Genomic DNA, 115,343 nt, shown 5'->3' on the forward strand with positions numbered 1-115,343 from the left:
GTCCGTCGCCGCTCGGCTCCGGCGTGGCATCAAAGCGGCGTTTAGCCTTGTAGCGCTGCAGCCCCATGGATCAGCCCGCCTTCTTTTTCGTGCCGCTCTTCTTTGCAGCGGTGCTCTTTTTCTTCGGCGCCCCGACGCTCGCGCCAGCGCCGGCACTTTCGCGCAGGGCCTGCCTCAGGTCGATGACGTTGTCGCGTTTCTCCGGGGCGCGTTTCTCGATCGGGCGGCCTTCGATCTTGGCCTTGACGAGTTCGCCCAGCGCATCGTTGTAGCGGTCGGTATAATCTGCGGGATCGAACGTGCCGGAGCGCTTGGCGATGATGTGGCCGGCAAGCTCCAGCATTTCCTCATCGAAGGTGACATCGGCAATGCCCTTGAAAACAGAGCTTTGCGCGCGCAACACGTAATCATAGTTCAGCGTGGTCGCGACCAGCGTACCCGCCTGCGGGCGGATGAGGAGGATGCGGTTGCGGCGAAACAACACTGCTTCGCCAAGCGCTGCCACGCCCTCATCCTTCAGCGACCGGGCAAGCAGCGCCAGCGCCTGATCATCGCCCTCAGTCGAAGGGCTGAGGTAATAGGGGCGGTCGAAATAGAGCTTGTCGATCTCATCGCAGGCAAGAAAGCTCTTGATGCGGATGACCTTGTCATTGTCGGGCATCAGCTGGGCAAGCTCTTCTCCCTCGATGATCAGGTGCTCGCCGGTTTCCAGCTCGTAACCCTTCACCTGGTCGTCTTTTTCCACCGGATCGCGGGTATCGCTATCGATATATTGCCGCTCGACACGGTTGCCGGTCTTGGCGTTGACGATGTTGAAGGAAATCTTCTCCGTGGACGTGAGCGCCGAATACAGACCGACGTCGCAGATGAAATCGCCAAACTTCAGTTGCCCCCGCCAGCTTGCCCGCCGTGTCATGGCTTCCTCCCTTGCTGCGCAAAATTGGTCTTCACGCCGGTGGTTTTGCCGGCCTCATCGCGGGCCAAAAGCCGCTCGACGGCTGCCACATCGCCATCGGTGATGACGGGCACGGGATCTGCCGCCATTGCAGCCAGCACCTCGTTGGATAGCCCGCCATGACGCGCGGCCCATTCGATGGCTTCTCGCGTCTCTCGCTCGGCCTTCAACTGCGCGTAAAGCGCAAGGATCAGCCGGTCACGAACATCGAAACCGTTGGGGGAGGTTGGAGATTTCTGCTCTCTGTTTGCCATTCCTCATCAAGTGACGAAGGATGGCGAAAGTTCCAGCTCCCGTGTGGCAAAACGCGAGCGGAAAGAAGAATCTCAGTCGCCGGCCTTGTTGCCCTCATAGAAACGACGGGCATCCTCGAACATTGCCCGGCGGTCTTCGTCGCGAGTGTAGAACATGTGGCCGCCGCGGTAGAGTTTCAGGCTTGCCCGGTCGCCCACAAGCTCTGCCGGCAGATGGTCCAGCACATACCGGCTCATTCCATAGGGGGTGAGGATATCGCTATAGCCATGCGCCACCATCAGCTTGAAGGAGGGGATGACGGAAAAGAGATCGCGCAGATCGGTGGAGATGCCTGCGGTAACGCGATTGTTTTCGCCGCCACGCCCGCCATTCCATTCCCATTTGCGGTTCACCTCTTCGTTGAGCAGCGAATAGGTCATTTCCGTGCGGAAGCCTAAGACGTCACGGGCATAGGAGGAAAACGCCGAGCCGTAGGCGCGGGTATACCCCTCCAGCACCGGATCGTCATTGCGCCCGTAAGGCGCTTCCGGATAGGCGTCGGGAAGGGTAATCCCTGCATCATAGGGGCTGACGATACGGCCCGCGCCGGCGGCCTGTTTTGCATAGATATCGCCGATGAAGCCGCGTGTGCGGGTCACGACGTCAGCGGGAATGCCGGTGAGTTCAGAGACACGGGTGGCGAAACGTTGCGCCTGTTCGCCCTGCGGCGGCTTGCCGGCAAGCGTCGTCAGATATTCGCCCATGGCAAAAGATTCCGCATCGGCCAAGGCCTTTGCATCGAAACGACCTTTACGCTCGGCTTCGGCGGCGGCAAGCGATGGCAATTGCAGGGCGGCTGCCAGCGGGTCATCATCGGCGCCGAACAGGAAGCGGCCTTCCATCAGCGGCGATACCATGATGATGCCCGACGGGATCATGTTCTGGCTGTTTTTGAGCGCAATCGCCACCTTTGCGGCACGAAACCCGCCATAACTTTCGCCGAGCAGATATTTTGGCGCCGACAGAAGATCGTTTGTCTGCACGTAAAGCGTGATCGCCTTGGCAAGGCTTTCGGCATCCTGACGTACATTGTAAAAGCGCGCAGCGGCCTCTTCACTTGCAGCCCGGCTCCAGCCGGTGCCGACAGGATCGATCAGCACGAGATCGGTAAATTGAAGCCAGCTTTCCGGATTGTCCTTCAGAACCGGCTGCGTGCCATCGGCATTATCGCCGGTAAACGGCAGGATCTTTGGGCCGACGAGGCCGAGATGCAGATAGGCGGACGCCGCACCCGGCCCGCCGTTGAAGGCAAACGTCAGGGGCCGGCCCGGCGCCCGGTCCTTGGCGCGGTAGGCGGTATAGAAGATCTTGGCCGTCACCTTGCCATCCGCACCGCGCAGCGACAGCGTGCCGGCGGTTGCCGTATAGGGCAGCGGCCCGGCCTTGGTCTGCAACACATGCTCGCTTGTGGCATCTGACGGCAGAAGGCTGAAAATGCCACCGGAAGCTTCGTCTTTTTCCGGCGCTTTCGGCTGCTCCTGCGCCGGCCGTTCATCGCCGCCTTCGTCTGTTCCGGAGGGCGCTTGCGCAAAGGCAGGTGCGGTCAAAAGGCAAAAGGCCAGCAGCGGCAGAACAGGGGTAGGGCGCACAGGGTTCGTCCTTCTTTTGGTCGGTCTTCTTGTCGGCCCGGCGGATCGCCGGTCCGGCTTCATCTCGATCCGGCGCAATGTAGGGCGAATTGCGACCAGGCAAACTCAACTCGGCTTGATCGGCCGGGTCTGCGCTTAAAGCGAGACGAGAAAACGCAGGCAGATCAGCGCCAGAAACAGGCCGAAGGCAAGCTCCAGCTTTTTGCGGGAGAGCTTGTGGGCAAGGTTTGCCCCGAAGGAGGCGCAGAGCACGCTGGTCGGAATGAACAACACCGCGCCGATCAGCGACACGAAACCGATGGCCAGCGGAAACTGGATCGCGGCGACATCTGGATAGTTCGCCGCCCGCCCCCAGCCGGCATAGATATAACCGATGGCGCCGGGAATGGAGACGAGCAGCCCGACGCCGGACGAGGTCGCGACTGCCTGATGGATCGGTCGACCGTAAAACGTCAACAGCAGCGTCGACAACTGCCCGCCGCCAATGCCCATCAGCGACGACAAGACGCCAATCACCACACCATAGACCCGAAGCGCCAGTTTTCCCGGAAGCGTGGTGCCCAGCCGCCAGCTTTCCCGGCCAAACAAAAGGCGGATGGCCGAAAAGCCGGCAACCGCGATGAACACGACCTTGAACACTTCCGGCGGCGCATAACGCGCGACCACGCTGCCGGCGAGAACGCCCGCCACGATCGGTACGGCCCAGAGTTTCAGGATGGAAAGATCCACCGCGCCCTTGGCCCGGTGGGCACGAAAGGATTTAAACGAGGTGGGAATGATAATCGCAAGCGAGGTGCCGACGCAGAGCGGCATGCGCATATCCTCGGGCACGCCGAGGACGCGAAAAAGCTCGTAAAGCACCGGCACGATCACCGTGCCACCACCCACACCGAACAACCCCGCCAGAACACCCGTCAAGGCGCCGGCGGCTGCCATGGCAAGTGCCAGCAGGATCAGTTCGGAAATTTCTACGCCAAACAACATCAGTCCCACCCCTTCGGCACAAGCCGCTATGCGCCTTGCTAGACCAGGACCGCCGGTGCGCCAAGGGCGGCTGGCGCAAAAGCGGTTCGATGGGAGAAAACGAGTGCGCGCTGTGCTGCAGCACTTCCATTTGTATACGACAAGCAACCTGCACGTTCGATCGATCGAACCTCAGGTTTTCAGTTCGAGTTTTTATACAGAATTCGGTGGATGCCTGCCTTTGCTAGCGGCCCGTGGTGAATCAGCTTGCTGCAGTCTGCCTGCCTTGCAAGGATGTCGTCGGCCCTTCTGTCACGCGTGGGGAACGCTCCAGGAACCACCATAGAAGATCATGTCGATCGGCCGACACCAATGGGCGCAATTATTCTGATCAATGACGATCAGTATAATTCCAGCGTTGATCCGGATATGGCGCATGAAGGCAGAGGCTGTTCTGGTACTGCATGTTCACTTGGACCCTGTGGTGCAATAGGGTAGAATGATAGAAAATTGGCTGACTAGGTAGAAAGGTTCTCCACATGAGCCTCAACGTGAAAGACCCTGAAGCGCATCGGCTCGCTCAGGCGATTGCTCATGCAACCGGGCAGAGTATGAGCCGCGTCGTGACCGACGCTCTGCGTGAGCGATATGCGCAAATTGAAAAACAGAGAGGCAGGGCGTCTATTGAAGAACTTATGGCGATCGCCGAAAGGGCCAAAGCCCATCTGAAGCGACCTTATGCCGATCACGCCGAGCTTCTTTACGACGAGAACGGCCTGCCGAAATGATTATCGACACGTCCGTTATGGTGGCGATCCTCTATGGCGAGCCGGAGGCTGCTGCCTTCACGCGACTTATCCACGATTCCGCAACCAGGCGGATCAGCGTGGCAAGCTATCTGGAATTGTCCATGGTGATCGAAAAGCAGCTCGGGCCGGAGGGCATGAGGCAGGCCGTGCTTTACTCCGCCGCGCGGCGATTTACATCGAACCAGTGACCGTCGAGCAGGGCCATCTGGCTCGACAGGCATTCCTCGATTTCGGCAAGGGCAGACACAGAGCTGGACTGAATTTCGGCGACTGCTTTGCTTATGCTCTCGCGAAAGATCTCGGCGAACCATTGTTGTTCAAGGGCAACGATTTCACCGAGACAGACATTCGTTCGGCTGCATGACGTGCGAACCGTCCCCTGATTGGACTGCTTGCGCGAAGCGATCGGCTATCCGCCAGCCTGCCTAAAAAGGCCCCTTACTTCTTTATGATCACCCAGATCGCGTGGATGATGCCGGGGATGTAGCCGCAGAGCGTCAAAAGGATGTTCAGCCAGAAGTGCAAGCCGATGCCCACCTGGAGAAAGACGCCGACGGGCGGCAGAAGGATGGCGAAGAGAATGCGGATGACGTCCATGGGTAATCCCCCTTTTGTTCCAATAGAAGGACCCACAACGCAGCAGGGGCCAATTGGTTCATCACGCATTTTGCGGGAAAGCACAGAGCGGTCACCGCGGGGCAGGAACTTCTTGCGTCCGCCAATCCGGTAAGTGATGGTCACGTCGTTGCGGTATTCGGGATAAACCTCTGGACACATTTCAGTGAATGCATGCACGCCAGAGGATGCGGCGCTGCCTCGTAAACATTGGATTCAGCATTTGCCGGTAAAACTCTGTTAGCTATCAACGCGGGAGCCCGTCATGGTAACCCGCACGGTCCGTTCGCGTACAGAGTATCGGTTTCATGCGTATTTCTGCTCTATCGACGATCCTTATCGGTTGCCTGGCCATTGCAGGATGCCGGTCCAGCGCAACGGAAGACGTGCTGTCGATTGAGCCGTCGCAGGAAACCACCAGCGCCATTAAAGCCCCTGTACCGCCGGCAGCGCTTGGCAGCAGCGATGCCCCGCGCGCCGCGCCCAAGATGGCCCGCGCCGCGGTTTCACCGCAGGCCGTGCCCGCCCCGGTGCAGGAGCCAGTGGCCGATCTCGCCGCCCCTCATCCCGACGCGCTGGCCTGGGCGGGTGACAACAGCGTAAACCAGCCAATCGAGAATGTGGCGCTGACGGCAAGCGCGCCGATGCCGATGGAACGGCCGGTGACGATGGCCGCACCGCCGGAGCGCATGATGACGCGGTCGCGCATCTATCGCCACCAGTTCCGTGATGCAAAGCCAATCAATTTCGGCCGGGTTTCGCCGCGCAACCACGCCGTCCATGGTGTCGACGTGTCGCGCTGGCAGGGCGAGATCGACTGGGCAAAACTGCGTTCGCAGGGCGCCAATTTCGCCTATATCAAGGCAACCGATGGCGGCGACCATCTGGATCCGATGTTCAAGACGAACTGGCGCCGCGCCGACGAGGCAGGCATCAAGCGCGGTGCCTACCATTTCTTCTACTGGTGCCGGGTGGCAAGCGAACAGGCGGCCTGGTTCATCCGCAATGTGCCGCGTGACCCGGATGCGCTGCCGCCGGTCATCGACGTCGAATATAATGGCGATTCCAGCTGCAAGCGTCGCTTGTCGCCGGAAAAGGTGCGTGAGAAAATGCAGGTCTTCATGGATCTTCTCGAGCGCCATTACGGCAAGCGCCCGGTGATCTACACCGCCCCCGATTTTTATGCCGACAACCTGCGCGGCGCCTTCCAGAACTATCCGTTCTGGCTGCGGGCTGTGGCACAGCACCCCTCCAAGGTTTATCCGGGCCGCCGCTGGGTGTTCTGGCAGTATTCCGGCTCCGGTCTGTCGCAGGGCGTATCGGGCAAGATCGATCTCAACGTTTTCCACGGCAGCGAAGAGGAATGGCATCGCTGGACCGATGGTCGCCCCGGGGGCGCGGTGGCATCCCGCTAATTGGGTCAAATCCTAGCCTGTGGATTTTCCTTGAAACGGGCGTAGATTGCGCCTAGTTTAAGCAGGTGATGATCAATCCACGCTCGGGAGATGAGCCTTGTCTGCGCTGCTCTTCGAAAACGCCGCCGGATCTTTCAGCGATCCGCAATCGCCCTTCCTGTCGCCCCGCCTTGTGTCGGAGCTTCTGGGGCTGACGCAGAGCGAACTTGCGCGCATGATCGGTGTTGCCCGCAATACTCTCTCGGCAAAGGCAGGTCAGCGCAAGGTGGATCAGGCGCTGAGCCCCGTCGTGCGCATTCTGGCCATGGTTGCCGAAATGGCCGGCGACGAGCAGCGTGCGGCAATCTGGTTCAAACATCAGCCGATCCCCGGCTGGGCCGGCAAGACGGCCTATGACCTCGTTTCAGAAGGCAAGGCTGACAAGGTTCTCCAGTATCTCGAAGCTGTCCGGTCCGGCGTTTATGCCTGACATCATTTTGTGGCGTGCCTATGTGCCGCAATGGGCCCATGCGCCGCTGTCCGGTGAGGGCGCTTCCCGCTTTGGTGGCCGCTGGAACCCGGTCGGGCAACCCACCATCTATGCCGCACGCGAACTGTCCACCGCCTGGGCCGAATATAACCAGGGTTTTGTGCAGCATCCGGCGCTGATCGCACAGCTGACGCTGTCTGGCGCCCGGCTGGCGGATCTCACCGATGCCACGCATTGCGCTGCCCTTGGGATTTCCGCCACGATCCACACCTGCGAGTGGCGGGCCGATCTGGATGCGGGGCTTTTGCCAGACACCCATGCGGCGCAGGCACGCCTGCGGGCGGTGGGCTTTCACGGGGTGATCTACCCGTCGTTCATGTCGCCCGGCGGCAGTTGTGTGGCCCTGTGGCGATGGAACTGGCCGGGCGCACCGACCCTTTCCGTCATCGATCCCGAAGGTCGTCTGCCAAAGACATCCGCTTCATGGATGTGAGGCCAAGCGCCTGCTTCGGCGCGGATGTCGGCGCTTGGGTTTGCTGGAGCAAACCCTTTAGCCGCTTGCCACGATGCGCACCGGCACGGCTTTCGAGGCCGGGGTTTTTGATTCCACGTCGTGGTGGGAGAGCGGCACGAGCACATTCAACTCGGGGTAATAACCGCCAAGACAGCCGTCCGGCAGGTCGAAGGGGGTCACCTTCAGCCCGCCGACAAAACGATCGCGGCCATCGTCTGCATAGGAAGCGAGGCCGACGATCTGTCCCTCGGTCAGCCCGTTGCGGGCCATCTCGTCCGGGTTGATCAACAGCACGTCACGCGTGCCCTCGATGCCGCGCAGGCGGTCGCTATAGCCATAGATCGTGGTGTTGAACTGGTCGTTGCTGCGCAGCGTGATCAGACGGTAGCGGCCGGCCGCATCGGCAAAACCTGCGGCGGAAAGTTCCTTGGGCACGGTAAATTCGGCTCGTCCGCTTTCGGTCTTCCAGATCCGCTCGCGGGCGCTATTGCCGCGGTAAAAGCCGCCGGGGGTAAACATGCGCCCGTTGAAATCATGGAACTCCTCCGGATAGGTTTCTTCGATGAGATCGCGCACAAGGCCGTAATTGCCCACCCACTCGTCCCACCGGACTTTCGGGTTCTGAGGCAATGTGGCCTTGGCGATACCGGCAACGATTGCCATTTCCGACAACAGCTCCTTGCTGGCTGGCTTGCGCCGGCCAATCGAGCCGTGAATGCAGGAAAACGTGTCTTCCATGGTGACCGTCTGCGGGCCGGACGCCTGCATGTCTTCCTCTGTGCGGCCAAGGCAGGGCAGGAGATAGGCCACTTCGCCATTGATGAGGTGGCTGCGGTTGAGTTTCGTGGCGATCTGAACGGTGAGACGCATTTTTTGCCATGCCTCTTCCATCACATCGGTATCGGGAATGGCCCGCACGAAATTGCCGCCAAGACCGATGAAGCTTTTGACCGTGCCTGACAGCATGCCCTCGCAGGCTTCCACCGTGTTCATGCCCTTTTCCATTGGCGGCGCAAAGCCGAACATCTTACCAAGCTTGTCCATCGGCACCAGTTCGGGCTTTTCCGAAATGCCGACGGTGCGCTGGCCCTGCACATTGGAATGACCGCGCACAGGAGAAATGCCGGTGCCATCGCGGCCGATATTGCCCTTCATCAGCAGGAGGTTGACGAACATGGCGATATTGTCAAAGCCGTGGACCTGCTGCGTCAGCCCCATGCCATAGATGCCGATGGCGCGCTCGGCCTCAACATAAACCTGGCCGGCTGCCTGCAGCGCTTGACGCGTGAGGCCGGAATTCTGTTCGATCTCGTCCCAGCCTGTGGCGCGCAGCGTCTCGAGAAAGGCGTCGAAACCGGATGTATGGCGCTCGATGAAATCAAGATCGAGAACGCTGCGGCCGTCTTTCTGCGCTTCCTCGTGGCGGGCAAGCACATGCTTGCAGAGCCCCATCAGGGCTGCGATATCGCCGCCGGCTTTCACCTGCAGATACTGGCAGGAAATCGGCGTCTCATGGCCTGTCAGCATTTCCGTCGGGCTCTGCGGATTGATCATTGCCTCCAGCCCCCGCTCACGCACGGGATTGAAGGTGACGATGCGACAGCCGCGCTTCACCGCCTCCTGAAGCGGATGCAGGAAACGCGGGCTGTTGGAACCGGTATTCTGGCCAAAGAAAAAGATCGCATCACAGGTGGAAAAGTCCTCGTAGACGGAGGTACCCACAGGCGAGCCGATCACCTTTTTGAGGCCGACCGAGGTCGTCTCGTGGCACATGTTGGAACTGTCGGGCAGGTTGTTCGTGCCATAGAGACGCGCAAACAGGGCGTAGAGATAAGAGGTTTCGAGGCTTGCGCGACCGGATGCGTAAAAGATCACGGATTTGGGATCGAGCGCCTTCAGCTCCCTGCCGATGGCCGAGAAGGCTTCTTCCCAGGAGCAGGGCACGTAGCGGTCGCGCGTCCGGTCGTAGCGCAGGGGATGGGTCAGGCGCCCTTCATGCTCAAGATCGTGGTCGCTCCATTCTTTCAGCTCGCTCACCGTGTGTTTTTCAAAAAACGCCGGCGTGCAGCGGCGCGTTGTCAGCTCCCAGATCGTTGCCTTGGCGCCGTTTTCACAAAATTCCAGCGGGTTGTGGTTGGCGGGTTTCGTCCAGGCGCAGGAGACACACATGAAGCCGCCCGGCTTGTTCTGGTGGGCGAGCGTATCGAGGACAGCAGGCGTTGGCCACTCATTGCCGAAAACGCGGGTAATGCCGCGCAAGGAACCCCATCCGCCGGCCGGGCCCTCATATTGCACGGTGTTCTGGTCGGACATGGCGCTTCTCCCTGGGCTGCTGCTGCTTCGAACGGGTCTTTCGACCCATCGGCAACTCGGGGGAGAGCGCAATGTTCCCTGAAAGATGGACGCGCGCGGTCTGCGCGACCGAATGCCGCGTTCCTTCAGGCGCTCTGGCTGACCGGCAGGGGAACGACGGTCGAGGCCGCGCCGCTTTCGGCAACCGTGCTGGTGCCGGAGCGCACCACCACGGCATTGGAGGCAAGCGGCAGGCCCGCCTCTCGGCAGGCGGCGAGCAGGCGTTTCATGCCCTCGCGTTTGATGAGGCTTGGTTTGCCGGGGCGTGCGGTAAACTTGAAGCGGATCACCATGGAGGTTTCGTTGACGCTCTGGATGCCCTGCATCTTCAACGGCACGAGGAAATCACCCCCGAATTCAGGATGTTCCAGAAGCCCGATGCCAACCTTCTTGGCGGTTTTGCGGATGCTTTCCAGATCCGCGTCGCGGTCGAAGCGCAGTTCGAACTTCGTCGTGCCCCAGTCGCGGCTGTAATTGGTGACGGAGGCAATCTGCCCGAAGGGAATGGTGTGGATGGGGCCATTGTGGTGGCGAAGACGAACGGAACGCAGCGAGATCTGCTCCACAGTTCCCATCAACTTGCCGCAGTCGATATATTCGCCAATGCGGAAGGCATCTTCGGCAAGGAAAAAAATGCCGGACACGACATCCTTCACCAGCGTCTGCGAACCGAAGGAAAGGGCAAGGCCCAGCACGCCGAAGCCAGCCAGAAGCGGTGCCACATCGATGCCGGCAGACGAAATCACCACCAGTGCCGCAATGGCCATGACGGCACCGAGGATGAGGTTGCGCACGATGGGGAGAACAGTGGTCAGGCGGCTCGTCGTCTTGTCATGCGCCTCGTCTTCCGTGCCGGGCAGGATGACGGCGGTGGCTGGCGCAATCGCCTCGAAGTATTTCATGAGGAAACTGCAGAGGCTCCAGCTGACGATGAGCGAAAAGCTGAGTTTTTCAAGCCAGAGCAGCCAGGAGGTGATGAGCGTGGTGGCGCCCATCATCAGCGGTTCCCACAGTTCCACGATGAGATGCAGGCCAATCAGCCAGACAGCGCCGGCAAGCGGCGTGCGCAGGCTCCAGAGCAGAACCGAGGGAAGGCCCGGCCCGGATTTTGCCTCGCGCCGGCGCGCTCTTGCACTGACGAGCGAAACGATGGCGAGATCCAGAATGGGGATCATGATGATGAGGAATTGCGTTGTGCCTGCCGCACGTGCCCAGACGGCATTGTGCGAGGTGCCCGACACCAGAAGGCCGGCAACCCAGATGAGGATGGCCGAGACGATGTAGAAATCCGCAAGTCCTGTTCCAACCGCACGGCGGAACGGGCTTGCGTCGCGCCCGGCAAACACGTCTGCAATGTCGCGGCGGCCGGCGATGAACCACCAGAGTTTGACCACCGTCAGCACGGAACTGGTCAGAAACAGCCAGCTGTCTGCCGCCTCCGGCGCCAGCATGCGCACATCGGCGAGCCTCACGGAATTGCCGATGAAGGCATTCAGCGTGCCGTAGAGCGTCATCATGGCAAAGTGCCAGTTTGGCCGGTTGATGTTGATGAGCGGCGAGCGCCCGGCAAGGGACGGCCTGAAGGCAAAGCGCGCCACGGCCATGTAGATCAGCATGCCGGCAAACGTCGCGACAATGGCAAGCGCCACCTGATGGGAAAACAGCCCGCGCGCCATCGATTGTTGCAGGATGGCATGGGAGATCGATAGGAAGAGCAGGATGCCGATACCATCGATGACAAGCCGCACAGTGGCCCGCCAAAAGGGGTGCGCGGGGACATGCGCCAGAACAAGCGGCCCGGCACCGAGGCTGACGAGGGCTGCCGCAGCAAGTCCGCAAAGGCCGGCAAACAGCGCGTAAAACAGCGCCTCGCGCGGCCCGTAGCGGTCTGCCTCAAGTGTGGACCAGCTGGAGCGAAAGGCGGCGGGCAGGCCAACGACACCGGCCGCCGACATCTGCGTGCCCTTGGCAAGGGCAGCCCACACATCCGAGACCACCCACATTTCCGTCATGGCCACCGTCGGGGCCGGCCGGCTGCCGTCTTCAGCCACTGGCGCGGAAGCCGCTGTTATTGGCGGGGCCGGGATCGGGGACTGGGCTGGGGGCGGGTTGGCCGGCGTGGATGTGGCCGTTGATGAGGCAATACCTGCCGTTGGCGCAGACGATGACGGTTGCGTAACCGCTGCGGGTGCCACCGTCCTCGCGTCTGGCGCATCGGCGGCAGGATTGGCTGGGGAGGGGGCTGCAATCCTGATTTCGACCGGCCGGCCATCGGCGCCGGCAGCCTTCATCACCGCATCGATATCGGCCTGGCTCTGGCCGGGATTGACCGTAATGGTCACCGGCTCTGCGGCATGGACGGTCCCGCCCGTCAAAAGGCTGATCAGGGAAAATACGGCGGCAGCAAACGTGCGGCACGCGGTCGGCAGGCAACGCGGTTGCGTCATGCGATGTGTTCCAGGGGCGCTTGGCCCGGCTTTCCCTATGGTGGTCGCGTCCGGCGCCTGAGGGCTTCTGGCCGCGACCGGTCCGGATGATGCCGACAAAGCGTTCGCTTGGCAACGGTGTTGCGTATACGCTGCCGGATCTGAATGGCGCCGGGTTTACCGTAGGCCATTTCGTTTAAGCTATGCGGCCATGGGTGCCTCATTCAGCATGGCGTAATACCGCTCTTCAGCTTCGGCTGGCGGTATATTGCGATTGCGGAACGACCCTGGCGTTTTTGGCCGACGCTTGCGATGCGTCCGGGACGTGAAAAATCCAAGATTGGCGACGCCGCGTTTGCGGGCGCCGCGAGAGCGTCCTCTCTGCGCAAGGCATGATGAGACGCCGGACGGAAGGCCGACATTGAATGGACAAGAAAAGTATCGTAGTGCGGTGAACGATCTACAACCTTTTCTGTGCGCTGGAATTCCATGGCCAAGGCCTTTGTCACGTCCGTCGACGTCGCTCAAAGAGCGGGCGTTTCGCGCTCTGCCGTCTCCCGGACCTTTACGGAAGGCGCCAGCGTCTCGCCCGATGTGCGCCGAAAAGTCCTGCAAGCTGCCCAGGAACTGGGATACCGCGTCAACAGGCTTGCCCAGGGGCTCAACAATTCCTCCTCCAATCTGGTGGGCGTCGTCGGGGCAAACCTGTCTTTGCCCTTCATGGCAAAACAGCTGGACATGCTCAGCATCGGGTTGCTGCGGCGCGGCCAGCAATGCCTGCTGTTGAATGCTGCGGATGCGCGCAGCGATATTGCGCCTCTGATCGAACTGATTTTCGAGTTTCGGGCACGTGCCATTGTCGTTCTCTCCGGCGAACCACCGATGTCGATCGTCGACGAATGCCTTGCCAACGGCGTCAAGCTCATCGTCATCAACCGGCAGCTTGCAAGGTCCGATACCGATATCATCCTCAGCGATGATATTGCCGGAGCAACGCTTGCCGCCGAGCGCCTGAAGACAGCGGGATGTCAAAAGGTCGCCGTCGTCACAAGTGGATCCGAGACGCCGACCCAGTTGCGCCGGTGCGAGGCATTTTCCAACGTCATGACCGCCGCCGGCACGGATATCGTCGTCTGGCGCGATGGCCCGACGACCTATGAGACCGGCCTGAAGGCGGCTCGCGAGCTGCTCTCCGACCGACAGATCGACGGTGCATTCTGCGTCACCGATATCATGGCGCTCGGATTTCTCGATGGTGCCCGCAATGACATGGGACGCCTCGTGCCCGAAGACCTCTCCGTCATCGGCTTTGACGATATTCCACAGGCTTCCTGGAGAAGCTACGAACTTACGACGATTGCGCAATCGTTCGAAGTTCTCACAGAGGCCGTGCTGGCAGCGCTCGATCATGAGCTTGGTCAGTCCGTCATCACCAATGTCCCCGTGACGCTGATCGAGCGCAACACCGTCCGGCGCTGACGATACCCACGTCTTGACCAGAGTTTTTCAAACCAGTGCCAGATACGCGCTTGCACCGAATGAACACGTGTGCAATATTGCACACGTGTTCAAGGGAGAAGAATACGCATGCCCTCAGCAATGACCTATGCAAACGATCTGGATGGCCGCGCGCAGCTGTGCCGGGATGTCATTCTTTCTGCCGGAGCCCTGGTCCTTGAAGGCTTTCAAAATGGCAAGGCGGCTGACTTCTCGATGAAGGGGCCGCAGGATTATCTGACGGAAACCGACGCGGCGTCCGAAGCGCATATCCGGGAGCGTATTGCGGCAGCCTTCCCGGATGACAGCTTTTTTGGCGAGGAGGGTGGCGGAGACATCCGCGAGCGGGTCTGGGTTGTTGATCCGATTGACGGCACCGCCAATTTTGCCCGCGGCATCCCGCATTTCTGCATTTCCATCGGTTATGTGGAAGGCAATGTTGCAAAGCTTGCGGCGATCTACAATCCGGCGCTGGACGAGCTGTATTTTTCCCGTGCCGGCGAAGGGGCAACCCGCAACGGCCAGCCGATCTCGGCGGCCCGTACCGACCGTTTTGACATCGCATCGGTCGAACTGGGCTGGTCGACCCGCATCCCCAACACGCGATATCTTGATGCCATGACACGGCTTCTGGACAAGGGCGCCAATGTGCGGCGGGCGGGTTCCGGCGCCATGGCGCTGGCCTATGTCGCGGACGGCCGCTCGGATGCTTATGTCGAGCTGCACATGAATTCCTGGGATTGCGTGCCGGGCCTGCTGCTGGTGGTGGAAGCGGGCGGCCGGGTTTGTCCGTTCTTCGAAATCGGGTCCTTGCAGACTGGCGGTGCAGTTCTTGCCAGCGCGCCGGCGATCGCCGATGGCGTCAGCGACGCGGTCGGCATCGTGCTGGCTGAACCGCAAGGCAGGCGCGAGAGGAACCACGCAGCCTGAAGGGGAGGGGATCGCGACTGACACGCGATCTGCGGAATAAACGGCTTGGAGCGCCGTCTGGGAGGAGAAACAGAGTGACCCTATTTTCAGAAACAGCGAGCCGCGATGGCCAGCGCTGGATGCGCCGTGTGGCGCATTTCGTCTCGGCGCCGGAGCGGCTGATAGCGCTTGGCCTTGCCATCTTGCTGGGGCTCCTCGTCATCGTGCCGCTGTTTCAGCTGGTGCGGGAAACGATCACCGTCCAGCCGTATGATTCCCCCTATCTGCCCGGGCGCCAGCCGGGAGAGCTGACGCTGTTCCACTATGAGCGCGTCTTTGGCAGCCGGCTTTCCTGGGCACTGTTCTACAAGCCGTTCATGAACTCGCTGGTGACTGCATTTGGGGCAACGATCATCTGCCTGGCGCTGGGCGCGCTGCTTGCCTGGATCGTCGTGCGCACCAACGTGCCCTATCGCGAGTTCGTCAACACGGCGGTGGTGATGCCCTATATGTTGCCATCCTGGGTGATGGCGCTGGCCTGGGTGACCTTTTTCAAGAATGACCGGGTGGGCGGAGCGTCCGGCGTTTTTGCCTATCTCTTTGGCGTCCAGCCGCCCGATTGGATCGCCTTTGGCGGCATACCCATCATCATCTGCCTGTCGCTGCATTATTACGTCTACGGCTTCCTGATCATTTCCGGATCGCTTGCCACGGTCGACAGCCAGCTCGAAGAGGCAGGCGCCATCGCCGGCATGTCGCGGCTGCGCCAGTTCGTCTCGATCACCGCGCCGCTTGTTCTTCCAGCCGTCGGCTCGGCTGTTGTCATGACCTTCATCCGCGTGATCGGGTCGTTTGGAACGCCCGCCGTGCTCGGCATGCCCATCCGTTATTTCGTGCTGCCGACCCAGATCTATGCCGCCATCGGGTCACGCAATGTGGGCGATGGTTATCTGCTGGCGCTGGTGCTGGTGTTGATGGCTGTTCTGTTCATCTGGATCAACCAGCGCATGATCGGTGTGCGCAAGAGCTTCGTCACCATGTCCGGCAAGGGATTTCGCCGGCGCGAAATCGATCTCGGCCGCGCCAAATGGCTGGTGTTCGCCTTCGTCGTTGTGCTGATGTGCGTGACCGTGGTTCTGCCGCTGGGATTGCTCGTGCTGCAGTCGCTGTCACGTACCGCCGGCAACTATGACCTTTCCAATCTGACCCTGCATTACTGGATTGGCGCGCGCGGTGGCGTCAATGCGATCTATGCCGGCGTTTTCCAGAACCCGCAGATCCTGCACGCGGCCTGGAACAGCCTCAGGCTGGCCTTCTTCACCGCCATTGCCACCGGCATTCTCGGTTTTCTCATCGGTTACGTGGTGGTGAAGACACGCGGAAGCCTGTCCTCGCGGGCGCTGGAGCTGGCAGCCTTCCTGCCTTACATCTTTCCGGCCGTGGCGTTTGGCGCCATCTATATCGGCATGTTTTCGCGACCGGTGGGGCCCATCCCGGCACTTTACGGGACATTTGCCCTGCTGGTTCTGATCGCGGCGGTGAAGAACCTGCCCTACACATCGCGCACGGGCATTGCCGCGATGCTGCAGATCGACAAGTCCCTCGAAGAATCGGCCCGTGTGCAAGGTATCGGCTGGGTCAGCCGTGTGCGCCACATCGTTGCACCTCTTGCCGCCTCGGGACTGGTATCGGGCATGCTACTGAGCTTCATCGGCACGATGCGCGAGCTTTCGCTGATCATCCTGCTGGTCACGCCGTCGACGGCTGTGCTGGCAAGCGTGATCTACACCTATCAGACGGATGATGTTCCCCAGCTGATCGGAGCGGCAACCTTGCTGCTCGTTGCACTGGTCGTGGGCTGCAACATCCTGTTCCGGCTGGTTTTCCGCAATACGAAGATGGGGTTTGCTTGAGGAGGCGACCTTGCAACAGGGAGGAAGAGATCACATGGGAATGCTCACGAAACGGGTGGCTATCGCCACATTCGCATGCCTCATCGGCACGGCGGCCTGCGCACAGGATGCCGCATTTGATGCCTGGCTGAAGACGGCAGAACTTGGCGCCAACCAGCCCAAGGACGAGAACTGGGAGGAGATCGTCAAGAAGGCCAAGGCCGAAGGCGAGGTGACCGTCTATTCCTCTTCCTCGACCGTCAATGCGCTGGCCGAGGACTTCATGAAGCTTTACCCGGAGATCAAGGTCAACGCTTATGATCTCGGCTCGGAAAAGACGATCGAGAAGGTGGTGCGCGAACAGCAGGCGGGTATTTTTGCCGTGGATGTGGTCAACACCGCCGGCACCGCCCAGATGTTCTACGATCTCCTGCCCAATCACCGCATCGTCAATTATGTGCCGCGTTACCTGGAAGCGAAGATCCCGGTCGAGCTTCGCGAACCGTTGCTGACGCAGGTGATTGAAGCGACCGTGCTCATGTACAATTCCGACACCTACAAGGATGCGCCGCCGGTCACCAATGTCTGGCAGCTGACCGAACCGGCATGGAACAAGCGCTTTGCCATGAAAAGCCCTCTCGGCTCGCTGACATCGCTTGCGCTTTTGACGTCCATCGTCGAACACGCCGATGATTTTGCCAAATCCTACGAAAAATATGCCGGAAAGCCGCTCGTCCTGTCCGACGGCATGGAAAATGCCGGTTATGAATTCCTGCACCGGCTCTTGAAGAACGATCTCGTCATCTACGATTCCGGCTCCAAGCTCGCGACGGCCTCCGGTCTCAAAGGGCAGGCAAAGCCGCCGATCACCTTCTCCAGCATGCATTACATCAACAAGAACGGCAGCGACGATTATGCCAATGCCGTGCTCTACGACATCGATCCGGCCGGGGTGTTTGCCTATTCGACCTATGTGGCGATTGCCGGTCAGTCGACGCATCCCAATGCAGCCAAGCTGTTCATCGCCTTTCAGATGGGGTCGAAGGATCTGACCCCCGACACCAAGCTTGAAAAGCCTTACCGCGATGGCGAAAGCCTGAAGAAGCTGCAGGGCATGGCCGCCTATTTCAAGGTCGGCACGTTTTCGCCACGCACGGATGTGCCGTTGCCGAAGGGCGGCGAAAACTGGCCGAAGGTGCGAAAGATGTTTGGTTCTGCCGAATACCAGCGCGACCATGTGGCTGAAGTCAACGATTTCTGGGTGGTCGAGACCAGCAACTGAGGAAAACCAGAGCGCCGGGTTGCGGTGAAGCAACCCGGAAAGCTTGGGGGGAGGAAACCCGATGAACGAAGTGTCCTTGAAAGGCATCACCAAATATTACGGCGCGCATCTTGCCATTCCGCCGCTTGATCTGGAAATCCCGAAGGGGAAATTCGTCACGTTGCTCGGGCCATCCGGTTGCGGCAAGACGACGACGCTGCGCATCATTGCGGGGCTCGAACAGCCCTCCGGCGGCGAACTGACGCTTGCGGGAAAAACGGTTTATTCCGGACGCGACGGCAGCTTTGTGCCGCCGGAAAAGCGCGGTCTCGGCTTCATCTTCCAGAGTTATGCGCTTTGGCCGAACATGAAGGTCGACAAGAACATCACGCTGGCGCTGCATCAGGCAAAACGTCCGAAGGACGAGATTGACGCACGGCTGGCCGAGGCGCTGAAGAAGGTGCAGCTGGAACAGTATGGCTCGCGTTTCCCATCGGAACTGTCCGGCGGCCAGCAACAGCGTGTGGCCGTTGCGAGATTGATCGCAGCGCGCAATTCCATCCTGCTGATGGACGAGCCGCTGTCCAACCTCGATGCGGTTTTAAGAACTGAAATGCGAACCGAACTGAAGCGCCTGTCGCGGGATCTTGGCGCCACCACTGTTTATGTGACGCATGACCAAGTCGAAGCACTGACAATGTCCGATATCATCGTGGTGATGAAGGACGGCGTCATCCAGCAGATCGGCAGCCCTTACGAAATCTACCATGAGCCTGCCAATCTGTTTGTGGCCGAGTTTATCGGCGACCCCCGCATCAATGTCTTTGACGGCATGCTCGAACAGAGAAATGGCAGAAGCGTGCTGAAGCTTCATGGCGTCGAGGTCGTTCTTGAGCAAACAATTGCCCGCGAAGCGGGTCCGGTGACTTGCGCCATCCGGCCGGAGCATTTCAACCTTCATGAAACGTCCCTGGACAACCGGCTGGCCGCAGAGGTTGACGTCGTCCAGCCGACCGGTTCGCAGACGATCCTCTCGCTGTCTGCCAATGGCACGCCGATCACGGCTCTCATTCCACGCTTTGTCGAAAGCTGGCCGAGCGCCAAGGTGTGGCTGGAATTTGTGGCGCGCAACATGATGGTGTTTGATCCGAAGACGGGCAAGATCATCACCTCGACGGCCGCCACACGAGCACGCTCGAACGCGGCCTGACGCAAAGACAGACAACGTATCTCTTGCAGACTAAAAGGCTCTCACCACCGTGCTTTGGAAGGTCGGTGCCTTTGGAAGGAATGAACAGAATGGAAGCCCCGGTATATTCGCGACCGGCCATCAGCCTGATCACGGAAGGGCTCGCCCCCCATAATTCCGCGCTCTATATCGGCGGCCTTGAGGGCGCGCGGGATCTGGATCTCTTGAAGAAACACGGCATTACCATTGTCGTGAACTGCGCCATCAACCTCGATATCAATTTCGTGCGCAATCCGAGCCTTGCCGAGGACGGCACGCTCTGTGCCAGCGGTTATTCGGACATACGCTATTACAAGCTTGGCATGATCGACGGTGGTGGCAGTCCCGATACGATGATGCTGGGGGGCTACTATATCCTGCAGGGCGCCTTGAACCAGACATTGCCTCGGCGCGAAACCTATCCGTTCAAGGACGGTGGCAATGTTCTGGTCAACTGCCGCAGCGGGCGCAGCCGCTCGGTTTCGCTGGTTGGCCTGTTTCTGCACAAGCAGCAGCCGCATCTGTTTCCAACGCTGGATTCGGCCATCGCCCATATCCGTGACAAGCGTGAACTGCGCCAGGACGAGTGGTTCGAAACGCCAAAGCCCATGCTCTATGACGCCGCAAGGCGTGCATCGGACTGGATTGACCTCGTTGAGGCCAGGAAGGCGGCCGATGCAGCCCTCTGATCTGCCGGCTGTCGCCGTCATTGCCGATGCGCATTACCATGACCTCGAGGGCGACTATGGCTTTGAGGGCGTGGATGTTGACGGAAAGCGGCTCGCCGTGCGCAGCTGGGCGGAAACCCGCGCCTCGACGCATGTTTTCAATGAGAGCTTTCAGGCCTTTCCCGCTGCCCTGGACGAGATTGCCAGCCGTGGTATTCGCCATGTCGTGCTTCTTGGCGATTATACCGATGACGGCCAAAGGCAGACGACGCAAGCCGTTCGGCGCCTGCTGGAAGAGTATCGCCAAAAACATCGGCTGTCTTTTTATGCGATCCCCGGCAATCACGATGTGTTCGGGCCGCATGGTCGCCATCAGACCAAGGGATTTCTGAGCGGCGCGGGACCGTCCATCACCGTCACCAGCGATCCGCAGGTGGCTGAAGAAAATCTGCCGCAATCCCGGCAGAGCGAACGGATGTACTGTGAAGGCTATCCGGCGGGATTGTTGCCGATGGCGTCCTTCGGCCTGTTTGCGCAGCCCGAATACCTGCATTGGGAAAGCCCGTTTGGTCGCTCCGACAGAATTGAAGAGCGCCAATATCGGGTCTCCTCGAAGGACGGCCGTTCCACCTTCAGCCTGATGGATGCTTCCTATCTCGTGGAGCCCGAAGAGGGGCTATGGCTACTGATGATAGACGCCAATATCTTCGAGCCCCGCAACGGCCACAGCGATCCGTTTTGCGAAGAGACCTTCATCGACAGCACGGCTGCCGGATGGAACGCGCTTTTGCGTCTCAAACCCTTCCTGATCGACTGGATCCGCGATGTTCATGCGCGGGCAAAGAGGCTCGGCAAGACGATCTTGTCCTTTTCGCACTATCCGGTCATCGATCCCTTCGACGATACAACCGGATTGGAAACGACGCTGTTCGGCCGCACCAATGTGGCCCGCCGAACGCCCTTGAAGGCGGTTGCCGACACGCTTGTGGCAACCGGCATGACGGCCCATTTCAGCGGCCATCTGCATGTCGAGGGAACGACCCGGCGAAATGTTGAAGGACGCGAACTGGTCAATATTGCCGTTCCCTCGCTTGTGGCATTCCCGCCGGCCTTCAAGATCGTGAGGCCCGGAAAAACTATGCCCGATGTGGAAACTGTCGGGATTTCTATGCTTTCGCTCGATCCGCGGCTCCTGGCGCTTTACCGGCAGGAAAGCGATTTCAGAGGTGAGGCGCCTGATGCAGCGTTCGAGGCGCAATCTTATGGCGACTTCCTCTTTGACCATACGCGGGCACTGGTCACGCACCGGTATTTTCCAAGGGAATGGCCGCCGGAATGGGTCGAGCAGATGGCGACGGCAAACCTTGCAGAGATCAGCCTGCTTTTGCCGACGCAGGAGACGCTGCAGGCCGCAGACGGCGGATCGGGCGTTCTTATGCTGGAACGTCTACGGTTGGAGGTCACGCCCGAGGCGCTGGCCGCGACCTCGATGATGGATCTGGTGACGGACTGGTATTGCCTGCGTCAGGCCGGTGCGCTGGCATTGCCCTTCATTTCCGCCGAGCGTCTGGCGATCTACCGGCATCTGATCAACAGGCTTCCAGCCGACCGCCCCTCCTTACCGCCACACTCCACAGGGGCGTTCCTGCACGCATTCCTGCAGGGTCTACGCCATTGGATGGAAAGGGCAGGCGCGATGACGGATAACCGGACGTCGCCACCGCATTGACGGGCGTTAGGTAGGACACAGGGAGGTGCCCTGCGCACCAGACTTATGCCGCAGGTCCTGTCAGGAATGGCAGTGCGCGGGACAAAACGGGGATGGAAACAAGGCCGATGGCATCGACAATCGTCATGATCAACCTGTTCGGCGCGGTGGCCTTGCTGCTGTTTGGCCTTGCACAGGTGAAAAGTGGCGTGACGCAGGCTTTTGGTGCGCGGTTGCGCAGCGGCCTTGCCAGCGGCACGCGCAGCAGCTTGCGCTCGTTTTCGTCCGGCTTTGTGGCCACGGTGGCGCTGCAGAGTTCGACCGCGACGGCGCTCATGGTGGCCTCGTTTGTCGAGCGCGAGCTTGTCCAGCCCCGCATGGCACAACTCGTTCTTCTCGGGGCCAATGTCGGGACGGCCGTGACAGCCTGGATTGTGGCTGCAGGCGTCGAGTGGCTTTCGCCGCTCATCATCCTCATCGGCCTCATGCTCTACCGCAGCAGCGCGACCGCGCGAAAAGGCGGCGGAACGGCGCTGATCGGCATTGGCCTGATGCTTCTGTCGCTGCACCTGCTCAGCATTGCCACCGAACCGATGCGGGCCTCCCCGGCACTGGCCGCCTTCATCGGCCTTCTGGACAATGCCTGGCCGGTGGCCATGTTCTTTTCAGCTGCCATCGCCTTTCTGTCGTCTTCCAGCCTTGCCGCCATCGTGCTGATCCTTTCCCTGGCATCGGCCGGCATCCTTCAGCCCGGCCTGATTGTCGCGCTTGTTCTCGGTGCCAATCTCGGCGGTGCAATCCCGCCCGTCATCGCCTCGATGCGCGGTTCTGCGGCGGCAAAACGGGTCACGCTTGGAAATCTCATCGTGCGGACTGTCGGATGCCTGGCGGTCCTGCCGCTGGCGGGTGTTGGCGCAGACCTGCTGGCAGGTCTGGCGTCTGGCACCGAGAAGCTGCCGGTCGATGCGCATCTTGCCTTCAACATCGTGCTTGCTGTGGTCGCCTGGCCGTTTTCGAAGCTGCTGTCGCGTCTGATGTGCCACCTCGTTCCGGATGACGCACAGGAACACAGCGGCCCCAATTATCTCGATTTGCAGGAACTGTCTGCGCCGACCGTTGCCCTGGCCAGTGCCACGCGGGAGGTTTTAGGCATCGGTGACCTGATCGAGCGTATGCTGATGCGTGTGTCCGATTCCTTCGAGCGGGACAATCTTGCAAAGCTCATGGATATTCCCCCGCTGGAAGCGCGCGTCGACAGGCTGCAGCAGGAGGTGAAAGTCTATCTGTCCAGACTGGGCCGCATGGGCCTCAGCCCGCAAGACAGCCGTCGTTCCATCGATATCATCGATTATGCGATCAACCTCGAGCATATCGGCGATATCATCGAAAAGGGTCTGTTAGCCCAAGTCACCAAGAAGGCGACGCTCGGGCTCAAATTCTCCGAGGACGGTCATCGCGAACTGCGCACGCTGTTTGAACTGACGCTCGACAACTTGCGCATTGCCCAGACCATTTTCGTCACGCGTGACTTCCGTCTTGCCCGCCAGATGATGGAGGTGAAGGTTGAGGTCCGCCGCATGGAAAAGGCCTCCTCCGAACGCCATATCGAGCGGCTGCGGGACGGACGGACAGACAGCCTGCAGACCAGTTCGCTGCATCTCGACATCCTGCGGGACCTCAAGCGGATCAACGCCCATATCGTCTCCGTCGCCCACCCCATTCTCGATGACAGCGGCCTGCTGATCGAAAGCCGGCTGCGCTCGGTGGCAGAATCATAACCGCGCCCGGACCGATTGAAGTCACCGATCTTTGATCTCTTGACTGCCGCACGATCAATTGCCTCGCCGTTATGTTGCCCGCCCGCGTCAAGCCGGGTGTGGCTGACGCCGCAAGTATTGGCAATGTGCGATATGCCGCCGAACGACTGGCCGATGCCGGGATAGCGCTGGTCTTCGAGCGCGACATGTTTTCGAAATTGCTCTATCTGTAAAATATTGCATTGAAAAATATAGCTTTTACCGATAGAAAAACATGACAACAATTGCGAGGACCGATCTTGCTGTTCGTCATGGCCGATGACTTTACGGGTGCGCTGGACTCGGCCGCGCCTTTTGCGGGGCGCGGGCTGCATGTCGAGGTGGTGCTCTCCATCGAAGGGATCCAATCGGCGCTTGCAACCCGGCCGGATGTCCTGTCGATCGACCTTGGCTGCCGTGAGAAAACGGCGCAGCAGGCCCATGCGCTTGCGCAGGCCGCGATCCTCCTGCTGCCTGAGGGCGCGAAGATCTTTCTGAAGATCGATTCCCGCATGAAGGGGAACGTTGCGGCCATCCTCGATGCAATCCCCTTCAACCGGGCACTTGTCGCGCCGGCCATTCCGGACTTCGGTCGCACCGTGGCCAAGGGCGCGGTGCAAGGCTTTGGTGTTGATGTCCCCATCGATATTGCTACAGCGCTCGGCCGCCACGTGGGCAAGTGCGCCATTCCCGATACGGTGTCCGGGGCGGATATGGCCGAGGCGCTCGCCAGCGCCGATCGGGCGGGTGCCGATCTGCTGGTCGGAGCGCGCGGCCTTGCCGAAGCCCTTGCGCAGTCCATGACCCAGGGTGCGCAACCGGTGCGCGCGGAGATCCCCGCAGGGGCGGCGCTGTTTGTTGTCGGGTCGCGCGATCCGATCACGCTTTGCCAGGTCGATCGGCTGGCAGGCCAGGTGGACATTGACCACCGACCGGCAGAAAACGGGCGCCTGCCCACCCCTGGCACGCTTACGAAGCGCGTGACGCTGGTTCAGGCAATCGATGGCCCCGAGATCTTTGAGGCCGAGGAGGTGTCGCAGAACCTTGCCGAGGGCATAGTCCCGCTGTTGACGCAAGACGTTGAGACGCTGCTTCTGTGTGGCGGCGCAACGGCTGAGGCCGTGCTGCATCGAATGGGGATTACAAGGTTCCGCCTTGTTGGGGAATGCCTGCCGGGCCTTGGCCTTGCGCGCACAGACCGCCACTGCATCATTGCAAAATCCGGCGGTTTCGGGCAACCCGATACGCTAAGGGATATCGCAACGACAATTCTCGGGAAGACGGGCTGAGATGGGGCTGACAGACGGCGTGGCGCGCAAGGCATTGCCGGACATCGTTTTCGAGCGGATGCATCGGGCGATCAAGTCCGGCGCCTACGGGCCGGACGAGCGCCTGCCGACGGAACATGACCTGGCAACAGAGTTCGAAGTGTCGCGGCCGGTCATTCGCGAGGCCCTGCGGCGCCTGCGCGACCAGGGGCTGATCTATTCGCGACGGGGGGCGGGCAGCTTTGTGCGGGTGCTCGGCCTCAAGGAGCCGCTGGGATTTGGCCAGCTGGAAAATGTTGCCGACCTGCTCAATTGCTACGAATTCCGGCTGACGCTGGAGCCGGCAGCAGCTGCCGCTGCCGCCCTTCGCCACGATGCCGGCGATCTGGCGACCATCCGTCAGGCGCTGGAACTGTTGCGGGACGCAACGAACCGCCAGTCGCACCGGGAGGATGCCGACTACCAGTTCCATCTGGCCATCGCGCGCGCGGCGCAGAACACCTATTTTTCGACAGCCATGGAAGCCCTGAAGGACCATATCGCCGTCGGCATGAAATTTCATGGAGCGTCTGTGAAGCGGGAGGCTTCCGGTCTTTCGCGTGTGTTCAGCGAGCATGAGGCGATTGCCGAGGCGATCGTCGCGCGCAATCCGGACGCCGCCCGCCAACTGATGCACGACCACCTGACCGGCTCGCGCGAGCGCCTGTTCCAGTCTCCCCGGCGAGACTGATCCCGCCGGGCTTTTCGGCCGTGACAGCAGGACGTCAGAAGGCTGCCTTATAGATGGCCGCCACATCTTCCACTGACATGTCCACCGGGTTGTTGTCCATCAGCCGGCGAATGGCATGGGCATCGGCGGCAAAGCGCTGCAGATCTTCCTGTCTGGCGCCATGGGCGGCAAGTGACATCTCGATCCCAAGGCCGGCGCAATAACCATGGGCGGCATCGCGAAGGGCATGCTGGCTGAGGTTTTCGCCAAGTCCAAGCGCTCTGGCAACTTCTGCCGTCTTTTGCGCCACGGCCGGCTGGTTGAAGGCCAGCACATGCGGGAAGACAATGGCATTGGCAAGCCCATGTGGCAGATGCAGGAGCGTGCCGAGCGGATAGGCAATGGCATGCCCCGCCGCCGTGTTGACGGGACCAAGGCAGATGCCGCCATAATAGGAGGCGAGCATCATGCCTTCGCGGGCTTGCGTATCATGGCCGTCACGCACCGCACGCGCCAGGTATTGCCCGACCAGCTGGATCCCCATGCGGGCAAAGCCGTCGATCATCGGATGGGCGCGCCGGTTGGTGAAGGCTTCCACGCAGTGCGCCATCGCATCGACGCCGGTTGCTGCCGTCACGGCCGGGGGAACCGAAAAGGTCAGCTCCGGATCGAGGACGGCGAGGTCAGCGATCAGATGCGGGCTTTCGACGGCGATCTTGCTGCCCTTCATAGGATCGGTGATCAGCGCGCGAATGCCGGCTTCCGAGCCGGTGCCGGCCGTCGTTGCCACCTGCACCAGTTGCGTGGTGCGACCGGCAACGCGGTTCGGCCCGGCCACGTCGGCCAGTGTCTGGTCGGTATCCCAGAGCGCTGCGACAAGCTTTGCCACATCCAGCACGGAGCCGCCGCCAAGGCCGACGACGAGATCCGGCCGTGCCTCGCGGGCAGCGGCAAGTGCCGCATCAAGAGTTTTAATGTCGGGCTCGCCCGGAATGCCATCAAAGACGCGGATGCGGCCGCCGATCTGCAGCTTGTCGACAAAGGCTGCGGTGATGGGCGTTGCGATGATGAGCGTGGAGCCGATATCGCCGGCAAAACTGCCGACGCTTGCAACCGTTCCGGCGCCAACGGCAAGGCGGCGCGGCTGGTGAAGGGTGATCGGGAAAAACGCCATGATCCTAAACTCCCGCTGCAGGGCCGGCGACAAGCCGGCGGGCATAGGCAATGGCCGACATCATGTTGCCGTGGTTGGCAATGCCCTTGCCGGCAATGTCGAAGGCTGTGCCGTGATCGACCGAGGTGCGGTCAATCGGCAGTTCGACGGAGACGTTCACCGCCGTATCGAAGGCCACCAGCTTGATCGGGATGTGGCCCTGGTCATGATACTGGGCAACCACCAGGTCGAATGCGCCGGAATAGGCGCGGTGGAACACCGTGTCGGCTGAAATCGGCCCCTGCACATCGATGCCTTCGGCGCGGGCAGCAACGACGGCCGGCGCGATCTGGTCATCGTCTTCGGTGCCGAACAATCCATTTTCGCCGCAGTGCGGGTTGATGCCGGCAACGGCGATGCGCGGGGTCTCGTAGCCAATGCGCTTCAGGTGGCGATATCCGGCACGGATGGTGGCCAACACCCGCTCCGTGGTGGCCCGGCGGATGGCCTCCTGCAGGGAGACATGGGTGGAGACATGGATGACCTTCAGCCGCTCGGATGCGAGCAGCATATAGGCAGCCGATGAGCCGGTCAGGCTGCGCAGCATGCCGGTATGCCCGTCGTAATGATGGCCGGCAAGGTTCAGCGCCTCCTTGTTGATCGGTGCCGTGACGATGCAGCCGATCGTGCCCGCCTCCGCATCACGAACGGCGTTCTCGATAAAGCGGAAACAGGCGTCACCGGCAACCGGCGACAGGCTTCCCCAGGCAAGCGGCGCTCCCACAATCTCCAGATCAACGACGAAGGGCTTAAGATCGATCGACAGGTCAAGCGCTGCGCGGGCGGCCTCCAGCGTCTTCAGGTTGCCATAGATGCGGGTTGCTGCCCGATCCGCATCCGTCATCTCGGACAGGGCCCGAACGGTGATTTCCGGTCCGACGCCGCACGGGTCGCCCATGGTGATGCCGATGATCCTGCTCATGCTTGTCTCCCGTCCGCAGTGCCTGCCCAGCCGGGGGCAAGATGGACATGTTTGATCGCTCTTCGATGGTAGGTATAGCTGATGTGAAGGCCGCCGTCGGCGTCTTCCAAAAGCCACGGATAGGACATTTCCTGGTTGCGGCCGTCGGTTGAATCGTTGGAAAGGCAGTGGCCCGGACCATCCTCGATCAGGATGCGGGTCGGAAATGTCCGCCCGCCATCCTGTGAAAGGCAGACCGTGACGGGCGCGCGCGCCACGCCCCAGACAGGCACGCAGCCGCCGGTCGGATCGGCATCCGGCCGGTCGTCCTCGACGCCCAGTTCGTCATAGAGGGAGGCACGCCTGTCGCTGGACTGCGCGGCATTGACGGGATTGCAGATCATCGCAATCCGCCCGTCGCGCAGCGTGATTGTCGCAATGGAGGAATTGTTGTTGGGCACGTCGCTTGGCTGAGGGATAGACCAGGTGCGCCCGTCATCGTTGCTCTCGTTCCTGTAGACGAAATCTGCCTGCCGGCGCCGGAAGAAGGCCGCATGCCGGCCCTTGCCAACGGCAACCGGGCTCATGTGTACGCAACCCGTGGATTGTGGCAGGTCATTGAGTGCCCAGCTTTCTCCGCCATCTGTGGATATGCCGACGGCCGCGACGTCGTGGCTGCCGTTCCATTTCTGGCCGGGGCGCTGCATGCAGCGGAAGATCGGCAGCAGCCATGCGCCATCGTTCCGCAGGACAAGAGGGGCGCGGATGAAGCAGCCGCGCGGCAGGTCGAGAAAGCGGCCACTCTCTGCCGTCAACCGCGATGGGCTTTCGGGCGCGCGATGGATCTCGGCCATGCGGATGCGGCATTCATCCTGGTTTCCGGAAGGCTGCGAGGTGTGAAACAGCAGAAGACGGCCATCGGGTGGTGAAAACAGCACCGGGTTCTGCTCGGAATGATGAGGGTCGAAACTCAGTTGCTGTGGCGGACCCCAGGTGTCGTCTCCCGCTCCAAGCACGCTGGCGAAGATGGAGATGTCAGCCTTTCCCTCCAGCGAACCGCCGAACCAGGCGCAGATCAGATCGCCACCGGTCGTCTCGTGCAGGAAGCTTGCATGGTTCTGCACCATGGGGGATGGCAGGAGCGTTTGCCGGCGGCCCGTTGCCACGGTGCGTATGGCCCCGGTCATGCCGGAGGCGATTTCCTCAGGTGTCATTAAGCCTCTCCTCTGTGCGGCCAGAATTGACAAATTCTCAAAGTTGTCAAGTTTTATTGCTGGCGTTGTCCTGCTTTCTCAGAGATTTTCAAGTCCATAACATCTTGAAAATAAATATTTTAAACTCTCTCAAAAAAAGTCTTTCTGATTGGGTCCTGGAAAAAAATTGACAAACTTATGCGAAAGTTCGATGGTTGGTGCGAATGATTGGGGCGCCTGGTTGTCGGGGTCTATGCCCCGTCCGGTGCCGCATGGTGCCGACCGAAGGGATGTGCCGGACCAGCCATCCGCATGAGAAAGACCTGCCCATCGAGCCCCACCGCTCGTGGCAGGCGTAATGATACGTCGCAACCTGGGAGGAGTATGACGTGACAAGATCCTTGATTTCTGGTGCCCTGATTGCGGGCGTCGCGCTGATGACGGCCCTGTCGCCTGTGATGGCGGCATCCGGTCCCATCAAGATCGTGCTGCCCGAAGAGGCCGATCTGCTCGAGCCCTGCATGGCCACCCGATCCAATATCGGCCGCATCATCATGGAAAATGTCAGCGAGACGCTGACGGAGCTTGATGTGCGCGGCAAAAAGGGCGTCATGCCGCGCCTGGCGGAAAAGTGGGAGCAGACCGCCGATGGCAACTGGCGCTTTCACCTGCGTCAGGGCGTGAAATTTTCAGATGGCAGCGCGTTCGATGCCAAGGACGTCGCCCATAGCTTCGACCGGGTGATGAGCGACAAGATTACCTGCGAATCCAAGCGTTATTTCGGTGGTATGACGATCAGCACCACCGTGGTCGACGATCATACGATCGACATCAAGACGCAGCCGGCCCAGCCGATCCTGCCGCTTCTGATGTCGCTTGTGACCATCGTGCCGGAAAGCACACCGATGGCGTTCGTGCGCGAGCCCGTGGGCACCGGTCCCTACAAGCTCACCAACTGGACGCCGGGCCAGCAGATTGTTCTGGAAACCCGCGACGACTACTGGGGCAAAAAGCCGGCCGTTACCAAGGCAACCTATCTGTTCCGCGCCGATCCTTCGGTGCGTGCCGCCATGGTGCAGACCGGGGAGGCCGATCTGTCGCCCTCGATCTCGCAGCTCGATGCCACCAATCCGAAGACGGATTTCTCCTATCTCGACAGTGAGACGGTCTATCTGCGCATCGATCACAACACCGCGCCGCTGAACGACGTCCGGGTGCGCAAGGCCTTGAACCTTGCCATTGACCGCAAGGCCTTCCTCGGCACGCTGGTGCCTGAAGGGGCGGTGCTGGCCACTGCCATCGTTCCGCCGACAACGCTTGGCTGGAACCCCGGCGTGAAGCAGTTCCCCTATGATGTCGCGGGCGCCAAGAAACTGCTGGCCGAGGCGAAGGCTGCAGGCGTTGCCGTGGATACGCCGATCACCATCATTGCCCGCAGCGCCAATTTCCCGAACGTGACGGAAATCATGGAAGCCATCCAGGCGCAGCTGCAGGAAGCGGGCTTCAAGATCGATCTGAAATTCGTCGAGGTCGCCGAACACGAGACCTATTATTCCAAGCCGTTCAAGGAAGGGCGCGGGCCGCAGCTGGTGGCTGCCATGCACGACAATTCCAAGGGCGATCCCTCCTTCTCGATGTTCTTCAAATATGCCTCGAAGGGAACCCAGTCCGGTTTTTCCGATCCGAAGGTGGACGACCTGATCCAGCGGGCTTCGGCGGCCGTGGGCGATGAGCGTGCAAAACTCTGGTCGCAGCTGATTGGTTACCTGCATGACGATGTGGTGGCAGATGTCCTGCTCTTCCACATGGTCGGTTTTGCGCGCGTCTCCGAGCGGCTGGACTTCAAGCCGACGATTGCCACCAACTCCATGCTGCAGCTCTCCGAGATCGGCATAAAGTAAGCAAGCAGACTGCCGGATGTCGATGAGGCGTCCGGCATCGTACGGCGGCGGGGGTGCCCGCCGCCGGATGTAATGGGAGGTCGTTCATGCTCAGTTTCATCCGTAAGCGTTCCGTCGCCAGCCTGATCTCGCTGGCCGGCCTGATCGTGATGGTGTTCTTCCTGTCGCGCATGACGGGGGATCCCGCCTCGCTCTTCCTGCCGGTGGAGGCGTCGGCGGAGATGAAGCAGCAGTTTCGCGAACTGCACGGCCTCAACGATCCGCTGCTTGTCCAGTTCAGCCGTTATGTCGGTGATGTCGTGACCGGCGATCTCGGCGAATCCTATCGCAAGGCGCGGCCGGCGCTCGATGTGGTGACGGAGGCTTTCGTGTGGACGCTGTGGCTTGCGGTGATCACCATGAGCCTCGTCACCAGTGCTGCCATTGTCGTCGGCTCGCTGGCGGCCTTCCGCTCAGGCGGCTTTTTTGACCGCACCGCTTCCATGCTGTCGCTGATCGGCGCCTCGGTGCCGGATTTCTGGCTGGCGATTGTCGCCATCGTTGTCTTCTCGGTCAATCTGCACTGGCTGCCCACATCCGGCACGGGCTCGGTGCTGCACTGGATCCTGCCGATATCAGTGCTCTTCGTGCGGCCCTTCGGCATCATCGTGCAGGTCGTGCGCGGCTCGATGATCGGGGCGCTGTCGTCTGCCTATGTCAAGACGGCGCGTGCCAAGGGCGTGCGCTCCGGCCCGATCATCTTCATTCATGCCCTGCGCAATGCCATGTTGCCGGTCATCACCGTGATCGGCGATCAGGCCGCGAGCCTGCTCAATGGCGCGGTTATCGTGGAGACGATTTTCGGTTTTCCCGGCGTCGGCAAGCTGATGATCGATTCCATCCTGCAGCGCGATTTCAACGTGGTGCTCGCGGCAATCCTTGTCACGGCCCTTGCCATCTTTCTCATGAACCTGCTGATCGACCTCTGCTACGCATTGCTCGATCCGCGCATCCGGCACTGAGGAGGCGATCCGTTGAGCCTGTCATCCATCGAAACAGATCCGGCGCTGCGCGAAGAAGCATCCTTTGCCGTTCGCATGGGGCGCATGCTGCTGGCGGACAAGTTCGCCCTCATTGCGGCACTCTTCCTGCTTGTCATGATCGTTCTTGCGCTCATCGGCCCCATGTGGCTCGGTGAGGAAGCGATCAAGCAGAACCTGCGCGGGCGCAATCTTGCCCCCTTCGACTGGTCGCGCGGCTGGATATGGTGGATGGGGGCGGATGCGCTGGGGCGGCCGCTGTTTGCCCGCATCATCGTCGCCACCCAGAACACGCTGATGGTGGCGGCGGGTGCCGTCGTCCTCTCGGCCGTCACCGGCACGTTCCTTGGCCTGCTGGCCGGCTTTTCCTCGCCGCGGGTCAGCCAGATCATCATGCGGCTGGCCGACGTCATCATGTCCTTCCCGTCGCTGCTGATTGCGGTCATCGTGCTGTATCTGCTCGGGTCCTCCATCCTTAACCTGATGGTGGTGCTGTCGATCACCCGCATTCCCGTCTACCTCAGAACCACCCGGGCGGAGGTTCTGGAAATCCGTGAGCGGATGTTCGTCCAGGCCGCCCGCGTCATGGGCGCCTCCGGCAACCGCATCCTTTTCCGGCATATCCTGCCGATCGTCTTTCCGACGCTGACGACGCTTGCCACGCTGGATTTTGCCTATGTGATGCTCGCCGAAAGCGCGCTGTCCTTCCTCGGCATCGGCATCCAGCCGCCGGATATCACCTGGGGCCTGATGATCTCGCAGGGGCGCCAGTATTTGACCAATGCCTGGTGGCTGTCCTTCTGGCCGGGCCTTGCCATCATTCTCACCACCCTGTCGCTCAACCTGCTGTCGAACTGGCTGCGCATCGCGCTCGATCCGGTGCAGCGCTGGCGGCTGGAAATGAAGGGGCCTTCCCATGGCTGAGCATCTCCTGGATGTGCGCAACCTCTCCGTCGAGTTCCACACGGCCTCCGGCGTGGTCAAGGCGGTTCGCAACATCTCCTACCACCTCGACCGCGGCGAGACGCTGGCGATCCTCGGCGAAAGCGGTTCCGGCAAGTCCGTCTCGTCGGCTGCCATCATGAACCTCATCGACATGCCGCCCGGGCGCATCACCTCCGGCGAGATCTTTCTCGATGGTGCGGATCTTCTCACCATGAAGCCGCAGGACCGGCGCGCCGTGAACGGCAAGCGGATTGCCATGATCTTTCAGGATCCGCTGAGCCACCTCAACCCTGTCTATCCGGTTGGCTGGCAGATCCGCGAGGCGATGACTGCCCATGGCCTGTCGAAGGACGCGGCCGAGGCGGAAGCCCTTCGCCTGCTGGGGCGCGTCGGCATTCCCGATCCGCAGGCGGCGATGGACAAGTACCCGCACCAGTTTTCCGGCGGCCAGCGCCAGCGCGTGATGATCGCCATGGCGCTGGCGTTACGGCCCGATCTGCTGATTGCCGACGAACCCACCACGGCACTCGACGTGACGGTGCAGGCAGAGGTGCTGGCGCTTCTGAAGGAATTGCAGCGGGAAATCGGCATGGGCGTGCTGATCATCACCCATGATCTCGGGGTCGTCGCCGAGATTGCCGACCGAGTCGTGGTGATGGAAAAGGGCGCGCTGGTGGAAAGCGGCACCGTGCGCGAGGTCTACAAGAGCCCGAAACACCCTTATACCAGACGGCTGATCGCGGCCGCCCCCGGGAAGGGTGCGATGCACGAGGACGAGGCAAAGGGCGAGATGCTGCTGTCGGTCCGCGACGTGCGAAAGACCTACGGCGCCTTCGAGGCCCTGAAGGGTGTCTCCTTTGACCTCATGGCGGGCCAGACGCTCGCGATCGTCGGCGAAAGCGGGTCTGGCAAATCGACGCTGGCGCGTGTTCTCCTGCGTCTCGACGAACCGGACAGCGGCCAGGCGCTGTGGAAGGGCAGGGACCTGTTCCAGCTATCGCCGAAGGAGCTTTATCGCCTGCGCCGCGATCTGCAGATGGTCTTCCAGGATCCCACCCAGTCGCTTAACCCGCGCATGACGGTGTTCCAGCTTGTCTCCGAAGCCTGGGTCATCCATCCCGATATTCTGCCGAAGGCAAAATGGCGCGAGCGGGTGGCTGAGCTTCTTGTGCAGGTCGGCTTGTCTCCCGACCATATGCGCCGCTACCCGCACCAGTTTTCCGGTGGGCAGCGGCAGCGCATCGCGATTGCCCGGGCGCTGGCGCTGGAGCCGCGGCTGATCATCTGCGACGAAGCCGTCTCGGCACTCGACGTTTCCGTGCAGGCGCAGGTCATCGAACTGCTGGATCGCCTGCGACAGGACACCGGGATTTCCTTTATCTTCATTGCCCATGACCTGCCTGTCGTGCGCGATTTTGCCGATCAGGTGATGGTCATGCAAAAGGGCGAGATCGTCGAAATCGGCGGCGTGCGGCAGATCTTCGATGCGCCGCACGAGCCGTATACACGCGCACTTCTCGCCGCCAGTCTCGATCCCGATCCGGATATCCAGGCGGCCCACCGCGCCCGGCGGGCCTGATGGCCGCCCTCTTTAATAACGGAGTTTCCCTGCCATGACCGCTCAAGCCTATGTCGCGCTCGTTACCTGCTTCAACGAGGACGAAACCATCAATTTCGAGGCCACCCGCGCGCAGGTGCGCCGCCAGGTGGCCACCGGCAACAACATCATGTGCGCGGGAACCAATGGTGATTTTACAGCGCTCACCTTCGAGGAAAAGGTTCAGCTGACAGAAGAGGTGGTGGACGAAGTTGCCGGAAAGGTGAAGGTGATCGTGAATGCCGGCACGCCGGCCACGTTCGAGACCGTCAAGCTGGCGCGTGAATTCGACCGGATCGGGGTCGATGGCATCGCCGTCATCACCCCCTTCTTTATCGCCTGCACGCAGGATGGCCTGATCCGGCACTTTTCGACGGTGGCCGATGCCGTTCAGACGCCGGTCTATCTCTATGATATTCCGGCGCGCACGCAGAACCATATCGAGCCGGAAACAGCCCGCACGCTTGCCAGCCACGGCAATATTGCCGGCATCAAGGATTCCGGCGGTGCGCAGCAGACGCTTGAGGCCTATCTGCAGGTGGCGGCGGATATGCCGGGTTTTGAGGTCTATTCAGGCCCCGATCATCTCGTTCTCTGGTCGCTGCAGAACGGCGCTGCCGGTTGCATTTCCGGCCTCGGCAACGCATTGCCGGACGTGCTCGCCGGCATTCTGACCGGCTTCAATGGCGATGATATTGCCGAAGCCGAACGCCAGCAGGCGATCTACACCGCTTTCCGCACCGATCTTTATGCGCTGGGTTTTGCGCCCGCCATGGTGAAGCGCGCGCTTTACCTGCAGGATGCCTCCGTCGGCGCCAGCCGCCAGCCGGCGCTGCTGCCCGATCCGGTTCAGGACGAGAAGATCCGCGTCATCCTCGCCCGCTACGGTATCGGCGAGGCGCGCTGACCGAGATTGGAAACGCACGCCCGCAGGTGCCTGCAAAGAGGGGGTGAGGGCCACCGGCGGACTGTTCTGGTTGATCCGCAGCACGTCGGCTTCCCGCTTGTCCCTTGTATTGCCGGTCGGGAATGCAAGGGATGAAGCCAGTGCGCGGGTGGCTCTGGAGATTTTAAGGCTCAGTAGCCGCGCTGGCGGTCCACCGTCTTCGGCAAAGCGCCGCTTGCCCGCCACGACGCGATATTGGCCGCCACAATGCGGGCCGCCGTTACCGGCGTTGTCGGGGCTGAAATATGCGGCAGCACCGTCACCATGGGATGCGCCCAGAACTGAGAGCCCGTATCGAGGGGTTCTTTTTCGAACACATCCAGGACCGCATGATCGAGATGGCCGCGATCGAGCGCTGCGATGAGGTCGTCGGCCACCACCACGGCGCCACGGGCAAAATTGATGAGGGCCGCCCCCTCCGGCATCATCGCCAGCCGCTCGGCATTGAGGAGGCCGCGCGTTTCTGCCGTCAGCGGAAGGAGGCAGACCAGAATATCGCTTGAGGAGAGAAGCGTCTTCAGGCCCTCTTCGCCGTGATGGGTCACGACATTGTCCAGCGTCTTTGGCGAACGGCTCCAGCCCTCGACGCGAAAACCGGCTTGCGTCAGGCGCTCGGCACTCTGCGTGCCGAGTGCGCCAAGGCCGAGAAGGCCGATGGCGACATCGCCGGGATGGCGGTATTCGCGCGGTGCCCATGTCTTGTCCGCCTGGGCCTGTCGATAGGCCGGCATGTCGCGCTGCAGGTAATAGGTCCAGGCCAGCACCGCTTCCGCCATCACCCGCGACAATTCCGGATCAACGAGACGCACGATGGGCGGGGCCGTCACGCCAAGCTCCATGACCAGACGCTCGACGCCGGCCCAGAGGCTGTGGATGAAGGAGAGGCCGGGCAAGGCTGCGACATCGGCGGGATCGGGATTGGCGACGATGGCAATTTCGGCAAGCCTGCGCTCCTGCGGTTCCAGCTCGGCAAACGGCAGGATGCGCTCGTCCGGCATGGCCCGGCGCAGCACATCGAGCCATGCCTGTTCTTCTTCGCCGTTCAGGCGTGTGACAAGTGCGATGGGCGGCAGCATGGCCAGAAACTCCGAAAATCAAAAAACAAGCAGAACCAAAAAGCGTGCGATCTTTTGGGCGCAGCCGGGCCGGTGCGTCAAGACGGAAAAGGCCATTGTTCAGCCTCAAATCCCACCGAAAACGCGGTTTGACGCGCAGCCCTTGGCAGACCATAAAGCTGCGCATAATTCTGTCGCATGGAGACCCGACACATGGCCCGCATCGTCTATCTCAACGGAGAATGGCTGGAGGAAAGCAAAGCGCAGGTCTCGGTATTCGACCGCGGTTTTCTGTTCGCCGATGCCATCTATGAGGTGACCGCGGTGATCGGCGGCAAGCTCATCGACTATGCCGGCCATGCGGCGCGGCTCAAGCGTTCGCTCGGGTCTCTCGGCATTCCCATGCCGGTGGACGAGGAGGCTCTTCTGTCGCTGCACCGGGAAATCCTTGCCCACAACGGCATGACGGACGGGCTTATCTACCTGCAGGTGACGCGCGGTGCCGAAGACCGCGATTTTCTGTTTTCCGCCGATCTTAAGCCGACCTTCGTGATGTTTACCCAGGCCAAATCGGTCCTCGACAATCCGCGCTGGAAGACCGGCATTTCCGTCGTCAGCCGTCCCGACGGTCGCTGGGCGAACCGTCATATCAAGACGGTTCAACTGCTCTATTCCTCGCTTGCCAAGATGGAAGCAAAGAAGGCGGGTGCCGACGACGTGTTTCTGGTGGAGGACGGGCTGGTGACCGAGGCAAGTTCGGCCAACGCCCATATTGTGACGAAAGACGGCGTTCTCGTCACGCGGGCGCTCTCCAATGCGCTTCTCCACGGCATTACGCGCGGTTCTATCCTGGATCTGGCCGTCCGCGCGGGGCTTGCCGTCGAGGAACGGTCGTTTTCGATCGAGGAGGCAAAGGCGTCCGCCGAAGTGTTCATCACCTCGGCATCGGCCTTCGTCATGCCGGTTGTCTCGATCGATGGCGTGACCATCGGTTCCGGTACGCCTGGCCCGGTGTCGCAAAAGCTGCTGCAGATCTATATCGAGGAGCGGCTGGCAACGGCCATCTGACATGCCGGCCCCTGAAGCGATCAGCTGCGTCGCTCATAAAGCCGGCGCAGCAGCGTGATCAGCTCAGCGCGCTCATCGCCCGAGAGGATGTCGAGAAAACTGTCCTCGTGGCGGTCGATGATGCCGTGGACGCTTTCGAGTGTTGCCACGCCTTGAGGGGACAGCCGGATCTCATGGCGCCGCCGGTCTATCTTGGATGAGCGCCGTTCGATCAGCCCGCGCGAGAGCAGGCGTTTGACCATGCTCATCATGGTGGCGCGGTCCATGGACAGCGCATTGGCGATATCCACCTGCGAGGCGCCGGGATTGGTGGCGATGAGTTCCAGCGCCGCGAGCTGCTTCTGCGTCAGGTCGTAATCGGCAACGGCTGCGGCAAAATCGCGGTAGAGCGCCAGATGCGCCATGCGCAGATGATAGCCCACGAGCTGCTGCAGCCAGCTGCGCTCCAGTTCCTCGGCCATCGCATCGTCCTTCTTGTCTGCTGTCATTCTTTATCTGCGCATGCCGCATGCCGCCATGGCAAGCCCGCGTTGACAACTGGCCGGCGGCTGCCCGTCCTGTCTGCTTGCGCGACGACCTTTTCACAGGTTTGTTGGTGAAACGCCATCTTGCCAAATGATAAACGAAATCGTATGCAATACATACTAATTGATCGTGGAGGCGATCTGCCGGAGGAGGCAATTCATGCATGTGACCGAAGTGGATATGGCCGGTTTTGCAGCGGGCAATTCCTTTACGCTGGTGGCCGAGGATCCGGTCGGCTACCGCGCCAAGGTCTCGCCGGACAAGGTGGCGACACGCCTTTTGCCTGAGGGCACGACGCTGACCTATGGCGCGCTTGATGACCGCATCGCCCGCTGCGCCGCTTTTCTGCATGAAAAGTTTGAGGCGCGCGGCGAAGGATTTCGCGTGGCGGGGCTTGGGCGCAACAGCGTCGATCTTCTGGTCCTGGCCTTTGCCTGCCAGCGCATCCGGGCGGTTTTCGTGCCGCTCAACTGGCGGCTTGGCGTGGCGGAACTGACCGGCATCGTTGAGGATTGCACGCCGGAGCTTGTGGTCTATGAACAGGAATTTCAGGCCGCGGCCGAAGCGCTGAAGAGCGCGCAAGCCGGCCTTGAGATCATTCCTTACGCAGGCAGCGCCGACAGCCTTGACGTGATGCTGGCGCAGACGGCGCCGATGAAGCGCCTGCGCGGCGATGCCGACAAGCCGGCGATCCTGCTTTACACCTCCGGCACCACGGGCGCGCCGAAGGGCGTCATCCTGACGCGCCGCAATCTCTTTTATTCGGCAGTCAACTTTTCCTTCGTCGGCGAAGTGGTGCCGGGTTCCGTCACCTTCTGCGACCTGCCGTTCTTCCACACCATCGGGTTGGTTGCGATTGCCCGCACCACGCTGATGATGGGCGGCACGCTGGTGATTTCCGACCGTTTTCTGCCTGAACGCACGATTTCCTGCCTCAACGACGACGAGATCGGCGTAACACATTATTTCGCCGTGCCGCAGATGGCCTCCATCCTGCGCGACCAGCCGGCCTATTCGCCGGAGCGCATGGCGCGGCTGAAGGCGATCTTCATCGGTGGCGCGCCGCTGCCGCCGCCGCTGGTGGATGCCTACCTGAAGGACGGCGTGGCGCTGGTCAACGGCTATGGCATGAGCGAGGCGGGCACTGTCATGCATATGCCGCTCAACGAGACGGAAATTGCCCGCCGCCACGGCAGCGTCGGTTTTCCGGCACCGCTCATCGAGGTGAAGATCTGCGATGAAGCGGGCAAGGATTGCGAGGCGGGCGCGGTCGGTGAATTGTGGATCCGCGGCCCCTCCGTCTCCCCCGGCTATTGGCAAAAGCCCGACCAGACGGCATCAGCCTTCGTGGACGGCTGGTTCCGCACCGGCGACATGGTGCGCTGCGACGAGGACGGTTTCCACGTCATCGCCGACCGGCTGAAGGACATGTATATTTCCGGCGGTGAAAACGTTTATCCGGCCGAAGTGGAAGCTGCCATCGGCAGTTATCCCGGCGTTGGCGAAGTCGCCGTGATCGGCGTTGCCGATGACAAATGGGGCGAGGTGGGTGCTGCCTTCATCGTGCGCCGCCCGGACGCTTCATTCGACGCCGAGGCCATCAAAACCCATTGCCGCGACCGTCTTGCCGCCTACAAGCGCCCGACGCACGTCATCTTTGTCGATGCCATTCCGCGCAATGCCGGCGGCAAGCCGCTGAAACAGGTACTGCGAGAGCAGTGGAAGACGCGAAGTGCTGCGTGAGGGCAAACACTCCGGCTGGCCTATGGCGTCCCAATCGGTCAGTCATCCGACCGGGAGAACGCGCTAGCCGTTGCCGGGGCGTCACTGCAAATCCTGTCGCGCAAAGGCGCCCGGCGTGATGCCCACATGCCGGGTGAAGGCCACGTTAAAAGCGCTGGCGGAGCTATAGCCGATCTGCGCGGCGACATGGGCGAGCGGTGCCTCCCGGCGAAGCAGCAGATCTTTTGCAAGCGCCATCCGCCAGGCCGTTGCATATTCCATGGGAGCGACACCCACCAGGCGGCGAAACCGGTCGAAGAACGAGGACCGCGACATGCCCGCCGCGCGGGCCAGCACCTCAACAGTCACCTCGCTGGACGGATCCTGATGGATCCGTTGCAGTGCGAGAGCAAGTTTTGCGTCTGAAAGTCCGCGTAGCAATCCTGGAGACGTCATCGCGCCGCCTGCGCTGCGCAACGCGTCAATCAGCAAAACCTCGAGCAGCCGCGTGAGGACCATGTCCCTTGCTTCCAGCCGGTCCACGGTTTCGGTGTGGATCATCCGCACCAGATCCATCAGTCTTTGCTGTCCCGTGACCCTGATGACATCCGGCAGCAGCGAGACCAGCAGCGGCCGGTCATTCGCTTTGAAAACACAGTGACCCACCATGGCTGTGATCTCCGAGGGCAAGGAGGGATCACCCAAGCGAAAGACGCCGGGGCTCGTCTCCAGCCGCTGCGGCAACGTGGCGCGCGGCGATGGCTGAAGGCTGCTCATGGTGAAGGCATGGATCTCAGGGACGAGAACGAAATCGCCGGGGCCAAGTGTCATGGGAGCCCGGCCGCTGATGGTCAGCAGGCAGTGTCCTTCAACGATTGCACAATAGAAGGGGCTGCCGAGTTCCTGGCGCTCCACAAGCCAGAGGCCGCCTGCCGTCACCAGCTTGGCGATGGAGGGGACGGGCTTCAGAAACGCGACGATCTGCGCAAGGGGATCAGACATTTTCGGACTTATGCTCAATGAAGGCGGATGATGAGATATAGATCATCCGAGAGCTCACGTCCATCTTGAGGGCTCCCAACAGGAGCCTTTTGGATGACCATGAATAACCTGATCGACCTTTCCCGTCACATTCCGACACCCGAAGCCACCTTAACGGTTGCCTATTCGCCGATCCGCCTTGACCTTGCCGACCGTCAATCCCTGGAGCTGCGTCTGACAGCGCCCGTAAGCGGAAGCGGTCTGCCGATCGTGATCCTGTCGCATGGTTATGGGCCTTCGCTGTATATTCCATCGAAGGATGGTTATGGGCCGCTTGCGCAGTTTTGGGCGGAACGGGGCTTTGCCGTCATTCAGCCGACACATGCCACGTCACGCGTTGGCGGACTTGCCGCCGACGCGCCCAATGCTCCTTTCTTCTGGCGAGAGCGTGTGGCGGAGATAACAGCGATCCTCGATCGGTTGGCGGATATCGAAGAGCAGGCGCCGGCCGTGGCGGGGCGACTGGATCATAACCGCATTGCTGCTGCGGGCCATTCCTTCGGTGGGCATACCGTCAGCCTGCTGCTCGGGGCACGTCTGTTTGGCGAGGTGTTTGTCGATCCGCGTATTTCGGCGGGTATCCTGCTTGCAGCGCCCGGCCGCGGCGGCAAGGATCTGACGCCGGAGAATGAAGAGCGTTTCCCCTTTTTCGATCTCGATTTTACGGGCATTGCAACACCGAGCCTGGTCGTTTGCGGAGCGGACGACAATCCGCGCTTCACGACCCGTGGACCTTCCTGGCATGCCGACGCCTATCACGATGGACCTGGTGTGCAGGCGCTGCTGACCGTTGACGGCGTCGGCCACGGCTTGGGCGGCATTGCAGGCTTCGATGCAAAGGAAACCGAGGTCGAATCCCCTGATGCATTGGAGGCAACGCGGCGGATGACGCTTGCCTGGCTGAGGACGGCGCTCCGTGTCGATGCATCCGCGTGGCCTTTAGCCTGCGCTGCGCTGGCCGGCCCTGCACGCACCCTTGGCAAGGTCGACGAAACGGCATCTGAACCGCGGTGATGATCGCCTTTGCCCCGATGCGTCTTGGTACAGGGGTGAAGGCAAGGCGGGGGAAGCCATCGCTCCTCCCGCCGTCACATCTTCACGGCCGCCGCGCCCCCATTCAGCCTTGGCGCACTTCCGATCAGTTTTTCCGTATAGGGATGCACCGGGCTCGCAAACAGCGTTTTGGCCCTCTCCAGTTCCACCACTTCGCCAAAATGCATGACCGCCACGCGGTCGGCAATGGCTTCCACGACGGCAAGGTCATGGCTGATGAAGAGGTAGCTGAGGTTGAGCTGATGTTTCAGGCGCTCGAGGAGGAGCAGAACCTGCGCCTGTACGGAAACGTCGAGCGCGCTCACCGGCTCGTCAAGCACCAGGATGTCCGCTTCGGCGGCCAGCGCCCGGGCGACTGCCATGCGCTGCGCCTGTCCGCCGGAAAGCTCGTGCGGGTAACGCGACAGCGTGGAGGCCGGCATGTCGACAGCGTCCATCAACTCGCCAAGGCGCGCCTTGCGTTTGGCAGTGTCGTAACCGCAGAGCAGTTTCAACGGTGCCTCCAGCGCCTCGCGGATGGTTTTGCGCGGGTTGAGCGAGGCGACGGGATCCTGAAACACATATTGCACCGTCTTGCCGAAGGCGCGCGGCCCTCGTCTGGTGAGAGCTTCGGCATCCTGTCCGGCAATCTCGATCGTGCCGGCAGAGGGCGTTTCAAGGCCGACGAGAATGCGCGCGAGCGTGCTTTTGCCTGAGCCGCTTTCCCCGACGACGGCCAGCGTTTCGCCCTTGGTGAGCGCCAGCGAGACGTCTTTCAAGGCCTCGACGGCATGGCGTTTTCTGCCAAACAGGCGTTTGCCGCCACCAAAGGTTTTTGAGACATGTTCGAGGCGAAGGGCGTGCGGCGTGGCGGCGGCTGCGCGCCGGCGTGTGCCGGGCGTATGTGCCAGCGGTTGGGGTAGCGTTTCGCTCATTGTGCGGCCTCCTTCGTCTGGCTGGCCATCAGCCTTTCGACGCGCGGCAGAAACCGGTCGCCGTCGCCGATCTCGGGCACGCAGGCAATCAGCCGTTTCGTGTAGGGGTGGCGCGGGCGTGTCAGCACGGTCCGGGTCTGCCCGGTCTCGACGATCTCGCCGTCCTTCATGACAGCCACCCGGTCGCAGATCTGCGCCACAACGCCGAAATCATGGGTGATGAACAGAAGTGCCATCTGACGTTCCTGCTGCAACTGCTTCAACAGGCTGAGGATTTCGGCCTGTACGGTGACATCGAGCGCCGTCGTCGGTTCATCGGCAATGATGACATCGGGATCGTTGGCAAGCGCCATGGCAATGCCGACACGCTGGCGCTGGCCGCCCGAGAGCTGATGCGGATAATGATCGGCGCGGGCTGCCGCATCGGGAATGCGGACCTGTTCGAGAAGGGCTATGGCGCGTTCGCGAAGCTCGCGGCGGCCGAGCGACTGGTGGGCGGAAATCGCTTCGGCCACCTGCTGGCCGATCGTATAGGTCGGATGCAGCGTCGTCAGCGGATCCTGGAAGATATAGGCGACCTTTGAACCACGCAGCGAAATCAGCCGCGTTTCCGGCATGGACAGCACATCTTCGCCATCGAGATAGATCGCGCCACCGGTGATGACACCGGGCGGCGAGGCGACGAGGCCCATGATGGACAGTGCCGTCACGCTCTTGCCCGAGCCGCTTTCGCCGATGAGGCCAAGGCATTCGCCGCGATCGAGATGCAGCGACACGCCGCGCACGGCCGGCGTCGTGCTCTTGCCGGCGGGAAAGCCGGTTTCCAGCTGTTCGATGGAGAGAATGGCCTCGGGCTGGTTGTTCGCCGGTGCGGGTTTCGTCCGGTCGATGCGTGTCACGGGGCCGGGGCGCGAGAGCGCGCCGGATTTGAGGCGGGGGTCCAGCGCATCGCGCACGCCATCGCCCAAGAGGTTCAGGCTGATGACGATGACGAAAATCATCAGGCCCGGCACGATGGCGACATGCGGCGCGGTAAACAGTTGCGCGCGGCCTTCGCCGAGCATCGAGCCGAGATCGGCCTGCGGCGGCTGGGCGCCAAGGCCGAGAAAGCTCAAGCCCGCCGTTTCCAAGATCATCCAGCCGGCGGTAGTCGACATGGTGATGACAATGACGGGCGCAACGTTCGGCAGGACCTCGCTCCAGAGGATGGAGAGATGTCCCTTGCCGGAGAGCCTTGCCGCATCGACAAATTCGCGGTGCGCAAGCCCGAGCGTGACGCCGCGCACATTGCGGGCAAAGAAGGGGATGTTGACGATGGCAATCGCATAGAGCGCATTCATCAGCCCCGGCCCCAGTGCTGCGACGATGGCAAGCGCGAGCAGGATGTAGGGAAAGGCCATCAGCATGTCGATGCCGCGCATCATCAGGTTGTCGGTGCGCCCACCCGCATAACCGGAGACGAGGCCGATGACCGAGCCGATGAGGGCGGCGACCAGCGTTGCGGCAAACCCGACAGCAATCGAGACGCGGCTTCCCCAGACAAGGCGGCTTAGGAGATCGCGGCCGAGCTGGTCGGTACCGAGCCAATGGGCGGCGGTCACAAAGGGCCGGATCAAGCGGTTGGCGGGGGCCGTCTGGTCAGGGTGGGCAAGCGGCAGAAGCGGCGCCAGCAGCACGATCGCCACCAGAAGCAGAAGAATGACGAGGCCGATGCTGGCAAGCTTGCTCTGCAGCAACAGCTTGAAGGTTGAGATGCGCTGCGGGCCGGCGGGTGCGGTGACATTGTCTTGAAGAGCGAGGCTCATGTGCGGATCCTCGGATCAAGCAGTGTCTGCACCACATCGGCCATCAGGTTGAACAGCACATAGCTTGCCGCCACCACCAGCACGCCGCCCTGCACGAGAAGAATGTCGCGGGTGGAAATCGCCTTCACCATCATCGCCCCGATGCCCGGCCACTGGAACACGGTTTCGATATAGACGGCGCCGCCCAGCACGAAGCCGGCCTGGATGCCGATGACGGGGATGACGCTGACGATGGCGGCGCGAAAGGCATGGCCATAGATGACGCGGGTTTCAGACACGCCCTTGGCGCGGGCGGTGCGGATGAAATCCTGCCGCAGCACTTCCAGCATCGCCGAGCGGGTGAGCCGCGCAATGACGCCGGCTGCCACCACCGAGAGCGTCGCGGCCGGCAGGATGAGGTGATAAAGGAGGTCGGGGAGATTTCCGCCGCCATAGACCGCATACATGCCGCTTGCCGGAAGCACCCGCCAGGTGACGGCAAAGACGAGGATCAGCAGCAGCCCCAGCCAGAAGGACGGCATGGAAATGCCGGCCAGCACAACAAAGGTGATGATGCGATCCGCCCAGCCGAACTGGCGCACGGCAGAGACGATGCCGGCGAGAAGCCCGATCAGCGAGCAGAGCACAAGCGCCGTGCCGGCAAGGATCAGCGTTGCGCCAAAGCGGTCCATCACTTCGGAGAGAACCGGCCTGTTCAGCGTGAACGAGCGGCCGAAATCACCGTGCAGGACATTGCCGATCCAGATGAAATATTGCTGCACCAGCGGCTTGTCGAGACCGAGATCGCGGTTGATCCGCTCGACATTTTCGGGCGTCGCATAGGCGCCGAGAATAGCGGTGGCGGTATCTCCGGGGATCAGCGCCATCACCAGGAAAACGATGATGGAGAGCCCGAAAAGCACCGGCACCATGGCGATGAGGCGTTTTGCGATATAGGCGGTCATCGGCGCATTCTTTTTTCATCGCTCCGTGGCGGAAGGCCGGTGGCGCAGAGGCGCCACCGGCGTGGATTACTTGGAGACACCCTTGAGGTTCAGCAGGAACGAGGGCTGCAGTTCAAAGCCTTTCACGGCCGCCTGCGTGACTGCGTTCTGCTTCCAGTTGGCCACGAACAGCCATGGCGCATCGTCATGGACGATCTGCTGCACCTCGCCATACAGTTTTGCCCGCTCGGCCTGATCGGTGGAGCTGCGGGCCTTTGCCAGGATCTCGTCCAGCTTCGGGTTCTGGTAATAGCCGGAGTTGAAGCCGCCCTTGTCCGGCAGCGCATCGCTGCGCAGGGTCAGATAGGGCAGGGTATCGGGGTCATTGGTCATCCAGGCCATTTCGGCCATATCAGCCTTGCCCTCCAGCCCGGTATTCACCCGCGACAAAAAGCTGTTCCACTCATAGGTCTCGATCTTCACCTGAAAGCCGACGGCCTGCAGGTCTGCCTGGATCGCAGCCCCCATGGTGATCGGGTCGAGCATGCCGGAGCCGCCCTCGGTAATGGCGAAGGTGAGGCTGGGGTTGGAAACACCGGCATCCGCCAGCAGCGCCTTTGCCTTTTCCGGATCATACGGATAGGGCTCGACCGGGCTTTTCACCCAGTTGAAGGCGGGCGGAATGGGGCCGGCCGAAACGGTTGCCGTGCCCTGCAGCACGTTATCAACGAGGCTCTGCTTGTTGACCGCATAATTGGCGGCCTGGCGCACCTTTTTATCGGCAAACGGGCCGGATTTGGTGTTGAGGATTGAAAACCACACATGCGGCCCGGCCTGTTCGGAGACGGCGAAATTCGGGTCGTTGCGGAAGGTCGCGACATTGTCTGGTGGCACTTCCACCATCACGTCGAGCCCACCCGCCATCATTTCCGCCACCCGCGTGTTGGCATCGGTGATCGGGCGGAAGACGACGGCTTCCAGCGCCGGTGCGCCGTCCCAGTAATCGGCATTGCGCTCCACCACAACGCGCTGGCTGGATTGCCATTCGACGAACTTGAACGGCCCGGTGCCGGAGGGATGGCGGCCAAAATCCTTGTCGTACTGCTTGACGGCGGCCGGCGAGACGATGAGTCCTGTGGGATAGGCGAGGTTGGACAGGAAGGGTGCAAACGCTTCCTTCAGCTGAAACTCCACCGTTTGTGCATCCTTCACCGTCACGGTGTCGACCGAGGCAAAATTGAACGACAGCGGAAACGGGCCGGTGCTGTAGAACGGGTGTTTTTCGTCCAGCATGCGGTCAAAATTGAACTTCACTGCCTCTGCATTGAAATGCGAGCCGTCGTGAAATTTGATGCCTTGGCGCAGTTTGAACGTATAGGTCTTGCCGTCTTCTGAAACTTGCCAACTCTCGGCGAGCGCCGGTTCCACCTCCAGCGTGCCCGGCTTAAAGCGCACGAGACCATCATAGACATTCACCAGAATGCGGAAATCATTGGTTGCCGTCACCGTGTGCGGATCGAGCGACTGCGGCTCGGCGATCTGCCCGACGATCAACACGTTCGGGGGCGTCTGGGCAAGGGCTGCAGGTGCCACAAGGGCAAGCGCAGCAAAAGCCGATAGGGTGCGAAACAGCCGCTTCATTCAAGGATCCCTCTCGATTGGCCAATCGGGCACGTTGGTGCGGAAGTGTGGTAACTATGGCCCTGATCGCGACTGGCAAGTTTTTTGTCGCAAAATGGACATTTTTCCCAATCGCGCCGTGGCTGTCCGGATCGTTGAAGGACGGTGCGCATCCGCATCCGGAGGACGCACAGCAGAGATTATACTTGATCGCCTGAGTCATATTTAGTACCCCGCTTGCTGCTTCGACCATTCCCGGCACTGGCGGCCGGCAGGAGACATGCATGAGCGCGCAGGCGACACACCTCTCGTCCAAGGTTCCTCAGGCGGCGGGTTTCCGCACGGAAAATCTCACATTTTCCGTCGAGGGGCGCGATCTGTTGCAGGATGTGTCTATGGACTTTCAGCCGGGCACGATCTGCGGCCTCGTCGGCCATAACGGGTCGGGCAAGTCGACGCTCCTCAAACTTCTTGCCCGCCAGCAGAAGCCATCGGGCGGTACGCTTTTTTTTGGTGATATGCCGCTGGAGACGATCGGCGCCCAGGCGTTTGCCCGCCAGGTTGCCTATCTCCCGCAGGATGTGACGGCGGCCAATACCATGACGGTGCGGGAACTGGTGGCCTGCGGGCGTTATCCCTGGCACGGTGCACTCGGTCGGTTTTCCGATCTCGATGGCGAAAAAGTCGCGGAAGCGATGGCGCTTACCCATGTCGACGGGATGGCGGATCGCATGGTCGATACGCTTTCCGGCGGCGAACGCCAGCGCGCCTGGCTTGCCATGCTGATGGCGCAGGATACCGGCTGCCTTCTGCTGGACGAGCCGACATCGGCGCTCGACATCGCCCACCAGATGGAGGTTCTGGCACTGGTGCGCCGCCTCTCGCATGAAAAGGGCTTAAGCGTCGTCATCGTGCTGCATGACATCAACATGGCGGCGCGCTTCTGCGACCGGCTTTATGCGCTGAAGGGCGGTCGGCTGATTGCCGAGGGCGCGCCTCAGGACCTGATGACGGGCGAGACGCTACACGCCATCTACGGCATCGAGATGAACGTGACGCGCCATCCGGCGCTCGATATTCCGCTCGCCTATGTCTGCTGAAAATCTCATGTCCGTCGCATTGACCCGCCGAAGCCTGCTTGCAGCCGGCGCCGCCTCCCTTTTGCTGCCGGGCCGGGCGTTTTCCGCCGTGCCCCAGCGCATCGTCAGCCTCGATTACGGCCTTGCCTCGACGCTTCTGTCGCTCGGGCTCGTGCCGAAGGCGATCGCCTCCCGCGCCGACTGGGATATCTGGGTGATCGAACCGGAACTTCCGGCGGAGGTGGCGGATCTCGGCAGTTCCTGGGAGATCAATTTTGAGGTTCTGGCAAGCCTGAAGCCGGATCTGATTCTGACGACCCCGTTCAACGAGGCCCTGACGCCGCGCCTTGAAACGGTGGCACCGACGCTCAGCCTCGGCGTGTTTACGGCCGAAGGCGGCGATGTGCTCCCGAAGGCGATTGCGGCCACGCGCGCGCTGGCGGCAAGGGTGGAAAAGCCGCAGGAGGGCGAGGTTTTTATTGCCCGCACGGAGGCGTTTTTCGACAGCTGCCGCGCCCGCATCGAACGCATCAATGCGCCGCCGCTTGCCCTCATCAATTTTCTCGATGCCCGCCACGCCCGCATCTACACAAGTCCCGGGCTTTACCACAATGTCATGCAGCGCATCGGGCTTCAAAACGCCTGGTCGGCACCCGGCAATTTTTGGGGCTTTGAAACCATCGGGATCGAGCGGCTTTCGGAGATCACCGATCCCGCTACCCGCCTCATCGCCTTTGAGCCTGTTCCGGCGGATGTGATGCCGAAGCTTCATCAAAGCCCGCTCTGGCAGGCGCTGCCTTTTGCGCGGCCCGGCCATTTTGCCGTGCTGCCGGGCGCACTGATGTTTGGCATGCTGAACGATGCCGTGCGCTTTGCCCGCCTGCTGACCGACCATCTGGAGCAGGCGGCATGAGCGTGCGATCCCATCTTGGCCCCGCGTCCATCGTTCTGGCCCTCCTGATCGTCGCTCTGGTTCTTGCCGTCAGGCAGGCCGCTCCTGTGTTGGGGGATGCTGCGGCAGATGCCGGCATGGCGCGCATCGTCTTTATCAACGCGACGCTGCCGCGCATGGCAACGGCGCTGCTGGCCGGCGCTTGCCTTGCTCTGTCTGGCGCGCTCTTCCAGCAGGTGCTGCGAAACCCGCTGGCCTCTCCAACCACGCTTGGCATTTCCGCCGGTGCAAACCTTGCACTGGTGGCGGTCACGCTGTTTGTGCCTGGCCTTCTCGGGTTCGGGCGCGATCTGGTGGCGCTCTCGGGCAGTGCCGCGGCCGCCGGCCTCGTCTTCCTGATGGGCGCGCGGCAAAAATTCTCGGCCTTTTCGCTCGTCATGTCCGGCCTTGTCGTCAGCCTCTGGTGCGGAGCGCTGTCGGCGGTTCTGATGCTCTTGAACGAACGTTATCTGGTCAGCCTGTTCATCTGGGGCGCGGGGTCGCTGTCCCAGCAAAGCTGGACGATCCCGCTATCGCTTGCGCCAAAACTTGCCATCGTTTGCGTTGCTGTCGCGGTGATCCTGCGGCCGCTTCTTCTCAATGAATTGGGTGATGCCGGAGCGCGTGCGCTTGGGGTAAACCTTGGTCGGCTGCGCGTGGTGGCGGTCGTGGCGGCTGTGGCGCTTGCCGCCTTCGTCACCAGTGCCGTTGGCGTCATCGGTTTTATCGGGCTGGTGGCCCCCACCATTGCCCGCCTTGCCGGCGCGCGGCGTGCCGGTGCGCAACTGGTCTGGTCGACGCTGATCGGCAGCGCGCTGCTGTTTTTGACCGATACGGCGCTGCTCGCCACCGCCGGCACCTTTGCCGATTTTCTGCCGACCGGCGCCGTGACCGCCATTTTCGGCTCGCCGCTGCTGCTCATCCTGCTGCCGCGGCTCAAAATCCGCCATCGGTTGATGGAGGCGCCGGCGCAGGTGGCACTGAAGCCGGAAACCGCCCGCCGTGCCGCACGCATCGTCCTGCCGGCGGCCCTTGTGGTTCTGGCCGCAGCCTTGTTTTTCGGCCGCAGTCCGGATCTCGGTTTTGCGCTGATGCCGCCCGATCTGGCTGGTGACCTGATGGCGCTCCGGCTTCCGCGCATTGTTGCGGCCTTTTTTTCCGGCGCCATGCTGGCCGTTGCCGGAACCATCCTGCAGCGCCTGACGGGCAACGAGATGGCAAGTCCGGAAGTGCTCGGCATCAGCGCCGGTGCAACGCTTGGCGTGGCGGCTGCGGTGTTTCTGGTCGCAGCGCCAGGACTTGGTGCGCAGCTCGGTTTTTCCGCGCTCGGCGCCTTTGGCGTGCTTTTTGTTATTTTTCTGATCGCCGCCCGCTCCGGCCTGCAGCCGGAACGGGTGCTGCTCGCGGGCATTGCGCTCAGCGCCATGGTCGATGCGGTGATCGGCGTCATCGGCGCAACCGGCGATCCGCGCGCCATCTTCCTTCTGCGCTGGATGAGTGGCTCCACCTATAGCGTTACCGTTTTGGCGGCGGTGCTGGCCGCAGTTCTCGCCGTGGCGCTGATCGGCGCTGCCGGCCTGATGCGGCGCTGGCTCGATCTTCTGCCGCTTGGGGCTTCGGCGGCCGCAGCCCTCGGCGTGCCGGTTGGGCGCGCCCGGCTTCTGCTGCTCGGGCTTGCCGGCCTCCTCAGTGCGGCTGCCACGATGAGCGTCGGTCCGCTGAGCTTCGTCGGACTGATGGCACCGCATCTCGCCCGCCAGCTCGGTTTTGTGCGCGCGGCTCCCCAGCTTTTCGGTGGGGCGCTGTGCGGCGGCATGCTGATGGTCGCCGCCGATTGGCTTGGCCGCAGTCTTGCCTATCCGTATGAAATTCCGGCAGGCCTTGTCTCGGCGCTGGTCGGCGCACCCTTCCTCATCATTCTGATGCGGCGCGCGCGGGGCTGAATGTGCTTTGGTGACGTTTGGCTTGTCGATCAGACGCCGGTCGCGCGGCCTTCCGGCACCGGGCAGATCGCGCCGCAGCCGCCAACGCCTTTGACCGCATACCGCAGGCAGCAGATACGCCGGTTGCCGCAATAGTCGCCGCGCTCGTTCTGCGTGACCGTGATCATGCGGGCGAGCGGATTTCTCCAGCCGTCCGGCCATGTCGGGCTCTGTGTCAGCAAGCGGCCCTCATCACCAAGGGCGGCGCCCGCCTGTTTTTCGATCTCGTGGATCACCCAGGAGAGATAGGCCGACAGGTTGGTCCAGAGGGTTTTGCGACCAAGGCCGGAATGGGCGGCGAGATGCGTAAACAGCGGGTCGCAATGATGCCGGATAACCGGCGCCATGCCGGCAAACACGTCCGTTTGCGCATCCACATGGCCCGCATGCCGCAGCAGAAAGCCCCGCGGTGTGCCGCTCTGCCGGTCAATGATCAGGCTCGCCTTATCGAGCGAAAGTGGCAGCACGCGGCGCAGTTCGAGAAACGCGATCGCTGCCCCGATGACGAGGCTTGACGCGTAAAACAGCGACCAGAGCGAAACCAGCGCCCGCCGGTCCGTGTCTGCGCCATGGTTTTTCGCGTAGCGATCGATGATGGCATTGAAGACATCGGCATCGGCAAGCGACGCGCAGGGCACGATGTCGCAATCGTCAGGTGCCTTTAAGAGAAGCCGACCGCGGCAATAGGCAGAGTAGCGCTTGGCCGTTGCCGCCACCACGAGATCGCCGATGTCGGAGACGCCGCAGACGTCTTCTAACGTCTGCGGCTCCTTGATCCCGGCTTCCGATCTTTCGCGGGTCGCCACCATGTCTGGATTACCAGGTGTATTTCAGTGTGCCGAGGACTGTGCGTCGGTCGCCGTAATAGCAGCTGCCATAATAGCAGGTGGTTTCGTATTTTCGGTCGAACAGGTTCTTGGCGGTCACCTGCAGGCTGACATTTTCGGTGACCTTGTAGAGCGCCGACAGGTCCACCAGCGTGTAACCGCTGACCTTCACGGTGTTTTCCTTGTCTCCGTAGCTCTGGCCGACATAACGCACCCCGCCGCCGAGCGTCAGGTCGCCGCGCTTGCCATCGCCGGGCAGTGTGTAGGAGAGCCAGGCGGAGGCGAGATGATCCGGCACGCGTTCGGGCCGGTTGCCGATGGTGGCGCCGGTTTCGTCGCCGGTGATTTCCGCGTCCCAATAGGAATAGGCAAGCGTAGCGGACCAGCGCTCGGACAACGCGAACTTGCCCTCAAGCTCGATGCCGCGCACATTGACCTCGCCGATCTGCGTCTGGATCGCCGGCGTCACCGTGCTGGGCACATTGGTCTGCGTCAGGTCGAAGTAGGCAAGCGTGAAGAGCGCGTCATAACCCTCAGGCTGGTATTTGACGCCCACCTCATACTGCTCGCCCTCCTGCGGCTTCAGGCTGACATTGGCCCCGTAATTGGCCGTCGGCGTCACCAGAGGCTGGAAGGAGGTGGAATAATTGACGTAAGCCGCCAGTTCCGGCGTCACCTTGTAGGTGAGGCCGATGCGCTTGGTGAACTTGCTGTCTGTGGTGTCGTCGCTTGTGCCATCGGCATAATCGGCCTTGGTATTGACGCGATCCCATCGCCCGCCAAGCGTCAGGATCCATTTGTCATCCAGCGTCAGCTGCTCCTGCGCGTAGAGGCCGAGCGCCTTCTGCTTGACCGTCCAGTCGACATAAGGTCCAAGCGTGATGCAGGAGAGACCGCAATAGGCGGGGTTGTTGATGTCGATCCGGCCGGCGGTTCCGAGAAGGATGTTTTCGGATGTGTCGTCATAGGCATAGTCGAGGCCGACCAGCGTCTTGCTCTCGTATTTTTCGCCGCTCATATCGTATTGCAGCTGGTTATCCATGGCAAAACGATCGGCGACACCATCGACGGAAAAGGCGCTGCGGTTGGCCGTAGGATTGGTGGAGGCGCCGTAGACATCGGCGTAATCGAGATCGACATGGGTATAGCGCGCCGACTGGCGAAACGTCAGCCCGTCTGCCAGTTCATGGCTGAACAGATAACCGACATCCTTCTGGACGGTGTTGAAGCGGTTGAAGTCCGGTTCGCCGAGAAACGTGTCGATGTCGATATTGGAGCCCTGCGGGATGCCGCGGGCCGTGGACGAATCGCGCTTGCTGTAATCGGTGAGGATGGTCAGTGACGTGCCGGCATCCGGGCTGATGGTCAGCGCCGGCGCGATATAAAGCCGGTCGTCATTGGTATAGTCGTAGCCGAGGTCGGCATTCTGCCACTTGGCGGTGATGCGATAGGTGTAGACGCCGTCCGCATCGATCGGGCCGCCGAAATCCGTACCCGTCTCGATATGGCCGTCGCCGAACGTGGTGTAAAGCTCGGCGTGGAATTCGTCCTGCGGCTGTTTGGTGACGGCATTGATCAGGCCGCCCGGGCTGTTCAGGCCGAAGAGGCTTGAGGTGGAACCCTTCAGCACCTCGATGCGCTCCTGGCCATAGGGCTCGATACGCTGGGCGGTGTACCAGGCTGGAATGCGGGACGAGAGCCCGTCGCGATAGGTGCCGAGCGTCGTCCCGTCAAAGCCGCGGATGCGGAAATAGTCATAACGGGAATCAGATCCAAACTCGTTGACGGAGACACCGGCGGTATAGGACAGCACATCCTGCACGTTCTGGGCGCCGCGCTGCTGAAATTCCTTGGCGGTGACGACAGAGACCGAGGCGGGAACGTCGATCAGCGCCGCATCTGTCTTGGAGCCAACGCGGGCTTGCTTTGCAACGATGCTGCGATCGGTCTGTCCTTCGCGGACGGTGCCTTGAACAAGGACCGGATCCAGCACGGTTTCCTGGGCCATGACGGCTGGCGCAAGGCTGAACAGTGCCAACATGGCCACGCCCGTTGCCAGGCTTCTGCGGTGTTGAATGGTCAGGCGAAAACGGCGTGTGCTGTGGAGCGGCGAGACTTCTCGCTGCGCGGATAACCTTGCGATCATCGTCTATCATTCCCTCAAATTTACCGCCGGTTTTATGTCCCCTGCGGGTACTGCGTCGGGAAAATATAAACATGTGCAAATGAGTCAACTTTAAAGTGGGCAAAGGCCCATAATTTTAGGCGCACACACATCTGATGCCTGCGCAGAGAAGGATCGTGGTCGAACCGCTATGGCTGCGGACCGCATGTCCGGGTAAGCGGAGCTGGTTGTTGATTTCCACTGAGAGCTGACCCGGCACAGCCTGATAGGGGGTGCGGACGAAAACTTGGACCACCAAGGAGGTAGTTCATGTATTCCTACGCAGACAGACTTCGAGCGGTCGAGCTGTATCTCCGGCTGGGCAAGCGACTTAACGCGACCATTCGGCAGTTGGGTTATCCTACAAAGAATGCCCTGAAGGGTTGGTACCGGGAGTACGTCGAGAACCGTGACTTGCGTTTTCAGGCGGTAGCTCGAGCACCGAAATTCTCCGAGGCCCAAAAGCAGGCCGCACTTGCGCACTTTCGCACCCATGATCGTTGCATCTCCGCGACGATGAGGGCGCTCGGCTATCCTGGACGAGGAACATTGACCGCATGGGTTCGTGAGGCGTTTCCGGAGACGCGAACATCGATGGTCGGTCGGTCATGGCATCCGGGCTATAGCGAGGATGTGCGGCATGCTGGTGTCATCGGGCTATGCGGTGGAGATGAAACCGCACAACAGGTAGCTGACCGGCTGGGCGTCTCAAGGCCGACATTGTACAGCTGGAAGGATCAGCTACTCGGTCACGAGGCTTCCTCATCCATGAAACGCCGCAAAGCCAACCCTAAGGTGCCTGCACGTGAAGAGCTCGAACGACAGCTTGAAACCCTCCAGCGTGATGTCCGCCAGTTGCAGCTCGAGCATGATCTCCTGAAGAAGGCCAACGAACTCATAAAAAAAGACCTGGGCGTCGATCTGCAGATCCTGAGTAATCGGGAGAAGACACAGCTGATTGACGCCCTTAAAGAAGTTTATCGCTTGCCAGAACTGCTGGCCGAGCTTCGAATTGCCAGAAGCTCCTACTTCTACCATCGTGCCCGCATATGTCTGGTAGACAAGTATGCCGCCGTGCGCCGCAGCTTAGCGGAAATCTTTGAAGCGAACCGCCGTTGCTACGGCTATCGGAGAATGCAGGCGTCGCTGGCCAGACAGAGCGTGATGATCTCGGAAAAGGTCGTCCAGCGCTTGATGAAGCAGGAGCAACTGGTTGTTGCCAAGCCGCGTCGACGGCGGTTTGGATCTTATCTGGGAGAAATCAGTCCCGCGCCCGAGAACCTGATCAATCGTGACTTCCATGCAAAAGCGCCGAACGTGAAGTGGCTCACAGACATCACCGAGTTCCAGATCCCTGCGAGCAAAGTGTACCTTTCGCCTATCATCGACTGCTTCGACGGCATGGTCATCAGCTGGTCCATCGGAACCCAACCAGATGCGGGTCTCGTCAATACCATGCTGGATGCAGCCATCGGGACCGTTGACGACGGCGAACACCGGCCAATCATCCATTCCGATCGCGGAGCCCATTATCGCTGGCCCGGCTGGCTCAACAGGATCAGCAATGCTCAGCTGGTCCGTTCGATGTCCCGCAAAGGCTGCTCCCAAGACAACGCAGCGTGCGAAGGCTTCTTCGGCAGACTGAAAACAGAGCTCTTCTATCCACATGACTGGAAGGCCATCACGATCGAACAGTTCGTCGCCGAGGTGGACGCCTACATCCGCTGGTACAATGAGAAGCGTATCAAGTTATCGCTGGGATCGCTCAGCCCGGTCGAGTATCGTCAGAGCCTCGGCCTGAACTTATGAAGCAGTCCAACTTTTTATCCGCACCCCCGCCGGGTCAGCTCTCAGTGGAAATCAACACTCCGTCTTCCCGGTGGCATCGAGCCTGTGGTTGTCGTTGGCGGCGGTCGGCGCCGCGAAGTCTTACCGCGCCATGCGGCGGCCGATGATGCGGGCCAGCGTCAAAGCCGCGCGGTCGATGCGTTGCCATGTCTCGGCGTCCGGTTCTCTGTTCGCGCCGTCATTGTCGTTCGCCGGGACGATCCCGCCCGGCTGCTTGTCGTCATCGCCTTCCATGTCGCCACCTGTTCCTCGGTTCGAGACAAACAGGCATCAAGCGACGGCAAAGAGGTGAACCGGAAGCCAAATCGCGGGCCGTGCGGCAATAGTGAAGAAACGGCGGCAAATCGGCGGGATCGCCTCGCGCTATGCCGCCTTCGCCAAGGGCTTGGCGCGATCGACCCGCGCCCGCTCGTCGGGCGAATTCATGACGTTCCACAGGTCGCTGCGCCGCTGCGTGTTCAGCCAGAAGTCCGGGCTGTTGCCGAACACCCGCGCCAGAATGAGCGCGGTCGCCGCCGTCACGTTGCGCCGGTCGTTGCAGAGTTCGTTCACATGCTTGCGCTGCACGCCCATCGCCTCGGCCAGCACCGCCTGCGTCAGGCCGAGCGGCTGCATGAACTCTTCCGTCAGGATTTCGCCGACCGAAGCCGGTTTGCGTGTGGTCATCAACATGGCGTCACCTCATCGATAGCTGTGGTCGTCGAGATAGAGTTCCGACGCTTCGCCGCGACCGCCGTTCCATTGGAAGATCAGCCGCCATTGCTTGTTGACGCGGATCGAATGCAGGCCGTCGTGCGTGCCGCGCAGCTTCTCGAAATGGTTGCTGGGCGGCACGCGCAAATCCTGATCGGTCATCGCGTCGTCGATCATCTGGAGCTTGCGGAACAACCGGCTTTCGAGATCGGACGGAATGTTGCGGGAGCGGATATCCTCCACAAAGAACGCCCGCAGCCATTCGTCCCGAAACCCGACGATCATTCCACGCCCCCCAATGCTTAGTTCGTGTACCACTCTATGGGTTATTCTGCAACTGTTTTCCGCCACCGCCTTCTCGTCGGAATTGGAGCGCCCGCGCTCCTAATCCCGGCTTGTCTGCTTGGAGAGCCGCTGCCGGGGCGACGACAGGCGGTCAAGGCTGGCGCGTAGCGCCACCGCGCAGCGGCTTGGCCTTGAGGGGCTGGCGGCGATCCGGCCCACTTCCCGAAAGCAGAAAGACCCCTTGCTGCATTCAGCGCTGGCGGCTCATATCGGTCGTGAGGTCGAGCAGGTTCTTAAGCGCCGGGCTGCGCGGCATCGGTGCTGGCGCATTGGTTCGTTCTCGACACACTCTTGCTGGCAAATCAGGCGAACCGCGACGGAATGCACGCCAATGCTCTCGCATTGACGCGGCAATGCGTCGAGGCGATCGGCGTCATCGAACTGGGCGTGTGCGGCCACCCGGATGCCGAAGCGGCGTTGCTGAAATGGGATGCGGACGACCTGACGCCCGGCAAACTCCGCGCATGGCTGCAAGCGAACCTCTGTCGAATTATGGATCAGGCCCCTGGAACGAGCCGTGGTCCACGTTCATGCGGGAGTTCGCTGGTTCGGTTCAGCGCTATGCGCATTACAGTCGCGGTCTCGCGCAATGGCAGCTTCGCCTGCATCGCCTTTACGAAGCGAGTGAGCCGGGCGCGGATATGCACGCGATCATCGAAATGGTGCCACGCGCCTATGATGAGCAGAAGGCGACCCGCATCACGCTCTTCCATGCCCTGCTTGCATATGTGCTCGGCAGGATTTGGCTGGCGGCGAACCCGGCTGATGCGGAGTTCGCCAAGCTGATGGCGCGCCTGGGGGCGGCGCTCAGCAAGTCTCGTTAGCTCGACGGACATCAGACCGATTGGGGTCAGCAGTTATGGGCGATGGTCTGGTAATCCCCCCGTTTTTAACGGGTCCGATCAGTAGAATTTACGCTGCCATTTTCAGTTTCTGCCTCGGCGTGATGCCGCCGATAGCCATATTGGGTCGGTCATTGTTGTATGTCCAGAGCCAGCGTGTGGCGTGATCCTGCACCTCCTTGATGGTATCGAATATCAAGCATCCCAGCCATTCATGCCGAACCGTGCGGTTGTAGCGCTCGATGTAGGCGTTTTGCTGCGGCTTGCCCGGCTGGATATGGGCGATGGTGATGTTTCGCTTCTCGGCCCACGCCAAAAGCGTGCCGCTGATATATTCCGGGCCGTTATCGACACGAATTATATCCGGCTTGCCACGCCACTCGATGATCCGGTTGAGGGATCGAACGACCCGCTCGGCTGGCAACGAGAAATCGACCTCGATGCCAAGCCCCTCACGGTTGAAGTCATCGATGACATTCAAGGTCCGGAACGAGCGGCCGTCGGCAAGCTGATCGGCCATGAAATCCATCGACCAGGTCCGGTTCGGGTGTTCCGGCACGGCCAGCGGTTCGGGACACTCTCGAACCAAACGCTTCCTGGGCTTGATCCGAAGGTTCAATTCCAGTTCGCGATAGATGCGGTAAACCCGCTTGTGATTCCAGGTGAAGCCCTTGATGTTACGAAGATAAAGGAAACAAAGGCCGAAACCCCATGTCTTCCTGGCTGTCGTCAGACGCAGCAACCAGTCGGCAATGCCTTCGTTCTCGTTGTCGAGCTTGCGTCCATATCGATAGCATGTCTCGCTGATCGAGAACGTCCGGCACGCGAGGGCCACTTTGATATTATGCTTCTGGACCGCTTGCATGGCCATCTCCTTGCGTTGAGACGGCCTCAGCGCTTTTTTCCGAGAGCTTCCTTCAAAAGATCGTTCTGCATGCTCAGTTCCGCATACATCTTCTTCAGGCGCCGGTTCTCCTCTTCCATGCTCCTCATTTGGCTGACCATGGACGCATCCATGCCGCCTAACCGGGCCCGCCACTTGTAAAAACTCGCATCGCTCATGCCATGCTCCCGGCAAAGCTGTGCAACCGGAATGCCGTCCTCTGCCTGCTTCAGGATTGCCATGATTTGCGCGTCGCTGAATCGTGATATCTTCATCGGAATCTTCTCCAAAATCTTGTGAGAAAATTCTACTTTTAAGCCCGTTTAGTTTGCGGGGGGATTACCGTCTGGGAGCGCGGCGGCGGTACGATACTGGAATAGGTCCGCCACCTCGGGTCTTTCAAACCTCCACGGTCATCAAATGTCTCGCTCGGTCGAAACGTGCCTGGGATCAGGGTGCGCTTCTTATCAAGGCGTGTCATAAATGTTGCCCGCTTTTCCAATTCGACTCTCGACCTACGGCTGCATATTTTTCTGTCGCCACCCGTGTCGATTGGTAATTAGACAGATGGAAAGCGGCATTTCCGCCCCGCCCGATAAGCTCAAAGTATTGCCTGAATGTCTCAAATTCCTGGTGAGCTGAGCGCTGAGAATGATCTGGATTGACGGTATACACTATGCCATCGTCGCAGCCACTCAGGTCGAAATCTCAGATAAATCAGCAGCTGAATGCCCGTCGCTGCGCGTGTACGGATGTAAAGTGCTGAACTTCAACCCTCGACCGATCCGTCGGCTGCGATAACGTCTTACTTTCATGTTAGACTTTGACAAAGGGGAGTGGCAACGTTGCTCGTTCGTCAATCGCTGAAGAATGACAGCGAGGTGCCACAGCAAATAAGGTGCTGGCCTGTGGCTTCAGGAAAGCTGCCACCAATCACGAGCCCAGCGCTATGCTGCGCTGCCGATGGAATGTCTGATCAGACGCATGTCGCGAACAGGTGGTGCACCGAACTGCCTTAGATATTCGCGGCTGAACTGCGAAGCACTTTCATAACCAACGGCAAAGGCAACATCGCTGGCGCTATGATCGCCTGCCAGCAGAAGTTGGCGGGCCTGCTGAAGACGAAGCTGCTTCTGGTACTGGACAGGACTGAGACCGGTCAACGCCACGAAATGACGGTGCAGGCTGGCGCGGCTCATGCCGCTGACATCGCACAGTGCCTCAATCCGCAAGCGCGTGTTCTGATGATCGCGGATCCACTCCACGGCGCGGCGAATACGACCAAGCGCGCCTTCAGGCTGCGCGATATGGCGCAGTAAACGCCCATGCGGCCCCTGTAGGAGACGATAGAGCAACTCTCGCTCCGCCATCGGTGCCAGCACAGGTATGTCGCTTGGACAGTCGAGCAAGCTAAGCAGACGCAGTAGAGTATCGCGTAGTGGAGACGTCATCGTGTTGATGGCGATACCGATACCCGGCGCTTCGGAATCGCGCATCGGCGCCATTTCGGCGGCTATCTGAGACAGCAGCGCCGGGTCCAACACCAGTGACACCGAAACATAAGGGCGCCCATCATCGGCGTTGTGGATCTGGCCGCTCAAGGGAAGATCCAAAGCGCTGACGAGGTATTGTGCTGAATCATAGCGCAGCAAGTTGTCCTGGATCGCCACGTCCTTCGATCCCTGCAGGATGAAGCAGATCATGGATCGATAGAGGCACGGCGAGGTGCCGGAAGTCACCTGGCCCACCCCGATCTCCAATCGTGGTATCGAAGTGATCGTGGTGCCATGTCGCGCATGGCGCATGGCGATGTCGATATGAGGTTGAAGTTGCTCGATCATGAGTTCTGTAGTAAGCGCGAATTTCCTAGCACCTTTTGTCATTGAGAGCGGTGCTGCATGAGGTGTCCACCTAACGGAGGTGGACACCAAGTGATTGAGAGTGACGAAGGTAAGCTGGTTATCCGGCGGATTTTGCGAAACGGGCGTCGGCGGTATGACGGGGCGTCGAAAGCCCGCCTTATTGCGGCGAGCCTTGAGCCAGGTGTGTCGGTTTCGCGGCTTGCGCTAGATAACGGGATCAATGCCAACCTTCTGAGGAAATGGATCAAGCAAGCCAAGGAGGCGGGTCTTAAACATCAGCCCTCCGTATCGGCGTTTGTCCCGGTTGTGGCCGCAGATCGCAGCCTATCGACGGCGCTGACTGGCCGGAATGGTGAAGAGCGTTTGGCGAAACCAGAAAGGACGGGCCCTTTGTCCTCTCCCGTCAGAATGAGCGTGACACTACCGAACGGTGTGAAGCTGGCGCTGGACTGCGGCGATATGGATGCGTTGACGGCGATGATCGGGGCGCTTGGTCATGTTCCGCCTCAGCGCTGATCTGAAAGTTTATCTGCACCGCGAACCGATCGACTTCAGGGCCGGGATCAACAGCCTTGCAGTTCTGGTGCAGGAGGAGATGGAGCTGGATCCGTTTGCGCCTGCGGTCTTTGCATTCTGCAATCGCCGCCGCGACCGGATGAAGTTGCTGTTCTTCGATAGGTCCGGTTTTGTGATGGTGCTGAAGCGATTGACAGAAGACAGGTTCCGATGGCCCCGTCGGGAGACGGCCGTGGTGTCGCTTTCGACCGAGCAGCTCCATTGGATTCTCGACGGCATCGACATCGACGCGATAGTGCGCCATCCGGTGCGGCAATATCAGGTGGCTGGCTGACGCATCTCGAATCGAGGAGTTGACGTAGCGGCCTGCTTTCGATTCAAGAATCTGATGAATCGAACCGGCGAACCTGATGTTGCGGAGTTGATGGCGCAGTTGGCGGCGCATGCTGCCGAAATCGCCGCGCTCAAGGCCGAGAGGCAAGCGCTTTCGCAGCGCATCGTCAAACTCGAGGAAGAGCTGGCGCTGGCGCGACTGCATCGCTTTGCGCCTCGCAGCGAAAAGCACGTCGATCGCCTGTTCAATGAAGCCGAGCAGGTTGCCGTTGACGAGGACGCTGGTGACGACGACGGCGATCTCGTCGACCTGCCGGACACTGGCCTGCCGCCTGTGGAAAAACCAGAAGGCAAGAAGCGTGGCCGCAAGCCCTTGCCGGAAAACCTTCCCCGCGAGCGTGTCGAATACGACCTTGCCGACGATGAGAAGGCTTGCCCCTGCTGTCGGCATCAGATGCATCGCATGGGAGAAGCCGTCACCGAGCAGCTCCATATCGAGGTGAAGGCCAAGGTCCTGCAGAATGTGCGGTTCAAGTACGCTTGCCGTCATTGCGATCGAACCGGCATCAACACGCCGGTTGTCCTTGCGCCGATGCCCGCGCAGCCGCTGCCTGGCAGCATTGCCACGGCTTCAACGCTGGCCTTTGCGCTGGTTCACAAATATGTCGACGGCACACCGCTCTACCGTCTGGCCCAGGCCTTCGAGCGTGCCGGTGTTCCCGTCAGCCGCGGCGCTCTGGGTCACTGGGTGATCGGCTCGAGCGAGCGGCATCTCTCCCGCATCTATGACGCGCTGAAACTGCGACTTCGGGCGCAGCCGCTCATCCATGGCGACGAGACGACGGTCCAGGTCCTGAAGGAAAAGGACAGGGAGGCCGCTGACACGTCTTATATGTGGGCCTATCGCAGCGGCGAGGACAGCGAGGAGCCGATCGTTCTCTTCGATTACCAGCCGGGCCGCGGCCAGATCCATCCGCAGACATTCCTTGGGCGTTATCGCGGCATCGTCATGAGTGACGGCTACACCGCCTGGCGCACCCTGGAGGGGGCAACCCATATCGGATGCATGGCCCATTCCAGACGACGCTTCGTCAATGCCCTCAAGGCGAGAAAGAAAGGTGGCGGTCCGCCGGAGCAGGCGCTGAAGTTCTTCGAGCAACTCTACCGGATAGAAAGGTTGGCGAAGGAGGAAACGCCGAAGGAAGGCGAAACGCAAGACGATTGCATTCGCCGCTTTCGCCAGCTTCACAGTGTCCCCATCCTCGATGCCCTCAAGACATGGCCCGATGACATCGCGCCGAAGGTCCTGCCGGACAGCAAGCTCGGCGATGCCATCTCCTATACCCTGAACCAATGGGACTACCTGACCCGCTACCCGCAAGACGGCAGGATGCCGATCGATAACAACCTTCTTGAGCGTGACATCAGGATTTTTGCAACGGGTAGAAAATCGTGGCTCTTCAGCGACACTGTCGAGGGAGCCAAAGCCAGTGCTGTTGTCTACAGCATCATGCTGACATGCCGGGCTTGCGCCGTCGAACCCTTGGCATACCTGCGCCATGTCCTGACCGAATTGCCGCAGCGCGCCACAGACGCCGATATCACCGACCTGCTGCCCTACAACTTCGCCAAAACCGTCGCTGCCTGATCCGATACGACCGGATGACAGCAACCCACGTCAAACGGGCTGCGTCAACGTGCATGGAAACAAGCGCTTACGGTTTACCCGTCTTACCGATAGGATATGCCGATGACAAACATCCTCCTGTTTCCGAGGAAAATGGCGCCCGAATGCTCTCCTCCTGTTGATGTCTATCGTGAGCCCACCGCGGATGAGGCCAGGCAAATCATCGAATGCCTCTGGTCAGCAAGCAGTCGCAATTGGCGGCGGCCAACTGGGAGGTTCAGCAGCTTCTGAATTCCTTGGACTGCAACCAAGAGCACCCTGCTTCACCCTAGGCCGTTCGTGGCAAACGCGCCCGAGCCATGACGGCCGCGATGGTATCTGTCCTGCGGGCGACCTTGGGCGACGAGGCTGGCTTTTCTTGGATCGCATCCGCAACGCTGCATCTTGGCTGCAGGGCTGCCCTTGTAGATTTTAGCTCCCAGTTTCAATTGAATCCCTAAGCTAAAAATTCGACGCCAATATTTCCCCTTGCGATTTCACTGCAGAGTGGGGGAGGGGCATTTAACCCGCTGAAGTCTTTGTCAAATTCACCGCAAGCTGTCGTGTCGGCAACGTTGTTTGCGCTGCCCCCTCGGTTGGTCAGCCCGTTGCGGGTGCGATGCTTTTGACATGGAGAGTAATCAATAGCGAGACAAGGAATGCTGCGACGGTCGCAAGCAGAAATGCTCCGACGAAGATCGCAAGTGCTTTTACCGCGCTGATGCCCAGATCATGCATGAACCAACGGACCTGCGCCTGCGCGTACCAGATTGCGGCGACCGCCAATGCGACAAGACCTGCAAGAGTACCCTGCTCCCGAGGCATGCTGAAGAAATCAAATGCCAGCACGAGTACAAAGGCAAAGGGTGCCGCGACGTAGCATTGGCTGAAGAAGGGCGGGCGGAGCGAATTGCGCGTGATACCGACCATCTTTGATCGCAGAAGCGTCACGGCCATGCACAGGGGATAGATCCCGAAGATCACGCCTCTTGCGATAAGAAGGTTCGATCCAGACCCCAGTTCCCGAGCGGCTTCGTTCGGATCATAGACCGAGGGCAGCGAAGCGGACAATGCCTGTGAAAGAAGCAGGGTGATCAGCAGGAACAGAGGCGGGCTGAGAGTATCCTGATACTGGTCTTCTGGCTTGTCGGCGAGTTCGATGTCAGCGTAGCGCATCATGCTGAGCGGCCGCACGACCGAGCGCCACATCGTAACAGGATAGAAAATCAGCCATGACACAAGCTCGTAGAGTAGCTCTTCGAGCGACTTCAGCAGTTTCATGAAGTCCAAGTGCCAGTCCTTCCCATCCAATTTCGATCTGTGGGTGTTCTTTTACCAACGCCAAAGACCGACGTCACGTCGCTTGGACTATTTCGGCGGTTGCGCCATTGAAGAATTCTCCATTTTGGCTTCCCACTTCGGGTCTTGCCGGTTAGGCTACGCGAGTGGAGTGCCTGGAACGAAGACCGGATGTGGTCACGCAAATCCGAGGAGCGCTGTTAGGGTGCGATGCCCTGAGAGAACGGTTGCTCCTGCTGAGGACACGAGGAGCCGTTCATGAAGATCTTGAAAAGCCTGATTTTAGGCCTTGCCATACTGTCAGCGGTGCCCGCGGTCGCCGACGACATGCGGCGGGAGACTGTTCGTTTCGCGCCCGGATCGTCGAGCTCGACCATCAAGGCATCAGTGAAAGGATATCAGACCGTCCAGTACGCGCTGTCTGTCACAGCCGGCCAGAAGATGAGCGTCCAACTCGATTCCCGCAATAAGAGCCTCTACTTCAACGTCACGGCGCCGGGAGCCGATGCGGCGATGTACAACAGCTCGATTGATGGCAACGGCACAAGCATCACGATCCCGTCCAGCGGCAAGTACGTCATCGACGTGTACCTGATGCGCAACGCGGCCCGAAGGAACGAGTCAGCGAGCTACGACCTCACGCTCTACGTCGAGTAGCCAAATGCTGAGGCCCTGAGATGATACCTTCCGATGTTGATCTCCCATTCTACAACGGCAAGCCCGTGGAGATCGATGGAACGGGCTGGTTCGTTCTCATGGCATCTGTCGCGATCGCCTTTCTGGCACTCACGCTCATTCCATTTCGCACCTTCCCGTACAATCTCGTTCCGGCGATAATCTTCGTCGGCATTCCGATCCTGTCGCTTCACAGGGTCGCTGGCAGGCATTGGAAGTGCCTGTTCCGGTCGGTCGGCTTCCGATCCGCCGCGCTGATGCTGCTGTTCGGAGCGGCAACGCTGGTCGGATCCATGGCGATGGGCTGGGTCCTTCAACGGTTTTTCGAGCTTCACTCCAATCCGGTGGCAGATGAGATCGCCGCAATGTCCGCATCGCAGGTCGGCGCTACGCTTTTGGAGACCGGCATCCAACTGGTCGGGGAAGAGCTTTTCGGAATACTGCCGTTCCTCGCCGTTCTGTGGTTCTGTGTGCAGCAGATGAACATTTCGCGCAGGTGGGCAATTCTGATCGCGCTTGTCATCTCCGGTCTGCTCTTCGGCGCGGCGCATCTGCCAACCTATGACTGGCACTTGGCGCAGTCATTGATCGGGATCGGCTTCGCCCGCGTGATCCTGACGCTTGCCTATATCGCCACGAGAAACCTTTGGGTCTCGGCAGGCGCCCATATCATCAATGACTGGACGGGGTTCATCCTGATGTTTGAATTCGGCCACCTGCCAATCAATGCAGTGGAGTAACTGCCCATGGCCCGTCGCCGAAATGGAATCCAGCTCAAAGGCCTTTGCGCGTCAACTTTAAACGAAAGGAGTTAGGCATGCGTCTCGTCGCGACATCTCTCATGGGAATGATCCTACTGTCAGCCATACCCGTTCTCGCAAATGACGTTCATCAGACGAAGTGCAAGGGCAACAGCGGCGCCTGCATCCAGGAAGCCCAGCGCGTCTGCGGTGGCGAATACCACGTTCTCTTCAGCGAAAGCCACGCAGGTGGGCTTCTGGGCGACAGCATTCCTGGGCCTGTAACCTGGTACTCGATGAGCTATGAGTGCCCGAACTCTCGTGGTGAGAAGCCGGACTTCGCGTTCCGCGGCAACACGTACTCACCGCCACCGCTACGCGACGTCGAAACGAAATCGAGGCAGAGGGTTTCGGTCGGCAGCATGGCTAAATTCTGCCAAGGCGAGGCCTCCGCCACGTTCGGCCGCAAGCCTCAGGAGATACTCACGCTCCCGGTGGAACGCACGGGCGGCGGTTTCACCGTCTACGGCCAGTTTCCTCCCGAAGGAACAAGAGTGACCACGTTCGAATGCCGGTTCGACTCGTCTGGAGCCTTCAGACGCGTTGTTCGAGATTAAGGGGGCTGCAGTCTCATTGTTTGCCAAAAGGCAAGGCGAGGATCCCCTCGGTGGATCGTTGCCAAAACCTTGAAAGAGGGGAGGGGCAGATCATAGACCGGAAGCCTTGGTCAGGTTCACGCGGAATCGATCCCGCCGGCGCTGATACCGGCGGGTCATCTCCGCCGAAGCATGACCGAGCTGCTTTTGAACGTACCGCTCGTCGACTTCAGCGGAAGAGGCCAAGCCAGCACGAAGGGAATGACCGGAGAATTTGAAGGCGCGCTCGATCTCGCTGAGATCGCCGCGGACGCCAGCCGCCATGGCGGCACGCTTCACCAGGCGTGCCACTTCCTTGTCATTCAGCCGTTCTGGCCCAACCGCTTTGCCTCGCCCCGTGACCCGACGGAAAAGTGGTCCATGAGCCAGCTTGGCGAACTTGATCCAGGTCTCGATCGCGACGACAGGACAGGTGGCGTCGGATGAGCCACGACCGACTTCGACCTCTCGCCATCCAGTTTTACCGCGCAGGGTGATAAGCATGCCCTTGTCGAGGATTTCGATCCAGCCGCGTCCGTCTTCGGTCTGGTCTGCCTTCAGATCGAGACCGACGATTTCGGAGCGCCGAAGACCTCCAGCAAAGCCGATGAGCAGCATGGCGCGGTCGCGCAGGCCGCGCAGAGAGCCACGATCAAGCGTCTCGACCATTGCGATGATATCCTCTGCCAACACTGCTTCCTTCTGCACGGGTGGGCGGGCATGGCTGTTGCGGATGCCGGCCATCACGGTGGCGATATGCCTGTCCTTGCGGTCGAGTGAGAGTCCGCGCTGCGCATAATTCCAGGATAGCGAGGAAAGGCGGCGCTCGATCGTGGAAACAGAGTTGGCCTTGGCGCCGCGTGAAGGCGTGCCCGCTGCACTGCCGGAGGCGCAGGCAGTGATGTAGAGCCCGACGGTTGGCGGGTTTGGCGGGAGCGGAGCCAGATTGGACCGCCGACACCAGGCCGCAAAATGCTTCCAGTCCGAGGCATAAGCCTTGCGGGTATTCGCCGAACTCGCCGCCTCGACGTAGCCCCTGGCGCGATCGGCGAGTCCTGCGAGATGGGCAGGCGTCGAACCCTCAGCGACGAGAGAGGGGAGGGGGCTATCGTACGACATCTCCGGCGCAGAAACATCCCGGTCGGAAGCTGTGCTGAGAGACGGCGCTGGGGTCTCCTCGACACGAATTTCGGTGTTTTGCTCGATGATTTGGGCCATTTCTATATAATGAGCAAAATGCCCGATAATGCAAGATTACCGGACGTAAAACCGTGTTGACGTGCCGTGCGGTTATTGGACAGTATCGTGTCCTAAACCGCGCGCCTCAATTGTGCTCGATAGCATGGATTCGCCCTCCGCTCTCGCCACCGCGGTTCCGCCAACGACGGTACTGTTGCTGCCGGCCTGGGCGACGGCGCGCGCCCAGGATTGCGGCGAGGCGGACGCGGCCTTCACTGCCGGCATCGCGCTGAAAGCGCTGGACGAGCTCGTGCTTGCGGCCTTCTCTACGTTCCAATCATCTCCTGCACCCGGCGACGGCCGGGACCTGGGTTCATTCTGGCATAGGCGCTGAGCAGGTCCGGAAGCTTTATAGCCGGCTCCTTGCCTTTCGAGACATTCGGCCGTCCTCTGCTTCGCCTGAGAGCGTTCGCCAGAAGCTCGATCCAGGCGGGGTGATCACACGGAGGCGGAATCACGCGTCTCATACGGCGTGCTTTGCGTTCCTCATCCTCGGCGTCATCCACCGGCCCTTCACTGGGGCAATTGAGACGTTCGGCGCAGTAAGCCCTTGCCGCTGTCGACAGACTGGTGAGGATCATCGCCGAGTAGTATCCGCCTGCACTGGGCAAGCTCAGGAGCCGACGGATAAGCATGGGTCCCGACGGGGAGTGGGCGATCGCTTCCAGGCTGCATACATTGTCGATGCATCGGTCGAACGTTCTCGTCATTGGACTGAGGTAAGGGATTGGTGAGCGGCGTAGGTCGTAGCCGCACGCAGCACAAGAATGTTGCGGCACGAGTTCGCTCTGGTCAAAGACTGCAATGGAGCTGTTGCAGGATGGACATCGATCGCGCAATCGACAGCCATGCTCTGTGCAAGAAACCCGTGTCGCCAGCCGCCATCGACGCCGGAAATAGGGTTGCGTATCCTCGCTCAAACAGCGGCAGCAGAACTGCAGCCACGTAGAACTGTCGCGTTGCCCGTTGTAGCGTAGCGGCAGCAAGAGCTGTTTGGGCAGTTCCTGCGACAATGTCATCGCCGCAAGCTGATCGGGCGCGACGCCCGTTTTGGCATACAGCAGGTTTGCGATGTCGGCCGGCAGCCTCAGATCGAGGGCGGCCGACCACATTCCCGGATTAAGTCCGAGCACACGCGCGAATGCTCTCGGCGATACTCCGTTGGCAAAGGCAAGCCGGTGCAACCAGCTTGACAGCAATTCGTCTGGCTGCGGCATCACGGTGACCGGCCACCGGTCAGAAACCACGTCACCATATCGTTCGCGAAGGCTGATTGCCGGCGCGTGCGCGTCGGCCGTCGTCATAGAAGGCTCTCGCGAAAGGCCCTGCTGCGCCGCTGCGAGACCGGCACATGGTGCAGTTCGTCGATTCCGGCCTTGGTGATGCGTTCGCTCTCGGACATGATCGCCGCGACAGCTGCTTTGGTGACGATGGTGACGATTTCGCCGATCAGGCCTTCCGAGAGGCTGAATATTTGCCGCGCCAAAGGTTCGTTCGACAGATCCGAGCTTTTGGCCAGCGGCAACGCGGCTTCGAGACTGTCGAGCAGCATGAGATAGTTCTCGTCATATTGCCAACGTGGAACTGCGACCAGGTCAAAGCGGCTTGCCATCTCGCTGGTGGAATTGATGAAATCGCAGACGGCCACTTCGCCAATCAGCACAGGTGAGATGTCATATTGACGCCCGATCCGCCGCAGGAAGGCAAAGACAGCTTCGACGTCGCGCGCACGGCCCCGCAACGCATTATGAAATTCGTCGAAGATCAGCACCTTCGGTTTTATGTTGGACAGCAAGTGGTCGAGTTGCTCGGCCTTGTGGCCAAGGTTCCACATATCGCCGCCTGGAGCCCGCAGCGCCTGCAGAATACTGGCATAGAAATGGCCAAGGCCCGCGCCTTCGCGTGTCTGGGCTATCCATACCCTTTGCTTGGACGAGGTTCTCAGGTGCTCGACGGCGAACCGCTCGGCGATCATCGTTTTGCCGTTGGCGTAGGGACCGACCAACATCAGCCCCTGGGTTCGCAAAGACGGAGGCCGATCGAGCAGTTCGGCCAGCCGCCGATGGCTGTCCTGAGCGACATGATGCCCGATCCACCGTGGGGCACGGATGTAGGCGATCCTTTCCGCCTGATCATGACCAAGATACGGCCGGACATGCTCGAGCAAATGATCCACTATTGCTACCAATCCTCCACCGGCAACCGGTTCTTCTTGCGTGCGGGATGCTCAGCGGGAGGAGGCGTCGGCGGTTGCATGACCGCATAAGGCTTCTCCGCCGCAGAGGCATGGGCATTGCGGACAGCATTGTGCAACTGGCGCCTGGAGGGTTTCGCCGATTGCACAATGGCTGCGATCTCACGGCGGAGCGCCACCTTCTCAGTGCTTGATCGGTGGTTTGCCGCACGCCGACGGGTGCGTTCTGCCTGGTGCTCCCACAGCGTCACTGACGTCAGTTGGCCATCGCGTCGCTCGACCGGCCGAAACTGTCGGGTTTCCGGGTCGCGGACATAGACACGGCTGATGTCACGGGGATCGTATCGCACCTCAAGCCTTCCAAGCCGGTCACGCTCAGGAACGACGGCGCTCAGCCACGGTGAATAATAGTGCATGGCGAACATGTTGATCCCTTGCGGTGACAATTGCCTTTCCGTCCCCGGCAAGAACGACAACAGCACGCGCTGCGGGTCATCGTCGAAACGAGGCAGGGCGGTTGCGCTGTGCTGCCATTCCGTCATGGGAACCTTCAGGGTCTTGGAATTTTCCTGCAGGTTGTGATCGATCACGGCCAGCGCAACGCAGCGCTCCAGATTGGCGAAGCTCAGGCAGGCGCGCCGCTCGGATGGATATTCGTCCCGGTGGGCCACCGAACGGCCCGAAGAGCCCGGGTAGGTGGCGAGGACCGCGTTGAGCTTTCCCAGCAGCCGTTCAACCACGCCGCCTTGATGGACCCGGCCGCGATCGCGATATCGGATCCTGATCCCATAATCGTCACATCCTCGTTGGAAGGCGTGTCCCTTGAACTCCATCGCCGAGTCCGTGACGAGCAACTGCGGTCGACCGAACATCGGCCAAGCGTGATTGAGATTGCGCGCTGCAAGCCATGTATCTTTCGGGCACATGGCTTGGGCGAGACAAAGCGCAACGGACAGAACCGACGGCTTTTCCAGGATAAGGCAGAAGCCGACGATGGATCGTGTCGCCACGTCGGTGATAACCGTCAAATATGGGCGGCCAACGAACACACCGGCACCATCGATCACCTCCACGAAATTTATGTCGGTCGGCGTATGGTCGATTTGGCACACCGCGAGCGGGTGCGGCGCATGGATATAGCCGGGTCGCGGCTTCAGCCGCAGCAAGTGCTTTGGATTGGCCGATCGCTTCTTCGCGATCTCTTCAGGTGAAAACAACATAGGGATGCGCCGGGCGACCGTTACATAGGACGGGATGGCAAGACCGCCTTCCTCGCACCGCGCGCGGATCTCGTCGACCACGGGAGCAAGTGGGGTCGGCTCAAGCGTCAGCCACTTCTCGCGAAGTGTGGCCGCGATGATCGCCTCCACCTGTTCCGGCAGCCGCTTGCGCCGACTGACAGCGGTGCGAGGAAGCAAGCTGGCTACAGTGCGATCGACCCGGTAACGGGCCAGAAGATTGTAGATTTGCCGAGTTGTGATCTGCAGTTCAGCCGCGGCGCGTTTGATGGCAGCATGTTTCGGATTGCCGCCATCCAGGATTTTGTCCAGTTCGCGGGCTATCCGACGCGCTGTCGACCAGTGCTCGTCCAAGACCGGGCGTGCAGCCGGCGAGCTTCGATCGTGAAATCGCTTTGGCAAGGGGCCTCGCTGAAATCATTAGCTGAAAATCGTCTCCAGTTTAGCGCCAGAACCCAACTGGCGTATGACATTCCCCGGATTGAAATCTGGAAGTAAAAGCCACAGCCGGCGTCGTGCTCACGCGTCTCGACGAGCGGATCGCCCGTTCGCCGATCGGCCAGGGATGGATCGAACGTTCCCATTTTGCCGACGCTTGCGCTTCGCTGTGGATCGACGGCGACCTCGTCCATCTCGAAGACCTCGTCCTCCACGACGCCACGAAGGATATTCGCACACCCACCCATGAGCTGACCATCGCCCGCGACGTGCTGCGCACCCGCCGACGCGTCGCGGGCCAGTCACCGGACTGGGCGCTGTCCGCCGACGGCATCCGCTCGCTGCGGAAAACCTCGGAGATCGGGGCGGGCGGCGCGGACGAGGTTACGACGACCGGAGTTATTCGGCCGGCGATCGCGATCGACGCGGAAGGGGAGGGGGATGGCACCGACGAGGCCCAAGATCTCCCCGGCGTCGACTATGCTGCTATCGATGCGCTGCTCGCCCGCTCGGAAGCTGCGATCGAACGAGCCAAAAAGCCCGGTCGGGCTCCGGCCGATCCGCTGGTCTATGATCTCGACTGGGACGAGGATGCCCGGCTCGATGAATGGCGTGGCGTGTTGCGTCAGGCTGAAAACCTACCGGCGGTGCTGCAGGCGACCATCGCCCTTGATGCCTGGAACGAGTTGTCGGTGCTGCAGCACGCGCCTTGGCTCGGGCGATTGTTGGCCGCGTCAATCCTGCGCCGGGCCGGCGTTACCACTGGTGCCCATCTCGCCGCCGTCAACCTCGGTCTCAAATCTATTTCCGTCGATCGGCGCCGGCATCGCGATCGGGAGACCCGGTTGTTAGCCATTGCTCACGGGTTTTTGGCGGCCGCGGAGATTGGCATGAAAGAGCATGACCGGCTGACCCTGGCGAAAACGATGATGGACCGAAAACTGAAGGGGCGGCGGACGTCGTCAAGACTGCCGGAGCTGGTCGAGCTGGTGATCGCGAAACCGCTCGTGTCGGCCGGGATGGTGGCGAAGACGCTGGATGTGACGCCGCAGGCGGCGCGGCGGATCGTTTTGGAACTCGGCCTCAGGGAGATGACGGGGAGGGGGAGGTTTCGGGCGTGGGGGATTGTCTAGAATGGGTCAGAACGAGATGAAATCGAACGACGGGCCTTGCGCTATCTCTAATTCGGTCCTATCTTTCGGAGTGAATTAGGAGGCGATCGGATGGAACATCTGACAACGGCACAGGCGGCTTTTGTGGTGGGCGCGCCGCTGGACATCTTCAAGAAGGTTGTCGAGCGCGCGCCGATTAAGCCGCAACTCGTGAAGCGAGGTGGTCGAAGCATTCGGCAGTTCGGTCAAGCTGAGCTGGTGTTTCTCCATGCCTATGACGAACTCAAACTGGCGCTGACGCCCAAGAGCCAATCCGAGTTCTATGAGGCGTTGCGGACGACATCCCTGAAGCGCAGTCTCGCGAAGGAAGTCGTGTTCGGCAAACAGCGCTACGACATCGGTCAGCACCTAGTCTTCGTCGAGCGCAAGCTGAAGGAACTCGAGAAGCTCACCGATCAGGTCGACCTATCCGGGAAGGAGCCGGTCATCCGAGGCACGCACATCGAGGCGCATCGGATCGCTGCTCTTCTCAACGCCGGCGCCACGGTCGAAGAGATTCTTCGCGACTATCCCTCCTTGAAGGAACAACAGGTCGTGGCGGCGCGCGTCTATGCGGAGGCGCATCCGAAGGCGGGCCGGCCGTACCCGAAGCAAACGGCAAAAGCCGCCATGCGCGCAGCCGATCTTAGCGCGCTGGATGACTGAGCTTGAAATACCTGCTCGATACAAATGTCCTGAAAGAGATTGGTCGACCCGAACCGCACGAGAATGTCGCGGCTTGGCTCGATACGATCGATGATACCGATCTCGCCATCAGCGTGATCTCGGTTCGAGAGATTTCGAAAGGCATCGAGAAGAAGCGTAAGACCGATGACGTCGTGGCGAACGCGATCGCCAAGGCTGCCGACGCAATCTTCGCGGCTTATCAAGGTCGCATTCTCCCCGTCGACGAGCCTGTCGCACGCCGTTGGGGTCAGATGCTCGGTCAATCAGATAAGAATACCGACGATACCGGCTTGGCCGCGACAGCGCAGGTGAATGATCTTATCATGGTGTCACGCAACGTCGCGGATTTTCAGGGCCGGGGCGTCACGGTCCTTGATCCGTTCAAGAAGCCTGCCAGATCTGTGCCCTCCCAAGATGTGGCACGATGAGCTTCGACCGGATCGGATAAGATATCTAAATTATCTCAGCCATCCACAATTCTGCGGAACGGATCACCAAACACGTGCAGGGCTAGGAAGCGTGCAGGATCATATCCCGTTGCTTTTCCTACGTCCTGATTGGCTTTGAAGACCGCGTCTATTACCTGATCTCCAGCATCCCAACGTTCCAGGAAGGCCGGAAACCACCTCGGTGTAATCGACGAAGCGAGGGGCCACGGTGACGCCACAACCGTGGAGCATCCTCGGTCCAACAACTGACGCGTAAGCCCAATTGTCATGTTTGCCGCAGGGTGCTTGTCGCTACGGCCGCCGCTGCAGACAAACAAAACCACGACTCCTACATTGCGAAGAGCGTCTGCCAAGTCAGACGCAAGAATTCGCAAATTGCCTTCATCGGAAACCTGGTGAAAAAACGGTTCTCCATCCGCTACGCTGCCGTGGGCGGCTATCACCACAAGCTGCGAGCCGGCGAGGTCCTCCGGGAGCGCCGCAGCGGTATTGAGGGATATATTGCTCGCCTCGAAAGTTGGCTGTAACCCCCCTTTCAGTTTCAGCTGGAGCGCAAGCAAATCGAGTTGAATGTCGTTTCCGTCAGAAAGCCCGAGTTCATCGAGAACCATGCGGGCATGTTCGGCCATGTGCTCTGCTGCTTTGATGAGCCCAACGTCCCGGAACGTCCCGGCAAGACCGTACATCTCAATCCAAAGCTGGTGCAGCGAAACCGGTCCGGCGAGCTTGGCCGCACACGCAAACGCGACTAAAGCTTCGATAGCATTACCCGAGCGCCGATAGACGTCACCGAATACCCCCCATGCAATACGTTGGCGTACGGGGTCCAAGCCCGAGCAGAGAAGAGCGTGCTCGGCATAATCTCGCGCCTCCTGGACTTTGCCGCGCCGCGAAAGCTGGATGGCGCCGACACCCATAAGTTCCAGGTCAGCTGGACCTAGTGATTCCGATATGGCGATGCTGACACCGATGCTTAACCAGGCTTTGAATTCCGCCAAATCGTCATCGGTTTCTGCGTCCTCCGCCAGTTGAGGTAGCATGGCCTTGAACGTAGCCACCAATCGATCGCCACTGCACGGGAGATCTTCGCTCGGAAACCTCGTTTTGCCGAGTGTAATGGGCGCTTCCCGTTCGAGCCACGCGAACGCGGCGCGGTGAAACGCCTCAAACGTCTTGAACTCTTCAGGGCTGATTGCGTCGACGTCGTCAGCCTGCTGGAAGTCTATCTCGCCGGCATAAGAAGACAGAATGATGCTGGCGATTAGCGCAATTCCGCTTTGCCCAGCGACTTGCAGATCGAGAAGCCGAGCTATTCTCAACCTCAATCTGCCTTCCGCAGGGTGTGTCGCGGCGTAGCGGAGGGGAATCTCGACTGCCTCCGTCAATCGTTCTGGCTCGACGAGCGCTCCGATGTTCCCCCGTGATTGCAGTAGTATTTGTTCCACAACGTCGACGGTAAGAAACGCCTTCCAACGCGGCGGCGACGTATTTTTATGCGCCGTAACGAGGTCGAACGCATGGAGGATCAATCCTCGCCGGAGTGCGTCTTGCACCAATGTCTGCTCGATCGTCTCCGCTCGTTGCGGATAGGCAAGCGTCAGATGTCGCCCAACGGTCGGATAGTCGGGGGGAGTTGGCGAGCTCAATTCGCCGGCAAATGCATCATAGAGCGCGGTCAGTTCGGGTTCCCGCCGCCGCCCCCGACGCCGATAACGGCAATCCTCGGCGTCCAGGCACTCATTCCGAGCGATGGCATTGGCTTCGTTTTCATGGCGTCAGGCGTCCCAGCGCCGAAATAGCGCGCTGGCATTCACCCCGCCGAAGCCGAAGCCATTGCTGATTGCGAATTCCATTGGGAGTGACCGTGCTTTGTTGGCGACGAAATCAATGCTACTGCCGGCCGGATCGGGAGAGTTAAGATTCAAGGTAGGTGGCGCGACCTGATCCCGCAGCGCGAGAATCGTGAAGATCGCTTCGAGGCCGCCGGCTGCTCCGAGAAGGTGGCCCGTTGCGGACTTGGTGCCGCTGACCGCTATTCCCGACTTTGTCCCGAACACGGACTTGATCGCTTCGATTTCACCACGATCTCCGAGCTGGGTGGATGTGGCATGGGCGTTGAGATGCTGAATCCGGGAAGGGGCGATACCCGCTTGTCTGATCGCGATCTGCATTGCTCTGGCAGCCCCGGATCCATCTTCCGGACCAGACGTGACATGATGGGCATCAGCCGTGGTGCCATAACCGACCAATTCCGCCAGTGGTGTCGCCCCACGCGCCAGGGCATGACTGAGGGCTTCGATGACCAGGATGCCCGCACCTTCCCCCATAACAAATCCGTCGCGCAGCATGTCGAAAGGCCGCGACGCAGCAGCCGGGGTCTCGGCAAAGCCGGTCGACAAAGCCCGCGCCGCCGCGAAGCCCCCAAGGCTCACGGTGTTCATGCAGGCTTCCGTTCCACCGCACACGGCAATATCGACTTCGTTCGCCCGGATCATGCGGGCTGCGTCACCGATCGCCTGGACGCCCGCCGCGCAGGCGGTCACCGGCGCGCCAAGCGGGCCCTTCAGCCCGTGGCGGATCGACACCTGACCTGCGGCGAGGTTGACCAGGAAGGACGGAATGGTGAACGGCGACAGACGGCGAGGACCCTTCTTATCGACGATGCGGACCGCCTCGGTGATCGCCGGGAATCCGGACAGTGCAAGCCCAATCCCCGGCGTGACGTTCGGAAAGCTGGATGTGACGAGCGACGAGCAGGTATCAACCTTTGTCGAATGGGTTCTGGCCGAGGCGGGCACGATCGATGTCCTGATCAACAATGCGGGTGTCTCGCTGATGGGCCCTGTCGAAAACACCTCCGTTGCGGAGGCTGCCAAGGTCTTTGACGTGAACGTGTTTGGCCCACTGCGCATGATCCGCGCAACCCTGCCTGCCATGCGCAGTGCCCGAAGCGGACTGATCATCAATGTCAGTTCCGTACTCGGCTTTCTGCCGGCTCCTTTCATGGGCATCTATGCCAGCAGCAAGCACGCGATCGAGGGACTGTCTGAATCTCTCGATCACGAGATCCGGGACTTCAACGTACGTGTCATCCTGGTAGAGCCCACCTTCACCAATACCAATCTCGACGTGAATTCGGCAATCACCGAGGCTGCTCCCGGCGCGTATGCCGAACAGCTTGAGGCGACGACCCGCGCCGTCCTCGCCCAGGTCAAGTCTGCACCCTCTGCGAAATGGGTCGCCGATCAGATCCTCACGGCCATCGAAAGCCCGTACAGAATGCGTCAACCGGTCGGCAAGCATGCGACGCTTCTCAGCCGGCTGCGCCGGTTCATGCCGGCGAAGGCAGTCGATAGCAGCCTGCGTAAGACGTTCGGGTTCGGCAAACAGTAGCTTCTCTGCACCTATCTGAACGCTGGCGGGTCTATTTGATCTGGTATCCTGCGCTAAAGCAAACAAGGCGTAGCATCTCTTACCCCCAGCTGCGCCTTGGCCGCCCATCTCCCCCAGGATGGGCGGTACCATGTAGGAGGCTCTCTGCGTGCCATCCCTATGATCTCGGACAACGCCGGCTAGGCGCTTGCCCTAACGACAAGTGAGCCTAGGAAAAGACGGTCGCGGTCTTGCCTGTCAGGGTGAGCAAGAACCTCAACCAGATAGTCAGCCATTTCGGACAACGGTTGCCTGTAGGTCGTTAGGCGGTAGTTTGGGTTATCTGCCTGCGGCACGTCATCGAAGCCTGTGATGGCTATGTCTCCAGGTACGGATAGACCGAGCGCGTAACGGACCGCATCGGCCGCCCCCATCGCAAGCGCATCATTCTCGCAAACTAATACGTCCGGCAGGTCACCCCGCGGGCAATTCTCCAACGCGTCGGCCACAACCTTGCCTGCCAAAGCCGGGTCATATGTGCTGACCGTGGCCAACCCCGGCTCGCTGCCTACATGTGCGAGCCAGTAGGAGAAGAAGGTCTCCTTTCTCAGAAGGTGGGCGGAGTAATTCTGGGGGCCGGCTACAAAGAGCGGTCGCCTGTATCCTTTCGCATGAATGTACTCGGCCAAATCGGTCATCGCCCTGACGTCGTCCACAGCAATGGAAATTGTGTTGGGACGCTCTGAGGTTCTGGCAAAAATGATGAGCTCGCGGAACTTGCGAGCGTGAGCGGCCGCCTCGAGCACCTCATCATCGAACTGAAGGCCGATCAGGATCACGGCATCGACACGTCTCTGGCTCGCGTTTAGCAGCGCATGACTGGCATCATTGCGATCAAGTGTGTTGACCAGCAACGTGTCCCAGCCGCCGCGTCTCAAGGCTCGTGTAAGACATTCCATCATCACCAGTTTGTGCGGGTTGGCGAAGTCGTCGATCAGTAGTGCGACCAGATTGGAACGATCGGAGGCAAGACTGACAGCCCTAAGGTCGGGCACATAGCCGAGCCGTTCGGCCGCAGCCATGACCTTTTCAAGGCTCTTGCGGGAAATCGATGCGTCCTTGCGGAAGGCTCTGTTGACCGTCCACCTGGAAACGCCTGCTGCCTCTGCCACGTCGTCAGCCGTCACATTGGCAATCACGAGATTTTTTCCGTCTGTCATCATCTCCCCGGCACCTGAATATGCATTGGTCATCATTGATCATGCGTTCCATCTCCAGTCCAATCAGAAGTTTGCTCTCGCGAGCAAATAATCGTTGCTCGCGCGAGCAAAATAAAGCATGGTCCCTGTCGAAACGGGTCCGGTCGTAGGGGAGAAATACAGTGCTCAGAATTGGATTGCTTGGTGCGGGCCGTATTGGGCGGGTTCATGCAACAAACATCGCAGCTCATCCGCAGAGCCGCCTTGTAGCGGTTTCCGACATCAACCTCGAGGCCGCTGAGAGCTTGGCATCGTCGTACAGCGCTGAGGTCGCCGACGTTGATGCCGTTATCAGCAATCCAGCCATTGATGCCGTATTGATCGCAACCTCGACAGACACCCATTCAAACTTGATCGAGAAAGCGGCGAAGGCGGGCAAGGCAGTCCTTTGCGAGAAGCCTGTCGACCTTTCGCTGGAGCGGGCCAAGGCATGTCTTGCGACTGCCTCGCTCGAGGGAACGCCGATCATGATTGGGTTCAATCGGCGCTTCGATCCCAACTTTTCCGGCATCAAGACAGCGTTGGCAGAAGGGGAGATCGGCAAGGCCGAGCTTCTGTCGATCACGTCCTTCGATCCCTCGCCGCCGCCTGTGAGCTACATAAAGGTCTCTGGCGGTCTCTTCCGCGACATGATGATCCACGACTTCGACATGGCGAATTTCATTATGGGAGATTTGCCGACCACCGTCCATGCCGTCGGTAGCTCAATAGTCGATCCGGACATCGGCGCGGCTGGCGATGTCGATACTGCGGTTGTTACGCTGACTTATGCCGACGGACGCATCGCGGTGATCAAGAACAGCCGTCGCGCTGTCTATGGCTATGATCAGAGGGTTGAACTGCTCGGTTCGACCGGCCTGCTCTCGGCAGGCAATGTGCTCGAACACACGATTACGAAGTCGACCGTATCAGGTGTGACAAGCGCGAAGCCAGAGTTCTTCTTCCTCGAACGCTACATGCGGGCTTACGCGGCTGAATGGGCCGCCTTCGTATGCGCGGTTCTCGCTGGCGCCCCTGTTCCGGTCACACTTCAGGATGGCGTGGCGGCATTGGCACTGGCCGAGGCTGCAGCGGATTCGCTCGGCTCAGGGCAGCCATCATCGGTTTTGATTTAACGGGTTCGAAGTCCACAGGCCTTCGAAATGGCTAGCCGCAGCGCCTGGAGGATGGTGCGCTGACGGCATTCGGTTCCGGCTCTGCGAGCCGGAGAATGGGCGTATGGAGTTGCGCCCGCAATCAACGTAACTGGGAGGTTATCATGAAAAAATTACTCGCATCGGTGGCAGTCGCTGCAGTTGTGGCAATGGCGGCCCCTGCATTCGCTACAGATATCATCGTCGTGGCGCATGGACAGGCCAATGACCCGTTCTGGTCGGTGGTGAAGAACGGCGTCGAGAAGGCAGCAAAAGATACGGGCGCAAACGTCGAGTTCCGTTCTCCGGAAACGGTCGACATGGTTCAGATGAGCCAGATGATCGATGCTGCTGTCAACCAAGAGCCGGATGGCCTTGTGGTTTCCATTCCCGACGGTGATGCATTGGGGCCAGCAATCCAACGCGCGGTCGCTGCCGGCATTCCCGTCATCTCGATGAACTCCGGCTCGGACGTCGCTCACAAATTGGGCGCACTTCTGCATGTCGGCCAGTCCGAGTTCGATGCCGGCAAGGCAGCGGGTGCCAAGCTTGCCGAAATGGGTGGCACCAAAGGGATCTGCGTGAACCAGGAAGTCGGCAACGTCGCTCTCGACCTCCGCTGCCAGGGCTTTGCGGAAGGATTCGGAAAGGCTGTGACGGTCGTGCCGACGCAGAACGATCCGGCGGAAGTCGAAGCCAAGGTTCGGGCGGCACTCGAATCTGATCCGAGCGTGGACACCGTTCTCGGTCTTGGCGCCTCCCTGGTCGGCGAGCCGGCTGTCAAGGCAGCGCAAGCCCTCGGTCGAGACAAAGTTCTGATAGCGAGCTTCGATCTGTCCGCCGGTTTCCTGAAGGATGTTGCCGACGGCAAGGCGGCTTTTGCGATCGACCAGCAGCAGTTCCTGCAGGGTTATCTTCCCGTCGCGTTCCTCGCCTTGAAGGCCCAGTACGGGCTGGTTCCGGGCGGTGATGTTCCTTCCGGTCCCAACCTGGTCACCAAGGAGAGTGCTGCAAACGTCATCGAGCTTTCGTCTCAGGGCATTCGCTGAGTGAGGCTGACCGGGCGGTCCGCCAGGCGGCCCGGTCAACAATTGAAGGAGGAAAGCGATGTCGAGCGACGTGCTGACGCAAAAAGACGAGCGGATCAAAACCGTATCTTTCACGACCAGGTTGATGAAGCGACCGGAACTGGGGGCGATTGGGGGCCTTGTCCTCGTGACACTCTTCTTCTTGGCAACGGCCGACCGAACCATGTTCACGCTCTCGGGCATCATGAACTTCATGACCCCGGCAGCACAACTCGGAATCCTTGGCATCGCTGCCGCCATGCTCATGATCGGCGGGGAGTTCGATCTGTCGATCGGGTCGATGGTGGCATTTACGGGCATGCTTTTCGGCGCATTTACCGTAAACATCGGCATGCCACTGATCCTTGCAATTCCGCTCACCTTGCTGTTTGCAGCAATGCTCGGTGCAGCAAATGGGCTGATCGTGATCAGAACTGGGCTTCCTTCGTTCATCGTTACACTGGCCGGGCTGTTCATCCTCCGAGGGGCAACTCTAGTGGGGTTGAAACTCCTGACAGGTGGCGCAACGCAACTCCGCGGCATCCGCGAGGCGGTCGGCGAAGACTTTCTGGCACCGATCTTCTCCGGTGATGCGTTCGAGTTCCTTTTGAACTGGCTTGCGGAAACGGGATGGGTTGACAGCTTCAAGTCGGGGCTGCCCAAGGTACCAGGTATCCCGGTCGAGATCATCTGGTTCATCCTTTTTGCCCTGGTGGCAACCTATGTTCTGCTGCGGACCCCGATCGGCAACTGGATCTTTGCGACCGGCGGCGACGCAAATGCTGCTCAAAACTCAGGCGTTCCTGTGCGGAAGGTCAAGGTCGCGCTCTTTATCCTTACCGCTGTTGCTGCAGCACTCGTTGCCATCATCACCGTCATGGACGCGGGATCGACTGACGCACGGCGCGGGTTCATGAAAGAATTCGAGGCCATCATCACGGCCGTCATCGGTGGATGCCTGCTGACAGGTGGATATGGATCAGCAATCGGCGCCTTCTTCGGTGCCATCATCTTTGGCATGGTCACCATCGGGCTCACCTACACGAAATTCGATCAGGACTGGTTTCAAATCTTCCTTGGCGGGATGCTCCTGCTGGCTGTCATCTTCAACAACGTAATCCGCAAACGCGTGACCGGGGAGCGCTGAGATGACCGCACCGATCATCCGCATGGAAAACATCAAGAAGCACTATGGCAACGTGATTGCGCTGAACGGCGTGACATTCGATGTCCGTCCTGGCGAGTGCCACTGCCTCCTCGGCGACAACGGAGCCGGCAAGTCCACCTTCATCAAGACGATGTCCGGCGTCCACCAGCCGACCGAGGGCTCCATCACCTTTGACGGGCGTCCTTTGTCCTTCAACAGCCCGCGTGACGCAATGGAAGCCGGGATCGCCACCGTGTTTCAGGATCTCGCCATGATCCCGCTCATGTCGGTTACGCGCAACTTCTTCATGGGGCGCGAACCGACAAGAGGCCGCGGGCTGTTCAAGAGATTCGACATCGAGAAGGCCAACGAGATCACCATGGTCGAAATGCGCAAGATGGGCATCAACCTGCGTGGCCCCGACCAGGCGGTAGGCACCCTGTCTGGCGGGGAGCGTCAGACCGTGGCCATCGCCCGTGCAGTTTACTTCGGTGCGAAAGTGCTGATCCTCGATGAACCGACCTCGGCACTTGGTGTTCGCCAGACGGCAAATGTCCTGGCGACCATTAAGAGGGTACGTGCACATGGGATTGGTGTCGTTTTCATCTCTCATAATGTCCGCCATGCCATGGCGGTCGGTGATCGCTTCACGGTTCTGAACCGGGGCCAGACGCTTGGAACCGCCACGCGTGGTGAGATCGATGCTGCCCAATTGCAGGACCTCATGGCCGGCGGTCAGGAAATGGCGGAGCTCGAAGGCTCCTTGGGTGGAACGATCTAAGCTGTCGGAGGAGAGAAACAAATGTTTGGGTTTCCGAATCGTCCGCTCGGTGTCGCACTCATCGGAACGGGCTTTATGGGCAAGTGCCACGCCCTAGCATGGCGCAACGTTGCTGCAGTCTTCGGCGGCCCGCATCATCGACTGGAAGTCCTGTCGGATGTCACTCAGGAACGTGCGGACACCTCTGCACAACAGTTCGGCTTTGCGCGCGCCACGGCCCATTGGGAAGAGGCGATCACAGATCCGGCCGTCGATGTGGTCTCGATCACCGCGCCCAACGGTCTGCACCGCCCGATGGCAGAGGCAGCGCTACTGGCGGGCAAGCATGTCTGGTTGGAAAAGCCGATGGCGCTCACGTTGGCCGATGCCGAGGCCATGGCGGCGCTCGCCGCCGACAATGGGGGGCTGGTGACGATGCTGGGCTACAACTACCTGCGCAGCCCGGCCTTCCAAGCCGCGCGCAAGTTGATCGGCGATGGAGAGATCGGCAGGCCGCTCGCATTTCGCGGCGTCTATGACGAGGACTATTCTGCAGACCCCGATATTCCGTGGTCCTGGCGTATGACGCATGAAGACGGTGGGCTCGGCGCCTTGGGAGATCTTGGTTGCCATCTGGTTAGCCAGATGACGGATCTTATGGGACCTGTGACCGAGCTGGTCGCCCAGACCCAGATCGCAGTCCCTTATCGACCTTCCACAAGTGGTCCGAAGGCGGTTGAGAACGAGGATAGTGCGATGGCACTCCTGCGGTTTGCCTCTGGCGCGCATGGATCCTTCGCCACGTCTCGCGTTGCTCGAGGCCGAAAGTGCAGGCTGCAATGGGAGGTCCATGGCAGCGAAGGCACGATTTTCTTCGATCAGGAGAACATGAACGAGCTTTGGATCCACCGGGTCGGAGATGCCGGCTTCGTCTGTCACCGCACGGGGCCCGAACAACCAGATTTTGCAGCCTTCTGTCCCGCACCCGGGCACAATTTCGGCTTCAATGAGCAGAAGGTCATTGAAGCTCGGGATCTCCTTCTGGCGATTGCCGGTGCACCCAACAGGGGGCCGGATTTCGGGCGCGGGTTAGAGATAGAACGCGTCATCCATGCGATGGCGACCTCGAATGGTGCCCGGGTTATGCTGTGATCGGCGATCTGACCAGTCGCCGACGATTACCCGGGACCTGCCCACATCTGTCTACATCGAATTGAACAGGAAAACTGTAATGGAACAGCCCTTCGTCCTCGCTGCCTGCGCTGAAATGATATGGCGTGATCGCCCGATCGAGTGGCGTGCTGCGCGTCTAGCCGAGATGGGCTTCGAGGTGGGTCTATGGAATTGGCCGGATCACGATCTACACGCTTTAGAACGATCAGGCGCCACCTTTTCGATCATGAATGGCTATCTGACAGGAAGACTGGCCGATGACGAGGGTGCGGATGAATTGCTGCGATCGGCACGAGAGACGGTCCAGGTCGGCAAACGCCTCGGCGTTGCGAGGCTTAACCTGCATGGGACGGGACTGGGACCCGGTGGCCTGCCTGTGCGCCCCGCGGAGATTGTAACCGGAGCCATGTGGCTGAAGGCGAGCGACACGCTCTGCCGCATTGCGGACCTGGCTGAGGAAGAGGGCGTCGTCTTTACACTGGAAAATCTCAATCTTCCGGTCGACCATCCGGGCACCCCATTCGGTCGGGCCGCCGACACCCTGGCCTTGGTTTCTTCAGTCAATCACCCACGCCTGAGGCTCAATCTGGACCTTTACCACGTTCAGATCGGGGAAGGTAATCTCATCGAGACTTGCCGCGCCTGCTTGCCATGGATTGGCGAGGTGCAAGTTGCCGACGTGCCAGGACGCTGTGAGCCTGGAACAGGAGAGATCAACTACAATGTGATAGCCTTGGCACTTTACGATATGGGATATCGTGGACCCGTCGGTATGGAAGCTTTCGCCAAGGGAGAAACGGAGGCGGCCCTCGAGGCGTTCCGGGCCGCGTTTTCTATCTAATGAATGGTGCAATGGTGCGAGGCTATCGCGTGACTCGGTAATTGGATCGCGCGGTGGTTCTTCGGGCTGAACTACCGGCTGAGCTAGACATTGAGCGGCTGCGAACCGGCAACGGAATTTAAGCCTCCGGCTCTATTCGGACGCTTGAATGCGCTAAATTCTTGATTTGTCGAGTTTCTCGGCCGCTGCCAATACCAAGTAGGTAGCGGGTTCTGGGTTCGAGTCCGCTCAAGGCGGAGACGAGGACGCTCGGCCCAGATGCAACATGTTCTGAGTGTCCGAGCCGAGCATCTCATTCGATCTTACGCAGCTTCCCAAACCTGATTGAGGATCTTGGCGGCCAGTGCGGCCTTGTCTTGCGGAAGGAAGCGGCCGTAGTGCTGCTGCACGACATCGGGCGTATCTTGAATGGCATAGCTCGCCTGCTCGTAGGATCCGGTCTGCTTCAGAATATGCGTCGCAAGAATGTCCCGCAGGTTATGCGGTCCATGCGGCAGGAGGCCCTTGATCGCACCCCGTCCGGTATAGGGATTATAGATGCCGTAACGTTGGATGACAGTCCGCCAAGCCTCGTAGAATGTGGTCGAATTGTAAGCAGCATCAATACTGGTCGTCTTCACCGTCTTGACGAATAGCGTTTGGGGATCTTTCGCACCGCCAAGCAGAACTCCACGATGCCTGTGGATGTAAGCGTCGAGGTATTTGTAGAGATCGAGAAGGTCGGGCAAAATCAACCGGAACGGCTTCTGTCCGAAGAAAGAAGAGCCAGAGTTTTTGAACGCGACCGATGGGATAAGGACCTCCCACCCATGATCGCGGTCGTTCCAGCGCAGCTCACCGCACTTCATATCCTCCAGCCGGCGTTCTGACGTCGGATAGTGTCCACGGGGGCAGACACGAAGTTGGCGAAGGTTCTTCTGTCTGAGCCCAAGGTGCAGGCCCAGCCGAAGCAATAGGAATGATCTAACGGCTTCGGCGGCCGGTCGTGGATATCTCTTCTCATCCGGCATGTGTCTCACGATCTCGTCCGTGATCTTACGGTATTCCGCCAGCGGGCTGTCCGCTTCAAGTACACACATGATCGGTTCAAATGGATCGCGATGCACGCGCATCACTCGCTGGATCTCCTTGGAACGGTTAGCGGCATGTCGGTGAAACGCATCACAGGCGCCATGCCAATCGCGAGCCGCAAAATCGATTTCTTCCTGCTCAATCAAGCCCGCAATGGGCCTGACATTCCGAAGCAGCTCCGGATGCTGCCGGATCCAACCGACTTCCGCGCGAGATAGGGCTTGGGCGACCATCAGCATGTCTTCTTCCCACTTGGTGTAGAAGCCACGTCGCTGTTCCCGCCACTGCAGATACCAGTCCCAAACGCCAGGGAAGACGAGAAGGCCGAAGCTTAACTGGCTGACTGGCACACCGAAACCCTTCACGACACCGTTTGGCGAGGCAGCAAGCGCACCAAACATCAAGCCGAGGTGCTCAATCTTCTGGGAGGCCGTTTCTTCACCCCAGACGCCGTTCCGTTGGAACCCAATCGCCGTCAGCGTCGAAGTCTTGAAGCGGATGAGATCAGCCATTTCCATGGCAAGTCTCGGCGGTGCGTCGACAATGCCGGAGAGCAGATCAGGGTCATCAAGTTCTGTGGCAACGTTTTGATTGGTGCCGGCCGCCGATGCCAATGACCGAGAGGAAAGAAAACTGCTGCCATAGGTGAGGCCGGGAAATCGGATGGCATATCGCTGCTTGCTGGCCGCCGCCTGATAGCGGCGATATTCCGTAGAGCCGGAAATGATCACCCGGCGCACCCAATCGAGGATCTCCTCGCGCTTGGTAAAGGGCAGGCTGTTGAAGTCTTCGGGCAGGTGCAGTGAAATCCGTCGGCGCTCAGCTGGGCTGATGTCACCGAGATCGTGACCATACAGCGAGCGTGCCTGATGCGGCAGTTTCTCTTTGAAATATCCCTCTGAAAGTCGATAGCGTCGCTCGATGCGGCGGAGGATGTTGAAACTGGCAACAGATCGGGGCACGCGCTCTCCGTGGATCCAGGATAGCAGCGTCTTGTTGTCGAAGGTCTCATTCAGATGAACAACGGCGCGGTAAAGCTGCCAATAGGTGTCGCCGAACCGACGCATATGGTAGACCAATGCGTCCTGAAAGCTCGCCGGATCTTCTGTCGCTTCAAATAGTGCTTCTGGGAAAGGGCTTATCGGTTTTGGTGCTGGGCCGGGCGATGTTGACGCAGACCGGACAAAGGTGCCATCTATCGCCGCGCGTTGTGGCTGTCGGGCGGAGCGTGCGGAAGCTGCCTTCTTGGCGGGCGTCATTTTACCCGTGCTAACTGTCGGCTTTGGTGGTCGTCGTTCTTCGGTAGCTGGTGGTGCGCCGAGCCAGCGGACGATTGCATCCAAGCCTGGCCGGACCTGCTTTTTGAGTTCTGCCGTTAACTCGGCTTCAATCCCACAGGCCTGACCGATCATCTTCCAGTCGATATGGCCATTCAGAAGCGGGGGCGATTTGCGGTAGATGATCAAACTGGCCAGATAGGGCCGTATATTTTCGAACACCCGCCTGGATGCGACTGGAGCGATACGAAGCTCGCAGAATTCCGAAATTTTTCGCTGAAAATGTCGTGATGAAAGGTCGTGTTTGGTCATGCTTATTCCTTTTCGCTCGGCACCAGTGCCGAGGGCGAGCGGAAATAGGGGGCGCCCATTAACAAAATATGTTTAGGGCAAGAGGTTAGCTGTCGATCGCTGCTTCTTGAATGGAGAGCTGCAGATTGTGGTGCTGAGCAATAGACGGGCTTGCAATAGCTCATTTTCAGCAATAATTATGAGCTATAGAGAAGGATTCTATAACTCATGAAATGGAACTGGCAAAACACTGACTGGCCAAACTTCAGATACGACACCGCAAGCCTGATATCGTTGGAGCAGAAATTCTTGCAGTCCGCCGGCGAGGTTATCGGTGCTGTTCGACATTTCAACGATGACGACAGCAACCAACTTCGCATTGAGTTGCTGAGCGACGAAGCGGTCAAGACCTCAGAGATTGAGGGGGAATTTCTGGACCGCGTGAGTGTCCAGTCATCACTCCGCCGGCAGTTCGGGCTAAACACTGATGATAGACAGATCCGCCCCCAAGAGCGGGGGATCGCCGAGATGATGGCGGATGTCTATCGAAGTTGGCATAGGCCGCTGTGTCATGAGGGACTGTTCCACTGGCATTCAATGCTGATGGCCGGAAACCGATATATTGAAACGGTTGGTGCTTACCGCACGCATGAAGACGCCATGCAGATTGTATCGGGTCGATTGGACAAACCCACTATCCACTTCGAGGCTCCCCCATCTCGCCAGGTTGCAGCTGAGATGGAGACCTTCAGCACATGGTTCAATCAATCCGGGCCAGATGGTCAAACGTCGCTTCAAGCTTTGACGCGCGCCGCAGTAGGACACCTTTACTTCGAAAGCATACATCCATTTGAGGATGGCAACGGCCGAATTGGACGCGCGCTCGCCGAGAAATCCCTAGCGCAAAACATAGGGCAGCCAAGCCTCATTTCACTCGCCTTCACAATCGAGAAGCGCCGGAAGGCCTATTACTCAGAGCTTGAGCGGCACCAGCGCACACTTGATATCACCGACTGGGTCATTTTCTTTTCAGAAACTATCCTGGATGCTCAACAGGCGACGCTTGAGCGCGTAGATTTCTTCATCCAAAAAGCAAAGTTCTATGATCGTTTTCGGGACAAGCTGAACGAGCGGCAAGAAAAGGTAGTCGCGCGCATCTTCAAGGAAGGCACAGCCGGCTTCAAGGGAGGTCTAAGTGCCGAAAACTATATCTCGATCACAGATATATCCCGCGCTACAGCAACACGCGACCTTCAGCAACTCGTGGAGATCGGTGCACTGACGCGTACGGGTGAACGTCGGCATACTCGGTACTCACTGTCATTGCAGAAATAATTCGCTACCACTCCAATGAACACCACCAAAGTCATTATCTAGGCGAACGGCTGTTCGAGTCTTTCAAGGTGTGTCACTGCCATTTCACTGTTAAATGTCGTCGCAATCCGCGCGCGAAGTTGTCACCATCATCGCTAGGCAGGTTCAGTTTTGTCATAAGAAATGACGTGGGCTTACTCCGAACTGTTGCCGAAATCGGGATGAGAAATGTGCCTGGCTGACGAAGCCGCAACGATAGCCGATTTCGCCCATATTGACCGGGTGTTTCATGGCGCGGGCTTGCTGCAGCATCCGGCAGGCCTCGACCAGCCGCATCTCCATCAGCACATCGCCAAAGGTTGTGCCGTACTGATGGAAGACACGATGGAGATATCGGGTCGATATCCGGTGGGCCGCGGCCACCTTGGTCGGGTTGAGACCCGGGTCGCGAAAGTTCTGACGCGTGTGCGACATAAGCCGGTCGTACATGACCGCGACCAATGATTGACGATCGCTTGTCGTTACATCGTCTTCGGAATGCGTCTCCATCATCAGACAGACCAGATCGATCAAGGTCTGCTCGAGCTTGACGCTGTCGCCTCCGCCATTGAACCGGAGCAACTGTGCACCCAGTTGCGCGACGACAGGCACAAGGAACGGGTTGGCAAAGCTCAGGGTGCCGCACATATCGTCGATGGAACTCATCCTCGATCGTAGGGTATCGCAAGATATCTTGAGGGTGACGTTCTCGGACTGGTCGGGAACATCGATCCTGTAACCTTCCGCCGAATTCAGAAGAAAGACCCCTCCGGGGTGCACCACACCCGCCCGGCCATTTTGCTCGAAAGCCATTTTCTGGCGTGTCGGAAAAAGGAAGACGAAATTCTCCGACTTGTCGTGGCGCGCCGCTGATTTATGTCGAATTACTTTTTGTGCGTCTGCTCTAAAATGTGACAGGCCGAGGGAAGGAAATTGTACTTCGTACAGTTCGCCGCGGACTTTGTCGGCGGACACGGGAATAATATCCAGGGCATAATACACGGTAGACATGTATTCCTGCCAAGCATTGAGCTTATTTGCCCCGTTGAGTTGTTCCGTATTGTAGTGATGGATATCCGGCATGATCGTCACCCCGCCTAAAACCCCTGAATGCGTGTAGTTTGTCATAAATCAGACGCAAGTAGTATGCCGTAATCCTTGAGGTAGCGGGCTTCGGCCATCAGTGTTCGCTCTCACGATAAAATACAGTCCTTCTCAGGCAATACGCAGCAGCCTATCCCGCGATAGCGTTCCCTTCACTGCACGAATGCAGCGTTGGCTCCAAGCCGGACCAACGATCGAAAATCGGGGGACTATCTTCATGCATAAGGACATTTCGCGGCGCACCGTGCTGAAGACTTTGTCGGCGGGCGTTGCTGCCTCTAGCTTGCCGTCACCGTTTGTCCGTCGCAGCTTTGCGGCAGACCCCATCCTGCTTGGCCTCCCGGTCTCGCAGACGGCCATGGCCGGTGTGGCCGACCATCAGGATTATCTGAACGGAACGACACTTGCGTTTGAGGAGATCAATGCAGCCGGTGGAGTTCTCGGGCGTCAAATAAAGCCCGTCATCGTTGATTTCGACGTTCTTTCGCCTGAAAGTGGGCGTGTTGCGATCAACAAACTGGTCGACGCCAAGGTGCATGCAATGTCCACGGCTTTCACCTTTACACCTATTCCGCTGGCGGATGCTTCCGCCAGCTACAAGGCACCGCTGCTCTGGGGCCTGACGCAGCGCGCAATGACCGATGCACTCGTCAAGAACCCGGAGAAATACCGCCACATCTTCCAAACGGACCCATCCGAAGTCCATTATGGCTACACATTCCCGATGTTTCTGCAGACCATGCAGGACAAGGGTGTCTGGAAGCCGAGGAACAACGGCGTCCACATCGTCCAGGAACAGATCGCCTACAACCAGACGATCTCCAAGTGTCTTCAGGAAGCTCTGCCGAAGAGCAAATTCGAACTCGCTGGCATCACCGACATTCAGTATCCCGTGCAGGACTGGGGACCGGTCATTCAGGACATCAAGAAAATTGGCGCTGGTGCCGTGATGATCGATCACTGGGTCGCGGCGGAATACGCAGCCTTTGTCAAACAGTATCAGGCCGATCCGCTGGAAGGCACGCTCGTCTACCTGCAATACGGTCCATCGCAGCCCGAATTTCTTGAGTTGTCAGGCCCTGCGGCAGAAGGATTCGTCTGGAGCACGGTGCTGGGCGTCTATGCCGACGAGAAGGGCAAGGCGTTCCGCGCAAAGTACCAGAAGCGGTTCCCCGGCATCATGGGCCTCTGCTACACGGGTAACGGCTACGACACGACCTATTACCTCAAGGCGGCCTGGGAAGCAGTCGGCGATCCCTCGAAGTTCGAGGCGGTTGCCGACTGGATCCGCACTAACCCCTATCGCGGCGTCTGCGGCTATATGAGCATGGGCAACGCCTTCCAGGAATGCGCGCATTATCCTGACAACGGCTATGACGTTACGGCGACGGAACTGGACAAGGGCATGGCCCAGCTGTTCTTCCAGGTGCAGGACGGCCAGCACAAGATCATCTATCCCGACGCGCTGCAGGAAACCCAACTGCGCGCCGCACCTTGGTGGTGATCAGGGGTGGTAAGCATGGTCTCGAATGAGCCTCAGGGCGCGCTTTTCTTGTGCGAAAACATTACACTCGAACTCGGTGGACGCCATATCCTGAATGGCGTCTCCCTCCATGTGCATCCCGCAGAAGTTCTCGGGATAATCGGCCCGAACGGGGCGGGTAAGACCAGCCTGTTCGAGGTCCTCTCAGGGCGAATGCAGCCAAAATCTGGGCGAGTGATCTTCGATGGCAGGGATGTTACGTCCCTGCCATTGCAGAAACGCGCGAGGTTGGGCCTTGGGCGAACATTCCAAACCCCCGTCGTTCCAGAGGAATTGACGGTCGCTGAAGTGTTCAAGGCGGCCAGGCAAGCCTTCGTACCATATCTGACGCCGGATGATGCCGAATGGGGCGCCGAACTGGTCGGCTTCCATGAGCCCGGAAACACGAAGGCCGAACGCCTCGACACCCTCAACCGACGTAAGCTGCTGATGGCCTGCCTGCTGATGCGGCGGCCGAAACTGCTGCTGATGGACGAACCTGCGGCGGGACTGATCAATTCCGAGATCGACGAGTTGGATGAGATCATGCGGGTTCTGGCCAAAGAACTGGGCATCGCCATCATCATCGTCGAACATCGCATCGAGCTGCTCGAAACGATTGCCGACCGGGTGATGGTGATGGATGCGGGCGATGTGATCTCGCAGGGCTCGCTGGCGGAGGTGCTCGCCGATCCAAGAGTCAACGAAGCCTATTTCGAGACTGTGCAAGACGAGGTCGCAGCATGATGAAGCCCAATACGGCATCACCTTCAGCCCATCGGGAAATCCTCAATGTCGGCGGGCTTTCAGCTGGATGGGGTCCGATGCGGGTCATCCACGATCTCGACCTCAAGGTTTATTCCGGCGAGCGCGTCGGGCTGGTGGGGCTGAACGGCCATGGCAAATCGACGCTGTTTCAGGCAATCGCAGGTCTGACTGGCTGGCAGCGCGGCTCAATACTGCTCGATGGTCACGAAGTAGGGCGAACCCGAAGTCAAGGGCCAGGACGCTATACGCACCATATCGTGCGGCGCGGGCTGGCGCTAATCCCGCAGGGCGACGAAATCTTCCACGGGCTGACCGTCGAGGAGCATCTGGATAGCGGTGCTTTCACCTCACGTGCGTGGTCGGAGCGCAAGAAGCGCAAGCAAGGAATTCTGCAGATATTTCCGCCGCTGGAAAAACTCATGGCAACGCCGGTCGGACGGCTCTCGGGAGGCGAACGCCGCATGGTTTCGATCGGTCGCGGCCTGATGGCGGATGCAATCCTTTTTCTTGTCGACGAGCCGTCGCTCGGCTTGGCACCGAAGATCGGCAAGTCGGTGATCGAGGCGCTGATGGCGGTCGAACTTGGCGATAGCGCAATGGTGATTGCTGAGCAGAACGTGGCGTTACTCGAAGGCAAGGTCGATCGGATCATCGGCATGCATGCCGGAAAACTCAAGGGCGAGGCATCGGTCATGAAAAGTCTTAACCGACATGGAGCGCATTGATGGATTTAGGTTTCATCGTTTCCAACGCTCTGACGCTCGCCTGCATCTACGGCACCATCGCTATCGGCATATCGCTGACCTGGTCGAGCCTCGGCCTCGTCAATATGGCCTACGGCTTCATCTTTGCCTTTTCTGGATATGGTGCCTGGCTTGCAAGCGTTTATCTCTCTCCATTTCCGCCGCTTGTGATGGCGGTTGGTATTATTACAGGTGCCATCGGCGGTGTCTTAGTTTGCCTGGTTGCGTTCATTCCTGTCCATGACAAACCGAACTTTCCGATCCGCGCCCTGATAGCGACCCTCGCGATCAGCCTTGCCGGCAATCAGGTCCTGCTCTGGATGTTTGGTCCGCGGGCCAAATCGTTGCCGCAATTGTTTGGACGTGGGAAGGTTGAAATCTTCGGCGTAGTTCTGACTGCCGATAAGATTGGCGCATCCCTGTCCGCTATCGTTCTTCTGTCGCTGATCCTTCTTTGGATGCGCTCGAGCCGTCGAGGGCTGGAAATTCGCGCTATGATGATGAACCCGCATGCCGCCGCTATCGTTGGCATTGGCGTGCGCCGCACAGCGATTTCCGTCATGGCATTGACGGGGGCGCTTGCCGGTCTTGCGGCCGTACTGTTGGCGCAGACCTATTATGTGGCTCCGTTCAGCGGCATCACTCCGATGGTCAAGGGCTTGAGTATCGCGCTTGTTGGTGGGCTCGGCAGTGTGCCCGGCGGTGTAATCGGTGCTGTTCTGCTGGGTTTCAACGAGGCGCTGACATCGTCGCTGCTCGGCGGCCAATATGTTCTCATCACCCAGTTCCTGCTGATCATCGTCATTCTTCTGTTCAGGCCGCGCGGCATCGCCGGGATCCTCGACAAGGCACGGGAGGCCTGAACCATGACCGACATAACGAGCAATCAACCACCCGTCTGGATCGATCCACTTGGATGTTTCGATCCGGAGAAGGAAACACGCCAGGTCGAGACCAATTCCTGGGCGTCCCACCAGTCGACCTGGATTGAGACGACCTCCTTCAAGCCCAAGATGCACAAAGTCGGTCGGTTCAATTTCTTCTATAAATGGCCGGGCCATGGCGCACGCCTCTGGCATCGCTCCCGATACTGGCCGACACGCCGACGCATGCTCAATATTTCCGGCGGCTATAATGCAAAGACCATGCGCCGCGAGAAGACTATTCTCGACAAGCGGCCGATCTGGTGGTCGATGGCTTTCGTGCTGTTTCTTCTGATGCCTTTCCTGGTGCCTGCTGGCTCCTGGAACACGGTTATGACGGCCATGTCGGTGATGGGCATCTATGGGGCTATCAATCTCTGCTGGATGCTGGTCATCGGAACAGCCGGCATCTTTTCGCTTGCCACCTATGCCGTGGTCGGGGCGGCGGCCTATGGCTCCGCCTATGCAGCGATCCAACTGGGACTACCCTTCTGGACGTTGCCGCTGATGGGCACGGTGATTGGTCTCGCCTTCGGTGCCGTCATCGCCTTTCCCGCCATGCGGCTGGATGGCTTCTATTATGCGCTGCTGACCTTGGGTGTTGTCGAACTCTGCCGTGTCTATGTGGTGCAGTCGCGGCAACTGGGCTCGGCGACAGGCGGGCTCTATGGCGCGCCAAGCTATCTGCCGCACAGCTTCGGGCAGCAAGGCCAGCTCCTCCTCGGCTACTATGCCTGTCTGGCGCTCCTGCTTGCTGCCTTGTTCGTCTACCGCTTTGTCAACGGCAAGCGGCTTGGCCGGGTCTTGCGTATGGCACCCGAAAAGAAAGAGGCGTTTGCGCAAGCTGTAGGTGTCGATTACCTGCGCGCCCGCGTCTGGGTGTTCCTGATTTCTTCCGCGGCGCTCGGCTTCATAGGCGGCTTTTACGCCATCCATTTCGGCGGCGCTTCCCCCAATCTGTTTTCGTTCGACACCCTGCTTCTCTCGCTCGCCATGCTGGTCATCGGTGGCATTGGACGCTCGGAAGGCGCGGTTGTCGGAACCATCATCGTCGTCTTCATCGACCGGGTACTGATAGATCTCGGTCCGCTGCGCTTCATGCTGATCGGTTCCATCATGCTGATGGTGGTCCTGTTTCTGCGCGGCGGCCTGTTCGGCATCAAGGACCAGTTTCGAACATGGCGCGCCAAGAAACGCAGTGAACGCCGCGCAACGCGCGCGGAGAAAGGTGGGGAAATGCTCCCCGAGGAAGCCACCGAAATCCACGACAAGGACCAGATCTACTTCCGCCGCTTCGACAAGATGCAGCGCGATTTTCTCAAGCGCCTGATCTCCGATGCCGTGATTGAGGAACACCGGACACGTCCGCTCGGTCAGCATTCGGAAGCACTGGAGCGGCTGCTCAACTATTTCCGGCGACAGGGGCAGATCGACAAATACGCGATCATGGTGATTGAGGAGTTCAAGGCCTACCGCATCGTAGCACTTGCCGGTCATCGCGGCACGGCTCCACGGCTTGTCGAGGACCAGACCTATGCGACGCCGGACGAAGCCTATCACGCGCTGTTCCTACGCCGTGTGCAGGACCTGCTCGAAACCTGAACCGACAACAGATGACGTTATGACGCAGAATTTTTGAATGGAGTGCCGGTCCATGGCCGAACAGAAAATCTTTGGTTACGCAGACAAGATCTCGGTACGGCCGGGCGATGAAATCGGCTTCTTCGTGCATGCCGACGGCACAACCAGCGTCGAGGCGCAGCTCGTCCGCCTGATCCACGGGGACATCCATCCGGCTGGCCCCGGCTACAAGGAAGAGGAGATCGCAAGCACGAAGAATGGCAGCTGGACCGTGCGCAAGCAGTTCACCCAGGTCGGCTCTTTCCTCACCGTTGATGATCCGGCGGGACATCTGGCGCCAAACGGCAGCTTCACGCTCGCAACCTTCGTCTATCCGAACAAGCCGGGCGAGGGCGAGCGCCAGTGCCTCATGGGGCGCTGGGACGCCTATAACAACCGCGGTTACGGGCTGTGGATCAATCCGGCTGGGCTGCTGGAGTTTGGCTATGGTGACGGCAAAGAGGTTGATTATATCGATGCCGAAGTGCCTCTGATGAAGAGCCAGTGGTATTTTGTCGCCGCGACCTACGATGCTTCGACCGGACATGCGACGCTCTATCAGGAGAGCGCTGGAACGCGATACAACAGCCTGATCGGTAAGGTGGCGGGCATCGATTTCCGCTCCCATGTGCGCGAAACGTTGCGGTTCAAGCCGCTCAATCCGCTGGAAGTGCCATTTTTGCTGGCGGCGGCGCAGGATTGGCATGCCTTGCGCGGAACCTTCAAAACGCAATGCTACAATGGCAAACTCGACCGCCCCGCTGTATTCGATCGTGTCCTGTCACGCGAAGAACTGGATGCTTTCCGTGCATCTGGAAAGCCTCCGGTCAACGGATGTCTCGCCGCCTGGGATACCTCACTGGGCTATACAGATACGGGGATCGGCGACCGGGTCATCGATACTGGGCCCCATTCGCTGCATGCCGACGGTTATAACCGGCCTGTTCGCGGACAGACCGGCTTCAACTGGGCAGGGCGCAACGATTGCTACCGGCTGGCACCTGCTGAATATGGCGGCATCGAATTTCATGACGACGCTATCATCGATTGTCGGTGGGAAAAGACGACGTCTTTCACTGTGCCGGATGTCCGCTCCGGAGCCTATGCGTTCCGCCTACGTGTCGGTGATGGTAAAGGTCTTCGCGAGGAATACATTCCCTTTTTCGTGCGCGCCAAGACACCGAAAGCGCCTATCTGCTTCCTGATCCCAACCAGCAGCTATCTCGCCTATGCCAACGAGCATCTGACCTTCGATGCGGAGATCATGCAGCCGCTGGCTGGTCAATCGCCGATCATCTCGGAGATCGATATTGAGCTGTATCAGACGAAGGAATTCGGCCTGTCGCTTTACGACCACCATGGCGACGGCACAGGGGTTTGTTACTCCTCCTACCTCAGACCGATCCTCAACATGCGGCCGAAGGCGCGTATGTCATCGATGGGGGTCACATGGCAGTTCCCGGCCGATCTTTCCGTCATCGCCTGGCTCGACCACATGGGCTACGATTACGAGGTTATCACCGATGAAGACGTTCAGCGCGAGGGCGTCGCGGCACTGAAACCCTACCAGATCCTCCTGACGGGCACGCACCCGGAATATGTTTCCGAAGAACTGATGGACGCAACGGAAGACTATGCAGCCGACGGCGGTCGTCTGATCTATCTCGGCGGGAACGGCTACTACTGGAATGTCTCCTACAGGCAGGACGAGCCGTGGTGCGTGGAAGTGCGCAAGCTCAATTCCGGCATGCGGGCATGGCAGGCCCGACCGGGTGAATATTATCTCGCGACGTCAGGGCAGAAGAGCGGCATCTGGAAGGATCTCGGCCGGCCACCCCAGAAAGTGCTTGGCGTCGGTTTTATCTCCGAAGGCTTCGATTCCGCGCGACCCTACCGCCGTATGCCGGATAGCTGGCACCGCCGGGCCGACTGGATGTTCGAAGGCATAGAAGGCGAAATCCTCGGCGATTTCGGGCTGGCGCATCATGGCGCGGCCGGCCTCGAAATCGACCGGTATGATCTCACGCTCGGTACGCCACCCCACGCCCTGATCGTTGCATCGTCTGGCGGTCATAGCGACAATTACCAGACGGTGGTCGAGCAGGTTCTCTATCCCTATCCTGGCCTGATGGGATCCTACGATTATCGCATTCGCGCCGACATGGTGTATTTTACGACGCCCGAAAATGGAGCCGTGTTTTCCACCGGATCCATCGCCTTCAGCCAGTCACTTCCTTACAATAATTTCGACAACAATATTTCCAAACTGCTTGGAAATGTCCTCACGACATTTTCCAAAACCGGAAAACTGCCGGGGTCGAACTGGACGTTGGAGGAGAAGCAATGGCGCTGAGTAAACCCACTCTCGCACAGAAAATGCGCCATCTGAGATGTTGCAAGGGCCCGGACGCGTCGCTGTCTCGGGCGACCTTGAAGCAGTTCTAGCCAATGTTTTCCTATCCCTGGCCAGTTCACCAGCAGGCGTACCGTTTGAGTCTAACGCTTTTGCTGCCGCATAAATCACGGGTTTTCTGTTCAGATCTCATCAAGGCGGAGACGACCGGCAGGGCCCATACAGATGCGGGGCTTGGTTTGCATCTGCATGGGCGATGTGGAGCAGCCATTCATCCGAGCGGCTATGCGGCTTCCCAAACCTGATTGAGGATCTTTGCCGCAAGCGCCGCCTTGTCCTGCGGCAAGAATCGGCCGTAGTGCTGCTGAACGACATCCGGTGTGTCTTGGATGGCATAACTCGCCTGCTCATACGATCCGGTCTGCTTGAGGATATGCGTTGCCAGAATGTCCCGAAGATTATGCGGTCCGTGCGGCAGCAGGCCCTTGATGGCTCCGCGGCCGGTATAGGGATTGTAGATGCCGTAGCGTTGGACCACTGTCCGCCATGCTTCATAAAATTTGGTGGAATCGTATGCCGCGTCCAGACTGTTCGTCTTCACCGTCTTGACGAAAAAGGTGCCGGGATCTTTCGCTGAACCGAGCAGCACACCGCGATGGCGATCGATATAGGCCTCAAGGTATTTGTAGAGGTCGAGCAAATCCGGCAGGATCAGGCGAAACGGCTTTTGTCCGAAGAATGATGAGCCTGAGTTCTTGAAGGCGATTGATGGAATGAGGACCTCCCATCCGTTTTCTCGATCGCTCCAGCGCAATTCACCGCATTTCATGTCTTCCAGCCGTCGCTCCGAAGTCGGGAAATGCCCGCGTGGGCACAAACGAAGCTGGCGAAGGTTCTTTTGCCGAAGCCCAAGATGAAGGCCGAGGCGCAGCAAAAGGAAAGAGCGGACCGCTTCGGCTGCTGCCCGTGGATAACGATTTTCATCCGGCATACGCTTCAGGATCTCATCTGTGATCTTGCGATATTCCGACAGTGGGCTGTCTGCTTCAAGGACTACCATGATCGGCTCGAATGGATCGCGATGCACGCGCATGACACGCTGGATTTCCTTCGAGCGATTGGCAGCATGCCGGTGGAATGCGTCGCAGGCGCCATGCCAGTCACGTGCTGCGAATTCTATCTCCTCCGGCGCGATCAGCCCTTCGATTGGCTGAACCTTCTTCAGGAGCTCTGGATGCTGGCGGATCCAGCCCACCTCCGCCCGCGTGAGAGCTTGCGCCACCATCAGCATGTCTTCTTCCCATTTGGTGTAGAAGCCGCGGCGCTGCTCCCGCCATTGGAGGTACCAGTCCCAGACGCCCGGGAAGATCAACAGTCCAAAGGTCAGTTGGCTGAGCGGCACACCGCGCCCTTTGACGACGCTGGCGGGTGAGGCAGCGAGTGCACCGAACATGAGGCCGAGATGCTCGACCTTCTGGGATGCGGTTTCCTCTCCCCAAACTCCATTTCGTTGGAAGCCGATTGCGGTCAGCGTCGATGTCTTGAAGCGGATCAGATCGGCCATCTCCATAGCCAACCGCGGCGGCGCATCGACTACGCCGGATAGGAGATCAGGATCTTCAAAGGCCTCGGGATTGTGGCTCGTGCTGTCCGGGTTCATTTGCGGTCGTGGGGACAGGATGCCTCCGCCATAGGTGATCCCCGGAAATCGTATTGCATAACGCTGTTTGGTTGCCGCCGCCTGGTAGCGACGATAGTCGGTTGAGCCCGAGGTGATGACCCGGCGCACCCATTCGATGATTTCTTCGCGCTTAGAGAACGGCAAGCTGCTGAAATTATCAGGAAGATGCCATGCAAGTCGTCGCCGTTCCGCCGCACTGATGTCGCCCATATCATGGCCGTATAGGGAGCGGGATTGGTGCGGCAGCTTCGCTTTGAAATAGCCCTGTCCCAGTCGGTAGCGCCGCTCGATACGGGACAGGATCTCGAAGCTCGTCAGAGATCGCGGAACGCGCTCGCCCTGAACCCATGATAGCAGGGTCTTGTCATCGAACGTCTCGCCCAGTCGAACGACGGCGCGGTAGAGTTGCCAGTAGCTCTCGCCGAACCGGCGCATGTGATAAACGAGCGCATCGCTAAAGCTCGCCGGATCATCGGTCGCCTCAAACAATGGCTCAGGGAATGGGCTGATTGGTTTCGGTTGTGGTCCCCTCGGCACTGATGACGAGGTAGCCGGGGTTTTGTCGGAGAGGATCTGTCGCGGTCGGGAACGCGTCGCAGTTTCCACCTTGCGCCGAACGGTATTGCGCAATTTCGTGCGTGTTTTTGTCGACTGTATGTCATCGGCGGCAGGCGGTTCTCCGAGCCAGCGGATAATCGCGTCCAGTCCGGGACGGAGCGCCTTCTTCAAATCGGCTGTCAATTCCTTTTCGATCCCGCATACCTCGCCAATGGCTGTCCAATCCATACGCCCACTAACGATCGGTGGTGGCCGGCGATGGATGACAAGACCAACGAGATAGGGCCGAATGCTTTCCAGAACTCGCTGTGAGGTGATTGGCGCGATGCGCACATCGCAGAAGTCCGAGATTTTTCGTTGAAAGTGATGAGATGAAAGATCGTGTTTTGCCATGCTCTTATTCCGTTTCCCTCGGCACCGGAGCCGAGGGCGAGCGGGAATAGGAGCGGACATTTAAAGAAGCGTGTATTGCGGGTGTGCTTCCAGTTTCGGTGCCCAGATTGCCTTACATCCTATCAGTAGAGGAAACAAAATTGATCTGGAAGAAGATCTTTTCGTCTCCTATGATCCCTATTGGCGGCATTTAGTTTGACATGAGTAGATACGGTGAGATACGTAAACATATCATAATGGGAAAGATGAAGCGTTAAGGTGTCGTATGAAGTCGGATTCTGAGGCCCTTCAGGAGATAGGGCGGGTGCTCAAGACGTCGCGCAAGACTTTGGGCCTCACCCAGGAGCAGGTTGCGGATATGGCGGGTATATCGCGACCGCGGTACCGCGAGATTGAGGCTGGAGTCAGCGCTGCCCGTACGACCACTCTGATCAACATTGGTCGTGCGCTTGGTCTGGAACTGATGCTCATCCCGCAAGCCATGGTCCCGGCGGTTGAAGCTTTACTGCAGCCAGGTGGCGCCGAAGATGACCTTCCTGCTTTCGTCGCCAGTCCTGATGGTGATGGCAATGTCTGATGCGCCTCTTGATCCAAGATCTATAACCTCACTGGACGTGCTGCTGAATGACCTGAAGGTCGGCATGATCGTGAGGACGCCGGGAGACTTCAACGCGTTCAGCTTTGAGGAGAGCTATCGACAGACGGGTGGTTTTCCAGTGCTCAGTTTGTCATTTCGCGCGGCACATGGGGGTTTGCGGAAGGACCCGAAGCCTGTCGCAAGGGCTTTGCCATCGTTCTTTGCGAACCTTCTTCCAGAGGATAAACTGCGCGAGGCGATGGAGAAGCACCATTCAGGCAGCGTGCGAGCAGGAAATGATTTCGACCTGCTTGCAGCACTCGGATCGGATCTGCCGGGGGCTGTCCGAATTGTGCCGAGCGAAGGCAGCGTTGTTCGTAATGAGGGTTTGACACCCCCCAGACCGAAGGCCCGGTTTTCGCTCGCCGGCGTGCAAATGAAACTCTCCGTCATCAAAAACACAGGCAAGGGCGGCGGTCTGACGATCCCCTTAGGCGACGGGCAGGGTTCATATATCGCCAAGTTTCCATCGACATCATTTCCCGGTGTCTCGGAAAACGAATTTGCAAATCTCGCATTGGCCGAAGCGATTGGTATGGACGTGCCGGAACGCGAACTCGTGCAACAATCGCAGTTCGAGGGTATCCCGGAGGAGTTTGAGACATTGTCCGACGGCAAAGTCCTCCTCGTCAAACGTTTCGATCGCGTCGCCAGCGGTGAGCGCGTCCATATCGAAGATTTCGCGCAGGTATTCGGCGTCTATCCGTCTCGAAAATATGAGGGGGCCGCATATCATGATATCGCTGCGGTTCTTGGGGTCGCCGTTTCTTCAGCGGCAGCCCTCGAGTTCGTCCGACGACTGGCTTTGGCTGTGCTGACAGGCAATGGCGACATGCATCTCAAGAATTGGTCGCTGATTTATCATGGGAAGGGCGACAAGCCGGCACTCGCCCCAGTCTATGATGTGCTATCGACCGTGCCATACATTCCGTCGGACGCCATGGCACTGTCGCTGGCCGGTGAAAGGCCGTTCAAGGCAATGAACGCCCAGCGATGGAAAGTCTTCGCTCATCGTGCGCGACTGCCGGAAGCTGCTGTGCTGAAGGCTGTTACGGAGACAGTGGAGCGCGTCAACCAGTCTTGGTGGTCTCTGCCTGAACGAGCTGTTCTACCCGATAGAGTGTTGGAACGGGTTGATGCCCACATCAAGCTGATGTCGCCGATCCTCGGCACGTGCGCTGATTAGCAATTGGTGTTTTTCCGTAACGCGTTAGCAGTTTCGTGGCCCACCAGTACCGATCGGGTTGTTGGTTCGAATCCCTTCAAGAGCTGAGGCTATGCCCGCTTTGCGCCTTCATTTCAGCCGTTACTGCATCTTGGCGCGAGGCTCGGAAGCTGCCATTCGACGCGGCCACCACCAACGGCAGGACAGGCCGATTGGCTGGGGAACCTGGATTCTCACATGATTTCAGAGGCTTAAGAAAATTGCCTTTGAATTCCCTATCTTTTTCCCATCGCGAGCGACCGTGGATGCCACATTTGTGCCCTGGCTTTGGGCATCAGTCAACAGGACCGAGCGAGCGGCAATTATTTCCGCTCTCCAACACCGAGTATGCGCTGAGGTAGGATCGTGTCCCGTAGTGCAGCTCTTTGCCATCCACGGCGTATTCCGGCTCGGCCGGAGGGAATATCAGCGGGCCACAGTAGGCAAGCTGATGCGGATCGTCGCTCTCAGGCCGAGTGTTGCTCGGTGAAAAAAACGCTATCGCGTGATCCCGTCGCCGTGACACACAGCCGCAGATGATCAGATCTTTGCCAGCGATCAATCAAACTTTCAGTTGGCGAAGCTTCGGCATACGCATCCACAAGAGTAAGGCGAAGACCACGACGCTAAAGGACATCAGTGCCATAGCAGGCCTTGGTCCTGTCACTGTCGAGAGAAGAGCCATAGCGGCGGTCCCCATCGGCATCAAGCCGCGCGTCATGAAGAGAGAAGACAGGACCCTCCCTCGAAACTCGTCGGCGACCGTCAGTTGCAAAATGGTATTATTGGAAGAATTATAAGCTATGTGCATAGCGCCTGCCGCAAACAGCACCGGGATTGCCCAATACATGGTCGGCGCCATGGCGAAGAGAATCAGCGAGAGGCCGAAGCCTGCCATGAAGATCAACATGGTCGAGCCGCGTCTAGCATCCCGCTGCAAACGACTGGCAAGCAGACCGCCACATATCGACCCTGCCGCAGCAAGCGCAGTCATCAACCCGAGGCCGCTGGCGCCGGTATGGAACACTTGTGCAGCAAAGACCGCAAGAAACTGGATGTAGGGCTGGCAGAAGAATGTCGGAACCAGCGCGACGGCAACCAGCATCAGCAAAACGGGTTCGCGGCCCATATAGCTAAAGCCACCCAGAAGGCTGGAGAGGAAGCTCTCTTGCTTGCGTGTGACCTTTTGAGGTGGCACGTCGAGCATCAGGAGCATAGCCATCACGACGGTAAAGCTCAGCGCGTTTGCGATGAAGCAGGCCGTGACGCCAAAGCTGGCAATGAGCCCGGCCGACGCCAAAGGTCCGATGATCTTTGCGAGATTGAGTGCCATCGAATTTAACGATACTGCGCTCGCTATCGCCTCATGCGGTACAAGATAATAGACAAGCGAGTGGCGGGCCGGCAGGTTGAAGGACACGATCATACCGCGGCAGACCGCAAGGATCAGGATCAACCAGATCGATGCGTTGAAGAAGGTGACAACACATGCCAGGCCGATGGCGACGGACATGGCCAGCGCCTGTGTCCAGATGAGCATCGTTCTTCGATCGACACGGTCGGCAACGACGCCGCCGAACATTGCAAACAGCATGATCGGCAGCCCGCGACACAAATTTACCAAACCGAGCATCACCGGGTCGTTCGTCGTCGAGATCACGAGCCAGTTCAGGGCGATTTGATCAAGCCAGTCTCCAACGAAGGAGATCGAGTTGCCATACCAGAACAGTCGATAGTTACGATAACTGAGCGCCGCAAAGGTTCCACGCCGAGCAATGGAGGGCGTCGTCGTGTAGCTATCCTTCGACGTGTCAGGTGATGTCATGAAAAATCCCGAGGGTAGGGTTATCTCGTTTGCAATCGTGGATCCGACCGCAAGGTCGGATCCACGATTTGCCGGTCGAAGGCGACGATAGGGGCTACGAAGGCCGCGTTTCAGGCCGCTCGTCTGAGCGCCATACTCTGAGGCTCTTTCCCTGCCTTGGCGTCAAATTTCAAGGTCGAACTTGCCGGCCATGCGCCTCTATCGGCTCTGCAGCGCCCTTCCGTCCATATCCTTTTCCAGCAAACTGAGATGGCTCAGGATCGTCGGCGCAATATCCGTGATTGAGCTATCTTCGGTCACTTTGCGGCCAGCCTCGAAACCTTCACCCACTATGATCAGTACGGGATTGGTCTCATATCGACCGCGTCCGCCATGCATGCCGCAATCGCGGCGCACCTCGCCGATCTCCTCGTCGAAACGGACTGCCATGGCGGACAGTCCCGGAACGCCGTTGATGTTGGCACCTTCGGTCTTGGCCATGTCGATGGCGATGATGTCGTCACCGGGGATCTGACCAAGTTCGGCCAGATCCTCACCCATGAGCACATCTTCCACCCAGGGCTGCTCGCGCAACCAGTCGGCTGCCTCAACACGCCGACCGGCAGCATTGCCACCGAAATGGATGAATGCGGCGCAGCCTTGCGGTGCAACTACGATTTCGGGTCCGTCGAGCGACGACTTGAAGCCGGCTTCGAACAGCCGGCGTTCGACCGGGATCGCCTCGGTGACGGATTCGTGGCCATGGTCCGAACCGACGATGAACAGCACGTCATGGCCCTCATCCCGCAACCGTTCCACGGCCTCTGCTACCTGGCCGACCAGCCTGTCGGCACCGGCAAGCGCTGCGAGATGAACCTGCGAGCCAAGCGGAGCTGCATGCATCGACTTGTCGGGTTCTGACAACCAAAGGGTGGCGGAGGAGGGACGTTTTTCCGACAAAGCCTCGATGAAGCGCCGGGTGACGATCGCATCGCCCTCGTATCCGGCTGCGGTCGTCAAGGTTTCGCCAGTGGGGATGCGGCCTGGCGCATAGCAGAGTTCGCGGTGGTACATGTGGGCATGGCTATAGCTGTCATGGAAGAAGGCAGCGCCCGGCGAAGCGTTGCTGGCGATAATCGAGCCGTGGAGACCTGCGACGCGCTCCGACAGGGCCGGACGGGTCAACATGCGGCCATAGTGGCGGCGATAGGTCTCGAAGAATTCCGGCTTGCCCGCATCGTGGAATTCGAAACCGCCTTCGATCGGCAGACCCATGCAGTTGCCGCGCAAACCGTGGCCAAGCGGATGGCACCCCGTCGCGATCGAGGCGGAGGACGCACGGGTCGCGGACGGAAATATGCCGCGCTGGTTGGCAAACCAGGTGCCGGCGCGCTTGAGCGACGCCATGACGGGTGTCGTCTCGTCGGTGATGAAATCCGGGCGATTTCCATCGCACATGACGATGACTGCAATTTTGTGGGCCATGATCTGTCCTTAATCGAATTGGCTTGTGAGACTGTCGGTTCAGCCGAAATAGGCCGGTAGCGGTCGCTCAGGCATCGAGGTCGTGGTCTTGGCCTCGTCGGTCCAATTGCTGGCGTCAATGTTGAGAAAGAGGCGTGGCCGCACGACGTGATGGCGAAGACCGTCTGCATCGAGATGCCAGACGAGATAGCCGGTACGCATAGGGCTGATATCACTCGGCGGGTTGGCCGGCATGTTGACGAACGACGTGGCCGGTGCCGTGACGATGCGAAGGCCTTTGTGTTCACGCTCGGTGTGTTTGTGAATGTGTCCTGCGGCAAGTGCTGTCACCCCATGGGCAAGGCACGTGTCGAGCAGCCAGCGGCGCGGCTCAGGCAGGATACAATGGGTGGTAATGGCCGCATCGTCCGGATCCGTGCCGAACGGCGGCATATGCGTGAAGACCACGGTGGTGCGGCGGTCACGCTCCGCAAGTGCTGTTTCGAAGAAGGCGGCCTGCACAGCTTCCTGTTCGTGACCGCTCCCCATAAGCGCGCTGTCCAGACCGATCATCCGGAGTCGTAGGCTGTGCTTGTCCAGATCCTGTAGCCACCAAGAGGGCCCCACGTGGGTCCTCCAGGCATTAAGACGGGTGTCGTTGACTGGCTGCTTCAGCCGTGAGGCCATCGGCGCTTCACCGACATCGTGATTGCCGGCGATGGCCCGCCACGGGGATGGAAGCTGCCGGTGGCAGTCAACCGCATAGACGAGATCGTCGGGTCGCTCCGGCCCATTGAAGGAGATGTCGCCCGAATTGACGATGAAATCGGGCGACAAGGTTCGCATTTCCTCGACGAAGACAGGCCAATTGGCCGTGAACCAGGCATGGCTGCGCGACAGATGCGTATCAGATACCTGGACGATGGTCAGCCTCTTGGCCATGAGTGTCTCCTTAGGCTTGCGGGAAGTGCAGGTTGTCGGGGCGCAGATCCATGAAGTAGAAGGTAGTCGGACGCCACTGGATCGACTTCTTGATCGCGTAGGCTTCGAAGGGCTGGTAGAGGATTGTGCCCGGGGCTTCGTCTTCCCAGGTGTCCAGCATCTTCACGAACAGGGCCTTGCGCTTGGCCGGATCGGTCTCGGCTTCGAGTGCCTTGCCGTATTCGTTAAAGGCCTTGCGGGATTCGACCGACCACGCGTCCTTCGACTGGATTTCACCGCCCGGACCCCAGGCCACCCAGAGTGCGCCCAGCGGATCGGGCAAGCGGGTCGAGTTCGACCAGTTGAAGATCTGCGCACCTTCGCCCTTCATCTGGTCAGAGGTTTCGACCACCTGCAGGTCGGCGTTGATGCCGACGGCCTTCCACATCTCGACCAGCACCTGGGCTGCTTCCAGAGCGTTGGTGTAATAAGAAGCCTGTGTCCGGTAGACGATCTTTTCGCCTTTGTAGCCGGCCTCAGTGAGCAGGGCCTTGGCCTTCTCGGGATTGAAAGGCAGCTTGCGGCCTTCGACGAACATCTGGCCATATTCGGGATAGTTATGGCTGCCGGGCACTTCTGCCTTACCAAGCCACAGGGTGTCGACGAGCTTCTGGCGATCGATGGCGTTCGTCAGCGCCTGGCGCATGCGTTTGTCGGAGAGAAGCTTGTCGTGATTATCGAACACCAGCACATGGGCATTGGCAAGAACGACCGAGCGGATCTCGATGTCGTCATAGCCGCCGATGATCGCTACCTGGTCCGGGGGCACGTTGGTGATCAGGTCGAATTCGCCAGAGACCAGACCGGCAACGCGCGCGGCAAGTTCCGGCACGGCGCGGAAGGTCACCTTCTTGGCGGTCGGCTGGCCGAGGAAATAGTCGTCGAAGGCTTCGAGAGCCGTCGCTTCGTTCTGGCTGTGGGAGACAACCTTGTAGGGGCCAGTGGCCACAGGAGTGCGCGAATAGGCGTCGAAGCCCATTTCCTCATAGGCGCGCTTGTTGACGATCCAGGCGCACCAGGAGGCGAGGCGCTGTTCGAGCAGCACATCGGCGACCTTGGTGGTGAAGCGCACGGTATAGCGATCGATGGCGGCGACATCTTTCAGCACGCCGAAATAGGGCTTGGCGCCCGGGATCTGCGCCTTTTCGCCACGCAGGCGTCCATCGCGGAACGTGTAGGCCACGTCTTCGGCCGTCAGTTCGTCGCCATTGTGGAACTTGACGCCCTGGCGCAGCTTGACGATCAGTTCTGAGGGGCTGACACGCTCCCAGGAGGTCGCCAGATGCGGCTTCAGTGCCGAGCCCCCGCCATCGGGCGTGCCGAGAAAGTCTCGACGGATCAGTGTGTCGAAGATGGAATAGGTGACGCGGGTGCCGACGTTGGAGAGTTCGCGGGCCGGCTCAAGCGTGGCCGGCAATGCGGCGACGGCGACGGTGAAATCGGGACGCTTCGTATCGCCGGCGGCGGCGAATGCCGAGGGTACGAAATCGAAGATGAAGGGGGTGAGGGCGGCACCCTGCAGCAGCAGGCGGCGGTTGATGTTGGGCATCATGGGCTCCGTTGGTTGAGACGTCGGGATTTGCATTACCGGCCGATTGGCCGCGGCGGTGAGGTGGGAAACCTTCTGTTCAGCCTCGCAGGGAATTCGGTTCTGAAACAATGAGCGTCGAGCGGGCAGCGAGACCAAGTTCGACATCGTTAAGCATCACGGCATCGGGCTGATGCGAAAGCAGGGTGGCCATCGCCTCCGGGGCGATGACCCCGACCCCGTTATGGGTCGGCTGACCGGCCATGACGATCACCTTGAGACCGATGGACTGCAGCCGCCGAATGGCGTCCCGCGACACATCCATTTCCCAGAGACGGGCCCAAGCGCCGCCGATCTCGCGCAACGGCGGGTAGTCGCCGTAGTCGCGAAACAGGCCGAGGATCGGACTGTCCGGCAGTTGCTGCCGCACCAGCATGCTTGCGGCGAGCGAGCGTGTTCCGAAGGCAACGGCCGCGTCCTCGCCGAGCTCCGGCGCGATCAGATCGAGACCGTGGCCCAAGGCTTTGGGCTCTGTGACTTTGGTATCAAGCAGGACTGAGATGCGTCCGCGAACAATTGCCAAGCCCTCCGCAACCGTCAGCACGGCTGGGTGGATGGCGCAGAGATCACTGTGGTCGATTTCGTCGATTGCCCTTGCATCGCCGTGCAGTCGCTCCAGCGTATCGTCGTGAAAGACCACCGGAACCCCGTCGCGGGTCAGTCGCCAGTCGAACTCGATGAAGTCGGCACCGGAAGCGATAGCTTTCTCAAAGGCCTCCCGACTGTTTTCACCAGCCAGTGTGCTGGCGCCGCGATGGCCTCCGATAAAGGTGCGATTGCCGGCATGCCGCGGTCTCGTCCAGATAGGTTGGTGGGTCACTGTCAACCCTCCCGTTCGACTGTCGGATCGAGCCGATCCCGCAGCCAGTCGCCGAACAGACTCATGGCAAGCGTCGTGAGGAAGATCACTATCCCCGGCAGAACGGCGATCCACCAGGCATTGAGCAGGTAGTTGCGGCCCTCACCCAGCATCAGTCCGAGCGAGGTCCCTGGCGGTTGGATGCCCAGGCCCAGGAAGGAAAGCGAGGTTTCGAGCAGTATCGTGCCGGGGAAGTTAAGCGTTGCTTGTACCACGAGAGCGGCAGCGATATTGGGCAGGAGATGACGGAAGACGATCCGGCCCTGTCCGGCGCCGAGCGCTTCAACGGCCTTCACGTAGTCGGCCGATTGCTCCGAGATCACCTGTCCACGCGCCAGGCGGGCGTAGCGCTCCCAGCCCTCCAGGCTCACGAGCACGATGAACAGGGGAATGCTATTGCCGAAGAAGGCGAGGAAGGCGATGGCGATGAACAGCGACGGCATCGCTGTCTGGATATCCGCGAGCATCATCACGAAGAGATCGGCAAGGCCGCGCAGGCGACCGGCCGCAAGTCCCATGAGGGTGCCGCCGACGGCGCCGATCAGAGTGCCCAGGACGGCGATCAGGATCGAGGTACGCAGGGCGTAGATGATACGGCTGAGCACATCCCTGCCCAGATGGTCGGTGCCGAGCGCATGGTCCCAGGAGCCGCCCATCAACACCGGAGGATGGAAGCGTGCCAGCAGATCCTGCGTCGTGTAATGCGCCGGTGCCACGAGATCGGCAAAGATGGCCAGCAGTATCATCAATGCGAGCCACGCGAGGCTGATAACGATGGAGATCGGCATGCCGTCGAACAACCGACGACCGGAGGGTGAAGCGCTGTCGATTGCGGTCATTTTGCACCTCCAAGCGTGCGGGCAAGACTGACCTTGGGGTCGATCACCGCATGGAGGATATCGACCAGAAGGTTCGACAGCACGATGATCAGCGTGACCGTCAGGATGACGCCCTGAACCACTGGCAGGTCACGGCTGTAGACGGAGGAGACCAGCAGCCGGCCAAGACCCGGCCAAGCAAAGATGGTTTCCGTTACCACGGCACCCGAAAGCACGAGACCGATCTCGATGCCGTAAAACATCAGCAATGGCACCATGGCATTGGGCAGCGCATGGCGCAAAATCACCCGGATTTCTCCGGCACCCTTGGCATGGGCCGTGCGGATGAACTGCTTGCCCATCACTTCCAGCGTGGCGGTCCGGGCAAAACGAGCGATGCGACCGGCAAGCGGCAGCGCGAGCGTGACCGTCGGCATGATGAGATGCATCCAGGTCTTTGCGCCGGAGGATGGCAGTACTCGGAGTTGCAGCGCAAATAGCAGGATCATCATGATGCCGAGGAAAAAGATGGGCATGGAATAGCCGAGAACGGCAAAAGCCATCACGCCGCGATCCACTGGTCCCCCGCGTCGCACCGCACCGATGATGCCAAAGGTGAGGCCGAGGATGGAGGCCAGGAGCAGGGCCGAGATGCCAAGCAGCAGGGTCCGCGGCAGCGTCTCGGCAATGACGTCGATCACCGGCAGGTCGTTGGTGAAGGAGACGCCGAGATCTCCGCCGACAGCCCTGCCGAGGAAGGCCAGATATTGCACGTAAAGTGGCTGATCTAGCCCCCACGCCACGCGATACTCCTCCATCACGGAAGGCGGCGTCTCGGCGGGCAGCAATTGTTCGACGGGGTCGCCAGCGGTGCGCAACACGATGAAAACCAGCGTCACGCACAAGAGCAGCGTGATGATCGAACGCAGCATGCGGTAGAGAATGGCAACAAGGCTCTGGACAGTCATCGGAACGCGCCCTCCAGGGCATAAGCGGGGGCGTTGCCGTCGGCGGACGCAACAGAGCGTGCAGACGATGATCCTCCAGCGACGTGGCAGGCCACAAGCCGGTTACTGCCGAGCGAAACAAGATCCGGGACTTCATTGCGGCAGCGGGCGACGGACATCGGGCAGCGCGGATGAAACGAACAGCCGGATGGCCGTTGTGCCGGGTTCGGTGGTTCCCCCTGCAACATGTCGCGGTCGGCCATGCGACGCCCGGGTACCGGGGCGGCGGACACAAGGGCGCGCGTATAGGGATGTTCCGGGCGAGCGAAAAGATCGTCGGCATCTCCTTCCTCAACGATACGGCCGAGATACATGACGGCGATGCGGCGGCTGACCTGGCGGACCACGCGTAGGTCATGGCTGATGAACAGCATGGCGAGCCCAAGTTCGGCCTGCAGGTCGCTCAGCAGGTTGACCACTTGCGCCTGGATCGACACGTCAAGCGCAGAGACAGGCTCGTCACAGACCAGAAGGTCCGGCTTGGATACGAGAGCGCGGGCAAGCACCACCCGTTGACGCTGGCCGCCGGACAGCTCATGCGGAAAGCGTTGTGTGACGCTGGTAGACAGCCCGACCGCCTGCAGTAACTCGCTGACGCGCGCATCGCGTTCCGCCTTCGTACCGAGGCCGTGGATGTCGAGCGGCTCGCGAACCTGAGATGCAACCGACAAACGGCGGTCAAGTGCGCCGAGCGGATCCTGGTAGATCATCTGCATACGCATCCGAAGCTGTCGCCAGTCCTGGCTTCCATGAGGCGCCATCGCTTTACCTTCGAATAGCACGTCTCCACCGCTCGCGGGCTCCAGCCCCAGGACGACACGGCCAGTGGTGGATTTGCCCGATCCGCTTTCACCGACGATGCCGAGCGTATCGCCCCGCTTAAGCTTCAGCGAGACATCATCGACAGCCCTGACGCCTTTCGCCTTGGCAAACAGGCCGCGGTGCATGTCGTAGACTTTGGCGATCGATCTTGCTTCCAGAAGAGGGGCGTTCATGACAGTACGGGCTCCAGCAGGGCGCCATCCCCTGTTGCGGCGCGGTCTCGATGGACCGTATCAAAGCAGGCAAGGTTTCGACCGCCGCCTATTCCGGACAGCGTCGGTACCGAGCTTGCGCAGGCGGTAACCGCGCGGCTGCACCGCGGCGCAAAGGAACAGCCGGTCGGAAGAGCGCGAGGATCAGGCACCTGACCACCGATGGACACCAGACGGCGGCGCGGACCGTCGATACGCGGCAGACTGTCGATCAGGCCGCGGCTATAGGGATGGGCTGGATTGTTGAACAGTTGTTCAGCACTTGCCTCTTCCACGATGCGTCCGGCATACATGACCGCGACGCGGTCGCAGGTCTGAGCGACAACGCCGAGATCATGGCTGATGAGCACGAGGCCGGTGCCCGACTCCCTTTGCACAAGTGCCAGCAGATCGAGGATCTGCGCCTGGATCGTCACGTCGAGCGCCGTCGTCGGTTCGTCTGCGATGAGGAGATCGGGCTCGCCGGCCAGCGCCATGGCGATCATGACGCGCTGGTTCTGGCCGCCTGAAAGCTCGTGCGGGTAGGCGGAAAGCCGTCGCCCTGCATCAGGAATGCCAACGAGGTCGAGCAGGCGACGCGCTTCCGCCTTTGCCGACCGACCGGTTAGGCCGCGATGCAACTTGAGTGCTTCCTCGATTTGACTGCCGATCGTCAGCATCGGGTTCAACGCGCTGGCGGGGTCCTGGAAGATCATGGCAATGCGCCCGCCGCGGATCCGGCGCAGCGCGGGCGGGGACATGCCGACGAGGTTTTGTCCATCGAGCGTGGCGCGACCGGTGACTTTCGCCGTTGCCGGTAGCAGGCCAAGTGCTGCAAGCCAGGTCACTGACTTGCCGGAGCCAGATTCGCCGACCAGGCCAAGCGTCTCGCCGCGACCGATGGCGAGGTTGATCGCATGTAGAACCGTTACCCCATTGAAGGCGACGGTCAGGTCGTCCAAAGTCACATAGTTACTCACCGGCCTCTACCTCCAGTTTGACGACCGGCGCGGATGTGCCCGGCCGATATTTCTCGATGAAGGCGTCGATCGACAGCCCGCGGATGTCGGCGAGTGCGCGGCTGAGGGCATCGTGCGACCAATCCCACCAGGCGATCTCCAGAAGTGCTGCGGCCTGGGCCCTGCTGAAGCGCTGCTTGATCACGCGTGCCGGAACACCACCGACGATAGTGTAGGGCTCCACGTCCCTGGAGACGACGGCTCCGGCGCCGATGACCGCGCCTGTTCCGATCGTCACGCCGGGCAGCACGGTCACGCCGTGACCGATCCACACATCGTGGCCGATGGTAACCCAGTGATCCCTGCGCCACTGGAAGAACGCAGCGTCATCATCGCCTAAACCATACTGCGCGGCGCGATAGGTGAAATGATGCTGGCTGGCGCGCCAGGTGGCGTGATTGCCGGGGTTGATCCGGGCCCCTTCGGCGATCGAGCAGAACTTGCCGATCGTCGACCAGACGACATTGCCGCCTTTGACGATATAGGAATAGTCGCCGAACTGGCTGTCGCGCATGCTCACATGGGCCTGGATCTCGGTCCAGCGGCCGAGGTCGCAGCCGATCACGCTGGCGGTTTCGTGGATGGTCGGCTGTTCGCTCAACATCTTCATCGTGTTGTCCCCATCGTGCCGATGAAACGGGTGCGGATGTCGGCCGACAGGGCATCGATCACATAGACCATCACGATGATCAGCAGGATGATCGACCAGGCCTCGTCCCATCGATAGGCACCGATGCGGTCTGACAGGAGGAAGCCGATGCCGCCGGCGCCGACGATGCCGAGGATGGTGCCGGAGCGCACGTTGGATTCGAAGTTGTAGAGTGTGATCGACAAAAGTACCGGCAAGACCTGGGGCATCATGGCAAAGCGGATCGCCTGCAGGCGCGAACCGCCTGAGGCGACGACCCCTTCCACCGGCTTGCTGGAAATGTTCTCGATGGCTTCCGCATAGAGCTTTGCCAGCACGCCGACCTCGCTGACGGCAATGGCCATGACGCCGGCCAGAGGTCCAAGCCCGAAGGCGCGTATGAAGACCAGCGCCAGGATCAGCGTTTCGAAGGCACGGATGATGTCGAACCCACGACGCACCCCAAACCGCAGCAGCGGCAGCCGGTTGATCGTCTTGGCGCCAAGGAAGGACAGCGGGAAGGCCAGGATCGCACCCAAAATGGTGCCGAGGAAGGCCATGGAGAGGGTCTCGCCAAGCCCTTCGAGGATCGCGGCGATCTCATCCCATTCGGTCCAGACATGCGGCGGGAACATGAAGGAGAGCACGCGTCCGAGCCGCCCCAGCCCCGTGACGATGCGCTCCGGTGAGAAACCGAAATCGTAGAGGCACCATGCAAACAGGGCGGCAAATCCGGTGATGAGCGCAAGGCGCCGCAGGCGGACCGAGAGAGGTTGCCGAAACGCCTGCGGCACCCGATCACGCCAGTCGGCAATTTCCGTCGATGAAATCATGGTCTGCATCGTCAGGTCCTTTCAAGGCCGATGAGCCTGTGGCGCAGCTTTTCCGAGCCCCAGTCGATGGCGAAGACGGCGAGGAAAATGATGATGAAGAGGGCGGACAGGTCTGTATATTCCTGGAGGGATACAGCCGTGCGCAATTCCTGGCCAAGGCCACCGGCGCCGACATAACCGATGATCGAGGAGGAGCGGACGTTGATCTCGAAGCGCAGCAGCGTGTAGCTGATGATGTTGGGCAGGACCTGCGGCACCGCGCCGTAGCGGATCTGGTCCGCCCAGCTGCCGCCCGAAGATTTGACGCCCTCCAGCGGCCGCATGTCGAGGTTCTCATTGGCCTCGGAATACAGTTTGCCGAGCGAACCGCAGGTGTGAAGCGCGATCGCCAGCACCCCGGCCATGGGTCCGACGCCGAAACAGAAGACGAAGATCAAGGCGAAGACGAGTTCGGGAACAGTGCGCGCAACTTCAAGGCAGCGCCTGGTGATTGTCAGAACCCACCGGTTGGGCGTCAGGTTGCGCGATGCCGGAAAGGACAGGAGGAAACCGCCAGCAACACCGAGCGCCGTTGCCATGAAGGCGATCAGAACCGTTTCCAGCAGCAGCCATGCCCAGATCTTCCAGCGCCAGAACCAGGTGGCGATATCGGAAGCCAGCGTGTCCCAGGCAAGTGACGGGATGGTCTTGGCCAGATATTCGCCGAGACGCGGCAGGCCGGCGAGGAGGATCCAACGTTCGGCGCGCGACCCATCCGACAAGGTGACCTGGGTTACCTTGAAGAAGTTGGAAAAATCCGCGGTCAGAAGGAAAAGTGCCAGAAGAACGATCGCCACCAGCGCGCTCTGCATCCGGGCGCGATTGCGGTGCGCTGCGAAGGCGCGCTCGAAATCGGCGATGGCGGCGGATGGCGGTAGGGTGGATAGGGCTGCTGTCATGGCTGCGTTGTCCCAAGAGAATGAAAAGGGCAGGCGCTTCAGGCCTGCCCTTGGATCCGGTTGGATCAGCTCTTGCGCTGGGCCTTCAGCCAGGCGCGCATGTCGACGATCCACTGGTATCGGTCGTGGTTGACATCGACATAGGCCTTGGCGGTGGAGCTATCTGCGCCGCTCATTTCCTTGAAGGCTGCCGGATCGGCTGTCGGCACGTTCTTCACCGCATCCTTCATGGCGCTGATCAGTTCCGCCGGCAGGTTCTTGCGGGCGGTGAACGGACCGGAGGTGATTTCCGGTGACTTCCAGATCCAGCAGACTTCGCCGGGCTTGATCATGCCCTTGGAGACCATGCGCTGGGGGATGCCGCTCTTTTCGTTGTTGATATAGGTGGCGGCAGCATCGAACTGGCCGTTGACCACGCCCTGCACACCCGCTTCATGGCTGCCGGAAAAGGGGGTGGCGGAGAAATAGGTCGAAGGCTCGAAGCCCTGCTTGACCAGATTGTAGTTCGGTACGGCATAACCGCTGGTCGAGTCCGGATCGGCGAAGGCGAGAACCTTGCCCTTCAGGTCTTCAATCTTCTTGTAGGGGCTATCGCAACGCACGGCGACGATCGAATAATAGCCGGTCGAACCGTCTTCCTGCTGTGA

General features: G+C 60.1%; 101 protein-coding genes and 2 pseudogenes (2 of these 103 cut by a window edge). 54 read left to right on the forward strand and 49 right to left on the reverse strand.

What is annotated here, in order from left to right:
• The 5 genes from ligD to AC4CWH_RS19660 all read right to left on the reverse strand — a co-directional run.
• Positions 1-67, reverse strand: partial view of a DNA ligase D gene (ligD, locus tag AC4CWH_RS19640; protein ID WP_491322004.1) — the start only. 2,444 nt of this gene lie to the left of the window's left edge; the window shows 67 of its 2,511 coding nt (coding positions 1-67); its start codon is at positions 65-67; the stop codon falls past the left edge of the window.
• Between the two features lie 3 nt (positions 68-70).
• Positions 71-916 (reverse strand): non-homologous end joining protein Ku, encoded by an 846-nt coding sequence (gene ku, locus AC4CWH_RS19645; protein WP_491322005.1) that lies wholly within the window; start codon positions 914-916, stop codon positions 71-73.
• Positions 913-1,209, reverse strand: coding sequence for a hypothetical protein (locus AC4CWH_RS19650; protein WP_491287324.1), 297 nt, complete (start codon positions 1,207-1,209; stop codon positions 913-915). Before AC4CWH_RS19650 ends, ku begins: the two co-directional genes overlap by 4 nt.
• A gap of 72 nt (positions 1,210-1,281) precedes the next feature.
• On the reverse strand, positions 1,282-2,838 hold the full coding sequence (locus tag AC4CWH_RS19655; RefSeq protein ID WP_491322006.1) for a S10 family peptidase: 1,557 nt from the start codon (positions 2,836-2,838) through the stop codon (positions 1,282-1,284).
• A 135-nt stretch (positions 2,839-2,973) separates the two neighbouring features.
• Entirely contained in the window at positions 2,974-3,822 is an 849-nt protein-coding gene (locus AC4CWH_RS19660) for a sulfite exporter TauE/SafE family protein (RefSeq protein ID WP_491287320.1), read from the reverse strand.
• A 518-nt stretch (positions 3,823-4,340) separates the two neighbouring features.
• On the opposite strand from AC4CWH_RS19660, the gene AC4CWH_RS19665 reads away from it, so the two are divergent.
• Positions 4,341-4,589 carry a type II toxin-antitoxin system VapB family antitoxin gene (locus AC4CWH_RS19665; RefSeq protein WP_491322007.1) on the forward strand — a complete coding sequence of 83 codons (249 nt, stop codon included), beginning with the start codon at positions 4,341-4,343 and terminating at the stop codon, positions 4,587-4,589.
• A gap of 17 nt (positions 4,590-4,606) precedes the next feature.
• A pseudogene (locus AC4CWH_RS19670) lies at positions 4,607-4,974 on the forward strand (type II toxin-antitoxin system VapC family toxin).
• 74 nt (positions 4,975-5,048) lie between these two features.
• Here the strand turns inward: AC4CWH_RS19670 and AC4CWH_RS19675 are convergent.
• Positions 5,049-5,207 carry a YqaE/Pmp3 family membrane protein gene (locus AC4CWH_RS19675; protein ID WP_491287318.1) on the reverse strand — a complete coding sequence of 53 codons (159 nt, stop codon included), beginning with the start codon at positions 5,205-5,207 and terminating at the stop codon, positions 5,049-5,051.
• A 326-nt stretch (positions 5,208-5,533) separates the two neighbouring features.
• Between AC4CWH_RS19675 and AC4CWH_RS19680 the strand changes: the two genes are divergently transcribed.
• The 3 genes from AC4CWH_RS19680 to AC4CWH_RS19690 all read left to right on the forward strand — a co-directional run bounded on the left by AC4CWH_RS19680 (position 5,534) and on the right by AC4CWH_RS19690 (position 7,602).
• The gene (locus AC4CWH_RS19680; RefSeq protein WP_491322008.1) at positions 5,534-6,640 is read left to right on the forward strand and encodes a glycoside hydrolase family 25 protein; all 1,107 of its coding nucleotides are present in this window, start codon (positions 5,534-5,536) and stop codon (positions 6,638-6,640) included.
• Between the two features lie 97 nt (positions 6,641-6,737).
• Positions 6,738-7,109: an antitoxin Xre/MbcA/ParS toxin-binding domain-containing protein gene (locus AC4CWH_RS19685; RefSeq protein ID WP_491287315.1), complete on the forward strand. Its 372-nt coding sequence runs from the start codon at positions 6,738-6,740 to the stop codon at positions 7,107-7,109.
• Positions 7,075-7,602 carry an RES family NAD+ phosphorylase gene (locus AC4CWH_RS19690; protein WP_491322294.1) on the forward strand — a complete coding sequence of 176 codons (528 nt, stop codon included), beginning with the start codon at positions 7,075-7,077 and terminating at the stop codon, positions 7,600-7,602. The genes AC4CWH_RS19685 and AC4CWH_RS19690 overlap by 35 nt, the downstream gene beginning before the upstream one ends.
• A gap of 57 nt (positions 7,603-7,659) precedes the next feature.
• Here AC4CWH_RS19690 and AC4CWH_RS19695 read toward each other — a convergent pair whose 3' ends face one another.
• Together AC4CWH_RS19695 and AC4CWH_RS19700 are read right to left on the reverse strand one after the other, a co-directional pair.
• Positions 7,660-9,936, reverse strand: coding sequence for an FdhF/YdeP family oxidoreductase (locus AC4CWH_RS19695; RefSeq protein WP_491322009.1), 2,277 nt, complete (start codon positions 9,934-9,936; stop codon positions 7,660-7,662).
• 125 nt (positions 9,937-10,061) lie between these two features.
• Entirely contained in the window at positions 10,062-12,422 is a 2,361-nt protein-coding gene (locus AC4CWH_RS19700; RefSeq protein WP_491322010.1) for a mechanosensitive ion channel family protein, read from the reverse strand.
• A gap of 468 nt (positions 12,423-12,890) precedes the next feature.
• On the opposite strand from AC4CWH_RS19700, the gene AC4CWH_RS19705 reads away from it, so the two are divergent.
• From AC4CWH_RS19705 to AC4CWH_RS19750, 10 genes are all read left to right on the forward strand, one after another.
• Entirely contained in the window at positions 12,891-13,880 is a 990-nt protein-coding gene (locus AC4CWH_RS19705; protein WP_491322011.1) for a LacI family DNA-binding transcriptional regulator, read from the forward strand.
• A gap of 108 nt (positions 13,881-13,988) precedes the next feature.
• Positions 13,989-14,828 carry an inositol monophosphatase family protein gene (locus tag AC4CWH_RS19710; RefSeq protein ID WP_491322012.1) on the forward strand — a complete coding sequence of 280 codons (840 nt, stop codon included), beginning with the start codon at positions 13,989-13,991 and terminating at the stop codon, positions 14,826-14,828.
• 74 nt (positions 14,829-14,902) lie between these two features.
• A complete protein-coding gene (locus AC4CWH_RS19715) occupies positions 14,903-16,720 on the forward strand; it encodes an ABC transporter permease (RefSeq protein WP_491322013.1) in 1,818 nt (605 codons plus the stop codon).
• 34 nt (positions 16,721-16,754) lie between these two features.
• A complete protein-coding gene (locus AC4CWH_RS19720) occupies positions 16,755-17,981 on the forward strand; it encodes an ABC transporter substrate-binding protein (protein WP_491322014.1) in 1,227 nt (408 codons plus the stop codon).
• A gap of 61 nt (positions 17,982-18,042) precedes the next feature.
• Complete coding sequence (locus tag AC4CWH_RS19725; RefSeq protein WP_491322015.1) at positions 18,043-19,170, forward strand: ABC transporter ATP-binding protein; 1,128 nt, start codon at positions 18,043-18,045, stop codon at positions 19,168-19,170.
• Between the two features lie 89 nt (positions 19,171-19,259).
• Positions 19,260-19,877, forward strand: coding sequence for a dual specificity protein phosphatase family protein (locus tag AC4CWH_RS19730; RefSeq protein ID WP_491322016.1), 618 nt, complete (start codon positions 19,260-19,262; stop codon positions 19,875-19,877).
• Complete coding sequence (locus AC4CWH_RS19735; RefSeq protein ID WP_491322017.1) at positions 19,864-21,585, forward strand: metallophosphoesterase family protein; 1,722 nt, start codon at positions 19,864-19,866, stop codon at positions 21,583-21,585. Before AC4CWH_RS19730 ends, AC4CWH_RS19735 begins: the two co-directional genes overlap by 14 nt.
• Positions 21,586-21,692: 107 nt before the next feature.
• On the forward strand, positions 21,693-23,342 hold the full coding sequence (locus AC4CWH_RS19740; RefSeq protein WP_491322018.1) for a Na/Pi cotransporter family protein: 1,650 nt from the start codon (positions 21,693-21,695) through the stop codon (positions 23,340-23,342).
• A gap of 278 nt (positions 23,343-23,620) precedes the next feature.
• Positions 23,621-24,649 carry a four-carbon acid sugar kinase family protein gene (locus AC4CWH_RS19745; protein WP_491322019.1) on the forward strand — a complete coding sequence of 343 codons (1,029 nt, stop codon included), beginning with the start codon at positions 23,621-23,623 and terminating at the stop codon, positions 24,647-24,649.
• A 1-nt stretch (position 24,650) separates the two neighbouring features.
• Complete coding sequence (locus tag AC4CWH_RS19750; protein ID WP_491322020.1) at positions 24,651-25,358, forward strand: FadR/GntR family transcriptional regulator; 708 nt, start codon at positions 24,651-24,653, stop codon at positions 25,356-25,358.
• 34 nt (positions 25,359-25,392) lie between these two features.
• Here AC4CWH_RS19750 and AC4CWH_RS19755 read toward each other — a convergent pair whose 3' ends face one another.
• From AC4CWH_RS19755 to AC4CWH_RS19765, 3 genes are read right to left on the reverse strand one after another with little or no spacing between them, the layout of a single operon-like run.
• Positions 25,393-26,511 carry an iron-containing alcohol dehydrogenase gene (locus AC4CWH_RS19755; RefSeq protein WP_491322021.1) on the reverse strand — a complete coding sequence of 373 codons (1,119 nt, stop codon included), beginning with the start codon at positions 26,509-26,511 and terminating at the stop codon, positions 25,393-25,395.
• 4 nt (positions 26,512-26,515) lie between these two features.
• Positions 26,516-27,472 (reverse strand): 4-hydroxythreonine-4-phosphate dehydrogenase PdxA, encoded by a 957-nt coding sequence (gene pdxA, locus AC4CWH_RS19760; protein WP_491322022.1) that lies wholly within the window; start codon positions 27,470-27,472, stop codon positions 26,516-26,518.
• Positions 27,469-28,665 carry a sialidase family protein gene (locus tag AC4CWH_RS19765; RefSeq protein WP_491322023.1) on the reverse strand — a complete coding sequence of 399 codons (1,197 nt, stop codon included), beginning with the start codon at positions 28,663-28,665 and terminating at the stop codon, positions 27,469-27,471. Before AC4CWH_RS19765 ends, pdxA begins: the two co-directional genes overlap by 4 nt.
• Positions 28,666-29,033: 368 nt before the next feature.
• Between AC4CWH_RS19765 and AC4CWH_RS19770 the strand changes: the two genes are divergently transcribed.
• The 5 genes from AC4CWH_RS19770 (at position 29,034) to AC4CWH_RS19790 (ending at position 35,013) form a co-directional block, all read left to right on the forward strand.
• A complete protein-coding gene (locus tag AC4CWH_RS19770; protein WP_491322024.1) occupies positions 29,034-30,545 on the forward strand; it encodes an ABC transporter substrate-binding protein in 1,512 nt (503 codons plus the stop codon).
• Between the two features lie 86 nt (positions 30,546-30,631).
• Positions 30,632-31,546 (forward strand): ABC transporter permease, encoded by a 915-nt coding sequence (locus tag AC4CWH_RS19775; RefSeq protein WP_491287285.1) that lies wholly within the window; start codon positions 30,632-30,634, stop codon positions 31,544-31,546.
• 75 nt (positions 31,547-31,621) lie between these two features.
• Positions 31,622-32,488 (forward strand): ABC transporter permease, encoded by an 867-nt coding sequence (locus AC4CWH_RS19780; protein ID WP_491287734.1) that lies wholly within the window; start codon positions 31,622-31,624, stop codon positions 32,486-32,488.
• Positions 32,481-34,088, forward strand: a complete 1,608-nt coding sequence (locus tag AC4CWH_RS19785; RefSeq protein WP_491322025.1) for an ABC transporter ATP-binding protein — start codon at positions 32,481-32,483, stop codon at positions 34,086-34,088. The genes AC4CWH_RS19780 and AC4CWH_RS19785 overlap by 8 nt, the downstream gene beginning before the upstream one ends.
• Before the next feature lie 34 nt (positions 34,089-34,122).
• The gene (locus tag AC4CWH_RS19790) at positions 34,123-35,013 is read left to right on the forward strand and encodes a dihydrodipicolinate synthase family protein (protein ID WP_491322026.1); all 891 of its coding nucleotides are present in this window, start codon (positions 34,123-34,125) and stop codon (positions 35,011-35,013) included.
• A 170-nt stretch (positions 35,014-35,183) separates the two neighbouring features.
• Here AC4CWH_RS19790 and AC4CWH_RS19795 read toward each other — a convergent pair whose 3' ends face one another.
• Positions 35,184-36,128, reverse strand: a complete 945-nt coding sequence (locus AC4CWH_RS19795) for a 2-hydroxyacid dehydrogenase (RefSeq protein WP_491322027.1) — start codon at positions 36,126-36,128, stop codon at positions 35,184-35,186.
• A gap of 192 nt (positions 36,129-36,320) precedes the next feature.
• Here AC4CWH_RS19795 and AC4CWH_RS19800 point away from each other — a divergent pair, with 192 nt between their 5' ends.
• Positions 36,321-37,175: a D-amino-acid transaminase gene (locus AC4CWH_RS19800; protein WP_491322028.1), complete on the forward strand. Its 855-nt coding sequence runs from the start codon at positions 36,321-36,323 to the stop codon at positions 37,173-37,175.
• 20 nt (positions 37,176-37,195) lie between these two features.
• On the opposite strand, the gene AC4CWH_RS19805 is transcribed toward AC4CWH_RS19800, so the two are convergent.
• The gene (locus AC4CWH_RS19805; protein WP_491322029.1) at positions 37,196-37,663 is read right to left on the reverse strand and encodes a MarR family winged helix-turn-helix transcriptional regulator; all 468 of its coding nucleotides are present in this window, start codon (positions 37,661-37,663) and stop codon (positions 37,196-37,198) included.
• Positions 37,664-37,859: 196 nt separating this feature from the next.
• On the opposite strand from AC4CWH_RS19805, the gene AC4CWH_RS19810 reads away from it, so the two are divergent.
• Positions 37,860-39,443 (forward strand): AMP-binding protein, encoded by a 1,584-nt coding sequence (locus AC4CWH_RS19810; protein WP_491322030.1) that lies wholly within the window; start codon positions 37,860-37,862, stop codon positions 39,441-39,443.
• An 81-nt stretch (positions 39,444-39,524) separates the two neighbouring features.
• Here the strand turns inward: AC4CWH_RS19810 and AC4CWH_RS19815 are convergent, their stop codons facing one another.
• Positions 39,525-40,424, reverse strand: a complete 900-nt coding sequence (locus AC4CWH_RS19815) for an AraC family transcriptional regulator (RefSeq protein WP_491322031.1) — start codon at positions 40,422-40,424, stop codon at positions 39,525-39,527.
• A 99-nt stretch (positions 40,425-40,523) separates the two neighbouring features.
• Between AC4CWH_RS19815 and AC4CWH_RS19820 the strand changes: the two genes are divergently transcribed.
• On the forward strand, positions 40,524-41,477 hold the full coding sequence (locus AC4CWH_RS19820) for an alpha/beta hydrolase family protein (protein WP_491322295.1): 954 nt from the start codon (positions 40,524-40,526) through the stop codon (positions 41,475-41,477).
• 74 nt (positions 41,478-41,551) lie between these two features.
• On the opposite strand, the gene AC4CWH_RS19825 is transcribed toward AC4CWH_RS19820, so the two are convergent.
• From AC4CWH_RS19825 to AC4CWH_RS19840, 4 genes are all read right to left on the reverse strand, one after another.
• Entirely contained in the window at positions 41,552-42,430 is an 879-nt protein-coding gene (locus AC4CWH_RS19825) for an ATP-binding cassette domain-containing protein (RefSeq protein ID WP_491322032.1), read from the reverse strand.
• Positions 42,427-44,235, reverse strand: coding sequence for a dipeptide/oligopeptide/nickel ABC transporter permease/ATP-binding protein (locus tag AC4CWH_RS19830; RefSeq protein ID WP_491322033.1), 1,809 nt, complete (start codon positions 44,233-44,235; stop codon positions 42,427-42,429). The genes AC4CWH_RS19825 and AC4CWH_RS19830 overlap by 4 nt, the downstream gene beginning before the upstream one ends.
• The gene (locus AC4CWH_RS19835) at positions 44,232-45,179 is read right to left on the reverse strand and encodes an ABC transporter permease (protein ID WP_491322034.1); all 948 of its coding nucleotides are present in this window, start codon (positions 45,177-45,179) and stop codon (positions 44,232-44,234) included. The genes AC4CWH_RS19830 and AC4CWH_RS19835 overlap by 4 nt, the downstream gene beginning before the upstream one ends.
• Positions 45,180-45,245: 66 nt before the next feature.
• Positions 45,246-46,799, reverse strand: coding sequence for an ABC transporter substrate-binding protein (locus AC4CWH_RS19840; protein ID WP_491322035.1), 1,554 nt, complete (start codon positions 46,797-46,799; stop codon positions 45,246-45,248).
• Positions 46,800-47,062: 263 nt separating this feature from the next.
• Here AC4CWH_RS19840 and AC4CWH_RS19845 point away from each other — a divergent pair, with 263 nt between their 5' ends.
• Genes AC4CWH_RS19845 through fhuB form a run of 3 tightly spaced genes read left to right on the forward strand, consistent with a single transcriptional unit; the run spans position 47,063 to position 50,731 of the window.
• Positions 47,063-47,878: an ATP-binding cassette domain-containing protein gene (locus AC4CWH_RS19845; RefSeq protein WP_491287242.1), complete on the forward strand. Its 816-nt coding sequence runs from the start codon at positions 47,063-47,065 to the stop codon at positions 47,876-47,878.
• A 7-nt stretch (positions 47,879-47,885) separates the two neighbouring features.
• Complete coding sequence (locus AC4CWH_RS19850; RefSeq protein WP_491287240.1) at positions 47,886-48,770, forward strand: ABC transporter substrate-binding protein; 885 nt, start codon at positions 47,886-47,888, stop codon at positions 48,768-48,770.
• Positions 48,767-50,731 carry a Fe(3+)-hydroxamate ABC transporter permease FhuB gene (gene fhuB / locus AC4CWH_RS19855; RefSeq protein WP_491322036.1) on the forward strand — a complete coding sequence of 655 codons (1,965 nt, stop codon included), beginning with the start codon at positions 48,767-48,769 and terminating at the stop codon, positions 50,729-50,731. The genes AC4CWH_RS19850 and fhuB overlap by 4 nt, the downstream gene beginning before the upstream one ends.
• A 29-nt stretch (positions 50,732-50,760) precedes the next feature.
• On the opposite strand, the gene fhuF is transcribed toward fhuB, so the two are convergent.
• Complete coding sequence (gene fhuF, locus AC4CWH_RS19860) at positions 50,761-51,579, reverse strand: siderophore-iron reductase FhuF (protein ID WP_491287236.1); 819 nt, start codon at positions 51,577-51,579, stop codon at positions 50,761-50,763.
• A 7-nt stretch (positions 51,580-51,586) separates the two neighbouring features.
• The gene (locus AC4CWH_RS19865) at positions 51,587-53,638 is read right to left on the reverse strand and encodes a TonB-dependent siderophore receptor (protein ID WP_491322037.1); all 2,052 of its coding nucleotides are present in this window, start codon (positions 53,636-53,638) and stop codon (positions 51,587-51,589) included.
• Between the two features lie 393 nt (positions 53,639-54,031).
• On the opposite strand from AC4CWH_RS19865, the gene AC4CWH_RS19870 reads away from it, so the two are divergent.
• Positions 54,032-55,570 carry an IS3 family transposase gene (locus AC4CWH_RS19870; RefSeq protein ID WP_491322038.1) on the forward strand — a complete coding sequence of 513 codons (1,539 nt, stop codon included), beginning with the start codon at positions 54,032-54,034 and terminating at the stop codon, positions 55,568-55,570.
• A 120-nt stretch (positions 55,571-55,690) separates the two neighbouring features.
• Here the strand turns inward: AC4CWH_RS19870 and AC4CWH_RS19875 are convergent, their stop codons facing one another.
• The 3 genes from AC4CWH_RS19875 to AC4CWH_RS19885 all read right to left on the reverse strand — a co-directional run bounded on the left by AC4CWH_RS19875 (position 55,691) and on the right by AC4CWH_RS19885 (position 56,587).
• Complete coding sequence (locus AC4CWH_RS19875) at positions 55,691-55,843, reverse strand: hypothetical protein (RefSeq protein ID WP_491287230.1); 153 nt, start codon at positions 55,841-55,843, stop codon at positions 55,691-55,693.
• Positions 55,844-55,972: 129 nt separating this feature from the next.
• On the reverse strand, positions 55,973-56,281 hold the full coding sequence (locus tag AC4CWH_RS19880) for a HigA family addiction module antitoxin (RefSeq protein WP_491287228.1): 309 nt from the start codon (positions 56,279-56,281) through the stop codon (positions 55,973-55,975).
• A gap of 9 nt (positions 56,282-56,290) precedes the next feature.
• Positions 56,291-56,587, reverse strand: a complete 297-nt coding sequence (locus tag AC4CWH_RS19885) for a type II toxin-antitoxin system RelE/ParE family toxin (RefSeq protein ID WP_491287226.1) — start codon at positions 56,585-56,587, stop codon at positions 56,291-56,293.
• A 524-nt stretch (positions 56,588-57,111) separates the two neighbouring features.
• Here AC4CWH_RS19885 and AC4CWH_RS19890 point away from each other — a divergent pair.
• Positions 57,112-57,471, forward strand: a complete 360-nt coding sequence (locus AC4CWH_RS19890; RefSeq protein WP_491322039.1) for a hypothetical protein — start codon at positions 57,112-57,114, stop codon at positions 57,469-57,471.
• Positions 57,472-57,559: 88 nt separating this feature from the next.
• On the opposite strand, the gene AC4CWH_RS19895 is transcribed toward AC4CWH_RS19890, so the two are convergent.
• Both AC4CWH_RS19895 and AC4CWH_RS19900 read right to left on the reverse strand, forming a co-directional pair.
• Positions 57,560-58,647, reverse strand: a protein-coding gene (locus AC4CWH_RS19895) for an IS3 family transposase (protein ID WP_491321446.1) whose coding sequence is annotated in 2 segments (ribosomal slippage) — positions 57,560-58,386 and positions 58,386-58,647 — 1,089 coding nt in all. Because the reading frame shifts where the segments join, the coding sequence is not laid out codon by codon here.
• Positions 58,648-59,319: 672 nt separating this feature from the next.
• The gene (locus AC4CWH_RS19900; protein WP_491287224.1) at positions 59,320-60,213 is read right to left on the reverse strand and encodes an AraC family transcriptional regulator; all 894 of its coding nucleotides are present in this window, start codon (positions 60,211-60,213) and stop codon (positions 59,320-59,322) included.
• 57 nt (positions 60,214-60,270) lie between these two features.
• Between AC4CWH_RS19900 and tnpA the strand changes: the two genes are divergently transcribed.
• Genes tnpA through tnpC form a run of 3 tightly spaced genes read left to right on the forward strand, consistent with a single transcriptional unit; the run spans position 60,271 to position 62,731 of the window.
• Positions 60,271-60,750: an IS66-like element accessory protein TnpA gene (tnpA, locus tag AC4CWH_RS19905; RefSeq protein WP_491322040.1), complete on the forward strand. Its 480-nt coding sequence runs from the start codon at positions 60,271-60,273 to the stop codon at positions 60,748-60,750.
• On the forward strand, positions 60,731-61,084 hold the full coding sequence (gene tnpB / locus AC4CWH_RS19910; protein WP_491287222.1) for an IS66 family insertion sequence element accessory protein TnpB: 354 nt from the start codon (positions 60,731-60,733) through the stop codon (positions 61,082-61,084). The genes tnpA and tnpB overlap by 20 nt, the downstream gene beginning before the upstream one ends.
• A gap of 54 nt (positions 61,085-61,138) precedes the next feature.
• Positions 61,139-62,731, forward strand: a complete 1,593-nt coding sequence (gene tnpC, locus AC4CWH_RS19915) for an IS66 family transposase (RefSeq protein ID WP_491287221.1) — start codon at positions 61,139-61,141, stop codon at positions 62,729-62,731.
• 618 nt (positions 62,732-63,349) lie between these two features.
• On the opposite strand, the gene AC4CWH_RS19920 is transcribed toward tnpC, so the two are convergent.
• Complete coding sequence (locus AC4CWH_RS19920; RefSeq protein WP_491322041.1) at positions 63,350-64,039, reverse strand: permease; 690 nt, start codon at positions 64,037-64,039, stop codon at positions 63,350-63,352.
• 267 nt (positions 64,040-64,306) lie between these two features.
• On the opposite strand from AC4CWH_RS19920, the gene AC4CWH_RS19925 reads away from it, so the two are divergent.
• The 3 genes from AC4CWH_RS19925 (at position 64,307) to AC4CWH_RS19935 (ending at position 66,080) form a co-directional block, all read left to right on the forward strand.
• A complete protein-coding gene (locus tag AC4CWH_RS19925) occupies positions 64,307-64,705 on the forward strand; it encodes a hypothetical protein (RefSeq protein ID WP_491322042.1) in 399 nt (132 codons plus the stop codon).
• A gap of 20 nt (positions 64,706-64,725) precedes the next feature.
• Positions 64,726-65,463, forward strand: coding sequence for a CPBP family intramembrane glutamic endopeptidase (locus AC4CWH_RS19930; protein WP_491322043.1), 738 nt, complete (start codon positions 64,726-64,728; stop codon positions 65,461-65,463).
• Between the two features lie 77 nt (positions 65,464-65,540).
• Positions 65,541-66,080, forward strand: coding sequence for a hypothetical protein (locus AC4CWH_RS19935; protein WP_491322044.1), 540 nt, complete (start codon positions 65,541-65,543; stop codon positions 66,078-66,080).
• 90 nt (positions 66,081-66,170) lie between these two features.
• Here the strand turns inward: AC4CWH_RS19935 and AC4CWH_RS19940 are convergent, their stop codons facing one another.
• Positions 66,171-67,316, reverse strand: coding sequence for a site-specific integrase (locus AC4CWH_RS19940; RefSeq protein ID WP_491322045.1), 1,146 nt, complete (start codon positions 67,314-67,316; stop codon positions 66,171-66,173).
• A 124-nt stretch (positions 67,317-67,440) separates the two neighbouring features.
• Here AC4CWH_RS19940 and AC4CWH_RS19945 point away from each other — a divergent pair, with 124 nt between their 5' ends.
• Complete coding sequence (locus AC4CWH_RS19945; RefSeq protein WP_491322046.1) at positions 67,441-67,671, forward strand: DUF1403 family protein; 231 nt, start codon at positions 67,441-67,443, stop codon at positions 67,669-67,671.
• Here the strand turns inward: AC4CWH_RS19945 and AC4CWH_RS19950 are convergent.
• The 3 genes from AC4CWH_RS19950 to AC4CWH_RS19960 are packed head-to-tail and all read right to left on the reverse strand — an operon-like array spanning position 67,604 to position 71,171.
• Complete coding sequence (locus AC4CWH_RS19950) at positions 67,604-68,641, reverse strand: TniQ family protein (RefSeq protein WP_491322047.1); 1,038 nt, start codon at positions 68,639-68,641, stop codon at positions 67,604-67,606. The two genes, AC4CWH_RS19945 and AC4CWH_RS19950, sit on opposite strands and share 68 nt — an antisense overlap.
• Positions 68,638-69,516, reverse strand: a complete 879-nt coding sequence (locus AC4CWH_RS19955) for a TniB family NTP-binding protein (RefSeq protein WP_491322296.1) — start codon at positions 69,514-69,516, stop codon at positions 68,638-68,640. Before AC4CWH_RS19955 ends, AC4CWH_RS19950 begins: the two co-directional genes overlap by 4 nt.
• Before the next feature lie 2 nt (positions 69,517-69,518).
• The gene (locus tag AC4CWH_RS19960; RefSeq protein ID WP_491322048.1) at positions 69,519-71,171 is read right to left on the reverse strand and encodes a TnsB C-terminal domain-containing protein; all 1,653 of its coding nucleotides are present in this window, start codon (positions 71,169-71,171) and stop codon (positions 69,519-69,521) included.
• A gap of 86 nt (positions 71,172-71,257) precedes the next feature.
• Here AC4CWH_RS19960 and AC4CWH_RS19965 point away from each other — a divergent pair, with 86 nt between their 5' ends.
• The 3 genes from AC4CWH_RS19965 (at position 71,258) to AC4CWH_RS19975 (ending at position 73,473) form a co-directional block, all read left to right on the forward strand.
• Complete coding sequence (locus tag AC4CWH_RS19965; RefSeq protein WP_491322297.1) at positions 71,258-72,340, forward strand: RHE_PE00001 family protein; 1,083 nt, start codon at positions 71,258-71,260, stop codon at positions 72,338-72,340.
• Positions 72,341-72,430: 90 nt separating this feature from the next.
• Positions 72,431-73,024: a DUF433 domain-containing protein gene (locus tag AC4CWH_RS19970; protein WP_015647675.1), complete on the forward strand. Its 594-nt coding sequence runs from the start codon at positions 72,431-72,433 to the stop codon at positions 73,022-73,024.
• A 2-nt stretch (positions 73,025-73,026) separates the two neighbouring features.
• Positions 73,027-73,473: a type II toxin-antitoxin system VapC family toxin gene (locus AC4CWH_RS19975; protein WP_071201502.1), complete on the forward strand. Its 447-nt coding sequence runs from the start codon at positions 73,027-73,029 to the stop codon at positions 73,471-73,473.
• Between the two features lie 35 nt (positions 73,474-73,508).
• Here the strand turns inward: AC4CWH_RS19975 and AC4CWH_RS19980 are convergent, their stop codons facing one another.
• Together AC4CWH_RS19980 and AC4CWH_RS19985 are read right to left on the reverse strand one after the other, a co-directional pair.
• Positions 73,509-75,047, reverse strand: coding sequence for a CHAT domain-containing protein (locus AC4CWH_RS19980; RefSeq protein WP_491322049.1), 1,539 nt, complete (start codon positions 75,045-75,047; stop codon positions 73,509-73,511).
• A gap of 222 nt (positions 75,048-75,269) precedes the next feature.
• Positions 75,270-76,190 (reverse strand): annotated as a pseudogene (locus AC4CWH_RS19985) (beta-ketoacyl-ACP synthase); the annotation flags it as partial.
• Between AC4CWH_RS19985 and AC4CWH_RS19990 the strand changes: the two are divergent.
• Complete coding sequence (locus AC4CWH_RS19990; protein ID WP_491322050.1) at positions 76,156-76,887, forward strand: oxidoreductase; 732 nt, start codon at positions 76,156-76,158, stop codon at positions 76,885-76,887. The pseudogene AC4CWH_RS19985 and the gene AC4CWH_RS19990 overlap by 35 nt on opposite strands.
• Positions 76,888-77,066: 179 nt before the next feature.
• On the opposite strand, the gene AC4CWH_RS19995 is transcribed toward AC4CWH_RS19990, so the two are convergent.
• Positions 77,067-78,122, reverse strand: a complete 1,056-nt coding sequence (locus AC4CWH_RS19995; RefSeq protein ID WP_491322051.1) for a LacI family DNA-binding transcriptional regulator — start codon at positions 78,120-78,122, stop codon at positions 77,067-77,069.
• Positions 78,123-78,247: 125 nt separating this feature from the next.
• On the opposite strand from AC4CWH_RS19995, the gene iolG reads away from it, so the two are divergent.
• The 6 genes from iolG to AC4CWH_RS20025 all read left to right on the forward strand — a co-directional run bounded on the left by iolG (position 78,248) and on the right by AC4CWH_RS20025 (position 84,246).
• A complete protein-coding gene (gene iolG / locus AC4CWH_RS20000; protein ID WP_491322052.1) occupies positions 78,248-79,240 on the forward strand; it encodes an inositol 2-dehydrogenase in 993 nt (330 codons plus the stop codon).
• A gap of 143 nt (positions 79,241-79,383) precedes the next feature.
• The gene (locus AC4CWH_RS20005; protein WP_491322298.1) at positions 79,384-80,307 is read left to right on the forward strand and encodes a sugar ABC transporter substrate-binding protein; all 924 of its coding nucleotides are present in this window, start codon (positions 79,384-79,386) and stop codon (positions 80,305-80,307) included.
• Positions 80,308-80,365: 58 nt separating this feature from the next.
• Positions 80,366-81,472, forward strand: a complete 1,107-nt coding sequence (locus AC4CWH_RS20010) for an ABC transporter permease (RefSeq protein WP_491287096.1) — start codon at positions 80,366-80,368, stop codon at positions 81,470-81,472.
• A 1-nt stretch (position 81,473) separates the two neighbouring features.
• Complete coding sequence (locus AC4CWH_RS20015; RefSeq protein ID WP_491322053.1) at positions 81,474-82,253, forward strand: ATP-binding cassette domain-containing protein; 780 nt, start codon at positions 81,474-81,476, stop codon at positions 82,251-82,253.
• A 21-nt stretch (positions 82,254-82,274) separates the two neighbouring features.
• On the forward strand, positions 82,275-83,384 hold the full coding sequence (locus AC4CWH_RS20020) for a Gfo/Idh/MocA family protein (RefSeq protein ID WP_491322054.1): 1,110 nt from the start codon (positions 82,275-82,277) through the stop codon (positions 83,382-83,384).
• Between the two features lie 79 nt (positions 83,385-83,463).
• Positions 83,464-84,246, forward strand: coding sequence for a TIM barrel protein (locus AC4CWH_RS20025; RefSeq protein ID WP_491322055.1), 783 nt, complete (start codon positions 83,464-83,466; stop codon positions 84,244-84,246).
• 302 nt (positions 84,247-84,548) lie between these two features.
• Here AC4CWH_RS20025 and AC4CWH_RS20030 read toward each other — a convergent pair whose 3' ends face one another.
• Positions 84,549-86,906: a hypothetical protein gene (locus AC4CWH_RS20030; protein ID WP_491322056.1), complete on the reverse strand. Its 2,358-nt coding sequence runs from the start codon at positions 86,904-86,906 to the stop codon at positions 84,549-84,551.
• Positions 86,907-87,113: 207 nt separating this feature from the next.
• On the opposite strand from AC4CWH_RS20030, the gene AC4CWH_RS20035 reads away from it, so the two are divergent.
• On the forward strand, positions 87,114-88,220 hold the full coding sequence (locus tag AC4CWH_RS20035) for a Fic family protein (RefSeq protein WP_491322057.1): 1,107 nt from the start codon (positions 87,114-87,116) through the stop codon (positions 88,218-88,220).
• Between the two features lie 153 nt (positions 88,221-88,373).
• Here the strand turns inward: AC4CWH_RS20035 and AC4CWH_RS20040 are convergent, their stop codons facing one another.
• Positions 88,374-89,321: an AraC family transcriptional regulator gene (locus AC4CWH_RS20040; protein WP_491322058.1), complete on the reverse strand. Its 948-nt coding sequence runs from the start codon at positions 89,319-89,321 to the stop codon at positions 88,374-88,376.
• Positions 89,322-89,559: 238 nt separating this feature from the next.
• Here AC4CWH_RS20040 and AC4CWH_RS20045 point away from each other — a divergent pair, with 238 nt between their 5' ends.
• From AC4CWH_RS20045 to AC4CWH_RS20070, 6 genes are read left to right on the forward strand one after another with little or no spacing between them, the layout of a single operon-like run.
• The gene (locus AC4CWH_RS20045; RefSeq protein ID WP_491322059.1) at positions 89,560-90,846 is read left to right on the forward strand and encodes an ABC transporter substrate-binding protein; all 1,287 of its coding nucleotides are present in this window, start codon (positions 89,560-89,562) and stop codon (positions 90,844-90,846) included.
• A 15-nt stretch (positions 90,847-90,861) separates the two neighbouring features.
• A complete protein-coding gene (locus AC4CWH_RS20050; protein ID WP_491322060.1) occupies positions 90,862-91,611 on the forward strand; it encodes an ABC transporter ATP-binding protein in 750 nt (249 codons plus the stop codon).
• A complete protein-coding gene (locus tag AC4CWH_RS20055) occupies positions 91,608-92,357 on the forward strand; it encodes an ABC transporter ATP-binding protein (RefSeq protein WP_491322061.1) in 750 nt (249 codons plus the stop codon). Before AC4CWH_RS20050 ends, AC4CWH_RS20055 begins: the two co-directional genes overlap by 4 nt.
• On the forward strand, positions 92,357-93,238 hold the full coding sequence (locus AC4CWH_RS20060; protein WP_491322062.1) for a branched-chain amino acid ABC transporter permease: 882 nt from the start codon (positions 92,357-92,359) through the stop codon (positions 93,236-93,238). The genes AC4CWH_RS20055 and AC4CWH_RS20060 overlap by 1 nt, the downstream gene beginning before the upstream one ends.
• 3 nt (positions 93,239-93,241) lie before the next feature.
• Positions 93,242-94,900, forward strand: a complete 1,659-nt coding sequence (locus AC4CWH_RS20065; RefSeq protein ID WP_491322063.1) for a branched-chain amino acid ABC transporter permease — start codon at positions 93,242-93,244, stop codon at positions 94,898-94,900.
• Between the two features lie 52 nt (positions 94,901-94,952).
• Positions 94,953-97,271 (forward strand): N,N-dimethylformamidase beta subunit family domain-containing protein, encoded by a 2,319-nt coding sequence (locus tag AC4CWH_RS20070; RefSeq protein ID WP_491322064.1) that lies wholly within the window; start codon positions 94,953-94,955, stop codon positions 97,269-97,271.
• 283 nt (positions 97,272-97,554) lie between these two features.
• Here the strand turns inward: AC4CWH_RS20070 and AC4CWH_RS20075 are convergent, their stop codons facing one another.
• A complete protein-coding gene (locus tag AC4CWH_RS20075) occupies positions 97,555-99,903 on the reverse strand; it encodes a hypothetical protein (RefSeq protein ID WP_491322065.1) in 2,349 nt (782 codons plus the stop codon).
• A 265-nt stretch (positions 99,904-100,168) separates the two neighbouring features.
• Here AC4CWH_RS20075 and AC4CWH_RS20080 point away from each other — a divergent pair, with 265 nt between their 5' ends.
• Positions 100,169-100,480, forward strand: a complete 312-nt coding sequence (locus AC4CWH_RS20080; RefSeq protein ID WP_491322066.1) for a helix-turn-helix domain-containing protein — start codon at positions 100,169-100,171, stop codon at positions 100,478-100,480.
• The gene (locus tag AC4CWH_RS20085) at positions 100,473-101,726 is read left to right on the forward strand and encodes a type II toxin-antitoxin system HipA family toxin (RefSeq protein WP_491322299.1); all 1,254 of its coding nucleotides are present in this window, start codon (positions 100,473-100,475) and stop codon (positions 101,724-101,726) included. The genes AC4CWH_RS20080 and AC4CWH_RS20085 overlap by 8 nt, the downstream gene beginning before the upstream one ends.
• A gap of 580 nt (positions 101,727-102,306) precedes the next feature.
• Here AC4CWH_RS20085 and AC4CWH_RS20090 read toward each other — a convergent pair.
• The 13 genes from AC4CWH_RS20090 to phnD form a co-directional block, all read right to left on the reverse strand.
• The gene (locus AC4CWH_RS20090) at positions 102,307-103,569 is read right to left on the reverse strand and encodes an MFS transporter (protein ID WP_491322067.1); all 1,263 of its coding nucleotides are present in this window, start codon (positions 103,567-103,569) and stop codon (positions 102,307-102,309) included.
• 198 nt (positions 103,570-103,767) lie between these two features.
• Entirely contained in the window at positions 103,768-105,033 is a 1,266-nt protein-coding gene (locus tag AC4CWH_RS20095) for an alkaline phosphatase family protein (protein WP_491322068.1), read from the reverse strand.
• Positions 105,034-105,072: 39 nt separating this feature from the next.
• Positions 105,073-105,954 (reverse strand): metallophosphoesterase family protein, encoded by an 882-nt coding sequence (locus AC4CWH_RS20100; RefSeq protein ID WP_491322069.1) that lies wholly within the window; start codon positions 105,952-105,954, stop codon positions 105,073-105,075.
• A gap of 10 nt (positions 105,955-105,964) precedes the next feature.
• Positions 105,965-107,542, reverse strand: coding sequence for an ABC transporter substrate-binding protein (locus AC4CWH_RS20105; protein ID WP_491322070.1), 1,578 nt, complete (start codon positions 107,540-107,542; stop codon positions 105,965-105,967).
• Positions 107,543-107,621: 79 nt separating this feature from the next.
• A complete protein-coding gene (locus tag AC4CWH_RS20110) occupies positions 107,622-108,401 on the reverse strand; it encodes a glycerophosphodiester phosphodiesterase (protein ID WP_491287064.1) in 780 nt (259 codons plus the stop codon).
• Positions 108,402-108,403: 2 nt separating this feature from the next.
• Positions 108,404-109,279 (reverse strand): ABC transporter permease, encoded by an 876-nt coding sequence (locus tag AC4CWH_RS20115; protein ID WP_491287063.1) that lies wholly within the window; start codon positions 109,277-109,279, stop codon positions 108,404-108,406.
• Entirely contained in the window at positions 109,276-110,226 is a 951-nt protein-coding gene (locus AC4CWH_RS20120) for an ABC transporter permease (RefSeq protein WP_491322071.1), read from the reverse strand. Before AC4CWH_RS20120 ends, AC4CWH_RS20115 begins: the two co-directional genes overlap by 4 nt.
• Positions 110,223-111,260: an ABC transporter ATP-binding protein gene (locus tag AC4CWH_RS20125; protein ID WP_491287060.1), complete on the reverse strand. Its 1,038-nt coding sequence runs from the start codon at positions 111,258-111,260 to the stop codon at positions 110,223-110,225. The genes AC4CWH_RS20120 and AC4CWH_RS20125 overlap by 4 nt, the downstream gene beginning before the upstream one ends.
• Positions 111,257-112,258, reverse strand: coding sequence for an ABC transporter ATP-binding protein (locus tag AC4CWH_RS20130; RefSeq protein WP_491322072.1), 1,002 nt, complete (start codon positions 112,256-112,258; stop codon positions 111,257-111,259). The genes AC4CWH_RS20125 and AC4CWH_RS20130 overlap by 4 nt, the downstream gene beginning before the upstream one ends.
• Positions 112,251-112,907: a DapH/DapD/GlmU-related protein gene (locus tag AC4CWH_RS20135; protein WP_491287057.1), complete on the reverse strand. Its 657-nt coding sequence runs from the start codon at positions 112,905-112,907 to the stop codon at positions 112,251-112,253. Before AC4CWH_RS20135 ends, AC4CWH_RS20130 begins: the two co-directional genes overlap by 8 nt.
• Positions 112,904-113,767 (reverse strand): phosphonate ABC transporter, permease protein PhnE, encoded by an 864-nt coding sequence (gene phnE, locus AC4CWH_RS20140; RefSeq protein WP_491287055.1) that lies wholly within the window; start codon positions 113,765-113,767, stop codon positions 112,904-112,906. The genes AC4CWH_RS20135 and phnE (AC4CWH_RS20140) overlap by 4 nt, the downstream gene beginning before the upstream one ends.
• Positions 113,768-113,769: 2 nt before the next feature.
• A complete protein-coding gene (gene phnE, locus AC4CWH_RS20145) occupies positions 113,770-114,696 on the reverse strand; it encodes a phosphonate ABC transporter, permease protein PhnE (protein ID WP_491322073.1) in 927 nt (308 codons plus the stop codon).
• A 65-nt stretch (positions 114,697-114,761) separates the two neighbouring features.
• Positions 114,762-115,343, reverse strand: the 3' portion of a protein-coding gene (gene phnD, locus AC4CWH_RS20150; protein ID WP_491287051.1) for a phosphonate ABC transporter substrate-binding protein. 321 nt of this gene lie beyond the right edge of the window; 582 of the gene's 903 nt are visible here — the last part of the coding sequence; its start codon lies off the right edge, out of view — the gene reads right to left on this strand; it ends in the stop codon at positions 114,762-114,764.

This window comes from Neorhizobium sp. PAMB6716 (assembly GCF_058242805.1).

Coding starts and splice junctions, on each gene's coding strand:
- AC4CWH_RS19650 (WP_491287324.1), bottom strand. CDS start 1,209: ATGGCAAACAGAGAGCAGAAATCTCCAACCTCCCCCAACGGTTTCGAT.
- AC4CWH_RS19775 (WP_491287285.1), top strand. CDS start 30,632: ATGCTCAGTTTCATCCGTAAGCGTTCCGTCGCCAGCCTGATCTCGCTG.
- AC4CWH_RS20025 (WP_491322055.1), top strand. CDS start 83,464: ATGGAACAGCCCTTCGTCCTCGCTGCCTGCGCTGAAATGATATGGCGT.
- AC4CWH_RS19780 (WP_491287734.1), top strand. CDS start 31,622: ATGGGGCGCATGCTGCTGGCGGACAAGTTCGCCCTCATTGCGGCACTC.
- AC4CWH_RS19865 (WP_491322037.1), bottom strand. CDS start 53,638: ATGTTGGCACTGTTCAGCCTTGCGCCAGCCGTCATGGCCCAGGAAACC.
- AC4CWH_RS19805 (WP_491322029.1), bottom strand. CDS start 37,663: ATGACAGCAGACAAGAAGGACGATGCGATGGCCGAGGAACTGGAGCGC.
- AC4CWH_RS19700 (WP_491322010.1), bottom strand. CDS start 12,422: ATGACGCAACCGCGTTGCCTGCCGACCGCGTGCCGCACGTTTGCTGCC.
- AC4CWH_RS19660 (WP_491287320.1), bottom strand. CDS start 3,822: ATGTTGTTTGGCGTAGAAATTTCCGAACTGATCCTGCTGGCACTTGCC.
- phnE (WP_491322073.1), bottom strand. CDS start 114,696: ATGACAGCAGCCCTATCCACCCTACCGCCATCCGCCGCCATCGCCGAT.
- AC4CWH_RS19825 (WP_491322032.1), bottom strand. CDS start 42,430: ATGAGCGAAACGCTACCCCAACCGCTGGCACATACGCCCGGCACACGC.
- AC4CWH_RS19875 (WP_491287230.1), bottom strand. CDS start 55,843: ATGGAAGGCGATGACGACAAGCAGCCGGGCGGGATCGTCCCGGCGAAC.
- AC4CWH_RS20090 (WP_491322067.1), bottom strand. CDS start 103,569: ATGACATCACCTGACACGTCGAAGGATAGCTACACGACGACGCCCTCC.
- AC4CWH_RS20010 (WP_491287096.1), top strand. CDS start 80,366: ATGTCGAGCGACGTGCTGACGCAAAAAGACGAGCGGATCAAAACCGTA.
- AC4CWH_RS20015 (WP_491322053.1), top strand. CDS start 81,474: ATGACCGCACCGATCATCCGCATGGAAAACATCAAGAAGCACTATGGC.
- AC4CWH_RS19885 (WP_491287226.1), bottom strand. CDS start 56,587: ATGATCGTCGGGTTTCGGGACGAATGGCTGCGGGCGTTCTTTGTGGAG.
- AC4CWH_RS20050 (WP_491322060.1), top strand. CDS start 90,862: ATGGTCTCGAATGAGCCTCAGGGCGCGCTTTTCTTGTGCGAAAACATT.
- AC4CWH_RS20075 (WP_491322065.1), bottom strand. CDS start 99,903: ATGGCAAAACACGATCTTTCATCTCATCACTTTCAACGAAAAATCTCG.
- AC4CWH_RS19870 (WP_491322038.1), top strand. CDS start 54,032: ATGTATTCCTACGCAGACAGACTTCGAGCGGTCGAGCTGTATCTCCGG.
- AC4CWH_RS19765 (WP_491322023.1), bottom strand. CDS start 28,665: ATGACACCTGAGGAAATCGCCTCCGGCATGACCGGGGCCATACGCACC.
- AC4CWH_RS19680 (WP_491322008.1), top strand. CDS start 5,534: ATGCGTATTTCTGCTCTATCGACGATCCTTATCGGTTGCCTGGCCATT.
- AC4CWH_RS19995 (WP_491322051.1), bottom strand. CDS start 78,122: ATGATGACCAATGCATATTCAGGTGCCGGGGAGATGATGACAGACGGA.
- AC4CWH_RS19820 (WP_491322295.1), top strand. CDS start 40,524: ATGAATAACCTGATCGACCTTTCCCGTCACATTCCGACACCCGAAGCC.
- AC4CWH_RS20055 (WP_491322061.1), top strand. CDS start 91,608: ATGATGAAGCCCAATACGGCATCACCTTCAGCCCATCGGGAAATCCTC.
- AC4CWH_RS19950 (WP_491322047.1), bottom strand. CDS start 68,641: ATGACGACGGCCGACGCGCACGCGCCGGCAATCAGCCTTCGCGAACGA.
- AC4CWH_RS19785 (WP_491322025.1), top strand. CDS start 32,481: ATGGCTGAGCATCTCCTGGATGTGCGCAACCTCTCCGTCGAGTTCCAC.
- AC4CWH_RS19740 (WP_491322018.1), top strand. CDS start 21,693: ATGGCATCGACAATCGTCATGATCAACCTGTTCGGCGCGGTGGCCTTG.
- AC4CWH_RS19675 (WP_491287318.1), bottom strand. CDS start 5,207: ATGGACGTCATCCGCATTCTCTTCGCCATCCTTCTGCCGCCCGTCGGC.
- AC4CWH_RS20020 (WP_491322054.1), top strand. CDS start 82,275: ATGTTTGGGTTTCCGAATCGTCCGCTCGGTGTCGCACTCATCGGAACG.
- AC4CWH_RS20070 (WP_491322064.1), top strand. CDS start 94,953: ATGGCCGAACAGAAAATCTTTGGTTACGCAGACAAGATCTCGGTACGG.
- AC4CWH_RS20115 (WP_491287063.1), bottom strand. CDS start 109,279: ATGACCGCAATCGACAGCGCTTCACCCTCCGGTCGTCGGTTGTTCGAC.
- AC4CWH_RS20105 (WP_491322070.1), bottom strand. CDS start 107,542: ATGCCCAACATCAACCGCCGCCTGCTGCTGCAGGGTGCCGCCCTCACC.
- AC4CWH_RS19815 (WP_491322031.1), bottom strand. CDS start 40,424: ATGTCTGATCCCCTTGCGCAGATCGTCGCGTTTCTGAAGCCCGTCCCC.
- AC4CWH_RS19705 (WP_491322011.1), top strand. CDS start 12,891: ATGGCCAAGGCCTTTGTCACGTCCGTCGACGTCGCTCAAAGAGCGGGC.
- tnpC (WP_491287221.1), top strand. CDS start 61,139: ATGAATCGAACCGGCGAACCTGATGTTGCGGAGTTGATGGCGCAGTTG.
- AC4CWH_RS19800 (WP_491322028.1), top strand. CDS start 36,321: ATGGCCCGCATCGTCTATCTCAACGGAGAATGGCTGGAGGAAAGCAAA.
- AC4CWH_RS20120 (WP_491322071.1), bottom strand. CDS start 110,226: ATGACTGTCCAGAGCCTTGTTGCCATTCTCTACCGCATGCTGCGTTCG.
- AC4CWH_RS19735 (WP_491322017.1), top strand. CDS start 19,864: ATGCAGCCCTCTGATCTGCCGGCTGTCGCCGTCATTGCCGATGCGCAT.
- AC4CWH_RS19930 (WP_491322043.1), top strand. CDS start 64,726: ATGATACCTTCCGATGTTGATCTCCCATTCTACAACGGCAAGCCCGTG.
- AC4CWH_RS19710 (WP_491322012.1), top strand. CDS start 13,989: ATGCCCTCAGCAATGACCTATGCAAACGATCTGGATGGCCGCGCGCAG.
- AC4CWH_RS19755 (WP_491322021.1), bottom strand. CDS start 26,511: ATGGCGTTTTTCCCGATCACCCTTCACCAGCCGCGCCGCCTTGCCGTT.
- AC4CWH_RS19850 (WP_491287240.1), top strand. CDS start 47,886: ATGTCCGTCGCATTGACCCGCCGAAGCCTGCTTGCAGCCGGCGCCGCC.
- AC4CWH_RS20095 (WP_491322068.1), bottom strand. CDS start 105,033: ATGGCCCACAAAATTGCAGTCATCGTCATGTGCGATGGAAATCGCCCG.
- pdxA (WP_491322022.1), bottom strand. CDS start 27,472: ATGAGCAGGATCATCGGCATCACCATGGGCGACCCGTGCGGCGTCGGA.
- AC4CWH_RS19935 (WP_491322044.1), top strand. CDS start 65,541: ATGCGTCTCGTCGCGACATCTCTCATGGGAATGATCCTACTGTCAGCC.
- AC4CWH_RS20045 (WP_491322059.1), top strand. CDS start 89,560: ATGCATAAGGACATTTCGCGGCGCACCGTGCTGAAGACTTTGTCGGCG.
- ku (WP_491322005.1), bottom strand. CDS start 916: ATGACACGGCGGGCAAGCTGGCGGGGGCAACTGAAGTTTGGCGATTTC.
- AC4CWH_RS19830 (WP_491322033.1), bottom strand. CDS start 44,235: ATGAGCCTCGCTCTTCAAGACAATGTCACCGCACCCGCCGGCCCGCAG.
- AC4CWH_RS19925 (WP_491322042.1), top strand. CDS start 64,307: ATGAAGATCTTGAAAAGCCTGATTTTAGGCCTTGCCATACTGTCAGCG.
- AC4CWH_RS19730 (WP_491322016.1), top strand. CDS start 19,260: ATGGAAGCCCCGGTATATTCGCGACCGGCCATCAGCCTGATCACGGAA.
- tnpA (WP_491322040.1), top strand. CDS start 60,271: ATGAGGTGTCCACCTAACGGAGGTGGACACCAAGTGATTGAGAGTGAC.
- AC4CWH_RS19835 (WP_491322034.1), bottom strand. CDS start 45,179: ATGACCGCCTATATCGCAAAACGCCTCATCGCCATGGTGCCGGTGCTT.
- tnpB (WP_491287222.1), top strand. CDS start 60,731: ATGTTCCGCCTCAGCGCTGATCTGAAAGTTTATCTGCACCGCGAACCG.
- AC4CWH_RS19840 (WP_491322035.1), bottom strand. CDS start 46,799: ATGAAGCGGCTGTTTCGCACCCTATCGGCTTTTGCTGCGCTTGCCCTT.
- AC4CWH_RS19790 (WP_491322026.1), top strand. CDS start 34,123: ATGACCGCTCAAGCCTATGTCGCGCTCGTTACCTGCTTCAACGAGGAC.
- fhuF (WP_491287236.1), bottom strand. CDS start 51,579: ATGGTGGCGACCCGCGAAAGATCGGAAGCCGGGATCAAGGAGCCGCAG.
- AC4CWH_RS20060 (WP_491322062.1), top strand. CDS start 92,357: ATGGATTTAGGTTTCATCGTTTCCAACGCTCTGACGCTCGCCTGCATC.
- AC4CWH_RS19890 (WP_491322039.1), top strand. CDS start 57,112: ATGGCTGCAAGCGAACCTCTGTCGAATTATGGATCAGGCCCCTGGAAC.
- AC4CWH_RS20080 (WP_491322066.1), top strand. CDS start 100,169: ATGAAGTCGGATTCTGAGGCCCTTCAGGAGATAGGGCGGGTGCTCAAG.
- AC4CWH_RS19750 (WP_491322020.1), top strand. CDS start 24,651: ATGGGGCTGACAGACGGCGTGGCGCGCAAGGCATTGCCGGACATCGTT.
- AC4CWH_RS19810 (WP_491322030.1), top strand. CDS start 37,860: ATGCATGTGACCGAAGTGGATATGGCCGGTTTTGCAGCGGGCAATTCC.
- AC4CWH_RS20005 (WP_491322298.1), top strand. CDS start 79,384: ATGAAAAAATTACTCGCATCGGTGGCAGTCGCTGCAGTTGTGGCAATG.
- AC4CWH_RS19940 (WP_491322045.1), bottom strand. CDS start 67,316: ATGGCCCAAATCATCGAGCAAAACACCGAAATTCGTGTCGAGGAGACC.
- AC4CWH_RS19725 (WP_491322015.1), top strand. CDS start 18,043: ATGAACGAAGTGTCCTTGAAAGGCATCACCAAATATTACGGCGCGCAT.
- AC4CWH_RS19945 (WP_491322046.1), top strand. CDS start 67,441: ATGGATTCGCCCTCCGCTCTCGCCACCGCGGTTCCGCCAACGACGGTA.
- AC4CWH_RS20085 (WP_491322299.1), top strand. CDS start 100,473: ATGTCTGATGCGCCTCTTGATCCAAGATCTATAACCTCACTGGACGTG.
- AC4CWH_RS19880 (WP_491287228.1), bottom strand. CDS start 56,281: ATGTTGATGACCACACGCAAACCGGCTTCGGTCGGCGAAATCCTGACG.
- AC4CWH_RS20040 (WP_491322058.1), bottom strand. CDS start 89,321: ATGCCGGATATCCATCACTACAATACGGAACAACTCAACGGGGCAAAT.
- AC4CWH_RS19990 (WP_491322050.1), top strand. CDS start 76,156: ATGCGGACCGCCTCGGTGATCGCCGGGAATCCGGACAGTGCAAGCCCA.
- AC4CWH_RS19970 (WP_015647675.1), top strand. CDS start 72,431: ATGGAACATCTGACAACGGCACAGGCGGCTTTTGTGGTGGGCGCGCCG.
- phnE (WP_491287055.1), bottom strand. CDS start 113,767: ATGCAGACCATGATTTCATCGACGGAAATTGCCGACTGGCGTGATCGG.
- AC4CWH_RS19900 (WP_491287224.1), bottom strand. CDS start 60,213: ATGATCGAGCAACTTCAACCTCATATCGACATCGCCATGCGCCATGCG.
- AC4CWH_RS20035 (WP_491322057.1), top strand. CDS start 87,114: ATGAAATGGAACTGGCAAAACACTGACTGGCCAAACTTCAGATACGAC.
- AC4CWH_RS19720 (WP_491322014.1), top strand. CDS start 16,755: ATGGGAATGCTCACGAAACGGGTGGCTATCGCCACATTCGCATGCCTC.
- AC4CWH_RS19795 (WP_491322027.1), bottom strand. CDS start 36,128: ATGCTGCCGCCCATCGCACTTGTCACACGCCTGAACGGCGAAGAAGAA.
- AC4CWH_RS19665 (WP_491322007.1), top strand. CDS start 4,341: ATGAGCCTCAACGTGAAAGACCCTGAAGCGCATCGGCTCGCTCAGGCG.
- AC4CWH_RS20135 (WP_491287057.1), bottom strand. CDS start 112,907: ATGAAGATGTTGAGCGAACAGCCGACCATCCACGAAACCGCCAGCGTG.
- fhuB (WP_491322036.1), top strand. CDS start 48,767: ATGAGCGTGCGATCCCATCTTGGCCCCGCGTCCATCGTTCTGGCCCTC.
- AC4CWH_RS19845 (WP_491287242.1), top strand. CDS start 47,063: ATGAGCGCGCAGGCGACACACCTCTCGTCCAAGGTTCCTCAGGCGGCG.
- AC4CWH_RS20100 (WP_491322069.1), bottom strand. CDS start 105,954: ATGGCCAAGAGGCTGACCATCGTCCAGGTATCTGATACGCATCTGTCG.
- AC4CWH_RS20030 (WP_491322056.1), bottom strand. CDS start 86,906: ATGACCAAACACGACCTTTCATCACGACATTTTCAGCGAAAAATTTCG.
- AC4CWH_RS19695 (WP_491322009.1), bottom strand. CDS start 9,936: ATGTCCGACCAGAACACCGTGCAATATGAGGGCCCGGCCGGCGGATGG.
- AC4CWH_RS20125 (WP_491287060.1), bottom strand. CDS start 111,260: ATGAACGCCCCTCTTCTGGAAGCAAGATCGATCGCCAAAGTCTACGAC.
- AC4CWH_RS20065 (WP_491322063.1), top strand. CDS start 93,242: ATGACCGACATAACGAGCAATCAACCACCCGTCTGGATCGATCCACTT.